The sequence below is a fragment of the Nocardioides caricicola genome (assembly GCF_039541135.1).
Lineage (GTDB): Bacteria > Actinomycetota > Actinomycetes > Propionibacteriales > Nocardioidaceae > Nocardioides > Nocardioides caricicola.
In genome coordinates this window covers 348,183-459,542 of sequence record NZ_BAABFQ010000007.1, presented here as the reverse complement: position 1 = coordinate 459,542, position 111,360 = coordinate 348,183, and the positions used below count along the sequence as shown (strand labels likewise).

Here is a 111,360-nt window from a genome sequence, read left to right as displayed (position 1 = left end):
CAGGTGCCACACCACGTCGAGCTGCGCGCGCACCGCGCTCCAGCGGGGCTGGTTGAGCAGCAGGTAGTTGCCCTCGGTCACGACCGTCCCGGTCGCGGGCACGGGGATCGCGCCGGCCAGCGGCTGCTCGAGGCCGCGGTCGAACATCGGCGCGACCACGTTCCACTCGCACGCCTTGACCCGCCGGAGCAGGGCGGCGTACCCCTCCGCGTCGAACGTGTCCGGGGACCCCTTCGAGTGCAGCAGCCGGCGCCGCTCGAGCTCGACGTCCGCGTAGTGGAAGCCGTCCATGGGGATCACCGGGAGGCCGAGCGCGGCCGCGAGCGTGCTCTTGCCGACCCCGGGCGAGCCGGTGATGCCGAGCAGCCGGATGTCTGCAGGGACGGGAGGGATCACGCGGACACGGTACGGGTACCGCGACCTCATGAGGGTGGTCGTCACGGGAGCCAGCGGCAACGTCGGGTCGGCGCTGGTGCGCGCCCTGCGGGCGTCGGACCACGACGTCGTCGGGGTCGTACGCCGGCCGCCGCCTTCCGGGACGCCGGGCTGGGCGGGCGTCGCGTGGGTGGTCGCCGACCTCTCGACCGACTGCCATGCGCGGCTCGTCGACGCGTTCCGCGGGGCCGACGCGGTCGTGCACCTGGTGTGGGGGTTCCAGCCCACGCACGACGTGACCTACCTCCACGAGGTCGGCGTCGGTGGCACCCGGAGGGTGCTGGCCGCGGCTGCCGACGCGGGCGTGCCGCACGTGGTGCACCAGTCGTCGCTGGGCGCCTACGCGCCGCGCCGCGACCTGCAGGCGGTCGACGAGTCCTGGCCGACGACCGGGATCGCCGGGTCGCCGTACAGCCGGCACAAGGTGGAGGGCGAGCGGCTCGTCGAGGAGTTCGCCCGCCGGCACCCCGACGTGGTCGTCACCGTGACCCGGCCCGGGATCGTCGCGCAGCACTCGGCCGGCAGCGGCCAGCTGCGCTACTTCCTGCCGACGGTGGTGCCGCCCGCGGTGCTCCGCTGGCTGCCCCTGCTGCCGCTGGACGAGGACGTCGTGATCCCGGTCGTGCACGCCGACGACCTCGCGGCCGCGATCACCGCGATCGTCGAGAAGCGTGCCGGCGGTCCCTTCAACCTCGCGGCCGAGGCGCTCGGCGCGGACGCGATCGCCGAGGTGCTCGGCGCCCGCCGGGTGCCGGTGCCGCCGGCGCTGCTGCGGTCGGCGGCCGCGGTCAGCTGGCACCTGCACCTCCAGCCGGTCGACGCGGGCTGGGTCGACATGGCCCACCAGGTGCCGGTGCTCGACTCGAGCCGCGCCCACGTCGAGCTCGGGTGGCGCCCGGCGTACGACGGCACCGCGGCGCTCGCGGAAGCGGTCGCCGGCATGGTCGCGACCGGCCACGACCAGACCGCGGTGCTGCGCCGCCGCACGATCGCGGACGGGCTGGTGCGCGCGGTGCGTGAGGGTCCGGTCGCCCGGCGGCGTCTGCCGTGACGTTAAGGGTTCGCGCTGGTCAGGAGCGCGAACGTACTCTGGTGGACGTATGAGTAACGCACCTGACTTCCATCTCGACGACGAGCTCGAGGCCACCGACGACTGGGACGACCCCGAGGACGGGGAGGAGTTCGAGTCCGGACTCAGTGACTCCTGGCCAGACGAGCCCGACCCCGAGGACCTCACCACCGGTGAGCTGGACCTGGCCGAGCGCCACCAGCTGCGCCGGGTCGCCAGCCTGCGCACCGAGCTCGAGGACATCACCGAGGTCGAGTACCGCCAGCTCCGCCTGGAGCGCGTGGTGCTCGTCGGCGTGTGGACCGAGGGCACCGTCGAGGACGCCGAGAACTCCATGGCCGAGCTCGCGCTGCTCGCCGAGACCGCCGGCTCAGAGGTCCTCGACGCGATCTACCAGCGTCGGCAGTCGCCGGACCCGGCCACCTACATCGGGCGCGGCAAGGTCGAGGGCCTGGCCGAGATCGTCAAGGCCAGTGGCGCGGACACCGTGATCTGCGACGGCGAGCTGGCGCCCAGCCAGCTGAGGAACCTCGAGGACCGCACGAAGGTCAAGGTCGTCGACCGGACCGCGCTGATCCTCGACATCTTCGCCCAGCACGCGAAGTCCAAGGAGGGCCAGGCGCAGGTCGAGCTGGCCCAGCTGAACTACATGAAGCAGCGCCTGCGCGGGTGGGGTGGCAACCTCTCCCGCCAGGTCGGCGGCCGGGTCGCCGGCGGCGCCGGCATCGGTGGCCGTGGTCCCGGTGAGACCAAGATCGAGACCGACCGACGCCGGATCAACACCAAGATCGCCAAGCTCCGCCGCGAGCTCAAGGAGATGAAGGGGACCCGGGACACCAAGCGCCAGGAGCGCCGTCGCAACCACATCCCCAGCGTCTCGATCGCCGGCTACACCAATGCCGGCAAGTCCTCGCTGCTGAACCGGCTCACCGACGCCGGCGTACTCGTCGAGGACGCGCTGTTCGCGACCCTCGACCCGACGACGCGGCGTACGACCACCGCTGACGGGCGGGTCTACACGATGAGCGACACCGTCGGCTTCGTGCGGCACCTGCCGCACCAGCTGGTCGAGGCGTTCCGCTCGACGCTGGAGGAGGTCGCCGACTCCGACCTGATCCTGCACGTGGTGGACGGGTCGCACCCCGACCCCGAGGGCCAGATCGCCGCGGTGCGCGAGGTGTTCTCGGAGATCGGCGTGGTCGATGTGCCCGAGCTCGTGATCATCAACAAGGCCGACGCCGCCGACCCGATGGTGATCGCCCGGCTCCGCCAGCGCGAGCCGCACTCGGTCGTCGTCTCGGCGAAGACCGGCGAGGGCATCGCCGAGGCGCTGAAGGTGATCGAGGGCGAGCTGCCGCGCCCGGGCGTCGAGTTCAAGGCGCTGCTGCCCTACGACCGCGGCGACCTGATCAACCGGCTGCACCAGCACGGCGAGATCGAGTCCATGGAGCACACCGGCGAGGGCACGATCGTCGTCGGTCGCGCCAACGAGGACCTCGCCGGCGAGCTCGAGGCGTACGCCGTCGGTTAATCGCCGCCCAGACGCTTGAGGTCGGCGAGGATCTCCTCGAGCCGGTACATCAGCGTCAGGTGTCCCTCGTCCTCGTACAGGTGCGTGGTCACGCCCGGGATGCGCCCGGCGAGCCAGCTGCCGTGGGAGTACGGCACGAACGCGTCCTGGCGGCCGTGCCACAGGGCGACCGGCACGCGGATGCTGGCCAGCTCGAAGCCCCACGGCTGCATCGCCGCCAGGCCGTCGTCGCGGACGCCCACCGCACCCTGCGTGGCCGCATGGTTGAAGGAGCGGCTCAGCCAGTTCGAGAAGTCGGCGGTCAGCACGGCGGCGTCGACCGGGGTGACCAGGCCGCCGAACGCCTCCTCCAGCTCGTCGGCGGACGTGTGCAGCATCGGCAGGGTGTGCTCGACGAGGTAGGCCTCGTAGACCTCCGGCCCGGCCTGGGCGGAGGTGTACTCCTCGTGGTTCTCCTCGGCCATCCCGTCGTACCAGTCGAGGCCGTCGGCATCGAACGGAGCCACCCCCGACACCGTCGCGGCGGCGCGGCAGCGCTGGGGGAGCAGGGCCGCGCAGCCCAGCGCGCGCGGTCCGCCGCCGGACCAGCCGAGCGTCAGGAAGTCGTCGACCCCCAGGTGGTCGAGGACGGCGACGGCGTCCGCGACGTCGTCCACGTAGGCGCCGGGGGCCGGGCGCGGGGTCGACCGGCCGTACCCGGGGCGGGAGTAGGTGACCAACCGCAGCCCGTTGCGCCGAGCCGCGTCGTCGAGCATCGGGAACTCCGCGACGGCCGACGGCGTACCTCCGTGGAACAGCAGCACCGGACCGTCGAGGGCGCCCTCGACGAGGACCTCGATGGTGCGTCCGGCGGGGCCGGCGACGAGCAGCCGAGTCATGTGCGGCAGTGTGTCAGGCATGTCGGACCGGTCGTGAAACGCCGGCGATTTCTTGCGGCTCCCGGGCGACTTTCCAAGATCGCCCTCGCGATCCGCGCTTCCCTCGCATCATGGTGGCGTGGTCCATCGGGGGGTCGCGAGCCCGGGCTCGCAGGCGTCGGTACGTCGGCGCACGGTCGTGCTCGGCGCGCTGCTGGCGTTCCTGATCGCCTCGCTGCTCGTCGTGCACGTCGCGAGCCGCGCCGGCGCCGGTGTGGACCGGTGCGACCGGTTCGCCTCCGACTCCCGCGACCGCGCCGCGACGGACACCGGGTCCGGTGCCCGGGTCGTGGTGATCGGCGACTCCTGGTCGGCCGGCCTCGGACTCGACCGGATCGCTGACTCCTGGCCGTCGCGCCTCGACGGCCGCGTGCACGTCGCCGGCTTCTCCGGCTCCGGCTTCAGCGCCGGGGCGGGTGCCTGCCGGCAGGTCTCGTTCGCCGTACGCGCTCCGGCCGCGCTGCGCGGCGGTGCCGACCTGGTCGTGGTCGAGGGCGGTCTGAACGACTTCGATGAGCCGGCGGCCGACATCAGCGCCGGGTTCGCCGACCTGATGCAGAGCCTCCAGGGTGAGCGCGTCGTCGTGGTCGGACCCGCTGCCGCGCCGGCCCGGGCCGACCGCGTGCCCCGGGTCGACGAGCTGCTCGCCGCGCTGGCTGAGGAGTACGGCGTGCCGTACGTGCGCACCTCCGGACTGGCGCTGCCGTACCTCGACGACCGGCTGCACCTCACGCCCGAGGGGCACGAGCAGTTCGGTGACTTCGTCGCTCAGCAGATCCGGGACCTGCCCGCGCTCTAGGATCTGCGCGTGCGTCATTCCCTCGCCGGCCGAGCCGAGAACGCCATGCAGGCCCGGCTGCTGGCCCAGCTGCGCGACGAGGGCGCGCTCTCGAAGGCCCAGCTCGCCGACCGGCTGGAGGTCTCGCGCACGACGGTCGCCGCCGAGGTGGGGCGCCTCGTGGAGCTCGGGCTGGCCCAGGAGGTCGGCCCGGCCGCCTCGCGCGGCGGCCGCCGCTCGACGCTGGTCGACCTGGCCGAGGACATCCGCTTCGTGGGCATCTCGATCGGGGCGACCGGCATGTCCGTCGGCGTCACCGACGGGCGGCTGTCGGTGCTCACCACCCGGCACCGCGACTGCGACATCCGGCAGGGCCCCGAGGTCGTGCTGGCCGTGGCGCTGGAGCTGGTCCGCGAGGTGCTGGACGAGGTCGGCGTCGACCGGCCGATGGGTGCAGGCGTCGGCGTACCCGGTCCGGTCGACTTCCACCGCGGCGTCTCCGTGTCGCCGCCGATCATGCCGGGCTGGGACGGCTACCCGGTGCGCGACGCGGTCTCGCGCGAGCTCGGCTGCCCGGTCGTGCTCGACAACGACGTCAACGTGCTGGCGGTGGGGGAGCAGCACGCGGGCGTGGCCAAGGGCGCGCGCGACTTCCTGTTCGTGAAGATCGGCACCGGCATCGGCTGCGGCATCGTCATCGACGGCGAGCTGTACCGCGGGGTCGACGGCTGCGCGGGCGACATCGGGCACATCCGGGTCGAGGACTTCGGCCCGACCTGCGCGTGCGGCAACACCGGCTGCCTCGAGGCGTTCTCCGGGGGCGCGGCGCTGGCGCGCGACGCCACCGCGGCCGCCCGGGCCGGCCGATCCCCGGCCCTCGCGGCGATCCTCGAGGAGAAGGGCGAGCTGACTGCCGCCGACGTCGGCCGCGCGGTCTCCCAGGGCGACGCCCAGGCGGTCCAGCTGATCCGCGAGAGCGGCCGCCACATCGGCCAGGTCCTCGCCGGCCTGGTGTCGTTCTTCAACCCCGGCCTGATCGTCATCGGCGGCCGGGTCACCGGCCTGGGCCACGCGCTGCTCGCCGAGGTCCGCGGCGTCACCTACCGGCGCTCCCTGCCGCTCGCCACCGGCAGCCTCCCGATCGTGCTCAGCGAGCTCGGCGACGAGGGCGGCGTCATCGGTGCGGCCCGGTTGATCAGCGAGTCGGTGTACGCGCCGTAGCGAGCGGGTCGATCCCGGTTCTCCGGGGATCGAACCATCCCGTCAATGGCCTCCGATTACCCAACTTTGTCCAATCACTTTTAAAAGTTTCACGCTCAGTTTGATTTCAATGGCGCGGAACGCTTGCTCTGGTGCGAGATCTGCGCCTACTTTGTGCGGCATCCCAACAAATGGGTGACGACAGTCACAAGGTGAGCGGAGGTGGAGATGAGCGGCAACCTCGGCCTCGTCCTCCGCCGGCTCCGCGACCAGGGCCCCCGCTCGCGGGCCCGGCTCGCCGCCGAGCTCGGCCTCACCCGCTCGGCCGTCTCCGCCCTCGTCGGTGAGCTCGAGGAGCGCGGTCTGGTCCGCGCCGCCGGCGTCGAGCGCGGCCACGTCGGCCGCCCCGGCACCAGCGTGGAGCTCGACGGCCACGCCGTGTGCGGCATCGGCGCCGAGATCAACGTCAACCACGTCTCCACGATCGCGCTCGACCTCGGCGGCAACGTGATCGCCGAGCACCGCGCCGGGCTGGACGCCAACAAGCTGGCCGTCGAGGAGGTCCTCGACCGGCTCGTCGCCCTGATCGCCCGCACCGAGGCCGACGTGCGCTCCGCCGGCGCCGAGACCGTCGGGGTCGCCGTGGGCGTCGCCGGACTGCTCGACCGCACCCGCGACATGCTCACCGTCGGCCCCAACCTCGGCTGGCGCGACGTCCCGGTCGGCGCGGAGCTCCGCGGCCGCCTCGGCGCGGCGTACCCCGTCCTCGTCGACAACGAGGGCAACCTCGCCGCGATGGCCGAGGCCCTGCCCGGCGACCCCGCGCGCCAGGACGTCCTGGTGATCTTCGGCGAGGTCGGCGTGGGTGGCGGGATCGTCGCCGACGGCCGACTGCTGCGCGGCCGGCAGGGGTACGCCGGGGAGTTCGGCCACATGATCGTGCAGCCGGGCGGGCGCCGCTGCGGCTGCGGTCGCGTCGGCTGCTGGGAGACCGTCGTCGGTCTCCGCGCCCTGCTCGACGCCGCCGCCGACCCCGACGACCCGGTGCGCGACCCCGCGCTCGGCCTCGACGACCGGCTCGCCGAGATCAACCGGCGCGCCGACCTCGGCGACACCCGCACGCTCGCCGCGCTCGACCAGGTCGGCGGCTGGGTCGGCATCGGCGCGGGCATCCTCGCCAACGCCATCAACCCCGGCGCCGTCGTGCTCAGCGGCTACTTCGCCGAGGTCGGTGAGCGGATGCGTCCGGCGATCGAGGAGCAGCTGACCGCGGGCGTGCTCGCGCCGCAGGCCGGCGGCACCCGCGTCGAGCTCTCGACCCTCGGCTTCACGGCGGCGGTGCGCGGCGGCGCGGCGCTGGCGCTCGAGGCCGTCTTCGACGACCCCACCCTCGTCGGGCGGCGCACCGAGGCCGTCTCGGAAGGAGTCCGATGACCCAGTCGACCCAGGCGCCGCTGCTGCAGATGCGCGGCATCGTCAAGGAGTTCCCGGGTGTCCGGGCGCTCGACGGCGTGGACCTCGACGTCCGCGCCGGCGAGGTGCACTGCCTCCTCGGGCAGAACGGCGCCGGCAAGTCCACCCTGATCAAGGTGCTCTCGGGCTTCCACCAGCCCGACGAGGGGACGATCACCTGGAACGGCGAGCCGACCTCGTTCTCCACGCCCGCGAAGGCGATCGAGCACGGGGTCGCGACGATCTACCAGGAGCTCGACCTGGTCCCGCACCTCGACGTGACCGAGAACGTCTTCCTCGGCCACGAGGTGTCCCGGGCCGGCTTCACCCAGCGCAGCCAGGCCCGCCAGCAGGTCCGCGACCTGCTCGCCCGGCTCGGCCACTCCGAGATCTCGCCGACGCGGATCGTCGGTGACCTCCCGCCGGCCGCGCAGCAGGTCGTGAGCATGGCCCGGGCGCTCTCGCACGACACCAAGCTGCTCATCCTCGACGAGCCGTCCGCGGTCCTCGACGGCGAGGAGGTCAAGAACCTCTTCCGCGTGATCCGCGACCTCACCGAGGAGGGCGTCGCGGTCGTCTACATCTCCCACCGGCTCGAGGAGATCCGCGAGATCGGCGACCGGATCACCGTCCTCAAGGACGGCCGCACCGTCGCCACCGGCCTCGCCGTCGCCGACACCCCGACGCCCGAGCTGATCAAGCTGATGACCGGCCGCGCGATCGAGTACGTCTTCCCGCCCCGCCCGGAGGAGGACCGCGCCCGCGGTGACGTCGTCCTCGACGTGCAGGACCTCACCCTCGCCGGGGTCTTCCGCGGCGTGAACCTCACCGTCCACGCCGGCGAGATCGTCGGTCTGGCCGGGCTCGTCGGCGCCGGCCGCTCCGAGATCCTCGAGACCCTGTACGGCGCCCGCCGCGCCTCGGCCGGGACGGTCACCGTCGACGGCAAGCGGATGCGCCGTGGCTCGGTGACCGCGACCGTGCAGGCCGGGGTCGGTCTGGCCCCGGAGGAGCGCAAGAGCCAGGGGCTGTTCCTCGACGAGGCGGTGTTCCGCAACATCACGATGTCGACGATGGGCCGCTTCGCGCGGCTCGGGTTCCTCAACCGCCGCGAGGAGCGCCGCCGTGCCGAGGAGCTGACCACCAGCCTCGACGTACGCCCCGCCGGCGTCGGCCGCGCGGTGCGCACCCTGTCCGGCGGCAACCAGCAGAAGGTCGTGCTCGCCCGCTGGCTGCTGCGTGAGTGCCGGGTGCTGCTGCTCGACGAGCCCACGCGGGGCGTCGACGTCGGCGCCCGCTCGGAGCTCTACCAGCTGGTCCGATCGCTGGCCGACAGCGGCGTCGCCGTCGTGGTCGTGTCCAGCGAGATCGAGGAGGTGCTCGGTCTCGCCGACCGGGTCCTCGTCGTCCGTGAGGGCGTGGTCGTCCACGAGTCCTCCGCCACCGAACTCGACGAGGCCACGGTCCTCGACCTCGTCATGGAAGGAAAGGTCTCGGCATGAGCCAGGACAGTGTCAGAGTCGAGCAGGCCGCCCTCGAGACCGAGCGGGAGCCGAACCCGGTCCTCGCGGTGCTGCGCACGAGCGTCGGCCGCAACGCGGGTCTCGTCGTCGCGCTGCTGCTGATCTGCATCGTCGGCGCGATCACCGCGGGCGGTCGCTTCACCGACCTGGACAACGCCCAGACGATCCTGCGGCTGGCCGCGGTCACGGGCGTGGTCAGCATCGGCATGACGTTCGTGATCATCGGTGGCGGCATCGACCTGTCGGTCGGCGCGATCGTCGCGCTCTCGTCGGTCTGGTGCACCACCTTGTCGACCCGGATGATGGCCGAGGACACCCACTGGCTCGTCATGGTCGGCGTCGCGCTGCTGGTCGGCTCGGCCTGCGGCCTGGTCAACGGCCTGCTGATCGCCTACGGGAACATCGTGCCGTTCATCATGACGCTGGCGATGCTCGCCAGCGCGCGCGGCCTCGCCGAGATCATCAGCGACAAGAAGACCCAGACCCTCGGAGGCGGGGGCGTCGACGTCGGCGGGTTCAACGACTTCTTCAACCGCGACCTGCTCGGGGTCGACGTGCAGATCTGGCTCTTCGTCGTGGTCTCCGTGATCGGCTGGATCATGCTCAACCGCATGACGTTCGGGCGTCGTACGGTCGCGGTCGGCGGCAACCCCGAGGCGGCACGCCTCGCCGGCATCAACGTCAAGCGCCAGACCGTCTACCTGTACGTCCTGATCGGCTTCTGCTGCGGGATCGCCGCGCTGATGCTCGTGGCGAAGACGACGACCGGCAGCTCGACGCACGGCAACCTGCTCGAGCTCGACGCGATCGCGGCGGTCGTCATCGGCGGCACGCTGCTCACCGGCGGCCGCGGCACCATCGTCGGCACCGTCCTGGGCGTCCTGATCTTCTCGACGATCACCAACATCTTCATCCTCAACAACCGCTCCTTCTCGGAGCAGTCGCTCTTCAAGGGCGCCATCATCGTCGCCGCCGTGCTCCTGCAGCAGAGGTTGGCGTCTCGGAACAGCAGCACCTAGCACCACCACCACACCACACCTCCGCACCACACCTCCGCACCACACCAAGGAGCAGCACCATGTCCCTGCGGTCCACCACCATCACCTCGAGGAAGCGGCTCGCGACCGTGCTGGTCGCCGGCATCGCGACCCTCTCCCTCGCCGCCTGCACCAGCAACGACTCCGGCGGCGACGACGAAGCGGACACCAGCGGCGGTACGTCGAACGCCGCGTCGGGTTCGAACGACGAGCCCGGCGACAAGGTCGTCATCGGGTTCTCCGCACCGGCTGCCGACCACGGCTGGATGGGCTCGATCACCGCGTCCGCGCAGACGGTCGCCGACCAGTACGACGACGTCGAGCTCCGCGTCGCCGAGGGCACCAACGACGTGAGCGTTCAGATCAGCCAGGTCGAGACCTTCATCAACGAGGGTGTCGACGCGATCGTGCTGCTGCCGTTCGACGGCGCGGCGATGACGCCGATCGCGCTCGAGGCGATGGCCAAGGGCATCCCGGTGATCAACGTCGACCGCGAGTTCGACGACCCGAACGCCGCCCGCGTCACCGTCCTCGGCGACAACTACGGCATGGGCGTCTCGGCCGGTGCCTGGGTCTGCGAGCAGGCCGGTGACAACTCCGACGCCATCGTCGCCGAGATCGCCGGCATCGACTCGCTGCCGCTCACGCAGGACCGGAGCCAGGGCTTCAAGGACGCGCTCTCCGAGTGTGGCCTCGACGTCGACAACCGCGTCGCCGCCGACTTCACCGTCGAGGGTGGCGAGGAGGCCGCGGCGAACCTGCTCCAGGCCGCGCCGAAGATCGACTTCCTCTGGAACCACGACGACGACCAGGGTGTCGGCGTCCTCGCGGCGATCGACAACGCCGGTCGCGACGAGTTCCAGATGATCGGCGGCGCCGGCTCGGCGAACGCGATGCGCGCGATCCAGGAGGGCGACAGCGTCCTCAAGGCGACCGTCATCTACCCGTCGACCCAGGCCGCTGACGGCATCAAGCTCGCCCGCCTGCTCGTCCAGGGCAAGTCGATGTCCGACCTGGTCGAGGTCGAGGTCCCGCGCACCGTCCAGCTGTACGCCCCGGTCGTGACCGCGGACAACGTCGACCAGTACATCGACACCGCGTTCGAGTCCTGACCGACGGCACACCTGTGGCGTGCCCGTCCCATCCGTCCGGGACGGGCACGCCCACGAATCGGGGAGCACAGCGATGACCGACTCACTCCGCGTGGCCATGATCGGGCACGCGTTCATGGGCAACGCCCACTCGCACGCCTGGCGCACCGCGCCGCACTTCTTCGACCTTCCGCTGCGCCCCGAGATGGCCGTCGTCGTCGGCCGCGACGCCGACCGCGCCGCCGAGGCGGCGTCCCGGCTCGGCTGGGCGGAGAGCGCCGACGACTGGCACTCCGTCGTCACCCGTGACGACATCGACCTCGTCGACATCTGCACCCCGGGCGACACCCACGCCGAGATCGCCATCGCCGCGCTCGCCGCGGGCAAGCACGTTCTCTGCGAGAAGCCGCTGGCCAACACGGTCGCCGAGGCCGAGCAGATGACCAGCGCCGCGGCCGACGCGCGCTCGCGCGGCGTCCACGCCATGGTCGGCTTCACCTACCGCCGGGTGCCGGCGATCGGGCTGGCCCGCCAGCTGGTCGCCGACGGCCGGATCGGCGACATCCGCCACGTCCGGGCGCAGTACCTCCAGGACTGGATCGCCGACCCGGAGGCCCCGCTGTCGTGGCGGCTCGACAAGTCCAAGGCCGGCTCGGGGGCCTTGGGTGACATCGGCGCGCACGTCATCGACCTCACCCAGCACATCACCGGTGATCGGATCGTCGAGGTCTCCGGACGCCTGGAGACCTTCGTCAAGGAGCGGCCGTACGCCGCCGCCTCCACGGCCGGCACGCTCGGCGGCGGCGGTACGTCGACCGAGCGCGGGCCTGTCACCGTCGACGACGCCGCGTCGTTCCTCGCGACCTTCGCGAGCGGCGCGATGGGCGTCTTCGAGGCCACCCGCTTCGCGACCGGCCGCAAGAACGCGATCCGGATCGAGATCAACGGCTCGAAGGGCAGCCTGGCGTTCGACTTCGAGGACATGAACGTCCTCGAGTTCTTCGACGCCGCGAATCCGGCCGAGGAGGCCGGCTTCCGCCGGATCATCGTCACCGAGCCCGGGCACCCGTACGTCGGCGCCTGGTGGCCGGCCGGCCACGGGCTCGGCTACGAGCACGGCTTCACCCACCAGGTCGTCGACCTGGTCACCGCGATCGGGGCCGGCACCGACCCCTCCCCGACGTTCGCCGACGGCCTCCAGGTCCAGCGTGTGCTGGCCGCCGTCGAGACGAGCTCCGACACCCGTACCTGGCAGGAGATCTCTTCGTGACCGACCGCTTCGCACCCCGCCCGGAGGACAAGTTCAGCTTCGGTCTCTGGACCGTCGGCTGGCAGGGCACCGACGTGTTCGGTCCCGCGTCGCGCGACCTGCTCGACCCGGTCGAGGCGACGTACAAGCTCGCCGAGCTCGGTGCCGCAGCCGTCACGTTCCACGACGACGACCTGCTGCCCGACGACGCGACCCGCGACGCCACGCTCGACCGGTTCAAGAAGGCGCTCGCCGACACCGGATTGGCCGTGGAGATGGTCACCACCAACACCTTCTCCGACCCGGTGTTCAAGGAGGGCGCGATCACGGCCAACAACCGTGAGGTGCGCCGCTACGCGCTGGCGAAGGTGCTGCGCAACATCGACCTGGCCGCCGAGCTGGGCGCGAAGACGTTCGTGATGTGGGGCGGCCGTGAGGGCGCCGAGCACGGCGCGAGCAAGAACGTGCCGGCCGCGATGGACCGGTTCCGCGACGCCCTGAACATCGCGTGCGGCTATGTGAAGGAGCGCGGTTACGACATGCGCTTCGCGCTCGAGCCCAAGCCCAACGAGCCGCGTGGCGACATCCTGCTGCCGACGATCGGCCACGCGATCGCGCTGATCTCCGAGCTCGAGCACCCCGAGATGGTCGGCCTCAACCCGGAGGTCGGGCACGAGGAGATGGCCGGGCTCAACTTCGCCCACGGCATCAGCCAGGCGCTGTGGCACGACAAGCTGTTCCACATCGACCTCAACGGCCAGCACGGCCCGCGCTTCGACCAGGACCTGCGCTTCGGCGCCGGCAACCTGCGCGGCGCGTTCTGGACCGTCGACGCCATGCTCGGCGCCGGCACGTCCAAGCGGTACGACGGCTACGTGCACTTCGACTACAAGCCGCCGCGCGCCGAGGCCATGGACGGCGTCTGGGAGTCGGCGCGTGCGTGCATGCGCAACTACCTGATCCTGCGCGAGAAGGTGCAGGCGTTCCGGGCCGACCCCGAGGTGCAGTCCGCGCTCGAGGCGGCCGGCGTACCCGAGCTCGAGCAGCCCACCGTGGCGCCGGGGGAGTCGCTCGACGACGTCCGCAACGCCACCTACGACCTCGACGCGCTGCGCGCGCGCAGCGTCGCCATGGAGGCCCTCGACCAGCTCGCGATGGAACACCTCCTGGGTGTCCGCTGACCCTCGCTGAAAGGAACTGACATGCCACGACCGATCACGCTGTTCACCGGCCAGTGGGCCGACCTCCCGTTCGAGGAGGTCGCGAAGCTCGCGTCGGGCTGGGGGTACGACGGGCTCGAGATCGCCTGCTGGGGTGACCACCTCGACCCGTGGCAGGCCGACGACGACGCCTACGTGCAGGGCAAGCTCGACCTGCTGGAGAAGTACGGGCTGAAGGTCTTCGCGATCTCCAACCACCTCAAGGGCCAGGCGGTCTGCGACGACCCGATCGACGGGCGCCACGAGGCGATCCTGTCGGCCAAGGTCTGGGGCGACGGCGACCCCGAGGGCGTCCGGCAGCGGGCGGCCGAGGAGATGAAGATGACGGCCCGACTGGCGCAGCGGCTGGGGGTCAAGACCGTCATCGGCTTCACCGGGTCGTCGATCTGGAAGTACGTCGCGATGTTCCCGCCGGCCACCGAGGAGATGGTGGCCGCCGGTTACCGCGACTTCGCCGACCGGTGGAACCCGATCCTCGACGTGTTCGACGAGTGCGGCGTGCGGTTCGCGCACGAGGTGCACCCGTCCGAGATCGCCTACGACTACTGGACGACGGTCGCGACCATGGAGGCGATCGGGCACCGCGAGGCGTTCGGCCTCAACTGGGACCCGTCGCACTTCGTCTGGCAGGACCTCGACCCGGTCGGCTTCCTCTGGGACTTCAAGGACCGGATCTACCACGTCGACTGCAAGGACGCGAAGAAGCAGGTCGGCAACGGCCGCAACGGCCGGATGGGCTCGCACCTGCCGTGGGCAGACCCGCGGCGCGGCTGGGACTTCGTGTCCACCGGGCACGGCGACGTCCCGTGGGAGCAGTGCTTCCGGATGCTCAACACGATCGGGTACGACGGCCCGATCTCGGTCGAGTGGGAGGACGCCGGCATGGACCGGCTCGTCGGGGCACCCGAGGCGCTGGAGTTCGTGCGCCGGCTCGCGTTCGACGCCCCCGAGGCCGCGTTCGACGCGGCGTTCTCGACGAAGGAGTAGCCCCAGGTTCTTCTGCACCAACACATGTCCATCTCGGGAAAGGAACCACCTCATGTGTTTCGGCTTCGACGGCGACCGCGCGCTGCGCGACTCGCTCGCACGCAAGGGCGCCAACCGCCGTACCCTCCTCGCCGGAGCGGCGGCCGGTGCCGCGGCCATCGGGATCGCGGCGCCGGCCGCCGCGACCCGGGGCCAAGGCGGCGGCCACCACCACGGCAAGCGGTCGGTGCCGCACCACGAGATCAGCATCCAGCTCTACACGCTGCGCTCGGTGATGCAGGACCGCGCCGGCTTCGACCTCGTCCTCCGGCGGCTGGCGCAGTACGGCTACGAGAAGGTCGAGCTGGCCGGGTACGGCGACCGCACCGCGGCCGAGCTCCGGGAGTTCCTCGACGACGTCGGCATCCGCGCGTCGTCCAGCCACGAGGGGATCAGCGCCTCGACCGCGGCGATGCACACGAAGTTCCAGAACGCCGTGACGCTCGGCCAGAAGTACGTCGTCGTGCCGTACCTCCGTGATCCGAACACCCCGGAGCAGTGGAAGGCGTGGGCGGACCAGATGAACGCCGAGGCGGCGGTCGCGCGCAAGTACGGGCTGCGCTACGGCTACCACAACCACGCCCACGAGTTCGTCCCGTTCGCCGGGTCCACGACGTCGCCGTGGGACATCCTCACCGACCGTCTCGACAAGCGACTGGTGCACCTCGAGGTCGACCTGTTCTGGGCCTACACCGGCGGCGTCGAGACCGGCGAGGCCGACCCGTTGCGGTTCGCGATCGACGTGATCCGCGAGGCGCCGCAGCAGGTGCGGCAGTACCACGTGAAGGACCGCGACGAGACCGGCCCGGAGGGCAACAAGTTCGCCGACCTGGGCACCGGCGTCATCGACTTCGCGAAGATCTTCCGCGCCCACGGCGTCGAGGAGTACATCGTCGAGAACGACCAGCCCGACGTCACCCCGCTCACCACCGCGGCCGTCGGCCACCTCTACCTCGACCACCTGAGGTACTGACGGCCGCGGTGGTGGTCTCCCGCCGCTTGTAACGCGGGGTTAGACCCTCTGGTGACCCCGAAATTTCGGGGTGCCTAGTGGTCCTAACCCCGCGTTACAAGCCGCCTGTGCACCGGCCGTCCGGGCTGGGGGAGGTCGCGGCTAGGGTTCTCCAGTGCCTGATACGCCGTCCGTGACCGAGCTGCTGAGCACCGCGGTCGCGGCGCTCGGCGGGCAGGAGCGGGCCGGGCAGGTGCAGATGGCCGAGGCCGTCGCCGAGGCGATGGAGGGCGGCCGGCACCTGCTCGTCCAGGCCGGCACCGGCACCGGCAAGTCGCTGGCCTACCTCGTCCCCAGCCTGCTCCACCGGGACCGGGTCGTGGTCGCCACCGCGACCCTCGCGCTGCAGCACCAGCTGGTCGAGCGGGACCTGCCCCGGCTGGTCGAGGCGGTGAAGGACAGCGGCGTCGACACGTCGTACGCCGTCCTCAAGGGCCGCTCCAACTACGCCTGCCTGCACCGCATCCGCGAGGGCGTGCCCGACGACCAGGGCACGCTCGAGGTCGAGCTCCCGACGGGGTCGCTGGGCAAGAAGGTGCTCGAGCTGCGCGAGTGGGCCGAGGAGCAGTCCGAGGACGGCGGCACCGGCGAGCGCGACAACGCGCCGCGGCACACCGACAAGGAGTGGCGCCAGGTCAGCGTCAACCACCGCGAGTGCCTCGGCGCCGCCAAGTGCCCGTTCGGCCAGGAGTGCTTCGCCGAGCGCGCCAAGGAGAAGGCGCAGAAGTCGCACCTCATCGTCACCAACCACTCGCTGCTCGCGATCGACGCGATCGAGGGCGTGCCGATGATCCCCGAGTACGACGTCGTGGTGATCGACGAGGCGCACGAGCTCACGACCCGGGTCACCCAGGCGGCCACCGACGAGCTGTGGGCGGCCGAGGTGGAGCGGGCCGCCCGGCGCAGCCAGCGGCACGTCGACGGTGACCAGGCCAACGACCTCGCCGATGCGGCCGACGCGCTGCGCGCGGCGATCAACGACGCGCGCCCCGGCCGCTTCGACCGAATCCCCGAGGACCTCGCCGACGCGCTGGTGCTGGTCCGCGACGCGGCCCGCGCGTGCGTGTCGGCGTACCCCAAGGCGGACCAGTCGGGCAAGGACGACGACGGCGACGCCGGTCTCCAGCAGGCCAAGGGCGCGGTGCAGGAGGTGTTCGCGACCGCCGAGCGGATGGCCGCCGACCTCGACTCCGACGTGCTCTGGATGTCGGAGGGCACCGAGCGGATGCCGCCGCGCCTGTGCGTCGCGCCGCTGCAGGTGTGGGGCCCGATGCGCGACAAGCTGCTCAGCGACAAGACCGTGGTCTTCACCTCGGCGACCCTGATGCTCGGCGGTGACTTCAACTCGATCGCCACGAGCGTCGGGCTGAAGCCGTCCGAGCGCGAGGCCGAGCACACCCCCGACACGATGCCGTGGCGCGGGATCGACGTCGGCAGCCCGTTCGACTACGGCCGGCAGGCGATCCTGTACGTCGCCCGGCACCTGCCGCAGCCGGGTCGCGACGGGATGGCGCCGGCGATGCTCGACGAGATCGTCGACCTGGTCGATGCCGCGAACGGCCGCACCCTCGGGCTGTTCTCGAGCCGCCGCGCAGCCGAGGCCGCGGCCGAGGTGGTCCGTGAGCGGCTGCCGCACCTCACGACCCTCGCGCAGGGCGACGCGCAGCTGCCCGAGCTCGCCGCGCAGTTCGTCGGCGACCCGCACACCTGCCTGTTCGGCACGCTGAGCCTGTGGCAGGGCCTCGACGTCCCCGGCGACACCTGCCAACTGGTGCTCATCGACCGGATCCCGTTCCCGCGCCCCGACGACCCGCTGCTGAGCGCCCGGCAGAAGGCCGCCGACCAGGCCGGCGGCAACGGCTTCATGCAGGTCGCCGCGACGCACGCCGCGCTGCTGCTCGCCCAGGGCGCCGGCCGGCTGATCCGCACGACCACCGACCGCGGCGTGGTCGCGGTGCTCGACCCGCGGCTCGCGACGGCGCGCTACGGCGGCTTCCTGAAGTCGAGCCTGCCGCCGATGTGGACGACGACGGACCCGGCGGTCGCCCGGCAGGCCCTGGCCCGCCTGGCCGCTACCTGACGGCGGTCGCGCGCAGGCGGAACGGCAGGTCGTCGTCCTGCGGGGTGCCCTGGCACGACCAGCTCGACCCGCGCCAGCAGCGCCCGTAGCCGATGCCTGCGTTGGCCAGCGTCACGTCGACGTGGGTGACGCCCGGCCCGAAGTCGACGGCGGTGGCTGCGTCGCCGTACCGGTCCAGGCCGATCGTGACCACGGTCGGGCGTCCGGCGGCGCGGTACACCGTCGCCACCGCACCCGGACCGCGGTTGAGCCTCGGCAGGTCGAGCTGGAGGTCGAGCGTGCGCGCGCGCATCCCGGCGGAGCGGTTTAAACGGAGCGTGCGCGCGGCCAGGTGGTCGATGGTCCGGCGGATCGAGCCCGAGTCGCGCCGGCTGCCGTTGAGGGCGAACGTCGCGTCGAGCCGGGCGACCGGGTAGCGGTTCGCCGTGCCCTCGTCGTACGTCGCGCCCGGCCTGCGGTTCGCGGCCGCGAAGCGGGCCCAGGTCCGGCGCAGACCGGGTCCCTGAGCGGCGAGCACGCGCGCGACGGCCTGGATCGAGTAGTCGTCCGGTGCGCTCGCCGTCGAGCCGTCGGCGCGCTCCCAGATCCGGCGCACGATCACCGGCAGCCCGCCGGCCCGCTCCGGGAACCGCTCGGAGAGGTAGCGGAAGAAGATCCAGTCGCCGTACTGGCGCATCCCGCCGAAGTGGTCCATCGACTGCCGCGGCTGGGCCAGCGGGCTCTCGCCGAGGTACTGCACGTTGTCGTCGACGTCGTCGTACAGCTCGTCCTCGGCCCACGTGGCGGTGGCCTCCATGAACCAGCCGTCCTCGTAGTAGTCGTAGCCGAACTGCACCGCGTGGAAGAGCTCGTGTGCCGCGGTCACCTGGAGGTTCTCCAGCGGTGTGTGGGTCGGGAACTCCGCGTAGTTGTTGTCGAACGCGCAGTACGCCGGCGCGCCGTACGGGCCGGCGCTCGGCGGCGGGTCGTCGCTGTCGCAGTAGCCGTAGAGGCCCTGGTTGCCGAGGTCCTCGAGGTAGATGTCGAGCAGCCCGCTGCCGCCGCCCCGGGTGCCGTCCGACATCGGCGGCCGGTAGCCCGCGTCCGCGTAGACGCCGAGCACCCGGTCGGCGATCTGGCCGACCTTGTCGACGTAGGCCGAGGTGGCGTCGCCGGTGAACCAGTGCACGCGCACGGTGTCGAAGTCGCGGGTGCGGTCGCCGCCGGGGCGGCGGAGCAGCCGGTCCGCCGTGAGCCGGTCGGTGCCGACGAGCTCGTCGCGCTGGGTGCGCAGGTCGCGCAGCGCGAGCGTCATGTCGCGGTCGCTCTTGCCGCCCAGGACCGCCTGCACCTCGTCGAGCGCCTGCACGGCCGCGCGGCTGCTGGTCGGCCCGGGGTCGGTCGTGGTCCCGGACTGGGCCTGCGCGGGAACGCCGGCGAGCGTGGCGGCGAGGGCCGCGGAGGCGGCGAGCGCGAGGGCAGGGCGGAGATGCACGCGCCAACTCAACCAAAGGATGCTGTGAAACACCCAAGCGCCGGTCAGAGCAGGGCGCGTCCGTCGTACCCTCCGGCGGGCCGGCCGACCCCGAAGAACGCCGCGAGCGTGGGCGCGACATCGAGGGTGCGGGCGACGCGGGACGACACCGTCGCGGTGGGTACGGCGGGGTGGCCGCCCGCGATGAAGAACGGGATCGCGCGGGTGGCGGGGTGGCCGTGGTTGCCGGGGATCGGGTTGGAGGTCAGCGGGTCGGGATCGCTGAACCGCCAGCCGGCCTGGCAGAACACCACGACGTCGCCGGCCTCCGGGCCCAGTCGCAGCCAGTCGGCGGTGCGGGCGTAGGCGGCGAGCACGCCGTCCTGCTCGCGGGCGATGGCGCGCATCCGCTCGATCGCCTGGTCGCGTTGGGCGCGCGGGCCGGTCCAGTACAGGAGGTCGGCGCCGCCGTTGTCGGCGATCTGGACCTTGCCGGCGAGCAGCGGGTCGGCGGCCAGCGGGCCGGCGAGGGAGATGACCTTGTCGGGCGTCGACCAGTCCATCGAGTGGTCGGCGAGCACGATGACGACGGCGTTCTCCCAAGCCCCGCTGGCCTTCAGCGCGTCGATGAACCGCTGCACCTGCACGTCGGTGTCGGCGAGCGCGAGCTGCCGCGCGAGCTGGAGCGTGGTGCCGGTCAGGTCGGCGTGGCCGAAGCGGTCGATGTCGCCGAGGTTCACGAACATCAGGTTGGGGTCGAGCTCCTCGTGCATCGCCAGCGCGGCCTCGATGGTGAACACGTCCGGCGCGTGCTCGGTGATCGGCAAGGTCGGCGACGGCTCCCACCGGTGCGTCGCCCGCCCGCCGAAGACGCCGTACAGGTAGTCCTTGCTGAGCACCGTGCCGGTGGTGTGCCCGCGCCGGTTGAGGCGCCCGATCAGCGTCTCGCAGCGGATGTCGGACGGCCGGTCCAGGTCGCGGACCTCGCCGAGCTCGCGGTCGTAGACCGAGTTCGCCGGCACGCCGGTGCGGTCCGGCCGGAGCCCGGTCATCATCATCACGTGGTTGGGGATGGTCTCCATCACCGGCATCGACATCGCCTGGGCGAACCGGAGCCCGCCGTCGCGCAGCGCCGCGAGGTTCGGCGTCAGGCCGGAGTCGAGCTCGTCGGGACGGCAGCCGTCGATCACCAGCACGTAGGCGCGCTTGCGGCTGCGGGCGGTGTACGCCGGAGCGTGGGGGAGCGAGGAGAACACCAGGCCGGCGGCACCGGCCTGGAGGAACGTGCGCCGAGACGCCCTCATACCGGCTCCCCGGCGGGCTCGATCCGGCCGGTGCCGGTCTTCGTCGCCCACGACGTCGCCCACGTGACGGTGGTGTCGCGGTCGGCCCGGTCGCCGATGACGTACCAGTCCATCTGGGCCCGCGCCGGCGTCAGGTCGAGCACGGAGAAGCCGTGGCTGTCGAAGTCGAGGTACTTGATGTGCCGGTTGTTGGCGATGATCAGGGCCTCGACCGCGAGGCTGGTCGTGCGCGGCGGCGTGCCGGTGATGTCCTTGAGGTTGTTCGAGGTCACCGACGAGCAGACGAACTCGACGCCGGCGGAGTCGCCGAGCGGGTACGTCGACGCGTCGTACGGGAGCTCGCACGCCCAGCCCGAGTGGATGTCGCCGGTGATGAACAGCGCGTCGGTGACCTGGTGGTCGCGGATGTGCTGGAACACCTCGCGCCGGTCGTCGGTGTAGCCGTCCCACTGGTCGACGTTGTACGGGACGCCGTCGCGGGGGAGCAGCCCGGTCACGTCGTTGATCGGGTCGACGAGGGCGTCCGGCAGGCCGGCGAAGTCGACCGGCGCGATCATCACGGGGTTGCCGATCACCTTCCACTGCGCGCGGTCGCGGCGCAGCGAGTCCTTGAGCCAGTCCAGCTGCTGGCGGCCGATGATCGTGCGGTCCGGGTCGTTGACCCCGGAGTCGGGGACCGGGACCGGCTCGGGCAGGGGCGTGGGCACCTGCGCGTCGCGGTAGGAGCGCAGGTCGAGCATGCTGATCTCGGCGAGCCGGCCGAAGCGGAGCCGCCGGTAGAGACGGTCGCCGTCGCGCAGCCGGGCGGTGCCGTCCATGCGCACCGGCATCCACTCGTCGTACGCCCGGTGCGCCCGCGCACGGCGCTGGAGGTAGTCGCCCTCGCCGAGGTCGGTGTTGTGGTTCTCCGCGCCGTCTCGGTACTGGTCGTTGGTGACCTCGTGGTCGTCCCACGTGACGATCCAGGGGTACTTCGCGTGCAGGTCCTGCAGGTCGGCGTCGCGCTTGTACTGCGCGTGCCGCCGCCGGTAGTCCTGCAGCGACAGCATCTCGTGGGCGGGCTCGTGGCTGCGGATGTCCTCGTCGTCGAAGCCGTAGCCGTACTGGCCGGGCCCGTACTCGTAGAGGTAGTCACCGAGGTGCACGACGGCGTGCAGGTCGTCGCGGGCGGCGAGGCCGCGGTAGGCACTGAACCAGCCCGCCTGGAGGTTCGCGCACGACACCACGCCGAACCGCAGGTTCGCCGGGAGGGCGTCGTGGGCCGGGGCGGTGCGGGTGCGACCGACACGGCTGGCGACTCCGGCGTAGGTGAAGCGGTAGTGGTACCAGGTCGCCGGCGACAGGCCGGTGACGTCGACCTTGACGGTGTGGTCCCGGCTCGCGCTGGTGGTGAACGTCCCGCGCCGGACGACGTCGCGGAAGCGGGCGTCGCGCGCCACCTCCCACTGCACGTCGGCGCGAGTGCTGCGGGTGGTGACGCGGGTCCAGATCAACACGGCGTTCGGGAGCGGGTCGCCCGACGCGACGCCGTGCTGGAAGTAGGACCGGGCGGCGGCGTGGCTCGGCGGCGCGACGGTGAGCGCTGCGGCGCCGACGGTGGCCGTGCCGAGCACGGTGCGGCGATGGACTCGCCCAGGAGAGGAAGGCTGCGGGGTCACGCCTCAGTCAACGACGACGGCGTCCTCGCGTGATGGTCGTTCATCCACTGTTCGACTGAGGGTTCGCCGGCGCAGCAGTGGTGGCACCGGGATCCGGCCGACCGCCACCGCGACGGCCCAGGCCAGCACGATCACCATCCAGCCGACCAGCGCGTCGATCACCCAGTGGTTGCCGGTGCCGACGATGACCACGACGGTGCCGAGGGCATAGACCCACCCGAGCACGCGCACCCACTTGCGGGTGGCGTAGAACTGCAGCGCGAGCGCGACCCACAGCGCCCAGCCGGCATGCATCGACGGGAACGCCGCGAGCTCGTTGGTCAGGCCGCCGAGGCCTCGCGGAGCGGAGGCGTCCGCGCCCCACCAGCCGTCGGCGGCGTGCAGCCTGAGGACGTCGACGTACCCGGCGATGAAGCGCGGCGGGGCGGTCGGCAGCGAGATGTAGGCGACCAGCGCGAGGAGCGTGCCGATGGCCAGCGCGCGGCGGGCCGGACCGTAGCGGTCGGCGCCGAGACGCCAGAGCCAGATCAGCACCGACGCGGTGACGACGTAGTGCAGGGTGGCGTACCAGTAGCTGCCGAGGAGGCCGAGCACCCGGTGGTCGGTGAACAGCTGGTTGAGGGCGAACTCCCACTGGATGCCCATGACGCCCTCGACGTGCAGCAGCTCGTTGGCGCGCGCGAGCGCGGGCTGCATGTTGGTGTCGGCGAGCAGCCGGGCGAGGCTGTAGACGACCCAGAAGGCGACGATCAGCAGCAGCTCGAGCAGGGCACGCGCCCAGCCCGGCAGACCAGAGGTGCGGGCAAGCGCAGGTGCTGAGGCCACAGCACCAGCGTTGTTCATGCACCCTCCCTGTGCCATCCGGGTCCTACCCGGAACCAACACCAGGGTCTGCTCAGGTGATTCCCCGATAGTGCGAGAAAACGTCAGACCCGGCGCAGCACTGCTGTCACTTTACCCAGGATCGTGGCGTCAGTGCCGTCGATCGGATCGTAGGCGGGGTTGTGGGGCAGGAGCCACACATTTCCGTCCTTGCGCTGGAACGTCTTGACCGTCGCCTCGCCGTCGATCATCGCGGCGACGATCTCGCCGTTCTCGGCGGTCGGCTGCTGACGGATCACGACGTAGTCGCCGTTGCAGATCGCGGCGTCGACCATCGAGTCGCCGGAGACCTCGAGCAGGAACAGCTGGCCGTCGCCGACGAGCTGCTTGGGCAGCGGGAAGACGTCCTCGACCCGCTCCTCGGCCAGGATCGGGCCACCGGCGGCGATCCGGCCGACCATCGGGACGTACGCCGCAGCGGGCATCGCGTCGCCCACGCCGGTCTCGTCGTACGACGTCTCCTCGGCGCTCGACATCGACCGGCGCGCGGCCATGACCTCGGGCAGGAAGACCTCGAGGGCGCGCGGCCGGTTGGGGTCGCGCTTGAGGTAGCCCTTCTCCTCCAGGACCTTCAGCTGGTGGGCGACGCTGGAGGAGCTGGTCAGCCCGACCGCCTCGCCGATCTCGCGCATGCTCGGCGGGTAGCCGCGCTTCTCGATGGAGTCCTTGATGTGCGCGAGCACCCGCTGCTGGCGCGGGGTGAGGCCGGTGGCGTCGGCCGGACCGTCGGGGAACTCGGTGACGCGCTTCGCCTCGGTCTTGTCGGCGGTCTTCTTGGTGGCCATGGGCTCACCGTAGCCACCCACGGCCGCGCATTTCAAACATCTGTTCGAATCGCGTGTCGCGGGAATCGATTCGAACAAATGTTCGCGTCACCCTTGAATTCGTTCGAACAGGTGCTCTAATCTCGTACACATGTTCGATCGAACGTCTGATCGAGCAGGCGGTCCAGACAGGTCTCGGAGCACTGTCGGTGGCCACCACTAGAACTGGACACGTCAGCGACCCAGCCCCCTTCCCCCGGAGGTCCCGATGAGCACCGTCACCCTCGACCAGATGACCTGGACGCCCACCCAGCGCCGCAGCACCGTGCGGCTCACCCGGCGTGGCCGGCTGGTGGTGTTCCTGGTCGCGCTGGTCGCGGTGCTCGCGGTCGGCATCGTCCTCGCCCAGGGCTCGGTCGCCTCCGGCGAGAAGGGCACCCCCGCCCCCACGCGCGTCGTGATGGTCGGCGCCGGCGAGACGCTCTGGGACATCGCGGCCGACATCGCCGAGGACGGCGACGTGCGCGGCATGGTCCACGAGATCGAGGAGCTCAACGCCCTCGAGTCCGGCATGGTCGCTGCCGGCCAGGAGCTGCGCGTTCCGCTGCAGTAACCACCACAGACTTCGTCAGCCGCTTCGACCCCGGCTGACGAGCCGGGGAAGACGAGGGGCGGGATCCCGTGATCCCGCCCCTCGCGGCATTTGGTGTCGAGGCTCGGTTCGCTCGCACCTCAACCATCGTGCAATCGGTGGTTGAGGTGCGAGGAGCGCTAGCGACGAGCCTCGAAACCACCTCGAAGTCACCGCACGAACGCGAGCGACTCAGCGCGCCGCGCGCCGACCGCCGACCGGCCGGGGCTCGTCGCCGGTGTCGCCCTTCGGCTTCTCCGGCGGCTTGGTGATGCCGAGCCGGCGGGAGATCGCCGCGATCAGCATGAGCCCGACGAACAGGCACGCCACGGCGCCCACCGACGCAGTCGCGAGGAACCACCAGGCCGTCGAGTTGCCGCTGCGCGCGGACGAGCCGAAGTCGATGGCCGCCCAGACCAGGTAGCCCCACGCCACGATGCAGGCGGTGACGCCGAGTGCGAGCCCCAGCAACGCCGGCTGGAACCGGGTCCTCTGGCGAGGTCCACGGCGCGAGCCGGCGCGCTTGCCTCCGCTCGTCCCCGTCACGGGGACATTGTCGCCGATCGATGGTCGGGCATCGGCCCGGCCCTCGACGCGGCGAGCCTCAGGCGGCCAGCTCGAGCTCCAGCTCGTCGCGCAGCCGGGCGAGCAGCCGCGTCAGCAGCCGGGAGACCTGCATCTGGGTCACGCCGATCTCCTTGCCGATCTCTGACTGCGTGCACCCGCGGAAGAACCGCATCTCCACGATCTTGCGCTCGCGGGGCGAGAGCTTGGCCAGCACCGGGGTGAGCATGGCGCGGGCCTCGGCGTGGTCGAAGCCGGGATCGGTGAACCCGATCCGCGGGCCGAGGGCATCGGCCTCCGCGTGGGTCGGGGCGTCCAGGGACGCCGGCGCGAAGCAGCCGCTGGCGCCGAGGGCGTCGATCACGACCTCGAGGTCCAGGTCGAGGTGGCGGGCGATGTCGGTGGGCCGGGGTGCACGGCCGAGCAGCTGGTAGAGCTCCGGCTCGCTGGCGATGATCTTGGTCTGGGTCTCCTGGATGGAGCGCGGCGGTCGTACCGTCCAGCCCAGGTCGCGGAAGTGCCGGCGTACCTCGCCCCGGATCGTCGGGATGGCGAAGCTGAGGAAGTCGTGGCCCCGGTCGGGGTCGAAGCCGCGCACCGCCTTCACCAAGCCGAGGTAGGCGACCTGCTCGAGGTCCTCGGTGGCGATCCCGCGGGAGCGGAACCGGCGCGTGGCGTCGACGGCGACGGGCATGTTCAGGCGGACGATCTCGTCCTCGATGATGGCCCGGCGGTCGGCGGGGGCCTCGACCCGCTCGGCGAAGAGCCGCGCGGTCTCATCTGAGCGGTTCAGCGTGACAGTCATCGTTGACCTCATCTTCCTCGCGGGGGTGTGGCGCCGGCCCGAGACGTCCGGCGCCACTTAGAGACCTCCCGTCGTTGGTGCAGCGTTAAACCACCCGGAGGGGTGGTCCGGGGGGGCGTGCCAGAGTGGCCTCATGGCGTGGCTCGGAACGCTCCTGGCGGCAGTCCTGACGGCGGGACTCGCCCCTGTCCCTGTCCCTGTCCCTGTCCCTGCGGCCGGGGGCGGACTGGTCGGACCCGGTCGTGGTGAGGTCGACCTGCCAGCAGCAGGGCCGACCGCACCCAGGTGAGGGTCGACGGCTTCGGCGTAGCGGACCGGCGCTGGTCGGGGGAGTACTGGCTCGAGGTGGGCGTCGACGACACGAACGACGAGTACCTGCGGTTCCGCTCCCGCGACGGCCGGTTCCACCAGGCGTTCGACGTCGCGGGCACCGGCACGGCGGCGAGCCTCGACCTGGAGCGGCGGCGTCCCTACGCGTGTTTCGCCGGGTACGACGAGAAGCCCCGCTACACCGTGCTCAGCGGGACGGGCATGCGCGTGCTGGTGCGGCACCGCGACGACGAGCCGGTGGGGGTCCGGGGCTCGGTGGACTGCCGGGTCGGCACGGCGTGGCGAGTGACGGTCCGCGTCGAGCTGGGCGGTCGCGAGTCTCGCTTCGAGAGCCGCGAGCGGCGCTGCCGCCGGGGGTGGACGGAGTTTGGCGGGACGACCGGCCTCGACGCCGCGTCCGCCGCCCGGCCGGCTCGCATCGTCCTGGTTGCGCACGAGGTCGGGGGACAGGTCCGGCGGGCCGAGTTCGTGGGCCGGTCGAGGGCTCGCCGAGCTGCGCGACACGCCCTGCTCCGGACCCGTTCTCCGGCCCCGCGCATGCCCTGACCTGCGGCTTTACCGTCGCCGTCGCGGTGGCGCCAGGAACTTCTCGGCACTACTTGCGTGGCCCGTCGCCCGGGCGTACGGTTACCCCTACATGTAGTACTTACACCGGTGTAGTTATCCACATCTAGTGCACAGCGCAGGTGCGGAAGACCCACAGCCGGCCCGTGGTTCTACACAGAGTGACCCCCGTTATCCACAGCCTCGCACCCTCCCTCACGGGAGTTGCTGGCGCGCCCTGAGGAAGGAGCTCCCGATGCACTGTCCGTACTGCCGGCACACCGACACCCGGGTGCTCGACTCGCGGGTCGCGGACGACGGGGGCTCGATCCGGCGGCGGCGTACCTGCTCGTCCTGCGAGCGCCGGTTCACCACCGTCGAGATGATGCAGCTGACCGTGCTCAAGCGCTCGGGCGCCTCCGAGCCCTTCACCCGCGACAAGGCGATCTCGGGCGTCCGGAAGGCCTGCAAGGGCCGCCCGGTCACCGAGGACCAGCTCGCCTGCCTCGGCCAGGCGGTCGAGGACGCGCTCCGGCTCGAGGGAGCCGCCGAGATCCCGGCCCACGAGGTGGGCCTGGCGATCCTCGGCCCGCTGCGGGAGCTCGACGAGGTGGCCTACCTGCGCTTCGCGAGCGTCTACCGCGCCTTCGAGTCGGCCGAGGACTTCGAGAACGAGATCGCCGCGCTGCGCGCGGAACGTGAGCTTCAGCCCCTCTCCACGGGCTGACACAGACCGCCCGGCGCGGGTAGTGGGGAAGCTGCGCGCGCCGGGCGCTCCATCGTCGGCACCGATGTCGGTGCCACCAGCAAGAGTCAGCAGTAGCAGCCAGCAGTAGCAACAGTTCGCAACACACAACCTCGACAGACGGGACACAGAGGGATGACCGAGACGGTGAGCGGGGCGGCCGGCGCCAAGGCCAAGACGGGCACGGGCGCAGGGCTGAAGATCGAGCGGGTCTTCAGCACCGAGGGGGTGCACCCGTACGACGAGATCACGTGGGAGCGCCGTGACGTCGTGCAGACGAACTGGAAGACCGGTGCCACGGTCTTCGAGCAGCGCGGTGTGGAGTACCCCGACTTCTGGTCGGTCAACGCCTCGACCATCGTCACGACCAAGTACTTCCGCGGCGCGGTCGGCAGCGACGCCCGCGAGTGGAGCCTCAAGCAGCTCATCGACCGGATCGTGAAGACCTACACCAAGGCCGGCATCGACCACGGCTACTTCGCGACGACCACCGACGCCGAGGTCTTCGAGCACGAGCTCACCTGGCTGCTGGTGCACCAGTACTTCTCGTTCAACAGCCCCGTCTGGTTCAACGTCGGCACCCCGTCGCCGCAGCAGGTCTCGGCCTGCTTCATCCTCTCCGTCGACGACTCGATGGACTCGATCCTGAACTGGTACAAGGAAGAGGGCTTCATCTTCAAGGGCGGCTCCGGCGCCGGCCTGAACCTCTCCCGGATCCGCTCCTCCAAGGAGCTGCTCTCCTCCGGAGGCACCGCCTCCGGCCCGGTCTCCTTCATGCGCGGTGCGGACGCCTCCGCGGGCACCATCAAGTCGGGCGGCGCCACGCGCCGGGCGGCCAAGATGGTCGTCCTCGACGTCGACCACCCCGACATCGAGGAGTTCGTGATGACCAAGGCGCGCGAGGAGGACAAGATCCGCGCGCTGCGCGACGCCGGCTTCGACATGGACCTCGGCGGCGCCGACATCACCTCGGTGCAGTACCAGAACGCCAACAACTCGGTCCGCGTCTCCGACGAGTTCATGCGCGCGGTCGAGGACGGCACGGATTTCGGCCTGCGGGCCCGCAAGACCGGCGAGGTCATCGAGCGCGTCGACGCTCGCGACCTGTTCCGCAAGATCGCGACCGCCGCGTGGGAGTGCGCCGACCCGGGTCTGCAGTACGACGACACCATCAACGACTGGCACACCAACCCCGAGACCGGCCGGATCACCGCGTCCAACCCGTGCTCCGAGTACATGTCGCTGGACAACTCCTCGTGCAACCTGGCGTCGCTGAACCTGCTCAAGTTCCTCAAGGAAGACGACACCTTCGACGCCGAGCTGTTCGCGAAGGCCGTCGAGTTCATCATCACCGCGATGGACATCTCGATCTGCTTCGCCGACTTCCCGACCGAGGCGATCGGCCAGACCACCGTCGACTACCGCCAGCTCGGCATCGGCTACGCCAACCTCGGCGCGCTGCTGATGGCGATGGGCCTCGGCTACGACTCCGACGGTGGCCGCGCGATGGCCGCCACCATCACCTCGCTGATGACCGGCACGTCGTACAAGCGCTCGGCGGAGCTCGCCGCGATCGTCGGCCCGTACGCCGGCTACGCCCGCAACGCCGAGGCGCACAAGCGCGTCATGCGCAAGCACCAGGCCGCCAACGACACCGTCCGCACGCTCGGCATCGCCGACGGCCAGGTGCACAAGCTGGCCACGCAGGCGTGGGCCGACGTGATCAAGCTGGGCGAGACCAACGGCTTCCGCAACGCGCAGGCCTCGGTGCTCGCCCCGACCGGCACCATCGGCTTCATGATGGACTGCGACACGACCGGCATCGAGCCGGACTTCTCGCTGGTCAAGTTCAAGAAGCTCGTCGGCGGCGGCTCGATGCAGATCGTCAACCAGACGATCCCGCGGGCGCTGAAGAAGCTCGGCTACGTCGAGGAGCAGATCGAGGCGATCGTCGCCTACATCGCCGAGCACGGCCACGTGATCGACGCCCCCGGCCTGAAGACCGAGCACTACGAGGTCTTCGACACCGCGATGGGTGCCCGCGCGCTGAAGCCGATGGGCCACGTCCGGATGATGGCGGCGGCCCAGCCGTTCCTGTCCGGCGCGATCTCGAAGACGGTCAACCTGCCGGAGACGGCGACCGTCGAGGAGATCGAGGAGGTCTACCTCCAGTCGTGGAAGCTCGGCCTCAAGGCCACCGCGATCTACCGCGACAACTGCAAGGTCGGCCAGCCGCTGGCCGACGGCGGCGGCAAGGCCAAGAAGGACGCCGCGGACGCCGAGGCGGCGACCGCGGCTGCCGCGGAGGCCACCAAGGTCGTCGAGAAGATCGTCTACACCCCGGCGCGCAAGCGGCTGCCGAAGTCGCGCGTCTCGCGCACCACCTCCTTCACGGTGGGTGGCGCCGAGGGCTACATGACCTCGGGTGCGCACGACGACGGCCAGCTCGGCGAGGTGTTCCTCAAGCTCGGCAAGCAGGGTTCGACCCTGGCCGGCGTGATGGACGCGTTCTCGATCGCGGTCAGCATCGGCCTGCAGTACGGCGTCCCGCTGGAGACCTACGTCTCGAAGTTCACCAACCTGCGCTTCGAGCCGGCCGGCCTCACCGACGACGCGGACGTCCGGATGGCGCAGTCGATCATGGACTACATCTTCCGCCGCCTCGCCCTGGACTACCTCGACTTCGACGCCCGCCAGGCTCTCGGCATCTACTCCGCCGACGAGCGCCAGCGCTACCTCGAGACCGGCTCCTACGAGCCCGTCGAGGAGACCGGCTCGGCCGCCGAGCTGATGGAGACCCCCGTGGTCGAGATCATCGACGCCGAGGAGGAGGCCCCGGCCCCGGTCGCCGAGGCCCCGAAGGTCGAGCGCCAGGAGGCCCACACCTCCGCCGAGCTCCTGGAGAAGATCACCGGCACCGCCGTCGACTCCCCGCTCTGCTTCACCTGCGGCACCAAGATGCGCCCCGCCGGCTCCTGCTACGTCTGCGAGGGCTGCGGCAGCACCAGCGGCTGCAGCTGACCGAGAGTCGCAGCAGGCCCGACACCGATTGCGGTGTCGGGCCTGCTTGCTTATGGTCAGCCACTCATACATCCGTCTGACGGCGGCTGGAGTTCTCGTCTCGCCTAGTCGCTCAAGGCCGTCGCGGAACTCGCCGATACCTCCTGAAACTCTTGGCGAGTGCAGAGGTCGTGAGATGACAAGGTTCGAACCGTTCTCGCGTGGTCGGTTCCGTGAGCTACAACGTTCCTGGCTGAGGCGGAACCGCATTCTTGTGGCCGGGCTATCCGCCGGCGCCCTAGCCGTCCTTGTCCTCGAATTTCTCATCCTGTCGGTGTCCGACCCGTACTCGTCGGCATTCCGCTGGTGGCTGCTCGGTGCGATCCAGGCGGCGACCGTTGTCGCACTGATCGCGATGCTCAGCGTTGGCTTCTTGGTTCACGATCGCGATGCGATCCTCCAGCTGCGAGGAGCTTGGGGTGAGGAGAACACGCGCGATGAATTGGCGCGCGCCAAACGAAGGCACTTGATCTGGGGTTGGGTTGACAGCATTCCTCTTCAGATCGGTGATATGGACCACTTCGTGGTGACCCGACGAGGCGGTCTTGTCGTTGTCGATTCCAAGTGGCGTTCAGCGGCGGTCACTGATGCCGACGACATGGCGCGGGCGGCACGTCGGGTCAGGACGCGGGCCGAAGGAGTCGTGAGATCGTGCATAGCTCGCGACCGGGCAGGCAAGCACCGAGGCAAGGTGAATCCGCTCGCTGTGCGTCCAGTCGTGGTGTTGTGGGGGCCCGCACAGTATGACCTCCAGCCTGGATACATAGTCGACGGAGTCGAGTTCGTGGCCGGCCGGCGGCTCTTCGAATGGTTGAAGGCGCTCGACAGTGGTCGAACTGATCGTGAAGCCGCCACGCAGTTGCTGCAGCAGCTCTCCGCGTTCCGAGCGCAAGTCCGTCGCGAGACGGTCGCACGCTAGGCGGTGGCCACCAGCCGGGTCGCCTCGAACACAGCTTCCGGCAGTCGCTGCCTCAGTCTCCACGTGAGACCTACCGGGCGTTCACCTTCCAACTCACCCTCGAGGTCGACGAGTCCAAAGCAGCGGAAGGTGCCATCGATTCGACCAGCGCTCCTTTCACGTACGAAGAGCAGCCGGTTCTTCGAGCCCTCGGGTCCAGCGCCAATGCACTTCAACATCGCGGTGCTGTCTTGACGCCAGTTGTTCGGGCTCTCCCAGTGGAACAGTTGAGGGGAAATCGCGTAGTCGCGGTACTGGACGCTGGAGGAGAACTTCCGGTCGTCCTTATGCAGCGTCACAAACATCAGCTGAGTCTGGGTTGCTGCGTGGAAGTAGGTGCCGGACTGGTGGGTGAACTGCTTGTCGACGGTGGCTACGCCCAGTGCTGCGAATACCTCCGCACGTGTGTAGCGAGCGAATGCATGGATTGGGACATCGACAAGTCCCAACAGAGGTGCGGCTTGCACGTCGACTGCCGCATGGGTCAGCTTGAGAAGGTCGGCGATCTCCACTCGCACCGCCGGCTGTCGCCAGAAGACGTCGAGGCCGCCTTCGAGCGTGCCTGGCTTCTGGCCTAGCTGATGGAAGAGTTGGATGAGCGATCGTCGGTCAACCTCCGAGAGCTCCTGGATGCGTGGCGGGGCGTCCTGGCTGAGCCACCCCCTCCATTGGGCGACTCGGTAACCGTCGGCAACGTGCAGAAGGTGACTCATTCTTCGCAGTAGCGAACTCTCCTCATCGGAAAGCGCGGCATCCGTGTGAACCGCGGGAGCGTTGGGGAGGTCGGCGCGACGCTGAAGACGCGTCCACGAGACCTGGCCGGCATCGTTCGAGTAGAACTCCTCGAGTCCGCGGCCGGTCGCCTCAAGAAAGGTTTCGAGCGTCGTTGACCGCACAGCCGCGAGGTCCGTGGTCAGTTGCCGCATCCCGGTCCGGGCCCTCGCGGCCTTCAAAGCAGTCAGAATTCGCTCGCGGGGCACGCGTTCGAGCGTCATTGCGCACCCGGATGGCAGGAACGGGAAGTCGGCCTCGATCTGCTTCGCTGGTGAACCGTGGGTTGGGTCGAGCAGCACGCGAAGCCGGTTCTCGTGTCGGTACTCGGCCCGATGCTGTCCGATGAAATCGAGCACCAGACAACGCGCCTTCCCGGGCGTGGATCGCAGTCCGCGCCCTAGTTGCTGGGAGAAGAGCGTGGCGCTCTGGGTCGGCCTGAGGAGCAAGAGGGTGTCTACGTCAGGCACATCGACTCCTTCGCCGAGGACTTCGACACTGAAGACGACCTGCAGAGCCCCTGCCTTGAGCTTGGCGAGGGTGGCGTCGCGGTGTTCCTGACCATGGGAGCCAGAGAGGTACTCGGCGGCGACTCCCCGGCTCGTGAACTGTTCGGTCATGAACTGGGCGTGCTCCACCGACACGCAGAAGCCGAGTGCGCGCATCGCGTGTGGGTGTTCGACCCACCGGTCGATTGCTTCCACGATGCGCTTCACTCGCTCGTGGTCCGCGGTATACAGATTGGTCAGTTCGCCGGCGGCGTAGTCCCCCTGGCGCCAGGTCACGTTGCTGAGGTCGGTCCCATCGTCAATTCCCACGTACTCGAAGGGAGCGAGCAGTTGATCGTCGATCGCTTCCCAGAGTCGGAGCTCCGTGGTGTAGGTGCCGCCGAAGAGATCAAGGATTGACGTGCCATCGGTCCGTTCGGGGGTCGCGGTTAGCCCGACCAGCTCCGCCGGTGCGAGATGCTGAATGACCTCGCGCCACGACTCTGCCGCCCCGTGGTGCGCTTCATCAATGTAGACGACCTGGTAGGCCTCCGAGTCGAACTGTCCCAGGCGACGATGCAACGTCTGAACCATCGCGAAGACGTGGACGGCGTTGGTGGTCAGCGAACGCGACCCGGTCAGAATCTCCCCAAACGCAGGGTCTCGAAGGGCCTTGCGAAAGGTCGACCGGGCCTGCTCCAAGATCTGCTCGCGGTGCGCCACGAACAGCATCGACGGACGTGGTTTCCCCGGGACGCACAGGCGCGCGTAGTCCAGGGCAGCCATTACTGTCTTGCCTGTCCCTGTGGCGGCGACAACCAGATGCCGGTGCTCGTCAAACTCCTCTCGCCGCAGCTTGAGGCGGTCGAGCACGATCCGCTGGTGATGCTTGGGTTCCAATGCGAGCTGGGAGTAGACGTCTTGCAGCTCCGCGCTCAGGCTGTCGATGACCTTCTGGGCGCGGCTGCTGAACGCGGCGGCGGCCGTGCCCTTCGCTGCTGCCAATGCGGACTCGAGACGTGGACGGTCGGAGAGGCTGTACGACTCGTAGGGTTCGGCGTGCCAATAGCTATCAAAGGTGTGCTGGATCCTGGCGAATACGCCTGGAGCATCCGCCCGAGCCAGTCGAACGTTCCACTCGAGGCCCGAGAACAATGCCGCCTCGGACAGGTTGGAAGAGCCAATGAAGGCGGTGTCGAGTTCACCCGTCCTGCGAAACAACCACGCCTTAGCGTGCAGCTTGGTCGCCGACCCTTGGTAGTTGACTTTGACCTGCGCGCCAAGCCTGACGAACTCGTCGAGCGCCTTCGGGCTAGTTGAGCCGAGATACGTCGAAGTGATGACGCGGATTCGGCCACCGCGCTCGATGAGCTTGCGGAACTCGTCACGAAGCGGCTCGAAACCCGTGTATCCGACGAACGCACAGATCAGATCAACCTCGTCGGCGCACCGCAGTTCCTCAAGGAGAACCTTGCCGAGCCCGGGCTCGCCTTGCCCGTTGACGAACAACTCACTCGATGTCAGGGGGACAGTCGGATGGGCTGGCAAGGACTGGGCGAGGCCGAGTGCAGGTCGTACTCCGGTGAGAATCCGCGGCGGGACGGCCACGCGGTCCTCGTCAAAGCCCAGGGCCGAGATGGCATCGTTCACTTGGCCGACACTTGTCTCCAGCTCCGCAGCATCGTCGGGGGTCCGCAGGCGCCGCGCTACTCGAAGCAGGTGCTTGCCGAGTCGCTCGATAGCGTCCGCAGCGCTGAGCTCCTCTTCGGATGCCTGCCCCTCGCTGAGTTCAGCCAGGGCCTCGCGAAGGTTCTCCGAGATCAACTCGTTGCGTAGGCCTGGCGCGACCAGTTCGTGAGGCACTCCTGCTCCTACTGTTTCGCGGTCACGTACTCCGCAGAGGCTAGGGCCTCGCGATCATTCGGCGGAGCGCAATGTGCTTAGTCAGCCGCCGATCGCCCGCGCATACCGCAACGAGAGCGCCCGCAGGTTCTCGACGAGCGCGGGCGGCTCGCTGACGGAGAAATCCAGGCCGAGCATGCCGATCCAGACGGCGACGACCTCGACGCTGTCGCCGCCGGTGACGAGGTCGGACTCGGTGTCGCTGACCGCCTCGACGGTGCCGACGGCGGGGTTGATGCGGGCCATCACCTCGGTGGCGGGGGCGTGGATGCGGATCCGGACGTGGACGGCCCAGCCGGTGCGGGCGACCTCGCGGACGACGAAGTCGGTGAGGTCGCCGGGAAATTCAGCAGGCGTGAAGCGGCGGCCGCCGGGGGTGCGCAGGTGCAGCCAGTCGACGCGGTACGGCGCCCACGCGCCGCTGGCCGGGTCGCGGGCGACGAGGTACCAGCGGCGCTGCCAGCCGACCAGGTGGTACGGCTCGAGCTCGAGGCGGGTGTCGCGGTAATCGCAGCGCAGGCCCTGGTGGTCGCGAATGGCAGCGGCCAGCTCGTTGAGGAGCTCGGGGTCAACGACGGGGTCCTCGACGTTCGAGTCGGTGTTGACCGGGCCGGCGCTGGTGGCCTGGCGGAGCGCGGCCAGGCGCCGGCGCAGCTTGTCGGGGAGCACCTGCTCCAGCTTCGTCAGCGCGCGGGCGCCGGTCTCCTCGAAGCCGGCCATGCCGGTCGCGGCGCGGAGGCCGACGGCGACGGCGACCGCCTCGTCCTCGTCGAGCAGGAGGGGCGGGAGCTTGGCTCCGGCGCCGAGGCGGTACCGGCCGCCGGGGCCGCGGACCGCGTCGACCGGGTAGCCGAGCTCGCGCAGCCGGGCGACGTCCTTGCGGACGGTGCGGTCGGTGACGTCGAGCCGTTCGGCGATCTCCGCGCCGGACCAGTCGACGCGCGACTGGAGCAGACCGAGCAGCGCCAGGAGGCGGGCAGAAGTTTCCAGCACGACGTCAAAATACAGGAACGTAGTGTTCCGGAACCGGTTCTAGCGTCGTCCTCATGAACACCAACCAGAACACCCAGATCCGTCCCTTCCGCATCGAGGTCGCGCAGGCCGAGCTCGACGACCTCCGCGCCCGGCTCGACCGGGCCCGCTACGCGCCGGCCGCGCCCGGCGACTCCTGGGAGTACGGCACGCCCGTCTCCTACCTGCAGGACATGGTCGAGCGGTGGAAGTCCTTCGACTGGCGCGCGGTCGAGAGCCGGCTCAACGCGCACCCGAACTTCACCACGGAGATCGACGGCCAGACGGTCCACTTCATCCACGTCCGCTCCGACAACCCGGACGCCACGCCCCTCCTGCTCGCGCACACCTACCCGGGGTCGGTGATCGAGTTCCTCGAGATGGTCGAGCCTCTGCGCGAGAGCTTCCACCTCGTGATCCCGTCGATGCCGGGCTTCGGCTTCTCGACCCCGCTGGCCGGCGGCGGCTGGACGATGGCGCGGGTGGCGGCGACGTACGACGCGCTGATGCGTCGGCTCGGCTACGACTCCTACGGCAGCCACGGCAGCGACGCCGGCGCGATGATCGGGCGCGAGCTCGCGGTCCTGAACCCCGAGGGCTTCCTCGGCGCGCACGTGCTGCAGCTCTTCTCGTTCCCGTCCGGGGCGCCCGGGGAGATGGACGGCTTCGGAGAGAAGGAGTACGGCGCCCTCGCGCACCTGCAGTGGTTCGTGAGCGTGGGCGGCTACAACCAGATGAACGGCACCCGCCCGCAGACGATCGGCGCCGCGCTGGCGGACTCGCCGGTGGCCGTGCTCGCCTACAGCGAGCTGTTCGAGAACTTCGGCAACGGCACCAGCCTGGTCCAGCCCGAGCAGGTCCTGGCGCAGGTCAGCCTCTACTGGCTGACCAACACCTACGCCACCGCGGCCCGCTACCACTTCGAGGAGCAGCGCGCCGGCGCAGAGCCCGTTGTCAGCCAGGGCCGGGTCGGGGTTGCGGTGTTCAAGGACGACTTCCGGACGATCCGGGCGTTCGCCGAGCGCGACAACGCCAACATCGTGCACTGGACCGAGTTCCCTCGAGGTGGCCACTACGCCGCCCTCGAGGCACCCGACGAGCTGGTCGCCGACCTGCGGACGTTCTTCGGTCAGGGACCGGTCAGCGGCTGACCCGCGCGATGCACACCTCGCCCGAGGCGCGGTTGACGGCCCGGAACTTGAAGGTGTCCTTGCCGGGGGCGTTCGCGGTCCGGCGCTCGACCTCGAAGGAGCCGCTCGGGCCGCGGGTGGTGCTGGTGCCGCTGTCGGCGTACCGGCCGTTGTGCCGCAGGGTCCAGTCCCAGATCTGGCGGTTGCGGTTGCTGTCGATCTCGGCCTCGACCTCCATGCGGCCGTCGTCGGGGCCGGCCTTGATCTTCCAGTTCGTGCTGCCGGCGCAGGACCCGGACCGCTGGCGGTCGTCGTCGCCCGCGTGAGCGGGCGCGGCGAGGGCCACGGTGGAAGCGGTGAGCAGGGCGGCGGTGGTGAGGGCAATGGTCTTCATGGCTCCACCGTTCCCGTCCTGGATGGGACCCATGTGAGGCGGCGGTGAGAGTGCTCTCATGTCACCCCTTCTGGGGGACGCGTCCGGGCGGCGGGCGTGGTTCGGTGCAGGTATGTGCCGGTGGATGGCGTACTACGGCGACCCGATGCTCGTCGACGACCTGCTGTTCCGGCCCGTGCACTCGATCATCGACCAGAGCCTGCACTCGCGGATGGGCGCGACGACGACCAACGGCGACGGCTTCGGCATCGGGTGGTACGGCGAGGGCGCGGAGCCGGCGGTGTTCAAGGGCGTCGACCCGGCGTGGAACGACGCGAACCTGCGGGAGGTCTCCCGGCAGATCCGCACGCCCCTGCTGTTCGCGCACGTGCGGGCCTCGACCGGTACGGCGGTGCAGCGCAGCAACTGCCACCCGTTCCGGTGGCACGAGTGGCTGTGGATGCACAACGGCGTGCTCGCGGGCTTCCATGACTACAAGCGCGAGCTGGCGATGCAGGTGGACCCGGCGCTGTACGCCGACATCGAGGGCTCGACCGACTCGGAGATGCTGTTCTTCCTCGCCCTGACGTTCGGGCTGCGCGACGACCCGGTCGGCGCCGTGGAGCGCGCGGTGGGGCTGGTCGAGCGGGTCGCCGCCGAGCACGGCGTGGTCCACCCGGTGCAGATGACCGTCGCCACGTCGAACGGCGAGTCGGTCTGGGTCTTCCGCTACTCCAGCGAGGGCACGTCGCGCTCGCTGTTCTACTCGACCGACATCGCCCGGCTGCGCGAGCTCTACCCCGACATCGAGGTCATCGCCCGCGCCGGCGACGAGACCAGGCTGGTGGTCTCCGAGCCGCTGCGCGACCTGCCCGGCGCGTGGAACGAGGTCCCCGAGTCCTCGGTGTACATCATCGGCCCGGGCGCCGACGAGCTGGTCGGGTTCCAGCCGCGCGCCTGACCTCAGCGACCACGCAGGCGGCGTACCTCCGTCTCGAGCGAGCGCACCCGGTCCTCGAGCGCGAGCACGTGCGCGATGCCGGCGAGGTTCAGGCCGTCCGCGAGGAGCTGGCGGATCCGGTGCAGGCGCTCGATGTCGTCGGCGCTGTAGAGCCGCGTGCCGCCGGCGGTGCGGTCGGGCTCGAGCAGGCCGCGGCGCTCGTAGACGCGGAGGTTCTGGATCTCCATCGACACCATCTCGGCGGCGACCGAGATCGCGAAGACACCCCGGCTGCTTGCTCGATCTCCCTGGGCCACGGACTTGATTCTTCCTGATGATCGGAATATAAAAAACCTGTACTGAACGTTACAGGTACGGACCCGGTTCACGGGCCCCCGACAGCAGAACCAGGAGGACAGTGATGTTGCTTCGCACCACCGACCCGTTCCGCGACTTCGACCGGCTCACCCAGCAGCTCCTCGGCACCACCAACCGTCCCGCGGTGATGCCGATGGACGCGTGGCGTGAGGGCGACCGCTTCGTGATCGAGTTCGACCTGCCCGGCGTGGCGAAGGAGAGCATCGACCTGGACGTCGAGCGCAACGTGCTCACCGTCCGGGCCGAGCGGGTCGCCCGCAACGGCGACTGGGAGGCCCTGGCCACCGAGCGCCCGAAGGGCGTGTTCAGCCGCCAGCTCGTGCTCGGCGACAACCTCGACCTGGACCGCATCGAGGCGGCGTACGCCGACGGCGTCCTGCGCCTGGTCGTGCCGGTCGCCGAGAAGGCGAAGCCGCGCAAGATCGAGATCAACGCCGGCTCGAACGAGACGGAGCGCACCGCGATCGAGGCCTGACGCTCACGCAGCCGTCAGCCCAGGAGAGGGGCCGCCCGGAGGGGCGGCCCCTCGTGTCATGGTTCGATCGCGCGCTCGTCGGCCTCGTGGCCCGGGTCGAGGTGCGCGGCGTCCGACACCCGCAGCGGGGTGAAGCTCCCGGCGCTCTGCGCGTCGACGACCCGCGTCATCAGGCACACGTGGTCGCCGCCGTCGTCGAGCAGGGCGGTGCGTTCCAGGACGATCCGGTTGGGCAGCGCGTCCACGAGCGGTACGCCGTACTCGCTGTCGGAGACGTCGAGGCCGGCGAACTTGTCGACCTCCTCGCCGGTCTGGGTGCCGAACCGCTCGGCCATCGGCAGATCGTCGGCGCCGAGGAAGTGCACCGCGAGGTGGGAGGACCGCAGGGCGACCCGGTAGGTGTGGTTCGCCTTCGACAGCCACACGCAGTAGCGCTCCGGGCCGATGCTGGACTGCGCGTGGAAGCCGACGAGGCAGCCGGCGCGCTCGTCCTCGGCGACCGTCGTGACCACCACGAGCGGCGCGTCCACGGACGCCATGATCTGGTCGAATGCGTCGTCAGGCACGACTTCACCCTAGATGGGGTACCACGTACCTGTGACCGCCGACCTCGTGTACGTCGTGGCGGGTGCGGCGCTCCTGCTGGCGGTCGTGCTGCCCGCGCTGCTGGACCGCTACGCCATCTCCGCGCCGATGGTGCTCGTCGCCGTCGGGCTGGCGATCGGGTTCACCCCGCTCCCCGACGGACTGCCCCTGGACCCCCAGGAGAACCGCGCCACCATCGAGCACGTCACCGAGCTCGTCGTGATCGTCGCGCTGATGGGCGTGGGCCTGGCGATCGACCGGCCGCTGGAGCTGCGCCGGCGCGCGTCCTGGGGGAGGTGGAGCACCACCTGGCGGCTGCTGGGGATCGCGATGCCGCTGGGCATCGGCGCGATCGCGCTGCTCGGCTGGGCGATGGGGGCCTCGGTCGCGGTGGCGCTCCTGCTGGGCGCCGCGCTCGCGCCCACCGACCCGGTGCTCGCCTCGGACGTCCAGGTCGCCGGGCCGCAGACCGGTGACCACGAGGTCGACGAGTCCGACGAGCTCCGGTTCACGCTGACCTCGGAGGCCGGCCTGAACGACGGGCTGGCGTTCCCGTTCGTGTACGCCGCGATCCTGCTGGCGACCGAGGGCGCGCTCGGGCTGGAGTGGGTCGGCTGGTACCTCGTCGGCAAGGTCGTCATCGGGGTCGCCGCCGGCATCCTGGTCGGCCGCGTGCTGGCGTACGTCGCGTTCCGCTCCAGCAGCCGCTCGCTGCGGGTGGCCGAGCGCGGCGAGTCGCTGCTCGCCCTCGCGGCGCTGGTGTCGGCGTACGGCGTCGGCGAGATCGCGGGCGGCTACGGCTTCCTGTCGGTGTTCGTCTGCGCGATGACGTTCCGCTCGGCCGAACGGTCGCACGACTACCAGGCGGCGATGCACGAGGTCGCCGAGCGGCTGGAGCGGTTGCTGACGCTGTTCGTGCTGCTGGTGCTGGGCATCGCGCTCAGCCGCGGGCTGCTCGAGGCGCTGGACTGGCGCGGCGTCGTGATCGGGGTGGCGCTGATCTTCCTGGTCCGTCCCGTCACGGGCCTGATCGCGCTCAGCCCGATGGCGCGGCGCGAACAGCCGCCGCTGGACCGCGGGCAGCGCTGGGCCGCGGCGTTCTTCGGCGTCCGCGGGATCGGCTCGATCTACTACCTCGCCTACGCCGCCGGCGAGGCCGACGAGCTCGCGGCGGACTGGCTGTGGTCGACGGTGGCGTTCACCGTGGTGCTGTCGGTGTTCGTGCACGGCGTCCTGGCCTCGCCGGTGATGCGGCGGATCGACGCCTGATCTCGGCATCCGACAACGCCTAAGGCCGGCCCGTTCCGAGCCGATGGGGTCCAGGAAGACACCCACGGAAGGGTACGGACATGAGCGCCGAGCCGATGGAACGGCTGGTCAGGCGGCATCGCACGCGTGCGACTGGAGCGATCCTGGACTCACTGCGCGCAGACGGCTGGTCGGTGTTCTCCAGCGTGCGCTGGCCAGGGAGCCGGCGCGGCGACGTCTCGCACGTCGTCGTCGGTCCTCCGGGTGTCTTCGTGATCGACGTGAAGGACTGGGCCGGCCGGATCGAGGTCCGGGAGAACAGCTTCTGGTGCCGCGGTCGCCGTCAGCACCGCGTGATCGGCCAGGCCAGTGAGGCCGCGCTCGCCGTCGCCGGCCTGGTCAGCGGTCCCGCCGCGACCACCGTGCGCTCCGCGCTCTGCTTCGAGCGCGAGGAGCCGCTGGTCGGCTGGTGCCACGACGTGATGATCTGCTCGACCGCGAACCTCCGGGAGATGCTGACGCGCCGCCCGCCGATGCTGTCCTCCGACGAGGTCACCCTCGCGTCGATCGAGCTCGACCTCGGGTTCCGCGCCGCGGCCGGTCCGCCGCCGCGCACCCCGCGGCTGCAGATGCCGCGGCAGAAGCGCCTGCCGCGCGAGCTCCGCGAGCCGCGGGTCCGTCGCCCCGAGCCGCGGATCAGCCGCTCGTTCCGCCGCGGCGTGCTCAAGCTGACCGTCCTCGCGCTGATCGGGCTCCTCGCGGTCTCCCAGCTGCCCAAGCTCGTCGACTACGGCGAGAACCTGAAGGACCGCGCCGTCGAGGCCGTCCAGCCCGAGAGCATGCTGCCCGCCATCGGCTTCGACAGCTGCCAGGCACTGCGCGAGGTCTACCCCGACGGTGTCGGCACGGTCGCCGCCGTGCGCCGGGTCAAGGGCCCGTGGGGCGTCCCGGCGATCCAGCCGGAGGTGTACAGGGCCAGCGCGGTCCTCGACAAGGACCGCGACGGCCTGGTCTGCGAGCGCTCAGACCGCTAGCCGCGCGGTGGGCGGGGGACGAGCTTCGGCACCCGGTCGACGACGTCCTGGTAGGACGGGCGCCGCTCGAGACTGCGCTTCTCCATCATCGGGATGCTGACGGTGAGGAACAGCAGCAGCATGGCGAGCGCGCCGACGAAGACCCACCACCAGTCCGCCGGAGAGGCGGCCAGGCCGAAGAGGCCGAGGGCGAACCAGAAGCTGATCTCGCCGAAGTAGTTGGGGTGGCGCGACCAGCCCCACAGCCCGCGGTCCATGACCTGGCCCGGCTCGCGGGTGCGCAGGAAGCGGTGCATCTGGGTGTCCGCGACGAGCTCGAGCGCGACGGCGCCGAGCCCGATCGCGACGGCGAGCCAGTCGAGCCAGCCCACGGCGCGGCCGGGCTGGGTGAGGGCGACGTACGCCGGGACCAGGCCGAGGAACACCTGGAGCGTGGGGACCAGGTGGATGCCGACGAGGTCGGCGACGAGCTCGAAGCGACCGGCGTTCGCCCGCACCATCGGGTAGCGCCAGTCCTCGTGGTGCAGGCCCGGGAAGGTGTAGACCCAGTTCGCGGTCAGCCGCACCGCCCACACGACGATGACCCCGCAGACCAGCCAGGCGCGCAGCTCGTCGGGGTCGCTCTCGCTCCACCAGTAGACGGCGAGCAGCGGCGGGATCACGCTCCAGTACGCGTCGTAGAAGCTCGAGTTGTGGTGGAACCGGCTGAAGCCGAAGATCACCAGCGTCGCGAGGACGTCGGCGATCAGCCCGTCCAGCCAGAGGTACGCCGTGTCGGGCCCGGCGTACAGCCACGCGGCGCCGACGCCGATCGCGACGACGTAGGCGAGAAGGACATGGGCCAGCGACCGGGTTCTGCTCACGGCGCCCGACCGTACCGGCTGCGTCAGCTGCTGGCGCGCGGAACGGGGATGTGCGCGGCCACGGTGTCCGGGTAGAACTCCGGGTCGCGGACGTAGGTGCCGCGCACGGACGGCAGCCGCATGTAGGAGAGCCGGCTCGTCTCGTGCCGGGACTTGCGGATGCCGTCGATCACCAGGCCCGCGAGGAACAGCAGGCACGAGATCATCACCAGGAAGGACGAGACGATCAGCGTGGGCATCCGCGGCACCATCCCGGTCTGGACGTACTGCACCAGCACCGGGATCGCGAGCACGGTGGCGAGGAACATCAGCACCGCGGAGATCAGCCCGTAGAAGTAGATCGGACGCTCGTGCCGGGTGAGCGTCATGATCACGTTGAGGATCTTCCAGCCGTCGCGGTAGGTGCGCAGCTTGGACTCGGAGCCCTCCGGCCGGTCCTTGAAGCCGACGTCGACGGTGGCCGACGGGATCCGCAGCGCGAGCGAGTGGACGGTCAGCTCGGTCTCGATCTCGAACTCGCGCGACACCGCCGGGAAGCTCTTCACGAACCGGCGCGAGAAGATCCGGTAGCCGGAGAGCATGTCGCCCATCGTGTCGCCGAAGATGCCGGTGACGATCCGGTTCAGTGCCTTGTTGCCGGTCTCGTGGCCCGCGCGGTACGCATCGCCGCGTCGTACGCCGACGACCTGGTCGAGGTTGTCGGCGAGCAGCTTCTCGATCATCGCGGGCGCCGCGCCGGCGTCGTAGGTGTCGTCGCCGTCGATCAGCAGGTAGATGTCCGCGTCGATGTCCGCGAACGCCCGGCGGACCACGTTCCCCTTGCCCTTGTGGGGTTCTGAGCACACGATCGCGCCCGCCTCGCGCGCCCGCTCGACCGTGCGGTCGGTGCTGCAGTTGTCGTAGACGTAGACCGTGATCCCAGGAACCGAGGCGACGAGGTCCGCGACCACCGTCGCGATCGCCGCCTCCTCGTTGTGGCAAGGCACGACCGCTGCGATGCGGTAACGCTCGGCTGCTGTGGACACACGACCTCCTTGGGCGACCCCCGAGATCGACATGTCCCGCTCAACGGGAGAGCGAACCTGGGGTTACGGCCCGGTAGACATCCTCCAGCCGGTCCACGTGCACGTCCCAGGAGTACGCCGCTCGAGCGAACGCGGCTCCCTCCGCGCCGAGCCGCCGCCTCTCGTCGGGGTCGGCCGCCAGCTTGCGCAGCGCCTCGGGCAGGTCGCCCGCGGCCATGTCGACGAACCGCACCCCGGGCCCCGCGGTCCACGGCGAGTGCAGGGCGGGGTCCTCCCTCAGCAGCACGGGAAGCCCGCTAGCCATCGCCTCCAGCACGGTCAGCGGGCACTCGCCGACCGAGGCGACGACCATCACGTCGGCGGCGGCGTAGACCTCCGGCATCTCGTCGGCGGGCACGGCGCCGAGGAAGCGAAGACGCGGATCCTCAAGCCCTGCTGGGCGTTCGCCGCCGGCGAAGGCGATCTCGTACTCGTCGCCCGCGGCTGCCGCGACCAGGTCGAAGCCCTTCTTCGGCACGAACCGCCCGACGAACAGCGCCACCGGCCGCTCGCGGGCCACCGGCGGGCGGGGGTGGAAGCGCGCCGTGTCGACGCCGTTGCCGAGCACGACGACCTTCGACGGGTCGGGCAGCCCGGCCGCGACGTGCTCGTCGATCGGCAGCACGGTGCGGGCGCCGCCGAGGACGAGCCGGCCGAACGTGGCGAGGACGACTCCCTGCACCAGCCGCACCAGCGCGGAGGAGTGGTGCACGAAGCCGACGTGGCGGTGGACGACGTACGGGGTCCGCAGCACCAGGCACCACAGCGCCGCCACCCAGCTCGACAGGTAGAGCACGTCGTGCACGTGCACGAGGTCCGCCCGCCGCACCTCGCGCGCCAGCACCCACAGCAGGCGTGGCGAGAACAGCGGGAACGGCACGCCGTACCGCTCCTCGAGCCCGTTCCACGCGCGCACCCGCACCGTGCGGATGCCGTCCTCGACGCGGGTGCCGGCGCCGCTGCTGACGACCGTGACGTCCCAGCCGCGGTCGCGGAGCCCCCGAGTCTCCGCGCCCACGACCGTCTCGAGCCCACCGAGGTGCGGCAGCACCTGGTGGGCGACGTGGAGGACGTGTGGTCTGGACCGTGACACGCGCCCTATATGCCCCGGCGTAACCGGCCCGACACCCTCCCGTTGGACAGCCGTGGACTCACCCCACTGGTATCGACGCGTGCTCCCGCTCACCGCGCTGGCGGTCGGTCTGGTGGCGCTGCTCGCCGCGCTCTTCCCGGGCGTGCGGGACCAGATGGCGCTGTCCGCCTCGCACCAGCCGCAGGAGTACGTCGCGCTCTCGTTCGCCCGCTCGTCCGACGGCACGGTGCCGGTCTGTGGCGGCAGCCGCACCGAGCTCACCGTGAGCTTCACCGTCGACAACGCGATGAGCGACGTGCGCACCTTCGACTACGTCGTCACCGCGGGCGACGTCCGCCGCACCGGCACGGTCGCCGTCGACCCGGGCGAGACCGCCGATGTCACGCAGGTGCTCGCCCGGCCCGCACGCGACTTCGACCTCGCGGTCCGGCTGCCCGGCGCCGACCGGGAGGTCCTCGCCCACTGCCGAGGTGCCCGGCGATGAGGGTCGCGGTGGTCTCCCCGCGCTTCGCGCCCGAGCCCGGGGGAGTGGAGCAGTACGCCGCCTGGGTCGCGCGCACCCTGCGCGACCGCGGCCATGACGTCATCGTGGTCACCACCGGCCGCGCGCGGCGCACCGTCGAGACGTCGTACGACGGCATCCGCGTGGTGCGGCTCGGCACCTGGCTGACGCTCTCGAACACCCCGCTGAACCCGTGGTGGGCCTGGCAGCTGCGCCGGCTGCTGCGCGGCGTCGACGTCGTCAACGCGCATGCGCCCGTGCCGGGGCTCGCCGACCTCGCGGCGTTCACGTCGCCCGCCCCGGTCGTGCTGACCTACCACTCCGGCTCGCTGGTGAAGGGCGACCACCGGGTCGACGGCGTGCTGCGTGCCTACGAGAAGCACGTGCTGCCGCGGGTCTTCGCCCGCAGTGCCGCCCTGGTCGCGGTGTCGCCCGTCTCGCTCGCGCACGCCACCGGTCGCGCGCGGCTGATCCCGCCGGGCGTCGACACCGAGATCTTCACGCCGAGCGGCGAGCCGCGCGAGCGCCGGGTGCTGTACGTCGGCCGCGTCGAGCAGTCGTCGCGGTGGAAGGGCCTGCAGGTGCTGGTCGACGCGCTGCCCCGGCTGCGTGCGCTGGTGCCGGACGCGCGGCTCACGGTCGTCGGCTCGGGCGATGACGTCGTCGCGCTGCAGAAGCAGGCGGCCGACCTCGGCGTCGCCGACCTGGTCGAGTGGGCCGGGCACGTCGACCACGCCGCGCTGCCGGCGTACTACCGCCGCGCCGGGGTCACCGTGCTGCCGTCGCTGACGGAGGCCGAGTCGTTCGGGATGGCGCTGGCCGAGGCGATCGCGTGCGGCTGCCCGGTGGTGGGGTCCGACGTCGGCGGGATCCCGTACGTCGTCCGCGACGGCGTCGACGGCCGCCTCGTGCCGCCCGGCGACCCGGTCGCGCTGGCCGACGCGCTGGCCGAGGTGCTGACAGGGGAGATGCAGGTCGAGCCGTCCCGGTGGGCCTGGCGTGGGGACGAGATGGAGAGCGTGATGAGGGAGGCCGCCCGATGGTGAGCGAGGAGACGGTCGCGCGGCTGCGCGCGGCGGTGCCGACGACGCTGCTGCCCGCGCTGGTGCGGGCGCGGACCCGCGCGGCGTGGCGGAGCGAGTCCGTCCGTGAGGACGCCCGCGCGCAGATGCGCTTCCTGCTCGAGCACTCCCGGCCCGACGCCGACCTCGACGAGGTGGCGCGGGCGTACGTCGCCTACCAGGCCCGGCGCGGCGAGCTGCGCTGGCACCCCGAGCTGATCACCAGCCTGCGTGTGCAGGGCATGCACTGGCTGCGCGAGGCGCGCGCGCTCGGGCGCGGCGTCGTGCTCAACTTCATGCACCACGGCTACTACGACGGCGCCTTCGCGTCGATCGCCCGGCTCGGCGTCCCCGGTCACCTGGTGGCCTACCCCTACATGCTCGAGCCCGACGCGCCGGCCTGGCTGCGCCAGCACGTGAAGGTCGCGACCACCCACGGTGGCACGCCCGTCAGCGCGGCCGTCGGCACCGACGGGCTCACCGCGCTGCTGAACGACGGCAAGGTCGTCGCGATCGCCACCGACGTCCCGGGCCGGACGCCGCTGCGCTTCGCCGGACGCGAGGTGCTGGGCTCGTTCGGGGCCGCCCGCCTGGCCATCGGCACCGACTCGCCGGTCGTGGTGATCACCTCCGAGGAGGACGACCAGGGGCCGTTCATCCAGGTGCACGAGCCGTTGCTCCCCGCCGAGTTCGCCGGGCCCGAGCCGCTGCTCCACCGGATGCTCGCGATCCACGAGGCGGTCGTGCTCCGCTGGCCCGAGGCGACCGACCTGCCGCTCTCGCGCTGGGGATCGGTCGAGGACCGGGTCGCGCATGGTTGACACCGTCCTCGAGCGCGCCGACACGTCGTACGTCGACGTCACGCCCCGGCGCCGGCGCGAGCCGCTGCGCTGGCGGGTGCTCGCGCTGGTGGCCGCGCAGGCCGTGGTCGCGCTGGACCTCGACCTGCCGGTGCTGCGCGCGACGGTCGCGCTGGTCACGTTCGTCGCGCTGCCGACCCTCGTGCTCGCCCGCCGGGCGACCCGGTTGCCGTACGCGTTCGGCCTCAGCCTGCTCGGCCTCGTCGTGGGCGGGCTGCTGCTCGACACCGTGCTGCCCTGGGTCGGCGTGGACCACCCGCTCGCGCCGCTGCCGCTGGCGATCACCTGGCTCGTCGTCGACCTCGCGCTGCTGCTCTGGCGCCGCGACATCCCCCTGGCGCAACCGGGCGCCCTCCGTGCCGTGCTCGACGCCCAGCTCGTGCTCGCGCCCACCCTGGCCTCGGTCGCGCTGCTGCTGTCGGTGACGGGCGCGATCCGGCTCAACAACGGGGCTTCCGGACTCGTCGCGGTGGTCGCGGTGCTCGTCGGCGCCGCCGCTCTGCTCGCCCAGGTCCTGGGGACGCGGCGTGCGCACGACGGCTGGGTCCTCGGCCTGGTCTCCGCCGGCCTGCTGCTCGCGACGTCGCTGCGCGGCTGGGTGATCACGGGCCACGACATCCAGGCGGAGTACCTCGCGTTCCGCCTCACCGACGGTGTGCAGAACTGGGAGATGAGCGCGCTGCCCAGCGCGTACAACGCCTGCCTCAGCGTGACGATCCTGCCGACCGTGCTCGCGCAGGCGACCGGTCTGTCGGGCGTCGTCGTGTTCAAGCTGCTGCTGCAGCTGGTGTTCGCCGTCGTCCCGGTGTTGACGTACCTGTTCGCGCGGCGGTTCGTCCCGCGCCGGCTCGCGTTCGCTGCCGCGGTCCTCACGATCGCGTTCCCGACGTTCTTCACCGACATGCCGTACCTCGTGCGCCAGGAGATGGCGTTCTTCTTCCTCGCGCTGCTGCTGCTCGCGGCGACCGAGCGTCACCCGAATCGGCTCCTGGTGTACGCGTTCGGCGTCGGTGTGGTCCTGTCGCACTACTCCACGACGTACGTGCTGCTGATGGCGATGGTCGCCGCCCTCCTCGGGCTGACGGTCCTCCGCCAGGTGCGGCGCACGCCGCTGGTGCTGCTGCACCCGCTGATGGTCGGCGCGCTGCTCGTCACGACGCTCGCCTGGGCCGGGCCGATCACCGGGACCGGCGGCCACGCGCGTGAGGTGCTGAGCGAGACCGTGCAGGCGATCACGGGCTCCGGCGACGACGGGCCGAGCTCGTCCGACACGTCGTACTGGCTGCTCTCCGGCGACCAGACCTCGCCCGACGAGCGGATGTCGATGTTCGTCGACGCGACCCTCGACTACCGCGCCGCGGAGATCCCGGAGGAGCAGCAGACCCTGCCGGACCCGGGTCCGGAGGTGACGTCGCCGGAGCTGCACCCGGTGGCGTCCACGCCGGTCAAGCTGGCGTGCGCGCTGGTGATGCAGGCGTTCCTGCTGCTCGGTCTCGTCTGGCTGCTGCGGCGCCGCAAGGACAGCGGCTTCCCCCGCGAGGTCGTGTTCCTGGTGTGGGGATCGATGGCCGCGCTCGGCCTGATCGTCGTGGTGCCGAACCTCTCGGTCGACTACGGCGTGCTGCGCGCGTTCCAGCAGACGCTCCTGGTCGTCGCGCCGGTGATGGCGATGGGCATGTGGTTCGTGCTGCGGCGGCGGGTCCTGTGCGCGGTCGCGCCGGTCGCGCTGCTGGTCGTCCTCGCGGCCACCCAGCAGCGGATCGCGCTCGCGAACGCCGGCGTCTACTACGACCGGTTCTTCGCGACCGACTCCGCCATCAACGGCATCGGCTGGCTCGGCGCGACCGACCGCGCGGACAAGGACAACGAGCGGATCATCGCCAACCGCAACGTCAACGTCCGGCTGCTGGCGATGAGCGACAACCGGGCTCCGGTGTCCGACCGGCTGTTCCCGACGATGCTCTCGGACGACGGCTACGTCTTCGTCGACGGCCAGATCCTCGACCAGGGCGAGTCCACGGTCTTCTGGACCGGCGACCTGCTCACCTACACCTACCCGATCGGCGCCCTCGACCGGCGCCTCGACCGGATCTTTGACGCCCCTCAAGCCCGGGTGTACCGATGAACAGCAAGCTGCTGAGCAACTCGCTGCTCGTCCTCGTCACGACCCTGCTGATGGCCGGCGCGGGCGCGCTGTTCTGGGTGATCGCCGCGCGGCTCGCCTCGCCCGAGGACGTCGGCCTGGCCGGCTCGCTCGTGGCCGCCGGCGACGCGCTGGCGCTGTTCGCCCAGCTGGGCCTGAACATCGCGATCGTGAAGACTCTCCCGGCCAGCTCCCGCAAGGCGGCCGACGTGGTCACGGCCGCGCTGGTCGTCGCCGGCGCGGGCGCGACGTTCGCCCTCCTGTACGCCGTGCTGCTGCCGGCCACGTCGCCCCGGCTGGCCGAGGTGCTGCACTCGCCGCTGGTGATCGCGGCGTTCTGCGTGCTGGTCGCCGCGACCGCCCTCAACGTGCTCACCGACAGCGTGTTCCTGGCGATCGACCGGGTCTGGTCGTTCCTCCGGCTCAACGGCTTCCTGATGGGCGTGCTCAAGTGCGGGCTGCCGTTCCTGCTCGCCGGTGCGGGCGCGTTCGGGCTGTACGGCTCGTTCGGCCTCGCGATCCTCTGCTGCGCGCTCGCCAGCCTCGCGGTGATCCTGCGCCACGTCCCCGGGTCGCGGCGGCCGTCGCCGTCGCCCCAGCTGCTCGCCAACCGCGGCTTCGCGGCCGCGGGCTACGTGACCTACGTGCTCACCGTCCTGCCCCTATTGGTGTTCCCGCTGCTGGTCGTCAACGCGCTCGGGTCGGCCCAGGCCGGGTCGTACTTCATCGCGTTCCAGGTCGCGATGCTGCTCAACGCCGTGGTGCTCGCGGTCGCCAACGCGACCTACGCCGAGACCGAGCGCGCCGAGCACGGCCGCCACGCCGTCGTGCGCAAGGGCGGGCTGCTGATCGCGGCGGCATCGGTCGGCGGCGCCCTAGTGATGCTGCTCCTGGCGCCGTACCTGCTCGCGATCTTCGGCTCCCACTACGCCGACGAGGGCACCGCCACGCTGCGGGTGCTGGCGCTCGGCGCGGTCGGCGCCGCCTTCAACTACTGGGGGATGATGCGGCTGCGGCTGGCGGCCAACCTCGTCGCGATGATCTCGGTGCAGGCCGTCAGCACCGTCGTGATGCTGACGCTCGCGGTCTCGCTCGCCGACCGGGGCACGGTCTGGGTCGCGGCGGCGTGGGGCATCGGGCACGCCGTGGGCGGGCTGCTCGGCTACCTCGTCACCGCGACGGTCGCCCGCTTCTCCGACGACGCGCCCGCCCGTGCCGAGGAGCTGACGCCGGCATGAGGGACGTGGCCGTCTCGATCGTCCTGACCCTGCTGCGCGTCGGCCTGCGGGTCCTCGAGCGCGTGGTCCCGCAGACCCGGTCGGTGGTGTTGTCGGCCTACCCGGAGACCGAGGGCAACGGCGTCGAGGTGGCGCGCGCGCTCGTGGACCGGTACGCCGGCCGCGTGGTCTGGCTGCGCGACGGCGGCCCGGTGCCGCCCGAGGTCCAGGCCCTCGCCGCGCGCGGCCTGGTGCTGGTGCCGAAGGCCAGCCCGGCCGGGCTGTGGGCGTACCTGCGCGCCGAGGCGGTGCTGTTCACGCACGGGCTCTACGGCAGCCCGCGGCTGCGCAAGCCGGTCGTGAACATCTGGCACGGCGACGGCCCGAAGGGGATCGCGCCGTCGAAGGACGCCGGGCGGCTGATCGAGAGCACCTACTTCGTGGGCAGCACGCCGCTGTTCAGCCACCACCAGGCGGCGACGTTCGGCGTCCCCGCCGAGCGGGTGCTGCTGACCGGGAACCCGCGCACCGACCAGCTGTGGCGCCCCGCCGGCGCGGATCGCCTGGCCGCGCTCGGCATCACCCAGGAGTTCGTGGTGTGGATGCCGACGTTCCGCACCGCCCGCGCGGTCGGCGCGATGCGCGCCGGTGGTCCGGTGACCGAGGACCGCGCCGGGCTCGCCGAGCTCGCCGCCGGGCTGCGCGCCCAGGGCCGGCAGCTGGTGGTGAAGCCGCACCCGATGGATGCCGACCGGCGCGCCTGGCCGGGCGCGGTGACCCTCGACGAGGGCGACCTGAGCGCCGCGGGCGTCACGCTCTACGAGCTCCTGGGCGCGTCGTCCGGCCTGGTGACCGACTACTCGAGCGTGTGGGTCGACTACCTGCTCACCGACCGGCCGATCGCGTTCCTCGTGCACGACCGCGACACCTACGACCGCCCGCTGCACCCCGCCGACGTCCTCGACTGGGTGCCCGGCGAGGTCGTCGACCTCGACCGGGAGCCGTTCGCGCGGTTCCTCGCCGACCCCGACGCGGGCCTGCGCCGCGAGGTCGCGACCCGGATCGGGCTCAACCGGTCGGCGACCGCCGCGGACGACCTGGTGACCGCGCTGGTCAAGCTCGGGGTGCTGGAGTCGGCGTGACCGCGCGGGCCGGGCTGAGCACGTCGCCGCGCGGGCGCAGGAACGGCCGCTCCAGGTAGCGGTAGCTGAGCACGGTCAGCGCGACCGCGGAGGCCACCGCGACCAGCCCGAGCAGGGGCTTCGGCCCCGGCGCTTCCTCGAGCAGCAGGAACGGCACGACGTGCCAGAGGTACAGGCTGTAGCTGTGCCGGCCGACGGTCGCCAGCCACGGGTGGCCGAGCAGCCGGTGCACCGGGCCGTGCTGCCCGCCGTACCCGGTGTGGATCAGCACCACCCCGGCGACGACCGCGAGCGGGACGCCGACGTACCGGTAGACCGGGCTGTCGCCGTCCGGCCCGAGCAGGGAGTACGCCGCGACCGCGGCCAGCGCGAGCGCCGCGGGCGCGGTGCCGCGGGTGGTGGTGGGCCGGCCGCGGTCGAGGAACCACAGTGCGAGCGCGGCGCCGACGAGCAGCTCCGCGCAGCGGGCGGTCGGCCCGAAGTAGAACCAGAACGTGCCGAGGGCCAACGAGAGGCTGTAGTCGACCGCGGCGACCGCGACCGAGACCGTCGCCAGCCGGCGCGCGCTCCAGCCGCGCCGTCGCGCGGCGATCACGGCCACCGGCCAGAGCGCGTAGAAGTACCACTCGACCGCCAGCGACCAGGTCTGGCCGAACGGCTGGAGTGCCGGCAGCCACAGGCTGCCCTCCTGCTCGGCGGCGTACGGCGACGACAGCTGGGTGAGCACGACGACCCCGCGCCGGGCGACCTCGGCGGGGTCGAGCGGCGCCCACGGGACCACGGCGTACAGGACGACCGAGCCGGCCACGAGACCGAGCAGCGCGGGGTAGAGCCGGACCAGCCGCCGGCGCATGAACGGGACCCAGCCCGACGGCGTGCGCCACAGCATCGTGGTGATGATGAAGCCGCTCAGCACGAAGAACAGGTCGACGCCGATCACGCCGCCGTGGAAGATCGGGACGTACCAGCTGAACCAGTGCAGCGCGAGGACGGCGACGATCGCGACCGCGCGGATGCCGTCCAGGTAGTCGAAGCGTCCGGTCGCCACGAGTCCGTAACGAATGGCGACCCGCGCGCGTTATGGGAGGACCATGCGGATCGCGACAGCAGTTCTCGGGGCGCTCGTCCTGGTGGCGGGGATCCCTGGTTCCGCGAGCGCCGCCCCGCAGCCGCAGCCGGAGCCCCAGCCGATCCCGGCGGTCCAGGCCGACTCCGTCGTCGACGGCTACGGCGTCGGCATCCACCTGAACTTCCTCAACACGCCCTACCGCGACGAGGACGCCGTCGCGGCACTGCTGCGTGACCTCGGTGTCCGCCACGTCCGCGACGACCTCTACCTCGACGCGCCGTGGCAGTACGACGCCATCGAGACCGTCGCCGAGGACGCCGGCGTCCGCTTCGACCTGATCATGGGCCGCCCCGGCACCGGCGCGGTACCGGCCGACTACGTCGCGACCGTCGCCGAACAGTTCTCGCCCGGGGTGGTCGAGAGCATCGAGGGCGTCAACGAGTGGGACCTGTTCGGCGGCGAGGAGTGGGTCACCGAGATGCGGACCTGGCAGGAGGGGCTCTGGGCGGCCGCCGGGGCGAACCCGGCCACGGCCGACCTGCCGGTGCTGTCGCCGGCGCTGGCCTTCCGCTGGAACTACGCCGAGGTCGGCGACCTCTCGCCGTTCGCCGACGTCGCGAACGCGCACATGTACCCCGGCGGCCACAAGCCGTCGAACCAGGTCACCCGGATCACCGAGGCGCTGAAGCAGGCCGTGCCCGGCCGACCGGTGGTGACCACCGAGGCCGGCTACCACAACGCGATGGCGGCGGAGAGCACGCACCCGCCGGTGCCGGAGGACGTCGCGGGCGTCTACCTGCCGCGGCTGCTGCTCGAGCACCTCGGCCGCGGCGAGCAGCGGATGTACAGCTACGAGCTCATCGACTCGTTCGACGACCCGGCCCAGACCAACCCCGAGGCGCACTTCGGGCTGGTGCGCCACGACCTGACGCCGAAGCCGGCGTACAGCTCGATGAAGGCGCTGCTGGCGCTGCTCGCCGACCCCGGCCCGGCGTTCCAGCCGGGCTCGCTCGCCGTGGCCGCCGACGGGCTGCCCGAGGACGCGCGCTACCTCCTGACCCAGAAGCGCAACGGCGACTTCGTGCTGCTGCTGTTCCGCGACGTGTCGCTGTGGGACCCCGACGCGCAGGCGTACCTGCCCGAGCGCACGGCCGACGTGACGCTGCGGTTCGCCGAGCCGGCCGAGCTCACCGTGAACCGGCCGTCGGACCGCGGTCACGTGCCGTCCACGACGCGAGGTGCGTCGCTGCCGATCCAGCTCGACGGGCAGGTCACCGCGGTCACCGTCGACACCAGCATCGCCCCGAGCGCGCCCTCGATCGTGTCCGCGAAGCCGGGCAAGCGTCGCGTGACCGTTCGGTGGGAGCCGCCGGCCGGTTCGGTCACGGCGTACCGGCTGACCGCGCTCGGTCGCACGGTGACGGTCGGACCCGGCCGGACGCAGGCGACGCTCACGAGGCTGCCGGCCGGCAAGCGGCTGCGCGTGGCCGTCCGCGCGCAGAACGAGCACGGCTGGAGCGCTCCGGCGTACACGCGGTATCTGAAGGTCTCAGGGTGACCGAGGCACACTGGTGAGGTGAGCATCACACTGACCTCCGGTGAGCTCGAGCTGCTCGGCAAGGAGCTCGACACCATCCGGCAGGACGTCCTGGACGACCGGGGCGCGCGCGACGCCGCCTACATCCGGCGGCTGGTGCGGGTGCAGCGGGGGCTCGAGCTCGGCGGCCGCGCCATGCTGATGGGACGCCGCAGTCGTACGTCGTGGCTGCTGGGCACCGCCGCGCTCACCGTGGCGAAGGTCCTCGACAACATGGAGATCGGGCACAACGTCCTGCACGGTCAGTGGGACTGGATGCGCGACCCGAAGATCCACTCCTCGACGTGGGAGTGGGACCACGTGACGCCCGCCGCGCAGTGGAAGCGCGCGCACAACGACACCCACCACCGGTTCACGAACATCATCGGCCAGGACAACGACCTCGGCTACGGGATCATGCGGGTCGACGAGGCGCAGCCGTGGCAGCCGCGGTACCTCGCCCAGCCGGCGTGGAACTTCGTGACCGCGTGCATCTTCGAGTACGGCATCGCGATGTTCGACCTCGACCTCGGCGACCACATCCGCGACAAGCGGACGATGACGCCCGAGAAGAAGGCCGAGGTACGCGTCGCCCTGGTGAAGGCGCGCAAGCAGCTCACCAAGGACTTCGTGTTCTACCCGGCGCTGTCCGGGCGGGCGTGGAAGTCCACGCTCGCCGCCAACGCGACCGCGAACCTGCTCCGCAACCTGTGGAGCCACTCGGTCATCATGTGTGGCCACTTCCCTGAGGGCGTGCAGGCCTTCGAGCAGGAGTCGCTGGACCGGAACGAGACGCGCGGGCAGTGGTACCTGCGGCAGATGCTCGGCTCGGCCAACATCTCCGGCCCCCGGTCACTGCACCTGATGACCGGCAACCTGTCGCACCAGATCGAGCACCACATCTTCCCGGACCTGCCGTCGAACCGGTACTTCGAGATCGCGCCCCGGGTGCGCGCGGTGTTCGACCGGTTCGACCTCACCTACAACTCGCGCCCACTGGTCAGGCAGGTCGCGAGCGCCTGGCACAAGGTGGTCCGGCTGTCGCTGCCGAACGGGTGGCTCGCCGAGACCAACCGGCGCAACCTGCTCCCGCAGCTGCGCCGGCTCACGGTGCGTCCGGCCTAGGCCGATCGTGTCCAACCGGCAGCAGAGACGGCTCGGGCTCAGACCTGCGCCCGCTCGGCGGGCTCGGCCTCGTACTCCGCCTGCGGGCCGGGCACGACGTGGGTGGTGGCGCGCACGACCGGCACCAGGATCGCGACGATCGTCGCGGCCGCGCCGGTGATCCCCAGCAGCAGGAAGCCGTGCGAGTAGCCGGACTCGGTGGGCAGGCCGCTGGCCTGGAGCTGGCTGGTGACCACGGTGGCGATCACGGCCGAGCCGATCGCGCCGCCGACGGTGCGGATGTTGGTGTTCATGCCGCTGGCGACACCGGTCTGCGACTGCGGGACGGCGGCGACCACGAGGTTCGACATCGCGGCGAACGCGAGGCCGAAGGCCAGGCCGAGGAACGTCGTCTCGACGAGGATCATCCAGACCTCGTCGTGGAAGAACGCCAGGCCGAACATGCCGAACGCGGTGAGCCCGGCGCCGAACACCAGCAGCATCTTGGAGCCGACGCGGGCGGCCAGGCGACCGGCGGCGACGCCGCCGATGAAGCTGGCGACGGTCTGCGGGAGCAGCAGCAGGCCTGACTCGGTCACCGTCGCGCCGAAGCCGTAGCCCGCGACCTCCGGGGTCTGCAGGAACTGCGGCAGGAACGCGAAGCTCGAGTACATCCCGAAGCCGAACAGCAGCGCGACGAGGTTGACCGTCCACACGGTCGGGATCCGCATCATCCGCATGTCCACCAGCGGGTCGCTGCTGCGCGTCTCGGCGATCACCCAGACCGGCAGCAGCACGGCGGCGGCGACGAACAGGCCGATCACGCGCGGGGAGTCCCAGCCCCAGTGGTGGCCCTGGCTGACGGCGACGAGCAGGGCGACCAGCCAGCTGGACATCAGCAGCGCGGTGGCGACGTTGATCCGGCCCGGCGTGCGCTCGGGGGACTCCGGCACCCAGATCGCGGCCGCGACCGCGGCGACGGTCGTCATGATCATCGGGATCCAGAACAGCCAGTGGTAGCTGAGCGCGTCGACCAGCGGGCCGGCGATGACGAGGCCGACCCCGCCACCGACCGCGAGCAGCGCGGCCGCCGTACCGATCGCGGAGGCGACCTTCTCGCGGGGGAACTCGTCGCGGATGATGCCGAACGTCAGCGGCAGCACGCCGCCGCCGATGCCCTGGATCGCGCGGGCGGCGATCATCACGCTGACGCTGGTGGCGACGGCGGCGAGCAGCGAGCCCACGGCGAGCGCGCCCAGCGCGACCACGAGCATCCGCTCCTTGCCGACCTTGTCGCCGATGCGGCCGATGATCGGCGTGAAGACCGACGCGGACACGAGGTACGCCGTGAGCACCCACGTCACCGTGGTCTGGTCCGTGCCGAGTGCCTCCTGGATCGTCGGCAGCACGGGGTTGACCATCGACTGGAGCAACGAGAACGACGCCACGCCCACGCAGAGCACCACGAAGGTGACCCGGTAGTCGGTGCGGCGGTCGAGCGGGGCGGTCATCGAGATCCTCACGGGCGCAGGGGCGGGCACAACCCCTAACCCGCCGCCCTACTGGTTGATTCCGGCAACCTTTCGGCCGGTGATGTGATCCCGGTCGCGCCAGGCGCCGGTGGACCACAGGGCCCAGAGCACCAGCACCGGCTGGAAGAACAGGCGCACGAAGCGCTTCTGGTCGGTGTCCAGGCCGAAGGCGTCGGTGCCCTCGACGTACTGCGCGATGTTCCCCGGGAAGATCGCGACGAAGAACGCCGCCACCACCCAGCCGACCGGCACCCGGCCGCGGGCCCAGCCGATGAGGGCGGCACCGAGCGTCACCTCGACGATGCCCGAGACGATCACCACCGCGTCGTCGTCGACGGGGAACCAGCTCGGGACCTGGGCCTGGAACTCCTCCCGGGCGACGGTGAGGTGGGTGACCCCGGCGAAGGCGAGGATCGCGCCGAGCGCGACCCGGGCCAGCGTGCGCGGGGCGGACGTGGGCGGCGCGTCGAAGCGGCTCATGCCCGCACGCTAGCCGCAGTCGGCAAGCGCCGGGGCGCCCTCTCCTAGGCTGGACGGACCATGCTGTGCCACCACTTCGACGCCGGCCGCTGCCGCTCCTGCAGCCTGCTCGGCCTGCCGTACGACGTGCAGCTGCTCGACAAGCGGCGGCGGGTGGAGGACCTGGTGGCGGGCGTCGCCTGGCTCCCGCCGGTCGCGAGCCCGCAGCTGGGGTTCCGCAACAAGGCGAAGATGGTCGTGCACGGCACGGTCGACGAGCCCACGCTCGGGATCCTCAACCCGGCCGGGGCCGGCGTCGACCTGCGCGACTGCCCGCTGCACACCCCCGGCATCCAGGCCGCGCTGCCGGTGCTCGCGGCCTTCGTGACCCGCGCCGCGATCGCGCCGTACGACGTGCCGACGCGCCGCGGCGAGCTGAAGCACCTGCTGGTGACCGAGTCGCCGGACGGCGAGCTGATGGTGCGGTTCGTGCTGCGCTCCCAGGAGCCGGTGACGCGGATCCAGAAGCACCTGCCGTGGCTGCGCGAGGCGCTGCCCGCGCTGGGGGTCGCGTCGGTGAACCTCCAGCCCGAGCACAAGGCGGTCCTCGAGGGCGACCGCGAGCTGGTGCTCACCGAGCAGGAGACGCTGCGGATGCGGGTCAACGGGATCGACCTGCACCTGCGGCCGCAGAGCTTCTTCCAGACCAACACCGCGATGGCCGCGGCGCTGTACCAGCAGGCGCGGGCCTGGGCGGACGAGAGCGCGCCGGGCTCCGTGTGGGACCTGTACTGCGGCGTCGGCGGCTTCGCGCTGCACCTCGCCCGGCCCGGCCGCGACGTCCTCGGCGTCGAGATCAGCACCGAGGCGGTCGCGTCGGCGACCCTCAGCGCCCAGGAGGCGGGGTTGGCGGCGCGGTTCGAGGCCGGGGACGCGACGTCGTACCTGCTCGACCGGCCCGCGCCCGACCTCGTCGTGGTCAACCCGCCCCGCCGCGGCATCGGGTCCGAGCTGAGCGGCTGGCTCGAGGAGTCCGGCGTACGCCACGTCCTGTACTCCAGCTGCAACGCGCAGACCCTCGCGACCGACCTCGCCGCGATGCCGTCGCTGCGCCCGGTGCGCGGCCAGCTGCTCGACATGTTCCCCAACACTGGGCACTACGAGGTGCTGGTGCTGCTGGAGCGGTGAGGGGGAACCCGGCGCTGGTGGCGCCTACTTCGGCGGCAGGCTCCGGGCGTAGGTGACGCCGACGTCGGTCCATCGCTCGAGGACGGCGTCGTCGTCGAGGTGGTCGGGCCGCACCCGCAGCCAGCCGGTCATCGGGGTGTCGCCGCGCATCGTGAACTCGTGGGCGTCCGGGTCGCCCAGCAGCTCCTCGGTCCGCTCCGGCGGCACCCGCAGCAGCAGCCCGCCCTCGTGGCTCGCCGCCACCGCCATGTTCCCGTTGACGAGGAACGCCAGGCCGCCGAACATCCTCCGCTCGGTCAGCCCCGGCTCACCCAGCACGACGTCCCGCACCCGCTGGGCTAGATCTTCGTCGTACGACACGCCCCGATCGTGGCACGCTCGACTCATGAGCACGGAGGAATCGTCCTTCACTCTCGGTACGGCGTTTCGCCCGGACACGATCGGCGATGGTGCGGTCCGGGCGATGGTGGGCGTCCTCGACGCGCAGGACGTGGCTCCGTCGATCGAGCGGCTCCGGGCCTGGGCGCTGGCCGCCGGCGACGTCCAGCCCGGCGAGGTCTGCGTCGACGTGGGCAGCGGCACCGGCGTGATGACCCGCCGGCTGGCGGCGCTGGCCGGGCCCGACGGACAGGCGATCGGCCTGGAGCCGAACGAGATGCTGCGCGCGGTCGCCACCGAGCGCGCGGCCGCGGCGGGGTCGACGGCCGAGTTCCGGCCGGGCCTGGCGACCGATATCCCGCTGCCCGACGCGAGTGTCGACCTGGTCTGGTGCGAGCGGGTGCTGCAGCACGTGCCCGACCCGGAGACCGCGATCCGGGAGGTCGCCCGGGTGCTGCGGCCGGGTGGCCGCGCGCTGCTGCTCGACTCCGACCACGAGTCGCGCGTCGAGTCCTCGATCGACCCCGACGTCGCCCGCGAGATGCTGGTCGCGTTCCTCGGCCAGCTCGCCAACGCGCGCTCGGCGCGCGACATCCCACGCCTCGCGATGCAGGCGGGACTGGTCGTGGACCCCGACATCGGGTCGTCCGCGCTGGTCTACACCCAGGAGGAGCTGCAGGACTTCGAGCTGTACCGGCTGTCGGGCGACCAGGCCGTCGCGGAGGGCCGGATCACCCGCGCGCAGGCCGACGAGGCGGTGCGGTCGATGAGCGAGGCGGCACGGCAGGGGTGGGCGTTCTCCGCCATCACCGTCTTCGGCTTCGTGTGCCGCAAGCCCGGATCGGGCACAGTGTCGTCATGAGAAGGCTCGGGATCCTCGTCGCCCTCGTGGTCGCCCTCACGGCTGTGCCGGCGTCCGCCGCCGTTCCCACCGAGCGGACCGTCACCGACCCGGCCGAGCCGGGCATGGCGTGGGACATCCGCAGCGTGACCCTGCAGGCCGCGGACGGGCGGTACGCCCGGGTCTTCGTACGGCACGCCCGCGCGGTCGACGTCGGCGACAACATCGAGGCGTGGTTCGACACCGACGACGACCGGGTGCCCGACGTCTACCTGACCGGGCTGGGGTTCTCCGAGTACGCCGTCTACAAGGCCCGCGGCTGGCGGGGCCACGGCCGCGAGATCAGCGACCGCGGGTGCGCGACCCTCAAGATGGTCGGCCGGCGCTCGATCGTCCGCTTCGACCCGAGCTGCCTCGCGCCGTCCGCGCGCTACTCGGTCTCGGTGCGGTCCTCCGTCGAGGAGCAGCCCGTCTCCACCGTCGACTACGCCCCGGACCGCCGGCAGCTGACCCGCCCGGTGAGGTCCTACCTCCCCGGTCAGTAGCCTCACGGCATGGAGCAGCGAACCCTCGGCAGGACCGGCCGCGAGGCCTCGGTCATCGGACTCGGCACCTGGCAGCTCGGTGCCGACTGGGGCGACGTCTCGGAGGACGACGCACGGTCGGTGCTGCAGGCCTCGGTCGACGCCGGCGTGACGTTCTTCGACACCGCCGACGTGTACGGCGACGGCCGCAGCGAGCAGGTGATCGGGCGCTTCCTGCAGGACAACCCGGGGATCACCGTCGCGACCAAGATGGGCCGCCGGGTCGAGCAGCTCCCCGAGCACTACACGCTCGACAACTTCCGCGCCTGGACCGAGCGCTCCCGCCGCAACCTGGGCGTCGACACCCTCGACCTGGTCCAGCTGCACTGCCCGCCGAGCGCGGTGATCGACGCGGACGCGACGTACGACGACCTGGACACGCTGGTCGACGAGGGCGAGATCGCGGCGTACGGCGTCAGCGTCGAGACCGTCGACCAGGCGCTGTCCGCGATCGCCCGCCCGCACGTCGCGTCCATCCAGATCATCCTCAATGCGTTCCGCCTCAAGCCGCTGGACGCGGTGCTGCCCGCGGCCGCCGAGGCCGGGGTCGCGATCATCGCGCGGGTGCCGCTCGCGTCCGGTCTGCTGTCGGGCCGGTACGCCGCCGACACGACGTTCGCGCCCGACGACCACCGCACCTACAACCGGCACGGCGAGGCGTTCGACGTCGGCGAGACGTTCTCCGGCGTGGACTACGAGTCCGGGGTCCGCGCGGCGCAGGAGTTCGCGGCGCTGGTGCGCGACCTCGACGTCACGCCGGCCCAGGCCGCGCTCGCGTGGGTCGTGCAGCAGCCGGGCGTGACCACGGTGATCCCCGGCGCGCGGAACGCCGAGCAGGCGCGGGCGAACGCCGCCGCCGGGCTCGTCGAGCCGCTGCCGGAGCGCGTCCTGGCGGGCGTCACCGAGATCTACGACCGGTACTTCCGCGAGGCCGTGCACGGCCGCTGGTAGTCGCTCACGCGAACTGCTTCAGCAGCCGTGCCCGACGCTGGAATCGGCGCTGGCGACGCCGCCGCGGGCGCGCCGCGGGGTGCACCTGGCCGGTGGGGTCGATGTCGAGGTGGGTGAGCATCAGGGCAGTGGTGGGGTCGGTCATCATGTCGAGGACACTGCTCGCCTGAGGTGCCCCGGCACATCGGGAGACCTGCCTAGATCGAGGTCCGCGTTACCTCAGGTCGGCCTCGGCCCGATCGGGAGCGCGGGTTAGGCTGAACCCGATGAGCGCCGAGGACTACTGCGACCTGTGTGACCTGCCGCTGTCGACCTGCGTGCACGGGATGCCGCCCGCTCCGCCGCCGCCCCCGGCGCCCGTCAAGGCGCCGCGCGTGCGGACCACGACGGCCCGGAAGGCAGCCTCCCCGGCGACGACGACCCGTACGGCCCCGCGCCGGTGGACGCCGCCGGAGGTGCTCGCTCCCGCGATCGTCGCCACGCTGACCGAGGCCGGCGGCGAGCTCGACCAGGAGGAGCTGTTCACCCGGCTCGAGGAGCTGATGGCCGACCGGCTGACCGACGCCGACCACCAGACCACCCCCGAGGGCGAGCTGCGCTGGCGGTACGCCGCCCGCAAGGCGCGCCAGACGCTGGTCGCCGAGGGCGTGATGGTCAAGGGCCGGCCCGGCGCCTGGGTGCTCGCCTGACGTAGCGTGCCCGGTGTGGACGAGCTGAACGTGCTGGGCGGACCGCTCGAGCCGTGCGGGACCGACCCGATGACCGGGTTCTACCGCGACGGGAGCTGCTCGTGCGGCCCGCAGGACATCGGCCTGCACGCGGTGTGCGCGGTGATGACCGCGGAGTTCCTCGAGCACCAGCGCGCGATCGGCAACGACCTGTCGACGCCCATGCCGGACTACCGGTTCCCGGGCCTGCTGCCCGGCGACCGCTGGTGCGTGGTCGCGGCCCGGTGGCTGCAGGCCTACGAGGCCGGGGTCGCCGCGCCGGTCGTGCTCGCGTCGACCAACGCACGGGCGCTGGAGCTGGTCCCGCTGGAGTACCTCGACGAGCACGCCGTCGACGTGCCCGGCGACCCGAGCTCGCTGCTGTAGCCGGAAGAATCGTCTAGTCCAGCGCTCGGAAGTCCCCCGGACCCGGCGGCGTGCGCCCTAGCCTCAGACCTCCGCCTGTCTCCGTTCTGAGGACCTGTCATGAGTGACACGAACGACTCCGTACCCGCCCCCGACACCACGTCGGCCGCGGCGCCTCCGCCGTACTCCGCGCCCTCGGGTGCGGTCACCCCGGCGCCCGCCGCCCCGGTTGCGGGGTACGCCGCTCCCGCTGCGGGACCGGTGGGCAAGATCCGCGGCACCGGTGCCTGCATCCTGCTCATGATCGTCACGTTCGGGATCTACGGCATCTGGTGGTACTTCAAGACCCACGACGAGATGAAGCGGCACTCCGGCGAGGGCATCGGCGGTGCGCTCGCCCTGCTGCTGGCGCTCTTCGTCGGGATCGTGCTGCCGTACATCAACTCCAGCGAGGTCGGGAAGCTCTACGAGCGCCGCGGCCAGCCGAGCCCGGTCAGCGGCGCCACGGGTCTGTGGTACTTCCCGGGCATCTTCATCCTGGTCGGCCCGATCGTGTGGTTCGTCAAGACCAACGGCGCGCTCAACGAGTACTGGCGCTCGCAGGGCGCCCAGGGCTGAGCCCTCGTCTCACGGTCCGGTGACGACCGGGATCTCGATCCCGAGCCGCGCGGCTCCTCGGAGCTCCAGGTCGTCACCGGACCAGAACTTCCCCGGGTCGTAGTAGTTCGTGGGGCGATCGCTCCCCAGCAGACCCATCGCCTCGTACGTCGCGGCGACCACCTCGGCGCAGTACGTCAGCTCGGCGGACGCCGCCCGGCGTACCCGCCCTCGCGCCCAGCGCCCCACCAGCTTCGCTGTCGAGGGGAACGGCGTCCCGTCGAGGCGGGCGATCGTCGTGAGGACCGCGTCCTCCATCTCGGGCGTGACCCGCGCGTCGAGCTGGCGCAGCCACGCCTGCTGCTCGTAGCGGCCGGTCCACTGCTCGACGGCCTCGCGCAGGTCGTGCAGCTGCACGCCGCGGTGGTGGCTGTTGGTCCACACGTCGCGCAGGCCCTTGCCGAGCTCGGCGTGCCACATGAGCGGCGGCAGGTCGTCGAGGACCACCGCCATGCCGACGTGGTTGACCGGCGCGTTGGTGAGGACCCGGATAGCGTGGTCGGCAGCCGACTGGCCGCGGAACAGCCAGAGGTCGCCGGTGCGGGTCAGGTCGACCGCCTGGTCCAGCGTCAAGGTCATGGAAGGTGTCCTCGTGAAGCTGTGGAAGTGGCTCGGGCTCGCAGGTCTGGCCGGGGTGGCCGCGACCGGGGCCATCATCGCGCGTGACCAGCGGCAGCGGGCGCAGCTGAGCCCCGAACAGGTCCGCGACCGGCTCCACGAGCGGCTCGACGAAACTCGGTCGCGGCCCTCGCCCGGTGCGTGACAGGCTTCTCCAAGTCGACTCCAAGCAGGCTCCAAGCGGGGTGTTCCACGATTGTCGTGCCCGCCAAGGAGGCGGGCAGACGACAGAAGGGAACCCGTCATGAAGACCGCGACCATCGAGCGACGCCACGCGTGGAAGGCGCTGTCCAAGCAGGACAAGCAGGACCGTCTCCAGGTGATGCGCCGAAGGCACCAGTCCCAGGTCGAGTTCGAGATCCTGCGACTCCAGAACCTGCGGTGAACCGCTCGTGCGCCCGGCTGCGGCCCGGTGCTGACCCGTCGAGATACGTGATACGGCCCTTGGAATGTGATTCCAGGGGCCGTTTCACGTTTCTCGACGGTTGGTGCCGTCGCTGGTGGCCGCTCGGACGCGGTCGGCGATGTGGGTGAGCCATTCGCGGTAGGACACCCCGTCATCCGGCATCACGTCACAGCCGAGGCGGTCGAGGACCGCTTGGAGCTCGGACTCGCTGTCGTGCGCGCTCAGGAGCCACGCGACCTCATCGGGGAGTGTGGCTGCTCTTCTCGGGTTCTTGCGGGCGAACTCGTCGATGTTCTCGTCGACGGTGCCGATGATGTCGAAGTCCTGGTGCAGCCAGCCGCCCATCAGCTGGGCGAGCCCTGGCATCTCCATCCTGGCCTCCATCAGGGGATCGGGTAGCTGGTGATGATCCGGTAACCCTCGGGCATGGTGTCGTCGACCGCGAGGACGGTCCGGAGCCCGGTCGCGTCCATCATCCCCGTGATGCGATCGGCGATGCGACCGATGACACGCTGCGCGCCGTCTTCGAGGATGAGGTAGTCGTCGGAGTTCGAGGTCATCCATTCTCTGATCTCCTCGGAGCGTGAGCGCAGCTGTCGCTCGATCAAGCGTTCACCCACAGCGCGCTCCGAGAACGTGGAAGCCCGCCTCGGGCCGCCGCGGGAGAGTACGCGGGCCATGAGGTCGTGGTCCGACTTGCCGAAGTGCCGCTCGAGGGCGTGGCCGCGCCGAGCTCCTTCGTGCCGCTCGAGCAGGCTGCGATGCTCCCTCCCCATCCGGATGCTGCCGCGCTCGGTCCGCACGAGCGGTCGTGCGGCTCGCAGCCGCGAGAAGTAGGCCCGCGCGTCCCGCAAGGTCAGTGACACCGGCCGCAGGGTGCCGGCAGTCCCCGTCGTGAGCAGCCGCAGCGAGTCCACGATCAGCTTCAGCTCGCGCGAGGCCCAGGCGAGGCGGGCCGAGCCGACGGCGCCGGCGGCGGGGGCGGCGAGGCCGCCGGAGATGACCGAGAGCGCGCCGCCGACGACCGCGGTGGCGGCGAGCTCGATGGAGAGGTCGGTGAGGAGGTCGAGCATCTCGTCGCGCTTGGCGTCGACCTGGTCGGCGTAGGCCTCGCAGGCCAGGCCGATGGCGGCGAGCTGGTCGGAGAGCGAGGCGGCGCGGGTGCGTAGCTCCTCGGTGGTGGCGACGGCGAGCGGGATCTCGGGGGAGCGCTCGTCGGCGAGGTCGCCGAGCGCGGTGTCGCAGTGCGCGGTGAGCAGCGAGACCGCCCCGGCGGCGGTGCGCCAGGAGCCGGCGGCCGACCGCAGCCGGTCGGTGTCGGCGTCCGGCCACACGACCCCCTCGATCTGGTCGAGCACCCAGGCGACCGGGCCGGGGACCGACGCGGCGTCGCCGCCGAGCGACGTGGGCGGCACGGCGACGAGCATCCCGACGCTGTCGTCGGCACGCGTGGGCGGCGACGAGACCGAGCCACCCGACGCGACCTCGGCGCCGTGGTGGTTGGTCAGCGACGCCTGCGCGAGGCGTCCCAGCGACCCGAAGGCGCCGACCAGGTCGCCCAGGGCGGCGAGCGCCTCCGCGGCGGCCTCGTCGTACGACGCCGCGAACTCGCCCGCCGTCGCGTCGTCGCCCGCCATGCCGCCGCACCCGGCCAGCCGGTCGGCGAGCGCGGCGCAGGCGTCGGCGGCGAGCAGGTTGCCGCTGACGAACGCCTCGACCGCGCCGGCGTACCCCTGCCCGAGCACCGCGACCCTCATCGGACCTGCTCCCACATCCGCAGGTTCGTGTCGGCGGCATCCGCGTAGTTCGCGTGGGCGGTGTCGGCGGCCGCCCGCATCTCGCCCAGCGCCGCGCGCATCGAGCGGAAGCCCGCCTCCCACTGCGCCTGCGCCGCGGCCTGGGCGTCGGCGGCGCGACCGGACCACGGCAGCTGGATGCGCGCGACCTCGTCGAGCAGCGCCTCGAGCGCGGCGCCGCAGCGCGCCATCTCGTCGACCGTCGCGACCAGCTCGTCGAGGTCCACGCCGTACAACAGCGAAGCCATCAGCCCAGCCGATCCGTCAGCCGATCCGTCAGCCGGCCGAGGTCCGCGCCGGACCCGACGTCGGTCGCGGTCACGTCGGCGTGAGCGGCCTCCAGCAGGTCGGCCATCGTGGCCAGGCCGGCCAGGACGGCTGACGCGGACCGCTTCCAGTCCGCCCAGCCCTCGGCGTACGCCGACGCCGCGGCGCCGCTCCAGCCGCTGTCGAGCAGGTCGTCGACCCGTCGCGCGACGCGGTCGCAGTCAGTGCCGAGCTGGTCGGCGGAGCGGCGGACGTCGGCGACGGCGGAGAGGAACGTCATGCCGACAGGGTTCCCGGCAGCCGACCGCCCCGACACCGCCCGTTGGCGGCCTGTGGACAAACCCTACGAGAGCGGCTCGACCTCGTCGTACCCGCCGACCCCGGCAGCCAGCTGCGCGAGGTGGTGGTTGCCATCGCCGAGCAGGTGGTCGAGCGCGGTCAGCCGGCTGGTGTAGTTCCCGATGGCGTACTCCGCGGTCACGCCGATCCCGCCGTGCAGCTGGATCGCCTCCTGGCCGATGTGCCGACCGGCCCGGCTGACCTGCAGCGACGCACGCGAGGCCGCGACGGCCGTGTCGCCGTCCTCGGCCAGCACCATCGTCGCCCAGGTCGCGAGGCTGCGCGCGAGCTCCAGCGACACGTACATGTCGGCGGAGCGGAACGTCAGCGCCTGGAAGGTGTTCAGCGTGACGCCGAACTGCTTGCGGCTCTTGAGGTACGACGCGGTCATCTCGAGCGCGACCTCCATCAGGCCGACCGCCTCGTTGCAGGCGGCGATCCGCGCGCTGTCGAGCACCCGCGCGATCACCGCGGTGGCATCGCCACCGTCGCCCAGCGGGGTCGCGGCGGTGCCGGAGAACGTCACCTTCGCGGCGCGGCCCCCGTCGTGGGTGGGATACGACGTCCGCTCGGTCGCGGAGCCGTCGACGACGAACAGGCCGGTGCCGCCGCCCTCCAGCGCCGCGCTGACGATCAGCACGTCGGCGCGCGCGCCCTGGACGACCGGCTCCTTCACGCCGTTCAGCGAGCCGCCGGAGGCGGTCACGTCCGCGGCCGAGGCCGACCAGCGCGAGCCGGGCTCGGCGTGCGCGAACGTCAGCAGCGTCTCGCCGGACGCCAGGCCGCCGAGCAGCGTCTCCTTCTGCTCCGCCGACCCGGCCGCGGCGACCAGGCCGCCGGCGAGCACGACCGACGTCAGGAACGGCTCGGGCGCGAGGACCCGGCCGAGCTCCTGCGCCACGATCCCGACCTCGATCGGGCCGGCACCCATGCCGCCGTACTGCTCCTCGAACGGCAGCCCGAGCACGCCCATCTCGGCCAGCTGCTGCCAGACCTTGTCGGAGAAGCCGGGGTCCTCGCCGACGGTGCGGCGGCGGTTCTCGTAGTCGGAGTAGGCCTTGCCGACCAGCCCGCGGACGGCCTCACGCAGCGCCTGCTGCTCGTCGTCGTAGGTGAAGTCCATGTCGCTCTCCTCCAGAGGTGGGCTCAGAGACCCAGGATCGTGCGGGCGATGATCTGGCGCTGCACCTCGTTGGAACCGCCGTAGATCGAGGCCTTGCGGAAGTTCAGGTACGTCGGCGTCGCGTGCCGGGTCCACAGCGGCAGCGCCGAGTCGTCCGGGGCGCCGCTGGCCAGCGAGGCCGGCCCGGCGAGGTCGACGACCAGCTCGGTCACGGCCTGCTGCAGCTCGGTGCCCTTGAGCTTGAGCACCGACGAGGCCGGGTGGGGCTTGCCGTCGGCGGAGTGCGCGACCACGCGCAGCGCGGTGAGCTCGAGCGCGAGCAGCTCGTTCTCGAGCTCGGCGAACCGGGCCGCGAGCAGCTGGTCCTCGAGCAAGGGGCCGGCGAGCTTCTTGGCCTCGGCGAGCACCCGCTTCGTGGCGCCGACCGGCGCGACGCCGACCCGCTCGTTGCCGAGCAGGAACTTCGCGTAGTCCCACGCGCGGTTCTCCTCGCCGACCAGGCAGTCGAGCGGCACCCGCACGTCGGTGAACCACACCTCGTTGACCTCGAACCCGCCGTCGATCATCTCGATCGGCCGCACCTCGACGCCGGGCAGCGTCATGTCGATGAGCAGCATCGAGATGCCGGCCTGCTTCTTGGCCTCGGGGTCGGTGCGGACCAGGGTGAAGATCCAGTCGCCGTACTGGCCGAGCGTGGTCCACGTCTTCTGGCCGTTGACGACGTACTCGTCGCCGTCGCGGACCGCGGCGGTGCGCAGCGAGGCGAGGTCGGAGCCGGCGTCGGGCTCGGAGAAGCCCTGCGACCACCAGATGTCGAGGTTGGCCGTCGCCGGCAGGAACCGCTCCTTCATCTCCTGGGACCCGAACTGCGCGATCACCGGCCCGATCATCGAGGCGTTGAACGCGAGCGGCTGCGGCACGCACGCGCGCTGCAGCTCCTCGTGCCAGATGTGGCGGCGCAGCGGCGACCAGTCCTGGCCGCCCCACTCGACGGGCCAGTTCGGCACCGCGAGGCCGTGGGCGTTGAGGATCCGCATGCTCGTGACGAAGTCGTCCTTCGAGAGCTCCCGTCCCTCGCGGACGGCGTCGCGGATCTCCTGGGGAACCTGGGTGGTGAAGAACGCCCGCATCTCGTCGCGGAACTCGGCATCCTCCACGGACAGCGCCAGCTGCATGTGTCTCCTCCTGGGGCTCGACCCCCACACGCTACTGGCAGGTAGATGGGATGTCTGGGTAGTAGCCCGCCGCCAGGGGTGACGACGTACGATTCAGAGGTGGTCTGGGGGAGGGCGGTTCTCGGCGCGGCGGTGGTCGCGATGCTTCCGCTTGCTCCGGCGCTGGCCGACAGCACCGTCGTCGTGCACGGCACCGCGTTCCCGAGCGGCCGGGCCGCGCAGCTGTCGTTCGTCGGCTGCGACGACCCGTACCTCCGCGCCCCCGAGCAGCCGCAGCCGTACGTCGGCATCGGCCCGGACCAGGCGCCCGCCGGCACCCGCAGCCTCGGCTACGACGCCGCCGGCGGCAACGCCGTCGGCTCGGTCCACTACGTGGACTCGATGCTGCGGACCACGGTCGCCGGCATGTCCGTGCACGCCCCGGACGGCGCCTCCGGCGTGACGTACGCCGGCTACCAGGAACCGGCCGACTGGGGCACCGGCAAGGTGTGGTTCGGCCGGGCCGCGCTCTCCGCGCCGGCCGGCGGCTGGACCCGCGTCGACGCCGCCGGGCTGGCGTTCACCTGGACCAAGTACGACATGCTCACCCAGCGCCGCCTCGACCAGACCGCCCCCGCGAGCAGGATCCCGGCGTTCGTCAAGGCGCACGGCGGTGACGGGCCGGGGTTCTTCACGATCGGCTTCGGCTGCGACGGTCGCGCGTTCAGCATGGACGCGTGGCGGATCGGCGGCCCGGGCGGTGTCACCACCTACGACCTCGAGGGCCTGACCACGACCACCTCGATCAGCGGCCCCAACGGCGTGATCGACCCCGGCCAGGAGGTCACGCTCCACGGAGCGGTGGTCGACAACACCGGCGCGCCGCTGCCGGGAGCCCGCCTCGTCCTCGAGGCGCAGGGCGAGAACGGCGCGTGGACGCTGGTCGAGGGCGCCGGGGGCGCCGACCCCGCCCTCACCGTCGCGCCCGAGGCGACCACGACGTACCGCTGGCGCTTCGTGGACCGCCCGCTGGCCGAGGGCAGCGCGTCGGCGCCGTTCACCGTCGAGGTGCGCAAGGCCGAGCAGGCCCCGGAGCAGACCCGCAAGCAGGCCCGGGAGCAGACCCGCCAGCAGGCCCGGGAGCAGACTCGCAAGCAGGCCCGGGAGCAGGCGCCGGAACGTGCGCCGGAGCGGGCGCGCCGCCACCGCTAGCCGCGTTCGGCTGCCTACGGTGATCGGATGCGTCGTCTGATCCCGAGTCCCGCGATGGTCGTCGCGCTCCTGGCGCTGCTGCTCGCCACGGGCGGCGTGGGGTACGCCGCCGGGCAGATCCGCACCAAGGACCTGCGTGACGGGGCGGTGACCAGCGTCAAGATCCGTGACGGCGCGGTCGCGCCCGCCGACCTCGCCCCGGCCACGCGGGCGTCGATGCGCGCCCGGGCGTGGGCGAACGTCGACCTGGAGGCCCAGCTGGTCGAGTCGCGGACCAAGGGCTTCGCGTCGGTGACCCGGCCCCGGACCGGCGTGTACTGCCTGACGCTGAGCGACGACACCCTCGACCCGGCGACGACCGCGCCGGTCGTGACCGTGGACTGGGACGCCTCCGCGGCGCCCAACATCACGGCGCACCTGTCGACGTCGGCCCACCAGTGCCCGGAGTCCGCCGACCTCGGGGTGCGGACCTACGCGTGGGTCGCGGGACGCAACAGCAAGCTCGCGGACACGGTCGCCTTCACCATCGTCGTACCGTGAGGGCATGCAACCCCTCGTGGTGATGGGTGTCTCGGGCTCCGGCAAGTCGACCGTGGGCGCCGCCCTGGCGCAGCGACTGCGGGTGCCGTTCGAGGACGCCGACGACCTCCACCCGTCCGCCAACATCGCGAAGATGAGCCGCGGCGAGCCGCTCGACGACCACGACCGCTACCCGTGGCTCGAGCTCGTCGGCGAGTGGCTCGCTGTCCACGAGGACGGCGGGGTGATGAGCTGCTCGGCGCTGAAGCGGAAGTACCGCGACCAGATCCGGGGGGTGGCGCCGGGCGTGCGTTTCCTCCTGCTGGACGGCACCCCCGAGGTCATCGCCGCGCGGCAGGCCGCGCGCCCGGGCCACTTCATGCCGCCGTCGCTCCTGGCCTCCCAGTTCGCGACCCTCGAGCCGCTGCAGCCCGACGAGGACGGCGTCGTGCTCGACGTCGACCAGAGTGTGGATGCGATCGTGCAGGGGTATGTGGACCTCATGACTCGGGACACCCACAGCTGATGGACGTCGTCGAACCCGTAGCGGCGGGCTGGCAGCTGATCACCGCAGCCCTCGCCGCGATCGCGCTGATCGTCGTCCTCATCACCGTCGTCAAGGTCCACCCGTTCCTCGCGCTGATCCTCGGCGGGCTGACCGTCGGCATCATCGCCGGCGAGAACGTCAACGACGTGCTGGCGTCGTTCACGACCGGGTTCGGTACGACGGCCGCGGGCGTCGGCGCGCTGATCGCGCTCGGCGCGATGTTCGCCAAGCTCCTCGCGGACTCGGGCGGCGCCGACCAGATCGTCGACACGATCGTCGGCCGCGCGTCGCCACGGATGCTGCCGTGGGCGATGGCCGCCGTCGGCGCGATCATCGGCCTGCCGATGTTCTTCGAGATCGGCCTCGTGCTGCTGATGCCGGTCATCTACCTGGTCTCGCGGCGCGCGCAGATCTCGCTGATCACGGTCGGCATCCCCGCGCTGGCCGGTCTGTCGGCGATGCACGGCTTCGTGCCGCCGCACCCCGGCCCGGTCACCGCCATCGACTACCTCGGAGCCGACCTCGGGGTCACGCTCGCGCTGGGCATCGCGGTCGCGATCCCGACGATCGTCGTGGCCGGTCCGCTGTTCGGCGTCCTCGCCGGCCGCTGGGTCGTGGTCGAGGCGCCCTCCACCTGGGACGCCCCGGACCGCGACGAGAGCTCGCGGCCGTCGTTCGCCGTGACCATCGCGACGGTGCTGCTGCCCGTGGTGCTGATGCTGAGCAAGGCCGTCGCCGACATCGTCATCGACGACCCCGAGGACATGGTCCAGCAGGTCTTCGACCTGATCGGCAACCCGTTCGTCGCGCTGCTCATCTCGGTGCTGGTCGCGATGCTGACGTTCGGCGTCGGCACCGGCATGAACCGCCAGAAGATCTCCGACACCGTGGGCAGCTCGCTCGGCCCGATCGCGGGCATCCTGCTGATCGTCGCCGCCGGCGGTGGCTTCAAGCAGGTGCTCATCGACACCGGCATCGGCACCCTGCTCGCGGACTGGGCCTCGGACAAGAACATCTCGGTCCTGCTGCTCGCCTGGTTCATCGCCGTCCTGATCCGGCTCGCCACGGGCTCCGCCACGGTCGCCACGATCACCGCGAGCTCGCTGATGGTCACCCTGGTCGAGGGGATGTCGACCGGCGAGGTCTCCCTCGTCGTCCTGGCCGTCGGAGCCGGCTCGCTGTTCTTCTCGCACGTGAACGACGCGGGCTTCTGGCTGGTCAAGGAGTACTTCGGGATGACGGTCGGGCAGACCATCAAGACGTGGTCGCTGATGGAGACCGTCCTGTCGGTCAGCGGTCTGGTCGTCGTGCTGATCCTGGGGATCTTCATCTAGCTGCGGCACTACGGTGCTGCCGTGACGGAAATGGCGCACGAGAGCGACCGCGACGCCGCGGTCGCGCTCGTCCAGGCTGCGTTCGCCGTGGGCGAGATCGTCGAGGCGGACCGCGACAAGCGCATCGAGCAGCTGCGGATGGCGCAGACGCTCGACGAGATCCGGATGGTCACGCACGACATCCGCTCGGCGGCGCCGGAGGTGGACTACCCGACGCTGCAGGAGATCCAGGCGACGAAGGACCGCCCGCCGCGGTCGAAGGCGGTGATCCTGGTGCCGCTCGCGGCCGTGCTGGTCGCCGCCATCGCGCTGGTCGGCGGGCTGGTCGCGCTGATCCAGAACAGCTCCGACGACGACGGCTCCGGGGTGCTCGGGATCGGGTCGGAGGAGGCGGACGTGCTCAGCGAGGAGGGGTATCAGGACCTGCTCGCCGCGGTGCGGGACGAGACCGGCGGCAGCACGGCGTTCTCGGCAGTGCTCTACCCGACGTACGCCGTGGTCGAGCTGCCCGTCGACGAGACCAGCCAGCGCGAGGAGTACTGGTACTGGGACGGCGAGGAGCTCACGAACAACGGCACCAAGAGCACGTCGAGCTTCCCGCGCACCGACCTGGCGCAGATCGACCCGGCGCTGGTCGTGGAGCTGGTCGAGCAGGTGCGGACCAAGGTCGAGGAGCCGACGTCGTGGTACGCGATCGTGCGCGCCCCGGACAGCGATCGCGCGGTGGTGTGGGCCTACGCGTCCAACGAGTACAACGAGAGCGAGTACGTCGGCGCCCGCCGCGACGGGACGATCACCTACGACTCGACGGAGAACTGACCGGGGTCACGCGAGCGCGTAGAGGTAGCGGCTGCTCGGCACGAGCTCGAGGTTCTCGCCGGCCCCGAAGCGCGCCACGCTGGCCATCAGCTCGGTGAGCCGGCGGTTGAGCTCGTCGTCGTCGCCACCGCTGCCGTAGAACGCGTGCATGTCGGTGATGCCGGCGCTGGGGAACAGCTCCTCGACGAGGGCGTCGATCGGCGGCGCGTCCGCGGTGACCGCGCCGGTCACGATGTTCTGCACGTAGCCGAACGTCGCCTGGGTGCGGATCGCGACCGGCGTGTGGTCGACCATCCAGATCCGCAGCCACTCCTCGCGGGGGAGGTCCGCCGGCCGCCGCAGGATCGCGACGTTCGCCAGCGCGTCCGCGCGGCTGCCGTCCCACGCCTCCGGCGGGTCGAGGCGGCGGCGCTCGTCGACGCGGTAGCCGTGCACGCGGCCGACATCGGCCAGGGCCGTGCTCACCGCGGCCGGGTCGGCGTCCCAGGTGCTCACGATCGCGCGCACCGGCGTCTCGAACTGTCCGAAGCGCATCGCCCCGGCCACCGGCTCGTCGTCGACGTTCAGCTGGAGGTGGTGCACGCCGGCGTCGCGGAGCGCCGCGTGGAGCGCCTCGTCGTGCAGCGCGGTCGGGTCGGCGTCCCACAACAGGAACATGTTCTTGTTCACGGGGTGACGGTAGCGGGCGGTTTCCCCGGTGGGCCGGGGAAACCTGACGTTCTGGGCCGAAACTTCGCCCGAGAACGTCAGGGAATGGCCGAACAGTCGGTGTGTCATTCTGCCGGGGTGCGCCGCGACCGGATCGTGATCCAGCCGTACGACGCCGCGTGGGTGGCCGGCTTCGAGACGCAGCGGGCCGTCCTCGAGCCGGTGCTCGGCGTGCCGGTGCACCACATCGGCTCGACATCGGTGCCGGGGCTTCCGGCCAAGCCGATCATCGACATGCTTGCTGTCGTCGAGGATCGCGACCAGGTGGACCTCGTCGCAGTCGAGGCAGCCGGATGGCGGCACGCGCCCGAGCCTGGCGACGAGGAGCAGCGCAAGCTGTCGTTCTGCCATCCGACGGTCGAGCATCGCACTCATCACCTGCATGTGGTCGAGTACAGCTCCGAGGGTTGGCGGGACTGGTTGCTGTTTCGCGACTACCTGCGCGAGCACCGGGACGAGGCCGAGCGTTACGCGGCGCTGAAGCGCGAGCTCGCCGCAGCCGACGACACTGACCGGCCTCGCTATCGGGCCGGCAAGGCGCCGCTGATCGCGGAGCTGATGCTCACCGCCCGGTCGTGGCGACTCGCCTGATCAGGCGGATCGTCGGGTGACGAGCTCGTCGGGTGGGAGCGGCAACGTCGCCTCGTCGGTGGCGAGGTGCAGCGGCTCCAGCTTCACGCCGGCCCGGTGGCCCGCCTCGAGAATCATCCGCCCCCAGATGATGTCCTCGTCCAGGACGCGTGATCCTCCGGGCCGTGAGATCAGGAAGGCGAAGCTCCCGCCGATCCCGTCTTCATCCAACCCGGCGAGCACATCCGCGAACCCACTGGTCAGCTCTGGATCCGGCAAGCCGTCGCACTCCGCGATCTCGGTGATGACGGGCAGGAGGGTCCGCTCCTCGTCCAACCTGACCATCCAGATGCTGCGGCGACCGAAGCCCCAGGGGCCCATGAGGCGAGCCCACACGCCCTCCAGCTCGGCCTGGGTGTGAACGGTGGGTCGGTACGGCTCATCCATGCCACGACGGTGTCACGCTTCGCACGGGACCGTCGGTGCTCATCCACAGCCTCAGAGCACGGAGCGGTAGACCTCGACCGTCCGCTCGGCGATCGCCTCCCACGAGAACGACGAGATCGCGCGCTCCCGGCCGGCCCGGCCCATCTCGGCCGCCCGCGCCGGGTCGGACACCACGGCGGTGAGCGCGGCGGCGAAGTCCGCGACGTACTGGTCCGGGTCGAGCGGGGTGCCGGTGCCGTCGGTGGCCTGCGCGATCGGGACCAGCAGCCCGGTGGTGCCGGAGACGACCACCTCGGGGATGCCGCCGGTGGCGGTCGCGACGACGGCCGTCTCGCAGGCCATCGCCTCGAGGTTCACGATGCCGAGCGGCTCGTAGATCGAGGGGCAGGCGAAGACGGTCGCGTTCGTCAGCAGCGCCACCACGTCCCGGCGCGGCAGCATCTCCGGGATCCACACGACGCCGGAGCGCGAGGCGCGCAGCGACGCCACGAGCCCCTCGACCTCGGCCAGGATCTCCGGCGTGTCCGGAGCTCCCGCGCACAGCACGATCTGCACGTCCGGCGGCAGGGCCGCGCAGGCGCGCAGGAACAGCGGCAGCCCCTTCTGCCGGGTGATCCGCCCGACGAACACCACCGACGGCCGGTCGGGGTCGACGCCCAGCTCGCGCACGCGGTCCGGGTCCACGACGGGCGCCCAGTCGGCCGTGTCGATGCCGTTGTGCACGACGTGCACCCGCGCCGGGTCGATCGAGGGGTACGACGTCAGCACGTCGTCGCGCATCGCCGCGGACACCGCGATCACCGCCGCGGCCGCTTCGTACGACGTTCTCTCGACGTACGACGAGACCGCGTACCCGCCGCCGAGCTGCTCGGCCTTCCACGGCCGCAGCGGCTCGAGCGAGTGCGCGGACACGACGTGCGGGACGCCGTGCAGCAGCGCGGCGAGGTGGCCGGCGAAGTTGGCGTACCAGGTGTGCGAGTGCACCAGGTCGGCGCCGGCGCACGCGTCCGCGATCGCCAGGTCGACGCCCAGGGTGCGCAGCGCGGCGTTCGCGCCGGCCAGCTCCGCGAGGTCGGCGTACGACGACGTCAGCTCCTCCGAGCGCGGCGCGCCGAACGCGCGCACGTGCGCCTCGACGTCGGAGCGGGAGCGCAGGGCCCGGACGAGCTCCGCCACGTGGACGCCGGCGCCTCCGTAGACCTCAGGTGGGTACTCCTTGGACAGGACGTCGACTCGCACGTCCCCGAACCTATCCCTCGACCACTAGGTTGTGACCATGGTCAGCTCCCGGAAGAAGGTCCTCGCGATCGTCCTCGCCGGAGGCGAAGGCAAACGGCTGATGCCGCTCACGGCGGACCGCGCCAAGCCCGCGGTGCCGTTCGCCGGCATCTACCGGCTGATCGACTTCGCGCTGTCCAACGTCATCAACTCGGGCTACCTCAAGGTCGTCGTGCTGACGCAGTACAAGTCGCACAGCCTCGACAAGCACGTCACCCAGACCTGGCGGATGTCGTCGATGCTCGGCAACTACGTCGCGCCGGTCCCTGCTCAGCAGCGGGTCGGCAAGAACTGGTACCTCGGCAGCGCCGACGCGATCTACCAGTCGCTGAACCTCATCCGCGACGAGAAGCCGGACATCGTCGTGGTCGTCGGCGCCGACCACGTCTACCGGATGGACTTCCACCAGATGGTGAAGGCCCACACGGCCAGTGGCGCGGCCTGCACGGTGGCCGCGATCCGCCAGCCGATCGAGCTGGCCGACCAGTTCGGCGTCATCGACGTGCACCCCGACGACCCGACGAAGATCCGCGACTTCCTCGAGAAGCCGACCGACCCCGTGGGGCTGCCCGACAGCCCCGGCGAGGTGCTCGCCTCGATGGGCAACTACGTCTTCGACGCCGACGCGCTGGTCGAGGCGGTGACCCGCGACGCGACCGAGATCGGCTCCAAGCACGACATGGGCGGCGACATCGTGCCGTCGTTCGTGCGCCGCCAGCAGGCGGGCGTCTACGACTACAAGGACAACGACGTCGCCGGGTCGACCGACCGCGACCGCGGCTACTGGCGCGACGTCGGGACGCTCGGCTCGTACTACGCCGCGCACATGGACGTCGTGTCGCCGCTGCCGGTCTTCAACCTCTACAACTTCGACTGGCCCGTCTACACGTCGTACGGACCCCAACCGCCGGCCAAGGTGGTGCAGGGTGCCGCCGGCTCGACGGCGACGGTCGACGAGGCGGTGCTCTCGCCCGGGGCCGTCGTCGTCGGCGGCCATGTCCACCGCTCGGTGCTGTCGCCGGGCGTCTTCGTCCAGGACGGCGCGGAGGTCAGCGGCGCGGTGCTCATGAACGGCGTCCGCGTCGGGCCGGGCGCGGTCGTGCGCAACGCGATCCTCGACAAGAACGTCGTGGTCCCGCCCGGAGCCGAGATCGGCGTGGACCTCGACGCCGACCGGGCCCGCGGCTTCGTCGTCGAGGACGGCCTCACGATCCTCGGCAAGGACCAGGTCTTCCCGGGCTAGCCGGCGAGCGGCAGCCGCATCCGGAACGTCGTGCCCTCGCCGAGGGCGCTGTCGACGGTGATCGTGCCGCCGTGGGCGTCGACGATGGTGCCGGCGATGTCCAGGCCAAGCCCGGTGCCGGGGATGTGCTGGACGTTCGCGCCGGAGCCGCGGAAGAACCGGTCGAAGACGTGGGGGAGGTCCGTCTCGGGGATGCCCATGCCGGTGTCGGTGACCTCGAGCTCGAGCTCTCGGTCGCAGTGGCTGAGCGCGACCCGCACGGCGTCGCCGCACGAGCTGTACTTCACGGCGTTGGAGAGCAGGTTGTCGATCACCTGGCGGATCCGCTTCTCGTCGACCATCGCCACCACGCGGGGCGGCAGCTCCGCGGTGAGGCCGACCCCGGCGCGTCCGGCGTGTGGACGGGCCGCCTCCGCCGCCTCGCGGGCGACCCGGGCGACATCGACCTGGGCCCGCTCCAGGGTGAGACCCGACTCGGTGAACTGCGCGATCTCGAGCAGGTCGGACACCAACGACTGGAGCCGCAGCGCGTTGCGGCGCACGACGTCGACCTGGGAGCGGGCGGTGCCCGGGAGCTCGTCGTTGTCGGCGAGGATCTCGAGGTAGCCGAGCACCGAGGTCAGCGGGGTCCGGAGCTCGTGGGACATCGAGGTGACGAAGTCGTCCTTCACCTTCATCGCCCGCATCAGCTCGGTGACCTCGTGGTAGGCCAGCGCGGCGCCGAGGTGCTCCCCGGACGGGCTGCGGACCGTGCGCGCCGAGGTGATGAAGGCGCGCCGGTGCTGCTCGTCGGTGCCGACCCAGGTGGTGAGGTCGTCGAACTCCTCGCCGTGCATGGCGCGGTACGTCGGCAGCTCCTCGGTCTCGAGCGGGGTCCGGCCGTCGGCGGCGAAGATCTGCCCGGGGATCCCGGCCCGGCCGTGGTGACCGTCCGGGTGGGCCACGTCCAGGGCCTGGGCGTGCCGGCGGTTCATGCGCACGTACCTGCCGTCCGGCCCGATCAGCACCAGCCCGACCCGTACCGCGTCGAAGATCGCCTCCAGCTGCTCCTCGCGGACCTGCTGCTCGGTGATGTCGAGGATCTGCGCCACGAAGTGCTGCGGCCGTCCGTCCGGGTGGTGCAGCAGCGTCACCGAGACGTCGGCCCACACGACGTGGCCATCGGCGTGGAGGTAGCGCTTGCGCACCCGGTAGGAGTCGGTCTCGCCGGCGAGCGCGCGGCGGAAGCTGGTGGTGTCCTTGTGGACGTCGTCGCGGTGGGTGATGTCCTGGAGCCGGCCGCGGATCAGCTCCTCGGCGCAGCGGCCGAGCATCTGCTCGAACGTGCGGTTGACCGCGAGCAGGCGCCCGTCGAGGCCGACCTTGGCCATGCCGAGGGGCGACTGCTGCACCGGCAGCTGCCACAGGTCGGGTGCCTCCACCTGGGAGGAGTCGGCATCCGGGCGGCCGATCTGAAGGTTTCCGGCGCTCAGATCACGCCCGCAGCCCGCGCCGCCGCCGCGTAGGCCTCCGCCAGCGACGCGACGGTCTCGTGCGCGTTCAGTCCGCTCGGGTTCGGCACGATCCAGAGCTCGGCGCCGGCGAGCTGCTCCGGCTGCCGGCCGAGGGCGGCCTTCCGCCGGCCGAACGCCGTGCGGTACGCCGTGATCCCGGCGATCGCGACCACCTTCGGCGAGGTGCGGCGTACCGTCGCCTCGAGCTCCGCGCCGCCGGCCCGCAGCTCGTCGCCGGACAGCTCGCTGGCGCGCGCGGTCGCGCGGCGCACGATGTTGGTGATGCCGATCCCGCGGGCGCGCAGCCGGTCGCGGTCGGCGTCGGTCATGCCGTCCGACGGGCTGATCGGCTCGGTGATGATCCCCGCGGCGAGCAGCGCCGGGTAGAACCGGTTGACCGGGTGGGCGAAGTGGGTCCGGGTCGCTGCGGTCCAGAGACCGGGGTTGATGCCGACGAACAGCAGCTTGAGGTCCGGCCCGAGCAGGTCGGGGACCTCGGCGTCGCGGTAGGACTCGAGCTCGGCGCGAGTGAAGCGGGGCACCCGGGCAGCCTCCCATGTTCGGAACCCTCGCCCGCCGGGCACCGTCTGATCACCATGCGACGAACTCTCGGAACGCTCGCACTCCTGCTGACGATCGCCGGCTGCGGCAGTGACACCGCGGTGGAGGGCTCCCCGGACCCGCCGAGCGCAGAGGTCATCCTCGTCTCGGGCAGCGCGGGAGGCGGGAGGGTGGAGTCGGAGCCCACCGACGTGAGCGACGACGCGGACCTGGACGCCTACGTCGCCCAGTTCGGCGACGCGCTCGCGGCCGACGTGTCCGCCGCGGTGCGGAAGGTCGACGGCGACGTGGTGCTCGCCCAGGTGGTCTCGGTCGGCTGCGACGTACCCCCGGGCGCGTCCCTGCAGGACGGCGTGATCGTCGCGGAGAAGGTCGCGAAGCCGCTGCAGGAGTGCTTCGCACCGGTGACGACCGTGGGTGTGGCGGCGGGTTAGCCCTTCGGCGGGGTGTAGGTGACCTCGATGGCGTTGGCGACCGAGCGCAGGAAGCCGTCGGACGGCCGGTTCAGGACCCGCGTGCGGGTGCCGCGCCTGCCGACCATCGTCGAGGAGCCGCCGCCGTCGAGGTTGACCGCCTCGTCGGCGCCGAGGTCGATCATCAGGTTCGCGAGCTCGACCATCGTGTAGCCGCGGCTGCTGCTGCTCCGGCCGTCGACGACGAGCAGCAGCACCTCGCCGGTGTCGGAGTCGACGCCGATCGCGGTGCGGGGATGCATCTCCCGGTCGTCGACGACGTGGATGATCCCGTCGCTGACGAGGAAGCGGTTGCCGCTGATCGCCATCTGCGGGTCGCCCGCGAGCGTGCGCTGCACCGACACCCTGGTGCCGACCGGCAGCTCGCGGCGCAGCTGGGCCGCGCTGTCGCCGCGGCCGATGATGACCAGGCCGGCGATGTCGGTGCCCTCGCTGAGCTTGCGCCGGTTCATCACGACGCGCCCGCGCTCCACGGTGACCTGGCGGACCTGCTGGCGCTGGCCCTGGGTGACGCCGTACCCGGCGGTCCGGCCCCATCGGTGGGTGTAGATCCCGATGCCGCCTGGGGTCACGAACGGCGAGTTGAGGTTGGTGATCGTGAGGTCGCGGTGGAAGCGGATCCGTGCGGTCATCGGGAGGTCGCCGATGCCGGCGCGCCCGCGGCGGTCGATGTAGAAGGCGTTGTTCCAGCCGCCCTGGCGCGCGTGCAGCAGACCGAGCTGGCGGTCCTTGCCGAGGCCGAGCGGGGCGCCGGTGTGCCCGATGTCGTAGAAGTCGCCGTTGACCCCGGCGACCGCGTTGTTCTTGGCGAGGATCGACGGCACCGGCGCGGTCCGGCGTACGGCGCCCATGCTGGCGTAGTCGATCTTGAGGCCCGGTGTCCGGGGGTTGATCGTGAGCAGGTGCGCGACGATCGGCCCACGGGCGTCGGTCTGGCTCCACTGGCGGAACTGCACGCCGGGGGCCACCTGCCAGGAGGCCATCAGGGTCTGGGTCGACCGCCCGCCGAACAACGGCGCGAGCGGCGCGACCGGGCCGGGCTGGTCGCCCGAGGTGTGCTGGGGGTGGAGCGAGCGCTGCTCGTCGTGGCGCCGGTCCGCGGGCGCGTCACCGGGACCGGCGAGGGCCGGCGCGGCGGCGAGCAGGCCGCAGGCGGCGAGCGCCGCGGCGACGGTCAGGCGAAGGTGCACCTGATCAAGGCTAAGCGCCGGGCCGCCCCGGTTGGGGATCTCCGGAGCCGTGTCACCGGGCCTCAGCGGCAGGGGCCGGATCCCAGGATCGACAGGCCGTCGAGGTCGCCCGCGCCGAGGGTGCTGCGGCTCGTGGTCTCGGCGTACATCAGCTGGCCCGGGTCGTCGACGTGCTCGAGCCCGACCACGTGCCCGAGCTCGTGGGTCACGACCGCGCGCCGCAGGGTGTGGCCCATCTCCGCGAACGGGTCCCGGTCGAGCACGACCACGCCGGTGACGTAGGTCAGCCGGTCCCGCTCGAGGTGGGCGGCCTCGGCGCCACCGACCCCGGCGACGTCGCCGGCGAGGTCCGGGACCTCGTCAGGGGTGGCCCAGCCGATCAGCACCGGCGCCGGGGTCGTGTCGAGCGGGCCGCTCCGGTCGCTGAAACGGCGGTCGTCGGTGGTGCCGACGTAGTCGAACCTCAGGCCGGTCGCGCGGCTGATGTCGGCGACCGAAGCCGTGACGACCTCGGCGTACCCGGACGGCGCGCCCTCGGGGTTCACGACGTACCGGATCTCGCGGCAGGGGTCCCACGTGACCGGCTCGAGCCCGTCGGGCTGCAGCACGGCGAACTCGTAGCCGGAGCCGCCGCTCGTGGTGATCGTGAACGTGAGGTCCTGCCCGATCCCGAGCATCCCGCGCAGCTGCTCACCGGTCGACGTCGGGTTGAACACGACGACGAGCGCCGTCAGCGCCACGGTGAGGACGAGCGACGAGCGGGTCCGCCCGTGCGCCGAGAGCTTGCGGAACACGGCTCGATTGTCCGGCGTGCGCGCGCTCCGCGCCGGTGATCGCCGAAACCCGCACTAGGGTCGCCCCGTGACAGGGCCGTGGAACACGTTCGTCGAGGGCGACAACCTCGACGTGCTGCCCAGGCTGGGTCTGACCGCGGACCTGATCTACATCGACCCGCCGTACAACACCGGCAACGACTTCGCCTACCGCGACGACCACGGCAGCCACGCCGCGTGGGTGGCGATGATGCGGCCGCGGCTGGAGGCGGCGCGGGAGGTGCTCGCCGAGACCGGCGCCATCTTCGTGAGCATCGACGACAACGAGGTCGCGCACCTGCGGCTGCTGATGGACGAGGTGTACGGCGAGTCGAACTTCCTCGCCCAGGTGGTGGTCAACCTCAACCCCAAGGGCCGTCAGCTCGGCGGCGGGTTCGCGACCAGCCACGAGTACCTGCTGGTCTACGCGCGCGACGCGCGGCGCACCGTCCTCGACGCGACCACGACCGACACCGTCGACGAGCGGGACTTCCCGCTGACCGCGCCGGACGGGCGCCGGTTCCGCCACCTCCCGCTGCGCAACACCAACAAGAAGTTCAACCCGGTCACCGCGCGCACCCTGCACTTCTCGGTGTGGGGCGACCCCGACAGCGGGCTCGTGCGGACCACTCCCTTCGAGGGTGCGGTCGAGATCAGCCCGGTGTTCGGCGACGGGTCGCCGGCGGTGTGGCGGTGGAGCCGCCCGCGCATCGACGAGCGCCCGGACGACCTGGTGTGCCGGCGTGTGAAGGGGCGCGGCGGCGAGCGGGTCGATGTGTTCCAGCGCGACTGGCTGCACCGCGACACCCCGGGAGGCCGCCGCAAGAAGCTCCGCACCGTCTGGCTGGCCGAGGAGGTCGGCTCCACCGACACCGCGGTCGCCGAGCTCAAGGCGATCGTGGGCCACGTGTTCGAGTCGCCCAAGCCGACCGGGCTGATCCGGCGGATCCTGGGCACCATGCCCGACGACGCGGTGGTCCTCGACTTCTTCGCCGGCAGCGGCACGACGGGCCACGCCGTCGCGCTGCAGAACGCCGAGGACGGCGGCACGCGGACCTGCATCAGCGTCAACTCCGCCGAGCCGACGCGCGAGGGCTCGAACGCGCGCAACGCCGGACTGCTCACCGTCGCCGACATCACCCGTGCCCGGCTGCGGGCCGTCGCCGAGACGGTGGGTGGCGGGTTCGACGACCGAGGCGGCACGATCGAGCCATGAGTCGTTCCGGCAAGGGCCGTGTCGCGCTGGTCACCGGTGGGTCCAGCGGGATCGGGAAGGCGTCCGCCTACCGGCTCCGCCGGGCCGGCTTCGACGTGTACGCCGTCGCCCGCCGGCTGGACAAGCTGGCGCCGCTGCAGAAGGACGGCATCCGCACGTTCCGCATGGACGTCACCGACGAGGAGTCGATGACCGCCGGCGTCGACCGGGTCCTGGCCGAGGCCGGCCGCGTCGACGTACTCGTGAACAACGCGGGGTACGGCTCGTACGGCGCGGTCGAGGACGTGTCGATCGACGAGGCCCGGCGCCAGTTCGAGGTCAACCTCTTCGGGCTGGCGCGGCTGACCCAGCTCGTGACGCCGTCGATGCGCGAGCGGCACCGCGGCCGGATCATCAACATCTCCTCGATCGGCGCGGTGATCTACGAGCCGTTCGGCGCGTGGTACCACGCCACGAAGTTCGCGGTCGAGGGCTTCAGCGACAGCCTGCGGGTGGAGCTGCGGCCGTACGGCATCGACGTGGTGATCGTGCGGCCCGCCGGGATCGTCACGGAGTGGAACCGGATCTCCCGCGAGGCCCTGGTCGAGACCAGCCGCGGCGGCCTGTACGAGGAGCGCGCGGTCGCCGCCGCGCGGACCCTCAAGCACGTCGACAACCGGCTGCTCTCCAGCGGCCCGCGAGCGGTGGCCAAGAAGGTCACCAAGGCCGCCACCGTGGGGCACCCGCGCACCCGCTACCCGGCCGGGCGCGGGGCCCGGGTCATCCCGCTGGCCCGGCAGGTGCTCCCGGACCGGGCGTTCGACCTCGTCCTCGAGCGCGTGTACCTGAGGTGATCCGATGCCCGTGACCTTCCAGCTCGTCGTCGACTGCCGGTCCGCCGACCGGCTCGCCCGGTTCTGGGCCGAGGCGCTGCACTACGTGCTCGAGCCGCCGCCCGAGGGCCACGACTCCTGGGACGACTTCTACCGCTCGATCGGCGTCCCCGAGGACGAGCTCGGCCTGGGTGCCGACTCGATCTCGGACCCGAACGGCGAGGGCCCGCGGATCTGGTTCCAGGTCGTGCCCGACGAGAAGACCGTGAAGAACCGGCTGCACATCGACGTCCACGCCAGCGGTGGTCGCAGGGAGCCGCTCGACGTACGCCGCGAGCGCGTCGAAGCCGAGGCCGCACGCCTGGTCGCCCTCGGCGCGACCCGGCTGCACGCCAACGCCGAGGAGGGCCTCGACCACTACGCGGTGGCGATGCTCGACCCCGAGGGCAACGAGTTCGACATCAACTGACCGCCTTCTCGAGCGCGGTCACCTCCGCGTCGAGGTGGGTCAGCATCCGCTGCAGGCTCGGCACGGTCCGGCGGCAGCCGGTCAGGCCGAAGCCGAGGTTGCCGTCGTACGAGATGCAGGTGATGTTGAGCGCCATCCCGTTGATCGGGATCGACAGCGGGTAGTGGCCGACGAGCTTCGCGCCGTTCCAGTACTGCGTGTTGCGCGGTCCCGGCACGTTGCTGATGATCAGGTTGTACGGCGGGCGCACCAGGCCCGACGCCCGCAGGATCGGCGCGATGATCGCCGGCGCCTGGCCCAGCGCGCTCATCGCCATAATCTGGGTGGACGTCATGCCGGCGAGCGCCTCCTTGCCGGCGTTCATCGAGGCGGAGATGTCCAGCAGCCGGTCGAGCGGGTCGGCGAAGTCGGTGCCGAGCCGGCACATCACCGAGCCGACCGCGTTGCCGCCCTCGGTCGAGGCGATGTGCGACTCCTTCGCCTTCAGCCCGATCGGCACCATCGCGACCAGCGGGGTGTCCGGGAGCGCGTCGAGCTCCAGGAGGTAGCGACGTACGGCGCCACCGCACATCGCGAGCACGACGTCGTTGATCGTCGTCCCGGTGGCCGCGCCGATCGCACGCAGCCGCGCGATCGGCCAGTCCTGGGCGGCGAAGCGGCGCGAGGAGGTGATCTTCTGGTTGAAGATCGTGCGCGGGGCGTACAGCGAGACCGACGACGTCTCGTTGCGGACGCTGCGCGTGAGGGTCTTGATCAGCGCACCCGGCATGCCGGCCGCCTCCGCGGTGATGCCGAGCGCGGTCCGCATCGCCTGGGTGGAGATCTCGGTGATCCCGGCGGCGTCGTCGGAGGACGTGGAGCGCGCGGGGCGGCCGCGGCGGGTGCGGGCGTCCCACGGCGGCGGCATCTCGCGCAGGTCCGGGTCCGGGGTGAGCGTGCTCTGCACCAGCCGCATCGCGGAGATGCCGTCGACCAGCGAGTGGTGGACCTTGGTGTACAGCGCCACGCGGCCGTCGCGCAGGCCCTCGATGACGTGGGCCTCCCAGAGCGGCCGCTCCCAGGCCATGCGGGTGCCGTGCAGGCGGCCGCAGAGGTCGAGCAGCTCCCGGATCCGGCCGGGCTTCGGCAGCGCGCTGTGCCGGATGTGGTGGTCGATGTCGAACTGCTCGTCCTCGACCCACACCAGCTGCCCGGCGGTCGTCAGCGACCGGTGCGGGCGCTTGAGGAACAGCGGCGCGATCTCCTCGACCTCGCGCATCGACTCGTAGAGCTGGCGCCCGTAGTCGCGGCCGGCACCCTCGGGCTTCTCGAACAGCTGGAGCCCGCCGACGTGCATCGGCATCGACCGGTTCTCGGCGAGCAGGAACGCCGCGGCGGTCGGGTCGATCAGGTTGACCACGGGTGCTCCTCTGTGTCGGGTGCCGCCGACTATGGCTGCTCGGCCCACATGCCGTCCACAGGCGAACGTCCCGACCGCGTCATCCACAGGTACCTCCCCGCCCGGCCGAGAACGTCGCCGCCGGCTCCTAGCGTCGCTCGTGCGTCGGAACCTCCGGCGCAGGAGCACTCACTCGGGAGCAGCCATGAAGTGGTTCGTCAGCGTCGCCCTGGTCGTCGGGATCTGCGTCGGGGGGTTCGGTGCGGCCGCGCTCGCCGCCGTCGACCCGCCTCCGGGCGACACCATCGTCGAGGTGACCGGCGACGCCGCCAACGGCTTCGAGATCCGACACTACGACGGCACCGAGCTGTTCCCGCCGACCGACTCCGAGGCCCGCGCCGAGTGCGGGGAGTACGACCTCCGCGCGGACCGGATCCGCTGCCGTGTCGAGGTCCGCACGTGGTACCGCGACCTCGCCGACCTCCGCCAGGCGCTCGAGTGGGCGCACGCCCGGTGAGGGCGCCGGCCGTGCCCGCGTTCGTGGCAGGATCGCGTCCATGGAGGCGGGACCACTCGATCGGGCGTGGCTCCGCAGCCGGACGTCCGCGCGGGCGCGCCTCGCCCGGCTGGACTCCAAGCGCTGGCAGATCGGGCAGTGTGCGATCGCCGCGGGGCTCGCCTGGCTGATCGCCGCCGACCTGTTCGGCCACCCGACGCCGTTCTTCGCCCCGGTCGCGGCCGTGGTCGCGCTCGGCACGTCCTACGGCCAGCGGCTGCGCCGCGTCGCCGAGGTGACCGTCGGCGTCGCGGTCGGGGTGTTCCTCGCCGACCTGCTGGTGGTGCTGCTCGGCTCCGGCGCGTGGCAGATCGGGCTGATCGTCGCGCTGTCGATGTCCGCGGCGCTGCTGCTCGACGCGGGCCAGCTGTTCGTGACCCAGGCCGCGGTGCAGTCGGTCGTGGTCGCCTCCCTGGTCCCGGACCCGGGCGACGCGTTCCTGCGCTGGACCGACGCGGTGATCGGCGGGCTGGTCGCCCTGGTCGCGGCCACCGTCGTCCCGGCCGCACCGCTGCGGCGGCCGCGGGAGCAGGCGGCCGTGGTGATGCGCAAGATCGCCGGGCTGCTGCGGGCGGCCGGGGAGGTGATGGACGACGGTGAGTCGCAGCGGGCGATGTCGCTGCTGGCCGACGCCCGGTCGACCGACTACCTGATCCGCGAGCTCCAGTCCGCCGCCGACGAAGGCCTGTCGGTGGTCGACTCCTCGCCGTTCCGGGTCCGGCACAAGGACAACCTGCGCCGGATGGTCGACCTCGTCGAACCTCTGGACCGGGCCCTGCGCAGCACCCGCGTGCTGGTCCGCCAGACCGCGGTCGCGGCCTACCACCGACGGCCGGTGCCGAAGTCCTACTCGCTGCTGGCGCTCGACCTGGCCGACGCCGCCGACGCGGTGGCCGCCGAGCTGGCGGCGAACCGGATGGCGGTCGCGGCCCGGCCGGCGGTGCTCGCGGTGGGCGACGCGACCGGCCAGGTGGAGCGCAGCGAGGTGCTGGCCGCCGAGGCGGTGCTCGCGCAGCTGCGCTCGGTGGTCGTCGACCTGCTGATGGTCACCGGGCTCGACCAGCTCGAGTCGACCGACGCGCTGCCGCCGCCGCGATGACCGGTGCGCAGGGCGCGCCCGGCCAGCCCTGGGTGCTGCACGTCGACCTCGACCAGTTCATCGCCGCGGTCGAGGTGCTGCGCCGCCCCGAGCTCGCCGGCCTCCCGGTCGTGGTGGGTGGCCGCGGAGACCCGACCGAGCGGGGTGTGGTCGCGACGGCGTCGTACGAGGCGCGGGCGTTCGGCGTCGGCTCCGGCATGCCGCTGCGGGTGGCGGCGCGCAAGTGCCCGGACGCCGTGTTCCTGCCCGTCGACCACGACGCGTACAACGCCGCCTCCGACGAGGTGATGGCCACGCTGCGCGGGCTGGAGTGGGGCGGCGTGCCGGTCGTGGTGCAGGTGCTCGGCTGGGACGAGGCGTTCGTCGCGGCCGGCGAGGGGCACGGCGACCTCGGCGACCCGACGGAGCAGGCCGAGCGGATCCGCGCCGCGGTGCTGGACGCGACCGCGCTGCACTGCTCGGTCGGCGTCGGCGACAACAAGCTGCGCGCCAAGATCGCCACGGACTTCGGCAAGCCGCGTGGTGTGTGGAGGCTGACCGCCGAGAACTGGTTCGAGGTGATGGGCCAGCGGCCGACCACCGCCCTGTGGGGGATCGGCTCCAAGACCGGCAAGAAGCTCGCCGCGCTCGGGATCGACACCGTCGAGCAGCTGGCCGACTCCGACGCCCGGGTCCTCGCCGCCGAGATCGGCCCGACGATGGGGCCGTGGTACCACCGGCTCGGCCGCGGGGTCGACACCAGTGCGGTCGACGCCTCGCCCTGGGTGCCGCGCGCCCACGGCCGTGAGGAGACCTACCAGCAGGACCTCGAGGACTGGGCCCGGGTGGCCGAGGAGGTCCGCTCCCTGACCCGGCGGGTGGTCGCCGACATCGACCGCGAGGGCCGTCCCGCCGCCCGCGTGGGCCTGAAGATCCGGTTCAAGCCGTTCATCACGGTCAGCCGCAGCCTCACCCTGCCCGAGCCGACCAACGACCCGGCCGTCCTCGGCGACGCAGCGGTGTCCCTCCTCGACCGCGTCGACCACGACCGCCCGGTCCGCCTCCTCGGCGTCCGCCTCGAGATGACCGAGCCCGCAGGCGGCTACTGACTCTCACAGCCCGTCGCGCAGCTCCCGCACCACGGAGTCGACCACCGCGACCAGGTCACCCTCGGACGCCTCGGCGACCGCGCGCTGGCGCTGGTACGACGCACCGCGGCGCGGGATCTCGGCGACGGCGGCGAGCTCGTCGGAGCAGCCGAGCCGCTCCGCGACCGGCGCCAGCCGCTCGAGCAGGTCGGCGAGGTCGTCGGTCACCAGCCGCTCGTTGGAGTGCGCGTCGACGATGACGATCGCGTCCAGGCCGTAGCGGGCCGCGCGCCACTTGTTCTCCTGCACGTGCCACGGCGGCATCGTCGGCAGCGTCTCGCCCGCGGCCAGCCGGGTGTCGAGGTCGACGACCAGGCAGTGCATGAGCGCGACCAGCGCACCGAGCTCGTCGAGGTTCGAGACCCCGTCGCAGACCCGGTTCTCGATGGTGCCGAGGTTGGCCGCGGGCCGCACGTCCCACCGGATCTCGCTGAGCACGTCGATGACGCCGGTGGTCATGAGGTCGCCGGCGTAGGACTCGAACTCCTCCCACCGCTCGAACTGGAACGGCAGCCCGGCGGTCGGGAGCTGCTGGAACATCAGGGCCCGGTTGGACGCGTAGCCGGTGTCGAGCCCGGCCCAGATCGGGGAGGAGGCGGACAGCGCCTGCAGGTGCGGGTAGTAGTTCAGCAGCGACGAGAGCACCGGCATCACCCGGTCGCGGTCGGGCAGCCCGACGTGCACGTGCACGCCCCAGATCAGCATCTGCCGGCCCCACCACTGGGTGCGGTTGATCAGCTCCTCGTAGCGGTGTCCCTCGCTGAGCTGCTGCGACGACCAGGACGCGAACGGGTGGGTGCCGGCGCCGTACAGGTCGACGTCGAGGTCGTCACCGGCCGGGATGACGGCCTCGAGGGTGCGGCGCAGGTCGGCCATCGCCTCCGACGCGGTGCGGCACACGCCGCTGACGATCTCGACGGTGTTGCGCAGCAGCTCCTTGTGCAGCCGGTCCGGGTCGGGCAGCCGTGGCTTCGCCCGGGCGAACAGGTGTGTCGCGTCGTTGCGCAGGTCGCGGGTACGCCGGTCGACCAGCGCGAGCTCCCACTCGACGCCGAGCGTGGGCTCGGGGGAGGCGTGGAAGTCGATCCGCACGCGCTCAGCGTTCCACAGCAACGCGCGAGAGCCACGCCGCCGCGCTCCCGTCGTACGGCGGGAGCGCGCTCACGACCGCGGCGTGGACGCGGTCGCAGGAGGTCATGGCTGCGGTGGTCACCTCGTCGGGGTACCCGAACCGGACGCGATGATCCGCGAACTCGTCCTCGTCGTCGACCCACACCCGCCCGGTGTTGCCGCGCACCACGTCGAGGTCGAGGTCGACCGCGCGCAGGACGGTCCCGTCCCACCGCGGGGGAGTGGTGACGTCGACGTACACCCGCACCGGCCCGCCCTCGTCGTGGAACGTCGCCAACCAGCCGCGCTCGGCGTCCGGTCCGGGCGGCGGCACCAGGCCGACCTGCGCGGTGGGGGCGACGTACGTCGCGCCGGGTCGGACCATCGTGGTGCCCGCGGGGATGCCCAGCCAGTCACCGTGCTCGTCGCTGCCGAGGATCGTGCAGTCGAACTCCCAGTGCGGGCGGTCGCCCCACTTGGTCATCACCACGCGGACGGCGGCGCCGGGGGTCGGGGTCACGGTGGTCTGTCTACCAGGCGGCTGCCACCATGGCGCCCATGTCGGACGCGCGCGAGCTGAACCTCACGCTCGACCTCTGCCTGCGGGTCGGCGAGCTGCTGCTGTCGTCGGGGGCCGGTGCCGCCGACGTCACCGCGACCATGCAGGCGGTGGGCTGGCAGTACGGCGTGCGGCACGCCGACATCGACGTGACGTTCACGTCGCTGTCGATGAGCTACCAGCTCAGCCCGGAGGAGCCGGCGTACGTGCTGATCCGCCAGGTCAAGCAGCGCGACATCGACTACGAGGACCTCACCCTCGTCGACCACCTCGTGCGCGACGTGCTGCGCGGTGAGGTCGAGCTGAAGGAGGCGCGCACCCGGCTCGCTCGGATCGTGTCGTCGGGCCACACCACGCCGCGCTGGCTGGTCAGCCTCGCCTGGGGCGTGATGTGCGCGGGGGTCGCGATCCTGCTCGGCGGTGGCCCGGTGGTGATCGCGCTCGCGTTCGTCGCGGCGGTCTGCATCGACCGGCTCCAGCTCTGGATGGGCCGGCGCCGGCTCCCGTCGTTCTACCGCCAGGTCGCCGGCGGCGCGGTCGCCACGGTCATCGCCGTGCTCGCGGCCGCCGTGCAGGACGACCTGGACACCTCGCTGGTCGTGACCGCGAACATCGTCATGCTGCTCGCCGGGATCGGCTTCATGGGCGCCCTCCAGGACGCGCTGTCGGGGTTCTACGTCACCGGCGGCGCCCGGCTGACCGAGGCGCTCCTGTCGACCGCCGGCATCATCGCGGGCGTCAGCGGCGGCCTGGCGTTCGCCGAGGGGATCGGCGTCGACGTGGGTCGGCTCGACCCGGGGGCGGTGACCGACCTGCGGGACGTGTCGACGGTCGCGCTCGGCGCCGCGATCTGCGCCGCGGCGTTCGCGTTCGCGTCGTACGCGCCGCGCCGCTCGCTGGCCCCCATCGCGCTGATCGCCGCGATCGCGATCGTGATCTCGCAGTCGATCAGCCAGGGCGGCGTGAGCGTCGCCCGGACGGCGTGGCCGGTCGCGCTCGCCGCGTTCTTCGTCGGCCTGGTCAGCTTCACGGTCGCCGGGCGGATGCGCGTGCCCCCGCTGGTCGTGGTCGTGTCGGCGATCGTGCCGATGCTGCCGGGTCTCTCGATCTACCGCGGTCTCAGCCTGCTCTCCGAGAACAGCTACCAGGCGTCGGAAGGCATCCTCGCCCTGATGACCGCAGGGTCGGTCGCCCTCGCGCTCGCGTCCGGCGTGATCCTGGGCGAGTACGTCGCCCAGCCGGTACGTCGCGAGGCGCACCGGCTCGAGAGCCGGTTGTCGGGCCCACGCCTGGTCGGCCCGCTGCGCACCACGCGCCGCACGCGGCGGCGCCCGCAGTCGAACCGTTAGACGGCGCTGGTCCCCGGCGGCATCACCTTGCGGTGGGTACGCGCCACGATGTCCTGGTAGCGCGAGCCGGTGACCTTCGCGAGCGTGTGCACAGCGTGCGCGTCGATCCCGACCAGCACCCGCGCCTTGTTGGTGCGGATGCCCTTGACGATGATCTCCGCGGCCCGCTCGGGGGTCATCTTCGCGAGCTTCTCGTCGAAGAACTTCGCCGTCTGCGCGCCGTCCTCGACGGCGGAGTACCGCGCGTTCCGGGCGATCGCGGTCTTGATGCCGCCCGGGTGCACCACGGTGACGCCGACGGGGTGGCCGGCGACGAGCATCTCCTCGCGAACCGCCTCGGACATGCCGCGCACGGCGTACTTCGCCGCGTTGTACATGCTCTGCCCGGGCATCGAGATCAGGCCGAACAGCGACGAGATGTTCACCAGGTGCCCGTCGCCCGACGCGATCAGGTGCGGCAGGAACTCCTTGGTGCCGTGCACGACGCCCCAGAAGTTGATGCCCATGATCCAGTCCATGTCGGGGTACTCGAGGTCCTCGAGGTTCCCCGCGAGCGCGACGCCGGCGTTGTTGACGACCAGGTTGACCCGGCCGAAGTGCTCCGCGGTCGAGGAGGCGTACGCCGCGAACGCGGCCCGGTCGGCCACGTCGAGGTGGTCCGAGCGCACCTCGCGGGCGCCGGCGGCCTTCACGAGCTCGACGGTCTCGGCGAGACCGTCGTCGTCGACGTCGGAGATCGCGAGCAGCGAGCCGCGCCGGGCCAGGTCGACGGACAGCGCGCGCCCGATCCCGGAGCCCGCTCCGGTGATCACCGCGACCTTGTGGTCGAGCTCCTTCATGCTGACTTCCTCACGTCGTAGGCGTCCAGGTCGAAGGACGCGAGCTGGCGGCGGAACGTGAACGTGGCCTTCGGCCACAGCACCGTGTTCCTGCCCTGGTCGTCGAGGTACCAGCTGGAGCAGCCGCCGGTGTTCCACACCGTCCGCTTCATGCGGCGCTGGAGGTCGGCGTTCCACTTCCGGAAGGCCGCTGGGTTGGGCTCGACGGCCGCGTACCCCGTCCGGCGCAGCGTGCGCACGGCGTCGCGGATGTAGGCCACCTGGGCCTCGATGATGAACACCATGCTGGTGTGGCCCTGACCGGTGTTGGGGCCGACGATCATGAACAGGTTCGGGAAGCCCGGGACCGTCGTGCCCTTGTACGCCGCCATCCCGGTCGTGCGCCAGGCGTCGGCCAGGGTGTGCCCGGCGGTGCCGGTGATGTGCTCGGTGATCGGGAGCTCGGTGGTGTGGAACCCGGTGGCGACCACGATGACGTCCACGGGTCGCTCGACGCCGTCGGCGGTCACGATCGCGTTGCCGGTGACCTTGGCGATCCGGTCGGTGACCAGCTCGGTGTTGTCGGCCGCGAGCGCCGGGTAGTACGTGTTCGACCGCAGGATCCGCTTGCAGCCGATCGCGAACTGCGGGGTCACCTTCGCGCGCAGCGCCGGGTCCTTGATGCCGAGCGCGATGTTCGCCTCGGCCGCCTTCTGGGCCGGAAGCGCCAGCTTCGGCACCATCGTGAACGCGGGCACGTAGCCCTCGTGGGCCCAGTAGATGCCGGTGCGGTAGACCTTGCGCAGGGCCGGGAACCGCTGGAGCGCGGTGGCCTCGGCGCCCTTGTAGGTCCGGTCGTTGCGGGGGATCACCCACGGTGCGCTGCGCTGGTAGACGTCCAGGTGCCCGCCCGTCGACGCCAGCACCTGCTGGACCTCGGGGATGATCTGGATCGCCGAGGCGCCGGTGCCGATCACCGCCACCCGCTTGCCGGCAAGGTCGACGCCGTGGTCCCAGCGCGCCGAGTGGAACAGCTCGCCCTGGAACGTGTCGAGGCCGTCGATCTCGGGCAGCTTCGGCTCCGAGAGGCCGCCGGCGCCGACGATCAGCGTGGTCGAGGTGACGGTCCGCTCGCCCTCGGGGCCGGAGATCCGGACCTCCCAGCGCTGGGCGTCGGCGTCCCAGGCGGCGTGCTCCATCGTCGTGTCGAACGCGAACCGGTCGAGCGTGCCCGACCGCTGCGCGACCCGCTCGATGTAGTCCTGGATCTCGGGCTGCGGCGAGTACGACTTCGACCAGTCGTGGGAGGCGAACGAGTACGAGTACAGCTGGCTCGGGACGTCGCAGCAGGCGCCCGGGTAGGTGTTGTCGCGCCAGGTGCCGCCGACGGTGCTGCCCTTCTCGACCACCAGGAACTCGCGCTCGCCGTCCTCCTGCAGCTTGATCGCGGCGCAGAGTCCGGCGAACCCCGCGCCGACGATGACATGCTCGACGTGCGTCATGCGGCAGACCGTACTGGCGGTATTGAAAAAGTGTCAATAAGGTGGATCTCGTGACCGCGACGACTCGGACCCGACTGACGCCGGAGCAGCGCCGGGCGCAGCTGCTCGACCTCGGCGTCCAGCTGCTGGCCACCCGCTCGCTCGACGAGCTGTCGATCGACCTGCTCGCCGAGGAGGCCGGGATCTCGCGCGGCCTGCTCTACCACTACTTCGGCAACAAGCACGCCTTCCACGAGGCCGTCGTGCAGCGCGCCGCCGACGACCTGATCGCCCAGACCGCGCCGCCGGTCGACGGCGCGCCGCTGGAGCGGGTGCACGCCTCGATCACGGCGTACGTCGACTACGTCGTCGCCAACCACGAGGGCTACCTGTCGCTGGTGAAGGGCGCCGCGGGAGGCAGCGAGTCGATCCGGGCGATCTACGAGCGAACCCGCTCGGACATGGGGGACCGGGTGTTCCGCGAGCACCCCGAGGGCGACATCGTCCCGGACACCCCAGCCACGCGGCTGGTGGTCCGCGGCTGGACCGCGATGACCGAGGAGCTCGTGCTGTCCTGGATCGCCGAGCCGAACGGCGTCAGCCGCGACGACCTCGTCGCGATCCTCGTCGAGTCGCTGCCGGCGCTGGTGGGCGTCACCCAGGTCGCGCCGGAAGCCTGACGTCCAGGGTCGTGTCGCCGGGCACGGATCGCAGCGTGACCGTGCCGCCATGGGCCGAGACGATCGCCTCGACGAGCGAGAGCCCCAGCCCGACACCCACCTCGGCGCCGCGGGTGCGGGCCGCGTCGCCACGGGCGAACCGCTCGAAGGCGTGGTCGACGAGGTCGGGCGCGAAGCCCGGACCGTCGTCGTGCACCGAGAAGCCGTCACGGCGCACGCGCACCGTGACCGTCGTACCGGCCGGGGTGTAGCGGGCCGCGTTGGACAGCAGGTTCGTCGCGACCTGGTGCAGGCGCAGGTCGTCGCCCAGCACCTCGTACGGCGTCTCCACGGCGTCGTCGGGCACGTCGAGGCGCCAGTGGTGGTCCGGAGCGACGACGCGCGCGTCGGACACCGCCTCGAGCAGCAGCCGGGTCAGGTCGACCGGCTCCTGCTCCAGCGGCCGTCCCGAGTCGAGCCGGGCCAGCAGCAGCAGGTCCTCGACGAGCGCGGTCATGCGCCCGGACTCCTCCTCGACCTTGTGCAGCGCGGTCGCGGTCGCGGCCGCGTCGTCCGGCCGGCGCCGGGCCAGCTCGGTGTACCCGGCAATGGTGGCCAGCGGGCTGCGCAGCTCGTGCGAGGCGTCGGCGACGAACTGCCGGACCTGCTGCTCGCTGCGGTGCCGCGCGTCCAGCGAGGTCTCGACGTGGGCGAGCAGCGCGTTCAGCGCCGCGCCCACCTGGCCGACCTCGGTGCGCTCGTCGGTGAGGTGCTCGGGCACCCGCTCGGTCAGGTCGATCGCGCCGGACGCGAGCGGCAGCGCGGCGACGGCGTGCGCGGTCTCGGCGACCTCGCGCAGCGGCCGCAGCTGGCGGCGTACGACGACCAGGGCGACCCCGCCGCCGAGCGCGGTCGCGATCACCGCGAACAGCAGCTCGAGCGAGACGAGTCGCTCGAGGACGCTCGACACCGAGTCCTCGGGCAGTCCGACAAGGTAGGTGCCGCCGTCCGGCGTGGGGATCGCCTGGACCCGGAAGTCGCCGATCCCCGGCAGGCTGACGGTGTGCGTCTCCCGGTCCGTGGGCACCTTCGCGAGCTCGTCGGCCGCCGCGTCATCGAGCTGCACCTGGCGGATGGGTTCCTCCGCCGACCGTGGCTCGACGACGTACACCTCCGCGGTGCCGTCCTCCGAGATGAGGGCGCGCACCATCCCGACCTCCATGCCGGGACCGCCCGTTGGGCCGCTGCCGATGGGCAGCTGGTGCACCTGCTCGTCGAGACGGTCGTCCAGGTAGCTCTTCATCGCGACGGTGGTCGCCGCGCCGAGCAGGACCGACACCACGAGGATCAGCAGCACGGTGGTGAGCACCAGCCGCGAGGTCAGCGACGCGAAGGCGCGCCTCATGCGTCGGCCGGCTTCAGCACGTAGCCCGCGCCGCGCATGGTGTGGATCATCGGCTCGCGACCGGCGTCGATCTTCTTGCGCAGGTAGGAGATGTAGAGCTCGACGACGTTGGCCTGGCCGCCGAAGTCGTAGTTCCAGACCCGGTCCAGGATCTGTGCCTTGGACAGCACCCGGCGCGGGTTGCGCATCAGGAAGCGCAGCAGCTCGAACTCGGTCGCGGTCAGCGCGATCGGCTCGCCGGCGCGGAACACCTCGCGGCTGTCCTCGTCGAGGCTGAGGTCGCCGACGACCAGCGTCGGTGTCGCCGTGGCCTGCTGGGCCCCGGTGCGCCGCATCAGCGCGCGCAGCCGGGCCACCAGCTCCTCCAGGGAGAACGGCTTCGTCACGTAGTCGTCACCGCCCGCGGTCAGGCCGGCCACCCGGTCCTCGACCGCGTCGCGCGCGGTGAGGAACACGACGGGTACGTCGGGGTTGGTGGACCGCATCCGGCGTAGCACCTCGAGCCCGTCGAAGTCGGGCAGCATCATGTCGAGCACCACCGCGTCGGGGCGGAACTCGCGGGCGGTGGAGACCGCCTTCGACCCGGTGTGCGCGACGGCCACCTGCCAGCCCTCGTAGCGCAGCGCCATCGAGACCAGCTCGGCGATGTTCATCTCGTCGTCGACGACGAGCACGCGCAGGGGGGTGCCGTCGGATCGGGTCAGCTCCATGTCGACCATCGTCGCCACGCTAGCTGTGCGCTTCCTGTGAAGGAACTGTGGCGTTCTCACGACCTGCTCACCGGTCGCGCACAGGATCCGCACAGCGACCGGGCGGAGGGTCCTCGGCATGACCGAGAACCCCGAGAACCCCCAGAACCCCGAGAACACCGAGAACACCCAGCCCCAGAAGCGCTTCCGCGACCGTCGCGTCGGCGTGGTGGCCCTGGCCGCCTCGACCGTCGGCGCGCTGCTCATCGGCGGCACGCTGGGCGCCGTGTCGGGCGCCGCCATCGGGTACGGCGTGGGCCACGACGACCACCCGGACCGGCCCGCGATCGTGCACCGCGAGGTCCCGCCGGGCGGCGAGCTGCCGCCGGGCATGGCCCCCGAGGACAGCTCCGACAGCTCGAACAGCTGAGGGTGCGTGGCGTCGTCGAGGCCTGTCCCCATGTCGCACTCCATCGGCCCCGAGCCGTCGAGAGTGCGGTGTCCCTCCAGCCTCGACGAGCCACTGCGTTCCGCACGCTAGCCCCGTGGGACGGGTCTCCGACATGGCCCGATGGGCTGCCCTTTCGGGCAGGTGAGGGCGATCAGCGCAGGTCGCGCACCGCGAGGGACGCGAACACCATCGCCGAGCCGAGCGGGGCGCCCGGACCGGGGTACACCGCGCCGAACACGGACGCCGCGCTGTTGCTGGCGGCGTACAGCCCCGCGATGGGACTGCCGTCCTCACGCAGCACCCGACCGTGCTCGTCGGTGACCAGGCCGCCCTTCGTGCCGAGGTCGGAGAGCACGAACCGCGCGGCGTAGAACGGCGGCTGCGTGCACGGCGTCGGTCCCGCGCCGCCGGTGAAGAACGTGTCGTACTCGTCCTGGCCGCGACCGAAGTCCTCGTCGACGCCGGACTCGCAGAAGCCGTTGAACCGCTCGACGGTCGAGACCAGGCTCTCGGCCGGTACGCCGATCGCCTCGGCGAGCTCCGGCAGCGTGTCGGCACGCACCCAGGTACCCGCGGCGAGGTGCTCGTCCGGCGACCCCTCGGGCATCGCGATCGCGGGAAGCCGGCCGTCCTCACGGGAGTCGAAGACGAACCACGACGGGATCCGCTCGGGCGCCTTGGCCATCTCGCGACCGAAGCGGTCGTAGGGCAGCGCCTCGTTGGCGTAGCGCCGGCCGGTCGTGTCGACCATCAGCCCGGAGCGGAAGCCGAGGGTGAACGAGCCGCCGCCGTCCGGCTGCTCCAGGCCCGGGCAGAACCAGCCGACGCCGCGGTAGTCGGTCGCGGCGCCGATCGCCACCGCGGCCGCGATCGGCTCGCCGGTGTTGGTGCCGCGCGGCGCCATCGTCCAGGCGACGTCGCCGGGCACGCCGCGCGCGGCCCGCTCCTCGGCGTTCCCCTCGAACCCGCCCGCGGCGACCAGCACGCCCCGGCGGGCCCGGATCTCGATCGGCCCCTCGGGCGTCATCGCGGCGACGCCGGCCACCCGGTCCTCGCCGAGGACCAGCCCGGTGACCGGCAGCTCGGTGCGCACGGTGCCGCCCTCGCGCAGGAACCCGTCGAGCAGCCGCGCGATCAGCGACTGGCCGCCGCTCAGGGTGTTGCGTCCGGGCTCGCCGGCGCGGTCCCGCTCGACCGGCGGCCGGACCAGCTCGCCGACCCGCTCGGGCAGCTCACCGCGCTTGATGTTCGTCGGCTGGATCGAGCGACCCATCGCGACCCGCCCCGGAGCGTCGTAGTACTCCGAGAACGGCAGCCACTCGAACGGGATCCCGGCCTCCTCGAGCTCGGCGACCAGCTCGGGGGAGTGCGCCAGGAACGCCTCGACCTTGGTCTGGTCGGCGTCGTCGAGGATGGCGGCGAGGTACTCCCGTGCTCCCTCGGTCGAGTCGGCGATGCCCGCGCGCTGCTGCACCTGGCTCCCCGGGAGCCAGCACGCGCCGCCGGAGTACGCCGACGTCCCGCCCAGCAGCGCCGTCTTCTCGACCACGACCGTGGACAGGCCCGCCTTCTGGGCGAGGAAGGCGCCGGTCATCGCACCGCCTCCCGAGCCGACCACGACCACGTCGTACTCCTGTGCCTCGCTCATGCCGGGATACTAGAACATGTTCTAAGTGGACAGGGTTGGCAGAATGGGCCGGTCATGACCGAGCTCCAGATCGCCTATCCGCCGGAGCTGCCGGTCACCCAGCGCCGCGAGGACATCGCGGCGGCGATCCGCGACCACCAGGTCGTGATCGTCGCCGGGGAGACCGGCTCCGGGAAGACCACCCAGCTGCCGAAGATCTGCCTCGAGCTCGGCCGCGGCTCGGCGGGCCTGATCGGGCACACCCAGCCGCGACGGATCGCGGCGCGGTCGGTGGCCGAGCGGATCGCCAGCGAGCTGAGGACCGAGCTCGGGGACCTGGTGGGCTACCAGGTCCGGTTCACCGACCGGACGTCGAAGAGCAGCCGCGTGAAGCTGATGACCGACGGCATCCTGCTCGCCGAGCTGCAGCGCGACCGGATGCTCAAGCGCTACGACACGATCATCATCGACGAGGCGCACGAGCGCAGCCTCAACATCGACTTCCTGCTCGGCTACCTCAAGCGGCTGCTGCCGCGCCGGCCCGACCTCAAGCTGATCATCACGTCCGCGACCATCGACGTGGACCGGTTCGCGAAGCACTTCGACGCCCCCGTCGTGGAGGTGTCCGGGCGTACCTACCCGGTCGAGATCAGGTACCGCCCGCTGATGGACCTGTCGGAGGACGACGAGGAGGGCGAGGTCGTCGTCCGCGACCAGACCGAGGCCATCGTCGAGGCGGTCAAGGAGCTCTCCGCCGAGGGCCCGGGCGACGTGCTGGTGTTCCTGCCCGGCGAGCGCGAGATCCGCGACACCGCCGACGCGATGAAGGACCTGCCGCGCACCGAGATCGTGCCGCTCTACTCGCGGCTGTCGGCCGCCGAGCAGCACAAGGTGTTCTCGTCGCACAGCTCCGTCGTACGACGCGTCGTGCTCGCCACGAACGTCGCCGAGACGTCGCTGACGGTGCCGGGCATCCGGTACGTCGTGGACACCGGCGTCGCGCGGATCAGCCGGTACTCCGTGCGCACCAAGGTGCAGCGGCTCCCGATCGAGCCGATCAGCCAGGCGTCGGCGAACCAGCGCTCGGGCCGCTGCGGCCGGGTCGAGGCGGGCATCGCGATCCGGCTGTACTCCGAGGAGGACTTCGAGGGACGACCCGAGTTCACCGACCCCGAGATCCTGCGCACCAACCTGGCCAGCGTGATCCTGCAGATGACCAGCCTCGGGCTCGGCGACATCGGGCGGTTCCCGTTCGTCGAGCCGCCGGACAAGCGCAACGTCAGCGCGGGTGTCCAGCTGCTCGAGGAGCTCGGCGCGCTCAGGCAGGGCAGCCTCTCCAAGATCGGCAGGCGGCTGGCCCGGCTGCCGATCGACCCGCGGCTGGCCCGGATGATCCTCGAGGCCGAGCGGCTGGGCTGCGTGCGCGAGGTCGTCGTGATCGTCGCCGCGCTGTCGCTGCAGGACCCGCGGGAGCGGCCGGCGGAGTACCAGGCGCAGGCCGACCAGCAGCACGCCCGGTTCAAGGCCGAGGGCAGCGACTTCCTCACCTGGCTCAACCTGTGGCGCTACATCAAGGAGCAGCAGCGCGAGCTGTCCTCGTCGGCGTTCCGCCGGATGTGCAAGCGCGAGTACCTCAACTACCTGCGGGTCCGTGAATGGCAGGACTTCGAGTCCCAGCTTCGCCAGGTCTGCAAGGAGATGAAGATCGACGTCGGCCACCCCGCCGACACCCCGGACGCGGACGGCATCCACCAGGCGCTGCTGGCCGGGCTGCTCAGCCACATCGGCCTGCTCGAGGTCCGGGAGAAGGGCGAGCGGGGGATGCGCGAGTACCTCGGCGCCCGCGGTGCCCGGTTCGCGATCTTCCCCGGCAGCGGCCTGCACCGGAAGAACCCCCAGTTCCTGATGGCCGGCGAGCTCGTCGAGACCAGTCGCCTCTGGGCCCGGCAGAACGCCGCGATCAAGCCGGAGTGGGCCGAGCGCCTGGGCGCGGACCTGGTGAAGCGCAGCTACTCCGAGCCGCACTGGAGCAAGAAGCGCGCGGCCGTGATGGCCTACGAGCGCGTCACGCTGTACGGCGTACCTCTCGTCGCCGACCGCCTCGTGTCGTACGGCAAGGTCGACGCCCCGCTCGCCCGCGAGCTCTTCATCCGGCACGCGCTCGTCTACGGCGAGTGGGCGAGCCGGCACCGGTTCCTCGAGACCAACCGGCGGATGCTGGAGGAGGCCGAGGAGCTGGAGCACCGGGCGCGCCGCCGCGACATCGTGGTCGACGAGCACACGCTCTTCGACTTCTACGACCAGCGGGTCCCGGCGGACGTCGTCAGCGGGGCGCACTTCGACCAGTGGTGGAAGAAGGAGCGGCAGCGCAACGGCCGCCTGCTCACGTTCGACCCCTCGATGCTCACCCACGACACCGCCGAGGAGATCAGCGCCGGCGACTACCCGGAGCAGTGGCTCTTCGAGTCCCGGGGAGCAGAGGGACTGACCTTCCCGATCAGCTACCACTTCGAGCCCGGCGCCGCCGACGACGGGCTGACGATCGAGGTCCCGGTCGCCACGCTGAACCGGGTCGAGGCCGACGACTTCTCGTGGAACGTCCCGGGACTGCGCGAGGAGCTGGTCACCAGCCTGATCCGGAGCCTGCCGAAGAACCTGCGGGTGAACTTCGTGCCCGCGCCGAACAAGGCGCGGGAGTTCCTCGCTGCGGTGCCGCCGGGGGAGGAGCCGCTCCTGGACGCCCTCGAACGGTGGTGCCGCGCCACGACCGGTGTGCTCGTGCCGCGCGAGGCCTGGGACTGGTCGAAGGTGCCCGAGCACCTGCGTCCGACGTACCGCGTCGTCGACGAGACCGGCACGGAGCAGGCGCGCGGCAAGGACCTGGAGGCGCTGAAGGCGCCGCTGCGCGGGCAGTTCGCCGAGGCGATCGCCGAGGTCGCCAGCGACAGCGGGCTGGCGCGCACCGGCGAGACCTCGTGGGTGTTCGGCGCCATCGAGGCGTCGTTCACGCAGAAGCGCGCCGGCCACGAGGTGCAGGTGTTCCCGGCGCTGGTCGACGAGGGCGCGACGGTCGGCCTGCAGGTCTTCGGGTCCGCGGAGGAGCAGGAGGCCCGGCACCGGCTGGGCGTACGCCGGCTGCTGCAGCTCGAGATCGAGTCGCCGGTGAAGCGGGTCCTCGACGGCCTCACGAACGTCGAGAAGCTCGCCCTCGCCGGATCGCCGTACCCCAGCGTCGCCGAGCTGCTGGAGGACTGCCGGGCGGCGGTGCTGCAGGACGTCGTCGACGCGCGGCCGGCGGTCCGCGACCAGGCGGCGTACGACGCGCTGCGCGCCGAGGCGGCCCGCGACCACGAGGCGCGCCTGCGCGCCACGATGGCCGACGTGATCCGGGTGCTCGACGCGTGGCGGCAGGCCGAGAAGGCGCTGAGCGGCCGCGCCGACATGGCGATGCTGCCCGCGCTCACCGACATGCGCGCCCAGCTCGCACGGCTGGTCGACCGCGGCTTCGTCGGAGTCGCCGGCGCTGCCCAGCTGCGGCGCTACCCGACGTACCTCGCCGCGCTCGAGCAGCGCCGCGAGAAGCTGCCGTCGCAGGTCGGCCGGGACCGGCAGCTGGCCGACCAGCTCGCCGACCTGCAGGACGCCTACCTCCACCAGCTCGCCGCGCTCCCCGAGGGTCGCCCGCCCGGTGCCGGGCTGCGGCAGGTGCGCTGGATGCTCGAGGAGTACCGCGTCTCGCTGTGGGCCCAGCAGCTCGGCACCCCCTACCCGGTCAGCGACCAGCGGATCCGACGTAGCCTGCAGAAGTGAGCGACCGTCCCCACCACCGCCCGATGACGCCGGGCGGCATGTTCTTCGAGGCGCTGGTCGGGGGCACCGATCCGGCACTGGTCAGCGAGGCCGCCGACCGGGCCGCGGCGCTGTTCGTGCGCGGCGCCCGCGACTCCGACGACGCGGCGGTCGCCGACCGGCTGCTGCACCTCGCCGAGACCGAGGGCATCGAGACGATCGCCGAGGTGTGGTCGGGCTCGCCCGCGGACTCGCTCGCCGGGTGCCTGTGGCGGCTCTACCTGCTGCGCTCGTGGGTGTACGCCGACCCGACCGAGGTCGCCGCCGAGTTCGAGGCCGGCCTGGGCAGCGTCCAGGTGGCCCGCGTGGTCGCCGGGGTCGCTGAGCCCCCCGGCCCGGACCAGCTCAAGCAGATGGTCGACGAGGTGCTGCGCGGCATTGCGGGCAGTGACTTCGCCGACGTCCTGTTCCGCGCCGCCGCCTTTGCCCGCGTGGTCGCCGCCGGCCGCGCCGCGCTGGGCCACGAGCCGCAGCGGATGCTCCAGCTCTCCGAGCAGCTCGAGGCCGCCGGCCACGTCGAGCTGGACCACGGACTCGCCTGAACCTGCCTGTGCGTAAGTGTCATGCCTCGGCTTGATCCGCCGATACAATGGGGGAGCACGCCGGGCCGTGGCAGCCCCGGGTCCCAAAATTAGCCGCTACGAGCGGCCACGCGCCGTGAGGCGCTCCCGGTTCGGCGTGCACCACCTCTCCTCGCAGGAGGGCAGCCAGACATCTAGGCTCTCCGCCATGGATGCGATCCGCCGCCTCTTCCGCCGGCCGCGCAAGGGAGCCCGGCAGACGGTGGTCTCCTACGAGCCGCGGCGCGACGGCCGGCCCGACCCCGGCGAGGTCGTGTGGGGCTGGGTGCCGTTCGAGGACGACCCGGCGCGCGGGAAGGACCGGCCGGTGCTGCTCGTCGCGCGCGGCGACGGCGTGCTGTACGGGCTGATGCTCACCAGCAAGGACCACGACCGCGACGCCCGCGACGAGGCGCGCTACGGCCGGCACTGGATGGACGTCGGCACGGGCGGCTGGGACCGCGACGGGCGGCCGAGCGAGGTGCGCCTGGACCGGCTGATCACCCTGGAGCCGTCGGCCGTGCGGCGCGAGGGCGCCGCGCTGGACCGCGCGATCTTCGAGCGGGTGGTCGCGGCCGCCCGGCAGCACCACGCCATCGCCTAGCCCGACGGGCTAGAACGTCCGCGAGACCCGTCGTACGGCGACCCGGGCCGGCTCCCAGCCGGCGGGGTAGCTGCTCGGAGCGGCGGTGATCTCCACCAGCGTGAGGAACTCGCCGGAGCGCAGGATGCCCAGGCCGGTGGTGGTCTTCTTCGAGGCCGAGCGGTAGCTCGACCCGGTCCCGACCGGCACCGAGACGTCCTCGAGCGGACCGATGTCCGCGCGCGGGTTGCCCAGCCGCTCGGCGCAGTCGTCACGCCAGGCCGCGAGGACCTCGTGGGCGCGCCACGCGGACTTCGCGTCACCGAACCGGGCGACGACCTGGACGGCGGTGGCGCCGTCGGCGGAGAAGATCCGCTGCGCGGACTCCATCGCGCCGATCGTGCTCAGCGGGGTCTTCTGGCAGGCGCCGACCGTCGGCTCGGAGGCCGCGTCCCGCGCCGTCCAGTCGCCGGCGACCGGCGGCAGGTCCTCGGCGGCGAGCAGGTGCGCCACCGTCCGCGCTCGCGCCTGCGGGCGGGCGTTCGGGGCGAGCGCGCCGACCTTGTGCCGCCGGGGCTTGGCCGTGGGCGCCGGCGACGAGGGCGTGGCGCTCGACGTGGGCGTCACCGTGCGCGACGGCTTCGCGGCCGGCTTCGTGGACGGCTTCGTGGCCGGCTTCGAGGTGGCGGGCGCCGCCGGAGGTGCGGACTCGGGGTCGTCGGCCCCGCAGCCGCTCACGGCGAGGAGGGCCGCCAGTGTCACGGCGAGCAGGGTCGTGCGTGGGGCCCGAGTCACGCTGTTCATCGTAGGGACGCCGGGCGTCCCGGAGCCGTTGCGACACGGCACTCGCTAGGGTGGTCGGGCCCGGGCCTTGCTCCCGGGCACGTGTGTGAGTACGCCGGGGACGAGGAGGAGTCAGGTGCGGGGGAGTTGGCGGCGTCGTACGACCGCGGGTCTGGTGGCGCTACTCGCACTCGTGCCAGTGGCGGCGGGATGCACCGGTGGCTCCTCGGACCCCGAGGTCGGTCCCACGAAGCCGGCCTCCCAGAAGCCGGTCGTCCTGACGTTCGGCGTCTACGGCCCGGACGCGGCGCTGGCCGCGTTCGCCTCCACCGTCTCCGTCTGGAACGCCACGACCGAGGGTCCCGAGGTCAAGCTCCGCACCTGGGAGAGCCGCGACCGGATGCGGGCCGCGCTCGAGTCCGGCGTCCCGGTGCCCGACGTCTTCCTGGCTCCCCGCGCCGACCTGCGCTGGCTGCTCGACAACGGCTACGCCCAGCCGGTCGACGAGCTGCTCGACGAACGCGGCGTGAACTTCGGTGACGGCTACTCGCGCGACGCGCTCCAGGCGTTCAGCGCCGAGGACCGGCTGCAGTGCATGCCGTACGCCGTCTCGCCGATGGTCATCTACTACAACCGCGAGCTCGTGAACTTCGAGCGGATGCGCAACCGCGGCCTGGACGCGCCCGACGAGGACGCGACCAGCTGGTCGTTCGAGCAGTTCGCCGCCGCGGCCGAGTTCGCCTCGCGCCCGCGCCGCGACACCAAGGGTGTCCACATCAGCGCCAGCCTCTCCGGGCTCGGCCCGTTCATCGAGTCCGGTGGCGGCTCGGTCTTCGACGACGCCGTGGACCCGACGTCGCTCACGTTCAGCAGCGACGACTCGCAGGGCGCGCTGGAGCGCTCGCTCGAGCTGCTCCGCAACCCGAACGTCACCCTGGACGAGGACCAGCTCGCCGAGGCGTCGCCGCTGCAGTGGTTCGAGCGCGGCAAGCTCGGCATGATCGCGGGGTACCGCCAGATGGTGCCGCAGCTGCGGCTGGTGCAGGGCCTCGACTTCGACGTGATGCCGATGCCGGTGCTCGACAGCTCCGCGACGGTCGGCGACGTGACCGGCCTGTGCCTGTCGAGGAAGGCCGCGAGCACCTCCGCGGCCGCCGACTTCATGGTCTACCAGCTGTCGGTCGACGCGGTCACCCGCGTGACCCGCACCGGCTACCTGCTGCCCGCGAACCTCGAGGTCGCGCTCACCGACGCGTTCCTGCAGCCGGGCCGGATGCCCGACCACGCGGTGTTCTTCAACAACGCGATCCGGTCGATGCGACTGGCGCCGATGATCGACAACCTCCCCGAGCTGGAGGAGGCCGTGCAGCCCAGCCTCGACCAGCTCGTGTACGGCGTGGGCGTGCTCGACCTGGACGCCGTGACGCAGGAGATCGACGAGACCTCGCGCACGGTGCTCGACCCCGAGTCGGTCTCGGAGTCGCCCAGCCCGTCGGAGTCCGACGCCGAGTAGCCGCTCAGTCCTCGGTGGGCGGCTCGGCCTCGGTGGGCGGCTCGGCCTCGGCCGCGAGGATCGCCTCGACCAGCACCGGTCCGGCCAGCTCGATCTGCCACGGCCGGGCGCCGAGACCTGCCAGCTGCTCGGCGACCGCGGGTGCGAGCGTCGCCGCGTCGCGCGACGACGGCGGGGTCCAGAGGGTCCGGCGCAGGTAGTCGGGGGTCAGCAGGTTCTCGACGGGGAGGTTGAGCTCCTCGGCGAGCGCGGCGATCGCGTCGCGGGCCAGCGTGAGCCGGCGGGCGGCGACCGGGTCCTTCTCGGCCCAGGCGCGCGGCAGCGGCGGCCCGTCGCCGCGCGGCGAACGGGTCGGCAGGTCGGCCTCGTCCATCTCCGCGACCTCGCGCAGCGCCTCGACCCAGCGGTTCGCGTAGCGCTCGGCGCCGCGGCCGTGGAAGCCCTTGGTCGACATCAGCGTGGCCTTGTCGGTCGGCATCGTCTGCGCCGCCACGACGATGGCGGAGTCCGGGATGATCCGGCCCGGCGTGACGTCGCGCTGCTCGGCGATCTCGTCGCGGGCCTCCCAGAGCGCCCGGACCGCGCCCAGCCCGCGGCGACCGCGGACCCGGTGCATCCCGGACGTACGGCGCCACGCGTCGACGCGGGCGGGCTGCTCGAAGCCGCGCAGGTTCTCGAACTCCTGGCGCGCCCACTCGTCCTTGCCGGCCGCGATGAGCTCGGCGCCGAGAAGGGTGCGCAGCTCGATCAGCACCTCGACGTCGAGGGCGGCGTACTCCAGCCACGGCTCGGGCAGCGGCCGGGTCGACCAGTCGACCGCGGAGTGCTCCTTGGCCAGCCGGGACCCGAGCAGGCTCTCGACCAGGGTGGCCAGGCCGACGCGCGGGTAGCCGAGCAGCCGCCCGGCCAGCTCGGTGTCGAACAGCGCGGAGGGGTACAGCCCGACCTCGGCGAGGCAGGGGAGGTCCTGGGTCGCCGCGTGCAGGATCCACTCGGTGCCGTCCAGCACCGCCTGGAGGCCCGGCAGCGACCCGAACGGGATCGGGTCGACGAGGAACGTGCCGGCGCCCTCGCGACGCAGCTGGATCAGGTAGGCGCGCGAGGAGTAGCGGTAGCCGGACGCTCGCTCGGCGTCGATGGCGACCGGGCCGCTGCCGGCCGCGATCCGCTCGCAGACCTCGGCCAGCCCGGCCTCGGTGTCGACCACGCGGGTGAGCCCGTCGCGCAGCGTCAGCATCGGCGGGTCGGGGGTGACGTCTTCGGGGGTGTCTTCTGTTGTCATGTCAGAGTCCCGAGCCCCGCTGACCGCGGCGGCTCGGCATCACGGTCACACCGTCGGGGACCGGCGGCAGCCCGGCGGCGGTGCAGAGCAGCTCGGCCCACGCCTCGACGTGCGGCGCGAGGTCGAGCGGCGCCAGGTCGGGTGCGTCCGGGGGGATGAGGGGTGTCCAGGAGGCGCGGATCTCGATCTGGGCGGTGCCGCCCTCGTCGGCCATCCCGCCGAAGCTCTCGGTCGCCACCCGGGTGACCGTGCCGGAGGCGGCGGCGTACGACGCCCCGTGCGCGTCCAGCGCCTCGGTCAGCCAGGACCAGCCCACCGCAGCGAGCATCGGGTCCGAGACCAGCTCGATGTCGACCTCGGCGCGGGTGTAGGCCACGCACCGGAAGGTGCCGTCCCACGCGTCGTTGCCGGCGGGGTCGTGCAGCAGGATGATCCGCCCGGTGCCGATGTCGGTGTCGTCGACCGTGACGTCCGCGGAGAGCGCGGAGGCCCAGGGGGCGATCCGCTGGGGCGCCGGCATCTCCTCGCAGAAGATCTCCGGGCGCAGCCGGGCGGCGTGCATGGTCGCCACGGCGTCGCGGAACTCCGCGGGCGCGGCACCCGCACCCGCGCCCTGGCGGGTCTCCTGACCGACGACCATAGGGTTCACAGTAAGTCGGGGGTCCCGTTCCCGATGTGCGAACACGCCGGTCACCTGCGAGGCTTCACCCGTGACCAGCCCCACCAGCCTCACTGACAGCGCCTTCCTCAAGGCGGCGCGCGGGGAGCCGGTGCCGCACACGCCCGTGTGGTTCATGCGGCAGGCCGGCCGCTCGCTGCCCGAGTACCTCAAGGTCCGCGAGGGCGTCGGGATGCTCGAGTCCTGCATGAACCCCGAGCTGGTCGTCGAGATCACCCTCCAGCCGGTGCGCCGGTACGGCGTGGACGCCGCGATCTTCTTCTCCGACATCGTGCTCCCGCTCAAGGCGGTCGGTGTCGACCTGGACATCAAGCCCGGCGTCGGCCCGGTCGTCGCCGACCCGGTCCGCACGCTCGCCGACGTCGAGGCGATCCCGGACCTCGCCCCCGAGCACGTCCCGTACATCACCGAGGCGGTCCGCGGCCTGGTCGCCGAGCTCGGCGCCACCCCGCTCATCGGGTTCGCGGGCGCACCGTTCACGGTGGCGTCGTACCTCGTCGAGGGTGGTCCCTCGAAGGAGCACGCGAAGACCAAGGCGATGATGTTCGGCGCCCCGGACGTCTGGGACGCCCTGATGCGCAAGATCGCCGGGATCTCCGCGGCGTACCTCGAGGTGCAGGTCAGCGCCGGCGCCTCGGCGGTCCAGCTGTTCGACTCGTGGGCCGGTGCGCTCACCCCGGCCGACTACCGCGCCCAGGTGCAGCCGCACTCGGCGCGGGTCCTGGAGCGGGCCGGGGCGCTCGGCGTGCCGCGCATCCACTTCGGGGTGGGTACGGCGAACCTGCTCGGCCTGATGGGCGAGGCCGGTGCCGACGTGGTCGGCGTCGACTGGCGAACCCCGCTCGCGGACGCGATCCCGCTCGTGGGCGACCGCGCCGTGCAGGGCAACCTCGACCCGACGCTGGTGTTCGCCCCGACCGAGGTCATGACCGCCCGGGCGGCCGAGATCATCGAGGCCGGTCGCGCCGCGCGGGGCCACATCTTCAACCTCGGCCACGGGGTCATCCCGTCGACCGACCCCGATCAGCTCAAGCGGCTGACGGAGTTCGTGCAGGCTTACTGAACCGGCGCCGCAGCCACCGGACCAGCAGCCAGGTCGGGGGACCCAGGATCGCGACCGCGACGATCCAGGGCAGCAGGGCGCCGAGCGCGGTCGCGAGGCCGACGGCGAACGCGGCGAGGGCGTCCCAGCCGGCCTCGAAGCCGGCGACGAAACCGGAGTCGTCCTCCTCGGCCTTCTTCACTGCCGTGGCAGGCGTCTGGTCGACGCTGACGGTGATCGTCGACATCGCGGTCTGGCCGCGGAGGAACGCCGCCTGCCGCTCCAGCGACTCCAGGTCGGCCTGGCGCCGGGCCAGCTCCGACTCGATCGACATGATGTCGCGGATGCTCTCGGCGCGGTCGAACAGCACCGTGATCCGGGCGATGCTGCGCTTCTGGGCCGCGAGCCGGGTCTGGGTGTCGATCAGCTTGGTCGTCACGTCGTTCGAGCTGGTGTTCGCGGCCACCAGCTCGGCGGTCTCGAGCCCCTCGAGGTCGTCCATCGCGTCGTCGAACTTCTCGGTCGGGATCCGCAGCACCAGGTGCGTGAACGCCGCGTCCCCGTCGTCGTCGGTCGTGGTCTCCTCGTCGGTGATCTCCCCGAAGTAGCGAGACGCGACCTTCTCCACGTCGAACCGGGCCTTGCCCACGTCGTCCGCGCGCAGCTCGACGTTGCCCTTGCGGATGATCGCGCGCTGGACCTGCTGGGCGTCGACCGCCGGCTCGGCCTCCGCGCCGCTGGCCCGGGCTCCGTCCGCGTCCTCGTCGGCGAACGCCGCGTCGGGTGCCGCCTCCTCCGCGGCGACCCCGTCGCGGCTCTGGGCGCTGGCGCCGGCCGCGGTGCTGTCGCCGCCGTCGCCGCTGTTGCTGTCGTCGGCGCCGGAGCAGCCCGCGAGACCCACGGTGAGCGCCACGGCGGCGAGGAGGAGGAACGGGGCTCGGGCACGGCGGGCGGTGGTTCTCATGCAGCGTCGGACGCGACGGCGCCCGGATCGGTTCCCGCGGGGACGGTGCCCTCTGAGACAGTGGGGGCGTGCGAGTCGTGGTCGTCGGAGCCGGTGTCGCGGGGCTGACCGCGGCGTACGACCTCGCGGCCGCCGGGCACGACGTCCTCGTGCTCGACGGCGCCGACCGGGTCGGGGGCAAGCTGCTGCGCGCAGAGGTGGGCGGCGTCCGCGTCGACGTCGGCGCCGAGGCGATGCTCCACCGGCGTCCCGAGGGGACGGAGCTGACCCGGGCCCTCGGGCTGCCGATCGTGCACCCGACCACCGCGACGTCGCGGATCTGGACCCGCGGCGAGCTGCGCGCGCTGCCCCGCTCCCTGATGGGCGTTCCGCTCGACGACCCCGCGCCGACCGGCGTGCTCTCGCCCGAGGGGCTCGCACGGTTCCGGGCCGCCATGCCCCGCGACGTCGAGGGCGACGTGTCGGTGGGCGACCTGGTCGACGCCGTTTACGGCCCGGAGGTCACCGACCGGCTGGTCGAGCCGCTGCTGGGCGGCGTGTACGCCGGCCACGCGCGGCTGCTGTCGGTCCGCGCCACCGTCCCGCAGCTCGTGACGGTCGCCGGCGGCGCGGCGCCGCCCGCGCCGGTGACCGACGGTCCGGTGTTCGCGGGGATCGCCGGCGGCATGGGGCGGCTGCCCGAGCGGCTCGCCGAGACGCTGGCGGTGCGCACCGGCGCGACCGTGCGGGAGCTGACCCGCACCGCGACCGGCTACGCCCTCACGGTCGGGCCGACGACCGCCCCCGAGCTGGTCGAGGCGGACCTGGTCGTGCTCGCGACCCCGGCCGCGCCGACCGCTCGGCTGCTGGGCTCGCTCGCCCCGACAGCCGCGGCGGAGCTGGCCGCGATCGAGTACGCGTCGATGGCGGTGGTGACGCTCGCGTTCCGCGACACCGACCTCCCGGCCGTGGTGTCGTCGGGCTTCCTGGTCCCGCCGGTCGAGAGCCGCCGGATCAAGGCCGCGACGTTCTCGTTCGCCAAGTGGGACTGGGTGCGCGCCGCCGGCGACGGGCTTCTCCTGCTGCGCACGTCGCTCGGCCGGCACCGCGAGGAGGCGGCACTCCAGGCCGACGACGCCGACCTGGTGGCCTGGTCGGTCGCCGAGCTGCGCGACGCCGTCGGCCTCGACGCCGAGCCGGTCGCCAGCCACGTGCAGCGGTGGGGCGGTGGGCTGCCGCAGTACGCCGTCGGGCACCTCGACCGGGTCGCGCGGATCCGCGCCGACGTCGAGCGCCTGCCGGGACTCGCGGTGTGCGGGGCGGCGTACGACGGCGTGGGGATCCCGGCCGTGATCGGCTCGGCCCACCGGGCCGCGCGCGACGTCGTCAGGACTGCTGCACCA

Annotated in this window: 111 protein-coding genes (2 of these 111 running past the window's edge); 63 read left to right on the top strand and 48 right to left on the bottom strand. The window is 71.8% G+C overall.

What is annotated here, in order from left to right:
* A protein-coding gene (locus ABD875_RS16225) for a nucleoside/nucleotide kinase family protein (protein ID WP_345179885.1) crosses the window boundary here: on the bottom strand, positions 1 to 396 show its 5' portion. The gene continues 195 nt to the left of window position 1, outside the view; only the first 396 of its 591 coding nucleotides appear in the window; its start codon is at positions 394 to 396; its stop codon lies beyond the left edge, outside the window.
* Between the two features lie 28 nt (positions 397 to 424).
* On the opposite strand from ABD875_RS16225, the gene ABD875_RS16220 reads away from it, so the two are divergent.
* Together ABD875_RS16220 and hflX are read left to right on the top strand one after the other, a co-directional pair.
* Positions 425 to 1,486, top strand: coding sequence for an NAD-dependent epimerase/dehydratase family protein (locus tag ABD875_RS16220; protein ID WP_345179882.1), 1,062 nt, complete (start codon positions 425 to 427; stop codon positions 1,484 to 1,486).
* A gap of 49 nt (positions 1,487 to 1,535) precedes the next feature.
* Complete coding sequence (gene hflX, locus ABD875_RS16215) at positions 1,536 to 3,035, top strand: GTPase HflX (protein ID WP_345179880.1); 1,500 nt, start codon at positions 1,536 to 1,538, stop codon at positions 3,033 to 3,035.
* On the opposite strand, the gene ABD875_RS16210 is transcribed toward hflX, so the two are convergent.
* On the bottom strand, positions 3,032 to 3,913 hold the full coding sequence (locus ABD875_RS16210) for an alpha/beta fold hydrolase (protein WP_345179878.1): 882 nt from the start codon (positions 3,911 to 3,913) through the stop codon (positions 3,032 to 3,034). The genes hflX and ABD875_RS16210 overlap by 4 nt on opposite strands.
* 118 nt (positions 3,914 to 4,031) lie before the next feature.
* On the opposite strand from ABD875_RS16210, the gene ABD875_RS16205 reads away from it, so the two are divergent.
* From ABD875_RS16205 to ABD875_RS16155, 11 genes are all read left to right on the top strand, one after another.
* Positions 4,032 to 4,751: an SGNH/GDSL hydrolase family protein gene (locus tag ABD875_RS16205; protein ID WP_345179875.1), complete on the top strand. Its 720-nt coding sequence runs from the start codon at positions 4,032 to 4,034 to the stop codon at positions 4,749 to 4,751.
* 9 nt (positions 4,752 to 4,760) lie between these two features.
* Positions 4,761 to 5,951: an ROK family transcriptional regulator gene (locus tag ABD875_RS16200; RefSeq protein ID WP_345179872.1), complete on the top strand. Its 1,191-nt coding sequence runs from the start codon at positions 4,761 to 4,763 to the stop codon at positions 5,949 to 5,951.
* A gap of 207 nt (positions 5,952 to 6,158) precedes the next feature.
* Positions 6,159 to 7,364: an ROK family protein gene (locus ABD875_RS16195; protein WP_345179869.1), complete on the top strand. Its 1,206-nt coding sequence runs from the start codon at positions 6,159 to 6,161 to the stop codon at positions 7,362 to 7,364.
* Entirely contained in the window at positions 7,361 to 8,884 is a 1,524-nt protein-coding gene (locus ABD875_RS16190) for a sugar ABC transporter ATP-binding protein (RefSeq protein WP_345179865.1), read from the top strand. Before ABD875_RS16195 ends, ABD875_RS16190 begins: the two co-directional genes overlap by 4 nt.
* Positions 8,881 to 9,924, top strand: a complete 1,044-nt coding sequence (locus ABD875_RS16185) for an ABC transporter permease (RefSeq protein ID WP_345179861.1) — start codon at positions 8,881 to 8,883, stop codon at positions 9,922 to 9,924. The genes ABD875_RS16190 and ABD875_RS16185 overlap by 4 nt, the downstream gene beginning before the upstream one ends.
* 59 nt (positions 9,925 to 9,983) lie before the next feature.
* Positions 9,984 to 11,054 carry a substrate-binding domain-containing protein gene (locus ABD875_RS16180; RefSeq protein WP_345179857.1) on the top strand — a complete coding sequence of 357 codons (1,071 nt, stop codon included), beginning with the start codon at positions 9,984 to 9,986 and terminating at the stop codon, positions 11,052 to 11,054.
* A gap of 73 nt (positions 11,055 to 11,127) precedes the next feature.
* On the top strand, positions 11,128 to 12,303 hold the full coding sequence (locus tag ABD875_RS16175) for a Gfo/Idh/MocA family protein (protein ID WP_345179853.1): 1,176 nt from the start codon (positions 11,128 to 11,130) through the stop codon (positions 12,301 to 12,303).
* On the top strand, positions 12,300 to 13,463 hold the full coding sequence (xylA, locus tag ABD875_RS16170) for a xylose isomerase (protein ID WP_345179850.1): 1,164 nt from the start codon (positions 12,300 to 12,302) through the stop codon (positions 13,461 to 13,463). Before ABD875_RS16175 ends, xylA begins: the two co-directional genes overlap by 4 nt.
* A 21-nt stretch (positions 13,464 to 13,484) precedes the next feature.
* Entirely contained in the window at positions 13,485 to 14,489 is a 1,005-nt protein-coding gene (locus ABD875_RS16165; RefSeq protein WP_345179847.1) for a sugar phosphate isomerase/epimerase family protein, read from the top strand.
* A 52-nt stretch (positions 14,490 to 14,541) separates the two neighbouring features.
* Positions 14,542 to 15,501: a sugar phosphate isomerase/epimerase family protein gene (locus ABD875_RS16160; RefSeq protein WP_345179843.1), complete on the top strand. Its 960-nt coding sequence runs from the start codon at positions 14,542 to 14,544 to the stop codon at positions 15,499 to 15,501.
* Between the two features lie 238 nt (positions 15,502 to 15,739).
* The gene (locus ABD875_RS16155; protein WP_345180528.1) at positions 15,740 to 17,620 is read left to right on the top strand and encodes an ATP-dependent DNA helicase; all 1,881 of its coding nucleotides are present in this window, start codon (positions 15,740 to 15,742) and stop codon (positions 17,618 to 17,620) included.
* On the opposite strand, the gene ABD875_RS16150 is transcribed toward ABD875_RS16155, so the two are convergent.
* From ABD875_RS16150 to lexA, 5 genes are all read right to left on the bottom strand, one after another.
* On the bottom strand, positions 17,613 to 19,094 hold the full coding sequence (locus ABD875_RS16150) for an MXAN_6640 family putative metalloprotease (protein WP_345179840.1): 1,482 nt from the start codon (positions 19,092 to 19,094) through the stop codon (positions 17,613 to 17,615). The two genes, ABD875_RS16155 and ABD875_RS16150, sit on opposite strands and share 8 nt — an antisense overlap.
* A gap of 44 nt (positions 19,095 to 19,138) precedes the next feature.
* Positions 19,139 to 20,377, bottom strand: a complete 1,239-nt coding sequence (locus tag ABD875_RS16145) for an alkaline phosphatase family protein (protein ID WP_345179837.1) — start codon at positions 20,375 to 20,377, stop codon at positions 19,139 to 19,141.
* Positions 20,374 to 21,990, bottom strand: a complete 1,617-nt coding sequence (locus ABD875_RS16140) for an alkaline phosphatase D family protein (RefSeq protein WP_345179834.1) — start codon at positions 21,988 to 21,990, stop codon at positions 20,374 to 20,376. The genes ABD875_RS16145 and ABD875_RS16140 overlap by 4 nt, the downstream gene beginning before the upstream one ends.
* Before the next feature lie 48 nt (positions 21,991 to 22,038).
* Positions 22,039 to 22,860, bottom strand: coding sequence for a phosphatase PAP2 family protein (locus tag ABD875_RS16135; RefSeq protein WP_345179829.1), 822 nt, complete (start codon positions 22,858 to 22,860; stop codon positions 22,039 to 22,041).
* Positions 22,861 to 22,961: 101 nt separating this feature from the next.
* Positions 22,962 to 23,702: a transcriptional repressor LexA gene (lexA, locus tag ABD875_RS16130; protein ID WP_345179824.1), complete on the bottom strand. Its 741-nt coding sequence runs from the start codon at positions 23,700 to 23,702 to the stop codon at positions 22,962 to 22,964.
* A gap of 247 nt (positions 23,703 to 23,949) precedes the next feature.
* Here lexA and ABD875_RS16125 point away from each other — a divergent pair, with 247 nt between their 5' ends.
* Complete coding sequence (locus ABD875_RS16125; protein ID WP_345179820.1) at positions 23,950 to 24,294, top strand: LysM peptidoglycan-binding domain-containing protein; 345 nt, start codon at positions 23,950 to 23,952, stop codon at positions 24,292 to 24,294.
* A 210-nt stretch (positions 24,295 to 24,504) separates the two neighbouring features.
* Here the strand turns inward: ABD875_RS16125 and ABD875_RS16120 are convergent, their stop codons facing one another.
* Complete coding sequence (locus ABD875_RS16120) at positions 24,505 to 24,858, bottom strand: hypothetical protein (RefSeq protein ID WP_345179816.1); 354 nt, start codon at positions 24,856 to 24,858, stop codon at positions 24,505 to 24,507.
* A 58-nt stretch (positions 24,859 to 24,916) separates the two neighbouring features.
* On the bottom strand, positions 24,917 to 25,681 hold the full coding sequence (locus tag ABD875_RS16115) for a sigma-70 family RNA polymerase sigma factor (RefSeq protein ID WP_345179812.1): 765 nt from the start codon (positions 25,679 to 25,681) through the stop codon (positions 24,917 to 24,919).
* A 285-nt stretch (positions 25,682 to 25,966) separates the two neighbouring features.
* On the opposite strand from ABD875_RS16115, the gene ABD875_RS16110 reads away from it, so the two are divergent.
* The 4 genes from ABD875_RS16110 (at position 25,967) to ABD875_RS16095 (ending at position 31,278) form a co-directional block, all read left to right on the top strand.
* Positions 25,967 to 26,557: a hypothetical protein gene (locus tag ABD875_RS16110; protein ID WP_345179809.1), complete on the top strand. Its 591-nt coding sequence runs from the start codon at positions 25,967 to 25,969 to the stop codon at positions 26,555 to 26,557.
* A gap of 253 nt (positions 26,558 to 26,810) precedes the next feature.
* Positions 26,811 to 27,281 (top strand): transcriptional regulator NrdR, encoded by a 471-nt coding sequence (nrdR, locus tag ABD875_RS16105; RefSeq protein ID WP_345179807.1) that lies wholly within the window; start codon positions 26,811 to 26,813, stop codon positions 27,279 to 27,281.
* Between the two features lie 153 nt (positions 27,282 to 27,434).
* A complete protein-coding gene (locus ABD875_RS16100; RefSeq protein ID WP_345179804.1) occupies positions 27,435 to 30,320 on the top strand; it encodes a vitamin B12-dependent ribonucleotide reductase in 2,886 nt (961 codons plus the stop codon).
* Between the two features lie 313 nt (positions 30,321 to 30,633).
* Positions 30,634 to 31,278, top strand: coding sequence for a hypothetical protein (locus ABD875_RS16095; RefSeq protein ID WP_345179800.1), 645 nt, complete (start codon positions 30,634 to 30,636; stop codon positions 31,276 to 31,278).
* Here the strand turns inward: ABD875_RS16095 and ABD875_RS16090 are convergent.
* Together ABD875_RS16090 and ABD875_RS16085 are read right to left on the bottom strand one after the other, a co-directional pair.
* On the bottom strand, positions 31,275 to 34,439 hold the full coding sequence (locus ABD875_RS16090) for a DUF3427 domain-containing protein (RefSeq protein ID WP_345179796.1): 3,165 nt from the start codon (positions 34,437 to 34,439) through the stop codon (positions 31,275 to 31,277). The two genes, ABD875_RS16095 and ABD875_RS16090, sit on opposite strands and share 4 nt — an antisense overlap.
* 81 nt (positions 34,440 to 34,520) lie before the next feature.
* On the bottom strand, positions 34,521 to 35,471 hold the full coding sequence (locus ABD875_RS16085) for a helix-turn-helix transcriptional regulator (RefSeq protein ID WP_345179792.1): 951 nt from the start codon (positions 35,469 to 35,471) through the stop codon (positions 34,521 to 34,523).
* Positions 35,472 to 35,524: 53 nt separating this feature from the next.
* Between ABD875_RS16085 and ABD875_RS16080 the strand changes: the two genes are divergently transcribed.
* Positions 35,525 to 36,640, top strand: coding sequence for an epoxide hydrolase family protein (locus tag ABD875_RS16080; RefSeq protein ID WP_345179788.1), 1,116 nt, complete (start codon positions 35,525 to 35,527; stop codon positions 36,638 to 36,640).
* On the opposite strand, the gene ABD875_RS16075 is transcribed toward ABD875_RS16080, so the two are convergent.
* A complete protein-coding gene (locus tag ABD875_RS16075) occupies positions 36,630 to 37,013 on the bottom strand; it encodes a hypothetical protein (protein ID WP_345179785.1) in 384 nt (127 codons plus the stop codon). The genes ABD875_RS16080 and ABD875_RS16075 overlap by 11 nt on opposite strands.
* Before the next feature lie 58 nt (positions 37,014 to 37,071).
* Between ABD875_RS16075 and ABD875_RS16070 the strand changes: the two genes are divergently transcribed.
* Positions 37,072 to 37,953, top strand: coding sequence for a class II glutamine amidotransferase (locus ABD875_RS16070; protein WP_345179780.1), 882 nt, complete (start codon positions 37,072 to 37,074; stop codon positions 37,951 to 37,953).
* 2 nt (positions 37,954 to 37,955) lie between these two features.
* Here the strand turns inward: ABD875_RS16070 and ABD875_RS16065 are convergent, their stop codons facing one another.
* Positions 37,956 to 38,249: a MerR family transcriptional regulator gene (locus ABD875_RS16065; RefSeq protein ID WP_345179778.1), complete on the bottom strand. Its 294-nt coding sequence runs from the start codon at positions 38,247 to 38,249 to the stop codon at positions 37,956 to 37,958.
* 104 nt (positions 38,250 to 38,353) lie between these two features.
* Between ABD875_RS16065 and ABD875_RS16060 the strand changes: the two genes are divergently transcribed.
* Complete coding sequence (locus ABD875_RS16060; RefSeq protein ID WP_345179774.1) at positions 38,354 to 38,785, top strand: Hsp20/alpha crystallin family protein; 432 nt, start codon at positions 38,354 to 38,356, stop codon at positions 38,783 to 38,785.
* Between the two features lie 56 nt (positions 38,786 to 38,841).
* Here ABD875_RS16060 and ABD875_RS16055 read toward each other — a convergent pair whose 3' ends face one another.
* Positions 38,842 to 39,351, bottom strand: coding sequence for a flavin reductase family protein (locus tag ABD875_RS16055; RefSeq protein WP_345179771.1), 510 nt, complete (start codon positions 39,349 to 39,351; stop codon positions 38,842 to 38,844).
* Between the two features lie 31 nt (positions 39,352 to 39,382).
* Between ABD875_RS16055 and ABD875_RS16050 the strand changes: the two genes are divergently transcribed.
* Together ABD875_RS16050 and ABD875_RS16045 are read left to right on the top strand one after the other, a co-directional pair.
* Positions 39,383 to 40,639, top strand: a complete 1,257-nt coding sequence (locus ABD875_RS16050; RefSeq protein WP_345179767.1) for a cation:proton antiporter — start codon at positions 39,383 to 39,385, stop codon at positions 40,637 to 40,639.
* Between the two features lie 80 nt (positions 40,640 to 40,719).
* The gene (locus tag ABD875_RS16045) at positions 40,720 to 41,652 is read left to right on the top strand and encodes an NERD domain-containing protein (RefSeq protein WP_345179763.1); all 933 of its coding nucleotides are present in this window, start codon (positions 40,720 to 40,722) and stop codon (positions 41,650 to 41,652) included.
* Here the strand turns inward: ABD875_RS16045 and ABD875_RS16040 are convergent.
* From ABD875_RS16040 to ABD875_RS16030, 3 genes are read right to left on the bottom strand one after another with little or no spacing between them, the layout of a single operon-like run.
* Entirely contained in the window at positions 41,649 to 42,515 is an 867-nt protein-coding gene (locus tag ABD875_RS16040) for a DUF1295 domain-containing protein (protein ID WP_345179760.1), read from the bottom strand. The two genes, ABD875_RS16045 and ABD875_RS16040, sit on opposite strands and share 4 nt — an antisense overlap.
* 23 nt (positions 42,516 to 42,538) lie before the next feature.
* Positions 42,539 to 43,540: a glycosyltransferase family 2 protein gene (locus tag ABD875_RS16035; RefSeq protein WP_345179756.1), complete on the bottom strand. Its 1,002-nt coding sequence runs from the start codon at positions 43,538 to 43,540 to the stop codon at positions 42,539 to 42,541.
* Positions 43,541 to 43,580: 40 nt separating this feature from the next.
* Positions 43,581 to 44,672, bottom strand: a complete 1,092-nt coding sequence (locus ABD875_RS16030) for a glycosyltransferase family 4 protein (protein WP_345179753.1) — start codon at positions 44,670 to 44,672, stop codon at positions 43,581 to 43,583.
* A gap of 79 nt (positions 44,673 to 44,751) precedes the next feature.
* Here ABD875_RS16030 and ABD875_RS16025 point away from each other — a divergent pair, with 79 nt between their 5' ends.
* The 6 genes from ABD875_RS16025 to ABD875_RS16000 are packed head-to-tail and all read left to right on the top strand — an operon-like array spanning position 44,752 to position 51,597.
* Entirely contained in the window at positions 44,752 to 45,156 is a 405-nt protein-coding gene (locus ABD875_RS16025; RefSeq protein WP_345179750.1) for a hypothetical protein, read from the top strand.
* Positions 45,153 to 46,220 (top strand): glycosyltransferase family 4 protein, encoded by a 1,068-nt coding sequence (locus ABD875_RS16020; protein ID WP_345179746.1) that lies wholly within the window; start codon positions 45,153 to 45,155, stop codon positions 46,218 to 46,220. The genes ABD875_RS16025 and ABD875_RS16020 overlap by 4 nt, the downstream gene beginning before the upstream one ends.
* On the top strand, positions 46,217 to 47,056 hold the full coding sequence (locus ABD875_RS16015; RefSeq protein ID WP_345179744.1) for a lysophospholipid acyltransferase family protein: 840 nt from the start codon (positions 46,217 to 46,219) through the stop codon (positions 47,054 to 47,056). Before ABD875_RS16020 ends, ABD875_RS16015 begins: the two co-directional genes overlap by 4 nt.
* Positions 47,049 to 49,220 carry a hypothetical protein gene (locus ABD875_RS16010; protein WP_345179741.1) on the top strand — a complete coding sequence of 724 codons (2,172 nt, stop codon included), beginning with the start codon at positions 47,049 to 47,051 and terminating at the stop codon, positions 49,218 to 49,220. Before ABD875_RS16015 ends, ABD875_RS16010 begins: the two co-directional genes overlap by 8 nt.
* Positions 49,217 to 50,476, top strand: a complete 1,260-nt coding sequence (locus ABD875_RS16005) for a lipopolysaccharide biosynthesis protein (RefSeq protein ID WP_345179738.1) — start codon at positions 49,217 to 49,219, stop codon at positions 50,474 to 50,476. The genes ABD875_RS16010 and ABD875_RS16005 overlap by 4 nt, the downstream gene beginning before the upstream one ends.
* Positions 50,473 to 51,597, top strand: coding sequence for a CDP-glycerol glycerophosphotransferase family protein (locus ABD875_RS16000; protein ID WP_345179735.1), 1,125 nt, complete (start codon positions 50,473 to 50,475; stop codon positions 51,595 to 51,597). Before ABD875_RS16005 ends, ABD875_RS16000 begins: the two co-directional genes overlap by 4 nt.
* Here ABD875_RS16000 and ABD875_RS15995 read toward each other — a convergent pair.
* A complete protein-coding gene (locus ABD875_RS15995; RefSeq protein ID WP_345179731.1) occupies positions 51,569 to 52,645 on the bottom strand; it encodes an acyltransferase family protein in 1,077 nt (358 codons plus the stop codon). The genes ABD875_RS16000 and ABD875_RS15995 overlap by 29 nt on opposite strands.
* A gap of 43 nt (positions 52,646 to 52,688) precedes the next feature.
* Between ABD875_RS15995 and ABD875_RS15990 the strand changes: the two genes are divergently transcribed.
* Both ABD875_RS15990 and ABD875_RS15985 read left to right on the top strand, forming a co-directional pair.
* Entirely contained in the window at positions 52,689 to 54,224 is a 1,536-nt protein-coding gene (locus ABD875_RS15990) for a fibronectin type III domain-containing protein (protein WP_345179726.1), read from the top strand.
* Positions 54,225 to 54,242: 18 nt separating this feature from the next.
* Positions 54,243 to 55,367, top strand: a complete 1,125-nt coding sequence (locus ABD875_RS15985) for a fatty acid desaturase family protein (RefSeq protein WP_345179722.1) — start codon at positions 54,243 to 54,245, stop codon at positions 55,365 to 55,367.
* Between the two features lie 38 nt (positions 55,368 to 55,405).
* Here ABD875_RS15985 and ABD875_RS15980 read toward each other — a convergent pair whose 3' ends face one another.
* Together ABD875_RS15980 and ABD875_RS15975 are read right to left on the bottom strand one after the other, a co-directional pair.
* Positions 55,406 to 56,857, bottom strand: coding sequence for an MFS transporter (locus ABD875_RS15980; RefSeq protein WP_345179718.1), 1,452 nt, complete (start codon positions 56,855 to 56,857; stop codon positions 55,406 to 55,408).
* Positions 56,858 to 56,905: 48 nt separating this feature from the next.
* Positions 56,906 to 57,358, bottom strand: coding sequence for a DoxX family protein (locus tag ABD875_RS15975; RefSeq protein WP_345179715.1), 453 nt, complete (start codon positions 57,356 to 57,358; stop codon positions 56,906 to 56,908).
* A 60-nt stretch (positions 57,359 to 57,418) separates the two neighbouring features.
* Between ABD875_RS15975 and rlmC the strand changes: the two genes are divergently transcribed.
* On the top strand, positions 57,419 to 58,525 hold the full coding sequence (gene rlmC, locus ABD875_RS15970) for a 23S rRNA (uracil(747)-C(5))-methyltransferase RlmC (RefSeq protein WP_345179712.1): 1,107 nt from the start codon (positions 57,419 to 57,421) through the stop codon (positions 58,523 to 58,525).
* A gap of 24 nt (positions 58,526 to 58,549) precedes the next feature.
* On the opposite strand, the gene ABD875_RS15965 is transcribed toward rlmC, so the two are convergent.
* The gene (locus ABD875_RS15965) at positions 58,550 to 58,885 is read right to left on the bottom strand and encodes a TfoX/Sxy family protein (RefSeq protein WP_345179709.1); all 336 of its coding nucleotides are present in this window, start codon (positions 58,883 to 58,885) and stop codon (positions 58,550 to 58,552) included.
* A 25-nt stretch (positions 58,886 to 58,910) separates the two neighbouring features.
* Between ABD875_RS15965 and ABD875_RS15960 the strand changes: the two genes are divergently transcribed.
* From ABD875_RS15960 to ABD875_RS15950, 3 genes are read left to right on the top strand one after another with little or no spacing between them, the layout of a single operon-like run.
* Positions 58,911 to 59,765, top strand: coding sequence for a methyltransferase domain-containing protein (locus ABD875_RS15960; RefSeq protein ID WP_345179705.1), 855 nt, complete (start codon positions 58,911 to 58,913; stop codon positions 59,763 to 59,765).
* A complete protein-coding gene (locus ABD875_RS15955; RefSeq protein WP_345179703.1) occupies positions 59,762 to 60,289 on the top strand; it encodes a hypothetical protein in 528 nt (175 codons plus the stop codon). The genes ABD875_RS15960 and ABD875_RS15955 overlap by 4 nt, the downstream gene beginning before the upstream one ends.
* 9 nt (positions 60,290 to 60,298) lie before the next feature.
* Positions 60,299 to 61,279, top strand: a complete 981-nt coding sequence (locus tag ABD875_RS15950) for an aldo/keto reductase (protein WP_345179700.1) — start codon at positions 60,299 to 60,301, stop codon at positions 61,277 to 61,279.
* 4 nt (positions 61,280 to 61,283) lie between these two features.
* Here ABD875_RS15950 and ABD875_RS15945 read toward each other — a convergent pair whose 3' ends face one another.
* Positions 61,284 to 61,427, bottom strand: a complete 144-nt coding sequence (locus ABD875_RS15945) for a hypothetical protein (RefSeq protein ID WP_345179697.1) — start codon at positions 61,425 to 61,427, stop codon at positions 61,284 to 61,286.
* A 118-nt stretch (positions 61,428 to 61,545) separates the two neighbouring features.
* Between ABD875_RS15945 and ABD875_RS15940 the strand changes: the two genes are divergently transcribed.
* From ABD875_RS15940 to ABD875_RS15930, 3 genes are all read left to right on the top strand, one after another.
* Complete coding sequence (locus ABD875_RS15940; RefSeq protein WP_345179694.1) at positions 61,546 to 61,968, top strand: hypothetical protein; 423 nt, start codon at positions 61,546 to 61,548, stop codon at positions 61,966 to 61,968.
* Positions 61,969 to 61,983: 15 nt separating this feature from the next.
* Positions 61,984 to 62,373 carry a DUF2237 family protein gene (locus ABD875_RS15935; protein ID WP_417614617.1) on the top strand — a complete coding sequence of 130 codons (390 nt, stop codon included), beginning with the start codon at positions 61,984 to 61,986 and terminating at the stop codon, positions 62,371 to 62,373.
* 99 nt (positions 62,374 to 62,472) lie between these two features.
* Positions 62,473 to 62,970, top strand: coding sequence for a DUF4234 domain-containing protein (locus ABD875_RS15930; RefSeq protein WP_345179687.1), 498 nt, complete (start codon positions 62,473 to 62,475; stop codon positions 62,968 to 62,970).
* A 9-nt stretch (positions 62,971 to 62,979) separates the two neighbouring features.
* Here the strand turns inward: ABD875_RS15930 and ABD875_RS15925 are convergent, their stop codons facing one another.
* Positions 62,980 to 63,588: a hypothetical protein gene (locus ABD875_RS15925; RefSeq protein ID WP_345179684.1), complete on the bottom strand. Its 609-nt coding sequence runs from the start codon at positions 63,586 to 63,588 to the stop codon at positions 62,980 to 62,982.
* Between ABD875_RS15925 and ABD875_RS15920 the strand changes: the two genes are divergently transcribed.
* Positions 63,587 to 63,772 carry a hypothetical protein gene (locus ABD875_RS15920; RefSeq protein WP_345179680.1) on the top strand — a complete coding sequence of 62 codons (186 nt, stop codon included), beginning with the start codon at positions 63,587 to 63,589 and terminating at the stop codon, positions 63,770 to 63,772. The two genes, ABD875_RS15925 and ABD875_RS15920, sit on opposite strands and share 2 nt — an antisense overlap.
* A 99-nt stretch (positions 63,773 to 63,871) precedes the next feature.
* A complete protein-coding gene (locus ABD875_RS15915; RefSeq protein ID WP_345179674.1) occupies positions 63,872 to 64,012 on the top strand; it encodes a hypothetical protein in 141 nt (46 codons plus the stop codon).
* A gap of 84 nt (positions 64,013 to 64,096) precedes the next feature.
* On the opposite strand, the gene ABD875_RS15910 is transcribed toward ABD875_RS15915, so the two are convergent.
* From ABD875_RS15910 to ABD875_RS15885, 6 genes are all read right to left on the bottom strand, one after another.
* Positions 64,097 to 64,405 carry a contact-dependent growth inhibition system immunity protein gene (locus tag ABD875_RS15910; RefSeq protein ID WP_345179670.1) on the bottom strand — a complete coding sequence of 103 codons (309 nt, stop codon included), beginning with the start codon at positions 64,403 to 64,405 and terminating at the stop codon, positions 64,097 to 64,099.
* A gap of 11 nt (positions 64,406 to 64,416) precedes the next feature.
* A complete protein-coding gene (locus tag ABD875_RS15905) occupies positions 64,417 to 65,790 on the bottom strand; it encodes an RNase A-like domain-containing protein (protein WP_345179667.1) in 1,374 nt (457 codons plus the stop codon).
* Complete coding sequence (locus ABD875_RS15900; RefSeq protein WP_345179663.1) at positions 65,787 to 66,077, bottom strand: WXG100 family type VII secretion target; 291 nt, start codon at positions 66,075 to 66,077, stop codon at positions 65,787 to 65,789. The genes ABD875_RS15905 and ABD875_RS15900 overlap by 4 nt, the downstream gene beginning before the upstream one ends.
* Positions 66,077 to 66,376 (bottom strand): WXG100 family type VII secretion target, encoded by a 300-nt coding sequence (locus ABD875_RS15895; protein WP_345179660.1) that lies wholly within the window; start codon positions 66,374 to 66,376, stop codon positions 66,077 to 66,079. The genes ABD875_RS15900 and ABD875_RS15895 overlap by 1 nt, the downstream gene beginning before the upstream one ends.
* 63 nt (positions 66,377 to 66,439) lie before the next feature.
* Positions 66,440 to 67,558 (bottom strand): acyl-CoA dehydrogenase family protein, encoded by a 1,119-nt coding sequence (locus ABD875_RS15890; RefSeq protein WP_345179657.1) that lies wholly within the window; start codon positions 67,556 to 67,558, stop codon positions 66,440 to 66,442.
* A 23-nt stretch (positions 67,559 to 67,581) separates the two neighbouring features.
* Positions 67,582 to 68,733, bottom strand: a complete 1,152-nt coding sequence (locus ABD875_RS15885; RefSeq protein ID WP_345179655.1) for an acyl-CoA dehydrogenase family protein — start codon at positions 68,731 to 68,733, stop codon at positions 67,582 to 67,584.
* A 99-nt stretch (positions 68,734 to 68,832) separates the two neighbouring features.
* Here ABD875_RS15885 and ABD875_RS15880 point away from each other — a divergent pair, with 99 nt between their 5' ends.
* The 5 genes from ABD875_RS15880 to ABD875_RS15860 are packed head-to-tail and all read left to right on the top strand — an operon-like array spanning position 68,833 to position 73,143.
* The gene (locus ABD875_RS15880; protein WP_345179651.1) at positions 68,833 to 69,924 is read left to right on the top strand and encodes a hypothetical protein; all 1,092 of its coding nucleotides are present in this window, start codon (positions 68,833 to 68,835) and stop codon (positions 69,922 to 69,924) included.
* A gap of 27 nt (positions 69,925 to 69,951) precedes the next feature.
* A complete protein-coding gene (locus ABD875_RS15875; protein ID WP_345179648.1) occupies positions 69,952 to 70,464 on the top strand; it encodes a hypothetical protein in 513 nt (170 codons plus the stop codon).
* Positions 70,465 to 70,468: 4 nt separating this feature from the next.
* Positions 70,469 to 70,969 (top strand): gluconokinase, encoded by a 501-nt coding sequence (locus ABD875_RS15870; RefSeq protein WP_345179645.1) that lies wholly within the window; start codon positions 70,469 to 70,471, stop codon positions 70,967 to 70,969.
* Positions 70,969 to 72,324, top strand: coding sequence for a GntP family permease (locus ABD875_RS15865; RefSeq protein ID WP_345179642.1), 1,356 nt, complete (start codon positions 70,969 to 70,971; stop codon positions 72,322 to 72,324). Before ABD875_RS15870 ends, ABD875_RS15865 begins: the two co-directional genes overlap by 1 nt.
* A gap of 21 nt (positions 72,325 to 72,345) precedes the next feature.
* Positions 72,346 to 73,143, top strand: coding sequence for a DUF1707 domain-containing protein (locus tag ABD875_RS15860; protein WP_345179638.1), 798 nt, complete (start codon positions 72,346 to 72,348; stop codon positions 73,141 to 73,143).
* Between the two features lie 6 nt (positions 73,144 to 73,149).
* Here the strand turns inward: ABD875_RS15860 and ABD875_RS15855 are convergent, their stop codons facing one another.
* Positions 73,150 to 73,812: a hypothetical protein gene (locus tag ABD875_RS15855; protein WP_345179636.1), complete on the bottom strand. Its 663-nt coding sequence runs from the start codon at positions 73,810 to 73,812 to the stop codon at positions 73,150 to 73,152.
* An 84-nt stretch (positions 73,813 to 73,896) separates the two neighbouring features.
* Here ABD875_RS15855 and ABD875_RS15850 point away from each other — a divergent pair, with 84 nt between their 5' ends.
* A complete protein-coding gene (locus ABD875_RS15850; protein WP_345179632.1) occupies positions 73,897 to 74,442 on the top strand; it encodes a GrpB family protein in 546 nt (181 codons plus the stop codon).
* Here ABD875_RS15850 and ABD875_RS15845 read toward each other — a convergent pair whose 3' ends face one another.
* Together ABD875_RS15845 and glgA are read right to left on the bottom strand one after the other, a co-directional pair.
* Positions 74,443 to 74,868, bottom strand: a complete 426-nt coding sequence (locus ABD875_RS15845; protein ID WP_345179629.1) for a hypothetical protein — start codon at positions 74,866 to 74,868, stop codon at positions 74,443 to 74,445. It abuts the gene before it with no gap.
* Between the two features lie 51 nt (positions 74,869 to 74,919).
* Complete coding sequence (gene glgA, locus ABD875_RS15840) at positions 74,920 to 76,107, bottom strand: glycogen synthase (protein WP_345179625.1); 1,188 nt, start codon at positions 76,105 to 76,107, stop codon at positions 74,920 to 74,922.
* A 37-nt stretch (positions 76,108 to 76,144) separates the two neighbouring features.
* On the opposite strand from glgA, the gene glgC reads away from it, so the two are divergent.
* Positions 76,145 to 77,389: a glucose-1-phosphate adenylyltransferase gene (glgC, locus tag ABD875_RS15835; protein ID WP_345179622.1), complete on the top strand. Its 1,245-nt coding sequence runs from the start codon at positions 76,145 to 76,147 to the stop codon at positions 77,387 to 77,389.
* Here the strand turns inward: glgC and ABD875_RS15830 are convergent.
* Complete coding sequence (locus tag ABD875_RS15830) at positions 77,386 to 78,810, bottom strand: sensor histidine kinase (protein ID WP_345179619.1); 1,425 nt, start codon at positions 78,808 to 78,810, stop codon at positions 77,386 to 77,388. The two genes, glgC and ABD875_RS15830, sit on opposite strands and share 4 nt — an antisense overlap.
* Before the next feature lie 47 nt (positions 78,811 to 78,857).
* Positions 78,858 to 79,424 carry a mismatch-specific DNA-glycosylase gene (locus ABD875_RS15825; RefSeq protein WP_345179616.1) on the bottom strand — a complete coding sequence of 189 codons (567 nt, stop codon included), beginning with the start codon at positions 79,422 to 79,424 and terminating at the stop codon, positions 78,858 to 78,860.
* A gap of 54 nt (positions 79,425 to 79,478) precedes the next feature.
* Between ABD875_RS15825 and ABD875_RS15820 the strand changes: the two genes are divergently transcribed.
* On the top strand, positions 79,479 to 79,877 hold the full coding sequence (locus tag ABD875_RS15820; RefSeq protein WP_345179613.1) for a hypothetical protein: 399 nt from the start codon (positions 79,479 to 79,481) through the stop codon (positions 79,875 to 79,877).
* Here the strand turns inward: ABD875_RS15820 and ABD875_RS15815 are convergent.
* Positions 79,874 to 81,106, bottom strand: a complete 1,233-nt coding sequence (locus ABD875_RS15815; RefSeq protein WP_345179607.1) for a phosphodiester glycosidase family protein — start codon at positions 81,104 to 81,106, stop codon at positions 79,874 to 79,876. The two genes, ABD875_RS15820 and ABD875_RS15815, sit on opposite strands and share 4 nt — an antisense overlap.
* A 62-nt stretch (positions 81,107 to 81,168) precedes the next feature.
* Positions 81,169 to 81,900: a matrixin family metalloprotease gene (locus tag ABD875_RS15810; protein WP_345179602.1), complete on the bottom strand. Its 732-nt coding sequence runs from the start codon at positions 81,898 to 81,900 to the stop codon at positions 81,169 to 81,171.
* 67 nt (positions 81,901 to 81,967) lie between these two features.
* On the opposite strand from ABD875_RS15810, the gene ABD875_RS15805 reads away from it, so the two are divergent.
* Genes ABD875_RS15805 through ABD875_RS15795 form a run of 3 tightly spaced genes read left to right on the top strand, consistent with a single transcriptional unit; the run spans position 81,968 to position 84,415 of the window.
* Positions 81,968 to 83,134, top strand: coding sequence for a site-specific DNA-methyltransferase (locus ABD875_RS15805; RefSeq protein WP_345179596.1), 1,167 nt, complete (start codon positions 81,968 to 81,970; stop codon positions 83,132 to 83,134).
* Positions 83,131 to 83,967, top strand: coding sequence for an oxidoreductase (locus ABD875_RS15800; RefSeq protein ID WP_345179592.1), 837 nt, complete (start codon positions 83,131 to 83,133; stop codon positions 83,965 to 83,967). The genes ABD875_RS15805 and ABD875_RS15800 overlap by 4 nt, the downstream gene beginning before the upstream one ends.
* A gap of 4 nt (positions 83,968 to 83,971) precedes the next feature.
* A complete protein-coding gene (locus ABD875_RS15795; protein ID WP_345179586.1) occupies positions 83,972 to 84,415 on the top strand; it encodes a VOC family protein in 444 nt (147 codons plus the stop codon).
* Here the strand turns inward: ABD875_RS15795 and ABD875_RS15790 are convergent.
* Complete coding sequence (locus ABD875_RS15790) at positions 84,408 to 85,814, bottom strand: WS/DGAT/MGAT family O-acyltransferase (protein ID WP_345179583.1); 1,407 nt, start codon at positions 85,812 to 85,814, stop codon at positions 84,408 to 84,410. The genes ABD875_RS15795 and ABD875_RS15790 overlap by 8 nt on opposite strands.
* A 184-nt stretch (positions 85,815 to 85,998) precedes the next feature.
* On the opposite strand from ABD875_RS15790, the gene ABD875_RS15785 reads away from it, so the two are divergent.
* From ABD875_RS15785 to ABD875_RS15775, 3 genes are read left to right on the top strand one after another with little or no spacing between them, the layout of a single operon-like run.
* On the top strand, positions 85,999 to 86,310 hold the full coding sequence (locus ABD875_RS15785) for a hypothetical protein (RefSeq protein WP_345179576.1): 312 nt from the start codon (positions 85,999 to 86,001) through the stop codon (positions 86,308 to 86,310).
* Between the two features lie 40 nt (positions 86,311 to 86,350).
* Complete coding sequence (locus ABD875_RS15780; protein ID WP_345179572.1) at positions 86,351 to 87,448, top strand: FUSC family protein; 1,098 nt, start codon at positions 86,351 to 86,353, stop codon at positions 87,446 to 87,448.
* Positions 87,445 to 88,536 carry a DNA polymerase IV gene (locus ABD875_RS15775; protein WP_345179569.1) on the top strand — a complete coding sequence of 364 codons (1,092 nt, stop codon included), beginning with the start codon at positions 87,445 to 87,447 and terminating at the stop codon, positions 88,534 to 88,536. Before ABD875_RS15780 ends, ABD875_RS15775 begins: the two co-directional genes overlap by 4 nt.
* 3 nt (positions 88,537 to 88,539) lie before the next feature.
* On the opposite strand, the gene ABD875_RS15770 is transcribed toward ABD875_RS15775, so the two are convergent.
* A complete protein-coding gene (locus ABD875_RS15770) occupies positions 88,540 to 89,667 on the bottom strand; it encodes a glutamate--cysteine ligase (protein ID WP_345179564.1) in 1,128 nt (375 codons plus the stop codon).
* 4 nt (positions 89,668 to 89,671) lie between these two features.
* Entirely contained in the window at positions 89,672 to 90,205 is a 534-nt protein-coding gene (locus ABD875_RS15765; RefSeq protein ID WP_345179560.1) for a DUF402 domain-containing protein, read from the bottom strand.
* A gap of 38 nt (positions 90,206 to 90,243) precedes the next feature.
* On the opposite strand from ABD875_RS15765, the gene ABD875_RS15760 reads away from it, so the two are divergent.
* The gene (locus ABD875_RS15760) at positions 90,244 to 91,593 is read left to right on the top strand and encodes a threonine/serine exporter family protein (protein WP_345179556.1); all 1,350 of its coding nucleotides are present in this window, start codon (positions 90,244 to 90,246) and stop codon (positions 91,591 to 91,593) included.
* Here the strand turns inward: ABD875_RS15760 and ABD875_RS15755 are convergent.
* Positions 91,590 to 92,432 carry an SDR family NAD(P)-dependent oxidoreductase gene (locus ABD875_RS15755; RefSeq protein WP_345179551.1) on the bottom strand — a complete coding sequence of 281 codons (843 nt, stop codon included), beginning with the start codon at positions 92,430 to 92,432 and terminating at the stop codon, positions 91,590 to 91,592. The two genes, ABD875_RS15760 and ABD875_RS15755, sit on opposite strands and share 4 nt — an antisense overlap.
* Entirely contained in the window at positions 92,429 to 93,913 is a 1,485-nt protein-coding gene (locus ABD875_RS15750) for a flavin-containing monooxygenase (protein WP_345179549.1), read from the bottom strand. Before ABD875_RS15750 ends, ABD875_RS15755 begins: the two co-directional genes overlap by 4 nt.
* 50 nt (positions 93,914 to 93,963) lie before the next feature.
* Between ABD875_RS15750 and ABD875_RS15745 the strand changes: the two genes are divergently transcribed.
* Positions 93,964 to 94,572, top strand: coding sequence for a TetR/AcrR family transcriptional regulator (locus ABD875_RS15745; RefSeq protein ID WP_345179547.1), 609 nt, complete (start codon positions 93,964 to 93,966; stop codon positions 94,570 to 94,572).
* Here ABD875_RS15745 and ABD875_RS15740 read toward each other — a convergent pair.
* Together ABD875_RS15740 and ABD875_RS15735 are read right to left on the bottom strand one after the other, a co-directional pair.
* On the bottom strand, positions 94,547 to 95,956 hold the full coding sequence (locus ABD875_RS15740; RefSeq protein WP_345179544.1) for a sensor histidine kinase: 1,410 nt from the start codon (positions 95,954 to 95,956) through the stop codon (positions 94,547 to 94,549). The genes ABD875_RS15745 and ABD875_RS15740 overlap by 26 nt on opposite strands.
* The gene (locus tag ABD875_RS15735; RefSeq protein ID WP_345179541.1) at positions 95,953 to 96,666 is read right to left on the bottom strand and encodes a response regulator transcription factor; all 714 of its coding nucleotides are present in this window, start codon (positions 96,664 to 96,666) and stop codon (positions 95,953 to 95,955) included. The genes ABD875_RS15740 and ABD875_RS15735 overlap by 4 nt, the downstream gene beginning before the upstream one ends.
* Before the next feature lie 118 nt (positions 96,667 to 96,784).
* Between ABD875_RS15735 and ABD875_RS15730 the strand changes: the two genes are divergently transcribed.
* Positions 96,785 to 97,075 (top strand): hypothetical protein, encoded by a 291-nt coding sequence (locus tag ABD875_RS15730; RefSeq protein ID WP_345179538.1) that lies wholly within the window; start codon positions 96,785 to 96,787, stop codon positions 97,073 to 97,075.
* Positions 97,076 to 97,247: 172 nt separating this feature from the next.
* Here ABD875_RS15730 and ABD875_RS15725 read toward each other — a convergent pair whose 3' ends face one another.
* Positions 97,248 to 98,744 carry an FAD-dependent oxidoreductase gene (locus tag ABD875_RS15725; RefSeq protein WP_345179535.1) on the bottom strand — a complete coding sequence of 499 codons (1,497 nt, stop codon included), beginning with the start codon at positions 98,742 to 98,744 and terminating at the stop codon, positions 97,248 to 97,250.
* Positions 98,745 to 98,798: 54 nt separating this feature from the next.
* Between ABD875_RS15725 and hrpA the strand changes: the two genes are divergently transcribed.
* From hrpA to ABD875_RS15710, 3 genes are all read left to right on the top strand, one after another.
* A complete protein-coding gene (hrpA, locus tag ABD875_RS15720) occupies positions 98,799 to 102,533 on the top strand; it encodes an ATP-dependent RNA helicase HrpA (RefSeq protein ID WP_345179532.1) in 3,735 nt (1,244 codons plus the stop codon).
* Positions 102,530 to 103,114: a hypothetical protein gene (locus ABD875_RS15715; RefSeq protein WP_345179529.1), complete on the top strand. Its 585-nt coding sequence runs from the start codon at positions 102,530 to 102,532 to the stop codon at positions 103,112 to 103,114. The genes hrpA and ABD875_RS15715 overlap by 4 nt, the downstream gene beginning before the upstream one ends.
* A gap of 187 nt (positions 103,115 to 103,301) precedes the next feature.
* Complete coding sequence (locus ABD875_RS15710; RefSeq protein WP_345179526.1) at positions 103,302 to 103,736, top strand: type II toxin-antitoxin system PemK/MazF family toxin; 435 nt, start codon at positions 103,302 to 103,304, stop codon at positions 103,734 to 103,736.
* 9 nt (positions 103,737 to 103,745) lie between these two features.
* Here ABD875_RS15710 and ABD875_RS15705 read toward each other — a convergent pair whose 3' ends face one another.
* Positions 103,746 to 104,510 carry a hypothetical protein gene (locus tag ABD875_RS15705; RefSeq protein WP_345179524.1) on the bottom strand — a complete coding sequence of 255 codons (765 nt, stop codon included), beginning with the start codon at positions 104,508 to 104,510 and terminating at the stop codon, positions 103,746 to 103,748.
* 181 nt (positions 104,511 to 104,691) lie between these two features.
* Between ABD875_RS15705 and ABD875_RS15700 the strand changes: the two genes are divergently transcribed.
* A complete protein-coding gene (locus ABD875_RS15700) occupies positions 104,692 to 106,011 on the top strand; it encodes an ABC transporter substrate-binding protein (protein WP_345179521.1) in 1,320 nt (439 codons plus the stop codon).
* A gap of 4 nt (positions 106,012 to 106,015) precedes the next feature.
* Here ABD875_RS15700 and ABD875_RS15695 read toward each other — a convergent pair whose 3' ends face one another.
* Together ABD875_RS15695 and ABD875_RS15690 are read right to left on the bottom strand one after the other, a co-directional pair.
* Positions 106,016 to 107,293: a ribonuclease D gene (locus ABD875_RS15695; protein WP_345179515.1), complete on the bottom strand. Its 1,278-nt coding sequence runs from the start codon at positions 107,291 to 107,293 to the stop codon at positions 106,016 to 106,018.
* Position 107,294: 1 nt separating this feature from the next.
* Positions 107,295 to 107,933 carry a DUF3000 domain-containing protein gene (locus ABD875_RS15690; protein WP_345179507.1) on the bottom strand — a complete coding sequence of 213 codons (639 nt, stop codon included), beginning with the start codon at positions 107,931 to 107,933 and terminating at the stop codon, positions 107,295 to 107,297.
* 70 nt (positions 107,934 to 108,003) lie between these two features.
* Between ABD875_RS15690 and hemE the strand changes: the two genes are divergently transcribed.
* Positions 108,004 to 109,035, top strand: a complete 1,032-nt coding sequence (gene hemE, locus ABD875_RS15685; protein ID WP_345179500.1) for a uroporphyrinogen decarboxylase — start codon at positions 108,004 to 108,006, stop codon at positions 109,033 to 109,035.
* Here hemE and ABD875_RS15680 read toward each other — a convergent pair.
* Complete coding sequence (locus ABD875_RS15680) at positions 109,001 to 109,978, bottom strand: DUF4349 domain-containing protein (RefSeq protein WP_345179493.1); 978 nt, start codon at positions 109,976 to 109,978, stop codon at positions 109,001 to 109,003. The genes hemE and ABD875_RS15680 overlap by 35 nt on opposite strands.
* A gap of 68 nt (positions 109,979 to 110,046) precedes the next feature.
* On the opposite strand from ABD875_RS15680, the gene ABD875_RS15675 reads away from it, so the two are divergent.
* Positions 110,047 to 111,360, top strand: the 5' portion of a protein-coding gene (locus ABD875_RS15675; RefSeq protein ID WP_345179484.1) for a protoporphyrinogen/coproporphyrinogen oxidase. It continues 9 nt past the right edge of the window; 1,314 of the gene's 1,323 nt are visible here — the first part of the coding sequence; its start codon is at positions 110,047 to 110,049; its stop codon lies off the right edge, out of view.

Coding starts and splice junctions, on each gene's coding strand:
- ABD875_RS16220 (WP_345179882.1), top strand. CDS start 425: ATGAGGGTGGTCGTCACGGGAGCCAGCGGCAACGTCGGGTCGGCGCTG.
- hflX (WP_345179880.1), top strand. CDS start 1,536: ATGAGTAACGCACCTGACTTCCATCTCGACGACGAGCTCGAGGCCACC.
- ABD875_RS16210 (WP_345179878.1), bottom strand. CDS start 3,913: ATGACTCGGCTGCTCGTCGCCGGCCCCGCCGGACGCACCATCGAGGTC.
- ABD875_RS16195 (WP_345179869.1), top strand. CDS start 6,159: ATGAGCGGCAACCTCGGCCTCGTCCTCCGCCGGCTCCGCGACCAGGGC.
- ABD875_RS16190 (WP_345179865.1), top strand. CDS start 7,361: ATGACCCAGTCGACCCAGGCGCCGCTGCTGCAGATGCGCGGCATCGTC.
- ABD875_RS16185 (WP_345179861.1), top strand. CDS start 8,881: ATGAGCCAGGACAGTGTCAGAGTCGAGCAGGCCGCCCTCGAGACCGAG.
- ABD875_RS16180 (WP_345179857.1), top strand. CDS start 9,984: ATGTCCCTGCGGTCCACCACCATCACCTCGAGGAAGCGGCTCGCGACC.
- ABD875_RS16175 (WP_345179853.1), top strand. CDS start 11,128: ATGACCGACTCACTCCGCGTGGCCATGATCGGGCACGCGTTCATGGGC.
- ABD875_RS16165 (WP_345179847.1), top strand. CDS start 13,485: ATGCCACGACCGATCACGCTGTTCACCGGCCAGTGGGCCGACCTCCCG.
- ABD875_RS16160 (WP_345179843.1), top strand. CDS start 14,542: ATGTGTTTCGGCTTCGACGGCGACCGCGCGCTGCGCGACTCGCTCGCA.
- ABD875_RS16155 (WP_345180528.1), top strand. CDS start 15,740: ATGGCCGAGGCCGTCGCCGAGGCGATGGAGGGCGGCCGGCACCTGCTC.
- ABD875_RS16145 (WP_345179837.1), bottom strand. CDS start 20,377: ATGAGGGCGTCTCGGCGCACGTTCCTCCAGGCCGGTGCCGCCGGCCTG.
- lexA (WP_345179824.1), bottom strand. CDS start 23,702: ATGGCCACCAAGAAGACCGCCGACAAGACCGAGGCGAAGCGCGTCACC.
- ABD875_RS16125 (WP_345179820.1), top strand. CDS start 23,950: ATGAGCACCGTCACCCTCGACCAGATGACCTGGACGCCCACCCAGCGC.
- ABD875_RS16115 (WP_345179812.1), bottom strand. CDS start 25,681: ATGACTGTCACGCTGAACCGCTCAGATGAGACCGCGCGGCTCTTCGCC.
- nrdR (WP_345179807.1), top strand. CDS start 26,811: ATGCACTGTCCGTACTGCCGGCACACCGACACCCGGGTGCTCGACTCG.
- ABD875_RS16100 (WP_345179804.1), top strand. CDS start 27,435: ATGACCGAGACGGTGAGCGGGGCGGCCGGCGCCAAGGCCAAGACGGGC.
- ABD875_RS16080 (WP_345179788.1), top strand. CDS start 35,525: ATGAACACCAACCAGAACACCCAGATCCGTCCCTTCCGCATCGAGGTC.
- ABD875_RS16075 (WP_345179785.1), bottom strand. CDS start 37,013: ATGAAGACCATTGCCCTCACCACCGCCGCCCTGCTCACCGCTTCCACC.
- ABD875_RS16070 (WP_345179780.1), top strand. CDS start 37,072: ATGTCACCCCTTCTGGGGGACGCGTCCGGGCGGCGGGCGTGGTTCGGT.
- ABD875_RS16060 (WP_345179774.1), top strand. CDS start 38,354: ATGTTGCTTCGCACCACCGACCCGTTCCGCGACTTCGACCGGCTCACC.
- ABD875_RS16045 (WP_345179763.1), top strand. CDS start 40,720: ATGAGCGCCGAGCCGATGGAACGGCTGGTCAGGCGGCATCGCACGCGT.
- ABD875_RS16020 (WP_345179746.1), top strand. CDS start 45,153: ATGAGGGTCGCGGTGGTCTCCCCGCGCTTCGCGCCCGAGCCCGGGGGA.
- ABD875_RS16010 (WP_345179741.1), top strand. CDS start 47,049: ATGGTTGACACCGTCCTCGAGCGCGCCGACACGTCGTACGTCGACGTC.
- ABD875_RS16005 (WP_345179738.1), top strand. CDS start 49,217: ATGAACAGCAAGCTGCTGAGCAACTCGCTGCTCGTCCTCGTCACGACC.
- ABD875_RS16000 (WP_345179735.1), top strand. CDS start 50,473: ATGAGGGACGTGGCCGTCTCGATCGTCCTGACCCTGCTGCGCGTCGGC.
- ABD875_RS15990 (WP_345179726.1), top strand. CDS start 52,689: ATGCGGATCGCGACAGCAGTTCTCGGGGCGCTCGTCCTGGTGGCGGGG.
- ABD875_RS15980 (WP_345179718.1), bottom strand. CDS start 56,857: ATGACCGCCCCGCTCGACCGCCGCACCGACTACCGGGTCACCTTCGTG.
- ABD875_RS15975 (WP_345179715.1), bottom strand. CDS start 57,358: ATGAGCCGCTTCGACGCGCCGCCCACGTCCGCCCCGCGCACGCTGGCC.
- rlmC (WP_345179712.1), top strand. CDS start 57,419: ATGCTGTGCCACCACTTCGACGCCGGCCGCTGCCGCTCCTGCAGCCTG.
- ABD875_RS15960 (WP_345179705.1), top strand. CDS start 58,911: ATGAGCACGGAGGAATCGTCCTTCACTCTCGGTACGGCGTTTCGCCCG.
- ABD875_RS15955 (WP_345179703.1), top strand. CDS start 59,762: ATGAGAAGGCTCGGGATCCTCGTCGCCCTCGTGGTCGCCCTCACGGCT.
- ABD875_RS15950 (WP_345179700.1), top strand. CDS start 60,299: ATGGAGCAGCGAACCCTCGGCAGGACCGGCCGCGAGGCCTCGGTCATC.
- ABD875_RS15945 (WP_345179697.1), bottom strand. CDS start 61,427: ATGATGACCGACCCCACCACTGCCCTGATGCTCACCCACCTCGACATC.
- ABD875_RS15940 (WP_345179694.1), top strand. CDS start 61,546: ATGAGCGCCGAGGACTACTGCGACCTGTGTGACCTGCCGCTGTCGACC.
- ABD875_RS15930 (WP_345179687.1), top strand. CDS start 62,473: ATGAGTGACACGAACGACTCCGTACCCGCCCCCGACACCACGTCGGCC.
- ABD875_RS15920 (WP_345179680.1), top strand. CDS start 63,587: ATGGAAGGTGTCCTCGTGAAGCTGTGGAAGTGGCTCGGGCTCGCAGGT.
- ABD875_RS15925 (WP_345179684.1), bottom strand. CDS start 63,588: ATGACCTTGACGCTGGACCAGGCGGTCGACCTGACCCGCACCGGCGAC.
- ABD875_RS15915 (WP_345179674.1), top strand. CDS start 63,872: ATGAAGACCGCGACCATCGAGCGACGCCACGCGTGGAAGGCGCTGTCC.
- ABD875_RS15910 (WP_345179670.1), bottom strand. CDS start 64,405: ATGGAGATGCCAGGGCTCGCCCAGCTGATGGGCGGCTGGCTGCACCAG.
- ABD875_RS15905 (WP_345179667.1), bottom strand. CDS start 65,790: ATGAGGGTCGCGGTGCTCGGGCAGGGGTACGCCGGCGCGGTCGAGGCG.
- ABD875_RS15900 (WP_345179663.1), bottom strand. CDS start 66,077: ATGGCTTCGCTGTTGTACGGCGTGGACCTCGACGAGCTGGTCGCGACG.
- ABD875_RS15895 (WP_345179660.1), bottom strand. CDS start 66,376: ATGACGTTCCTCTCCGCCGTCGCCGACGTCCGCCGCTCCGCCGACCAG.
- ABD875_RS15890 (WP_345179657.1), bottom strand. CDS start 67,558: ATGGACTTCACCTACGACGACGAGCAGCAGGCGCTGCGTGAGGCCGTC.
- ABD875_RS15885 (WP_345179655.1), bottom strand. CDS start 68,733: ATGCAGCTGGCGCTGTCCGTGGAGGATGCCGAGTTCCGCGACGAGATG.
- ABD875_RS15875 (WP_345179648.1), top strand. CDS start 69,952: ATGCGTCGTCTGATCCCGAGTCCCGCGATGGTCGTCGCGCTCCTGGCG.
- ABD875_RS15870 (WP_345179645.1), top strand. CDS start 70,469: ATGCAACCCCTCGTGGTGATGGGTGTCTCGGGCTCCGGCAAGTCGACC.
- ABD875_RS15865 (WP_345179642.1), top strand. CDS start 70,969: ATGGACGTCGTCGAACCCGTAGCGGCGGGCTGGCAGCTGATCACCGCA.
- ABD875_RS15850 (WP_345179632.1), top strand. CDS start 73,897: ATGGCCGAACAGTCGGTGTGTCATTCTGCCGGGGTGCGCCGCGACCGG.
- ABD875_RS15845 (WP_345179629.1), bottom strand. CDS start 74,868: ATGGATGAGCCGTACCGACCCACCGTTCACACCCAGGCCGAGCTGGAG.
- glgC (WP_345179622.1), top strand. CDS start 76,145: ATGGTCAGCTCCCGGAAGAAGGTCCTCGCGATCGTCCTCGCCGGAGGC.
- ABD875_RS15820 (WP_345179613.1), top strand. CDS start 79,479: ATGCGACGAACTCTCGGAACGCTCGCACTCCTGCTGACGATCGCCGGC.
- ABD875_RS15800 (WP_345179592.1), top strand. CDS start 83,131: ATGAGTCGTTCCGGCAAGGGCCGTGTCGCGCTGGTCACCGGTGGGTCC.
- ABD875_RS15795 (WP_345179586.1), top strand. CDS start 83,972: ATGCCCGTGACCTTCCAGCTCGTCGTCGACTGCCGGTCCGCCGACCGG.
- ABD875_RS15785 (WP_345179576.1), top strand. CDS start 85,999: ATGAAGTGGTTCGTCAGCGTCGCCCTGGTCGTCGGGATCTGCGTCGGG.
- ABD875_RS15780 (WP_345179572.1), top strand. CDS start 86,351: ATGGAGGCGGGACCACTCGATCGGGCGTGGCTCCGCAGCCGGACGTCC.
- ABD875_RS15775 (WP_345179569.1), top strand. CDS start 87,445: ATGACCGGTGCGCAGGGCGCGCCCGGCCAGCCCTGGGTGCTGCACGTC.
- ABD875_RS15760 (WP_345179556.1), top strand. CDS start 90,244: ATGTCGGACGCGCGCGAGCTGAACCTCACGCTCGACCTCTGCCTGCGG.
- ABD875_RS15755 (WP_345179551.1), bottom strand. CDS start 92,432: ATGAAGGAGCTCGACCACAAGGTCGCGGTGATCACCGGAGCGGGCTCC.
- ABD875_RS15750 (WP_345179549.1), bottom strand. CDS start 93,913: ATGACGCACGTCGAGCATGTCATCGTCGGCGCGGGGTTCGCCGGACTC.
- ABD875_RS15740 (WP_345179544.1), bottom strand. CDS start 95,956: ATGAGGCGCGCCTTCGCGTCGCTGACCTCGCGGCTGGTGCTCACCACC.
- ABD875_RS15735 (WP_345179541.1), bottom strand. CDS start 96,666: ATGGAGCTGACCCGATCCGACGGCACCCCCCTGCGCGTGCTCGTCGTC.
- ABD875_RS15730 (WP_345179538.1), top strand. CDS start 96,785: ATGACCGAGAACCCCGAGAACCCCCAGAACCCCGAGAACACCGAGAAC.
- ABD875_RS15725 (WP_345179535.1), bottom strand. CDS start 98,744: ATGAGCGAGGCACAGGAGTACGACGTGGTCGTGGTCGGCTCGGGAGGC.
- hrpA (WP_345179532.1), top strand. CDS start 98,799: ATGACCGAGCTCCAGATCGCCTATCCGCCGGAGCTGCCGGTCACCCAG.
- ABD875_RS15710 (WP_345179526.1), top strand. CDS start 103,302: ATGGATGCGATCCGCCGCCTCTTCCGCCGGCCGCGCAAGGGAGCCCGG.
- ABD875_RS15695 (WP_345179515.1), bottom strand. CDS start 107,293: ATGACAACAGAAGACACCCCCGAAGACGTCACCCCCGACCCGCCGATG.
- ABD875_RS15690 (WP_345179507.1), bottom strand. CDS start 107,933: ATGGTCGTCGGTCAGGAGACCCGCCAGGGCGCGGGTGCGGGTGCCGCG.
- ABD875_RS15680 (WP_345179493.1), bottom strand. CDS start 109,978: ATGAGAACCACCGCCCGCCGTGCCCGAGCCCCGTTCCTCCTCCTCGCC.